The sequence below is a fragment of the Flavobacterium calami genome (assembly GCF_038290035.1).
GTDB classification, from domain to species: domain Bacteria; phylum Bacteroidota; class Bacteroidia; order Flavobacteriales; family Flavobacteriaceae; genus Flavobacterium; species Flavobacterium calami.
The window spans coordinates 115,343-230,685 of record NZ_JBBYHS010000006.1 but is presented as its reverse complement, the minus strand read 5'-3'; the positions used below and the strand labels follow the sequence as shown (position 1 = coordinate 230,685).

Below are 115,343 nucleotides of genomic sequence, written 5' to 3'. Positions count from 1 at the left end.
GCAAAATTGAAATTGAAACACCGATAGATTCATTAAAAAAAATATTTTATACAGCGATGTATCATGTACAAATTGCCCCTGTAGCCTATAGTGATAAAAATGGGCAGTTTAGAAGAGAGGACGATCAAATTGTTACGGCAAAAGATCATACTGCCTATTCAACTTTATCACTATGGGATACTTTTAGAGCAGAAAATCCTTTACTGACTTTATTAGCGCCAGATAAAGCTTCGGACATTGTCAACTCAATGTTAGCGTATTACGAAACCAAGAAAATATTACCGGTTTGGACATTATATGCCAATGAAACAAATACAATGACAGGTTACCATTCCATTCCGGTAATTGTTGATGCATACTTAAAAGGTATAAAAGGTTTTGATGCCGAAAAAGCATTCGTGGCAATGAAAACCACCATGATGCAGGATGAAAGAGGACTGAATTTCTACAAAAAATACGGTTACATTCCTTATAATTTATTAGACGAGTCAGTTACGATTACTTTAGAATATGCTTACGACGATTGGTGTGTAGCACAAATGGCAAAAGCATTAGGGAAGAATGAAGATTATGAGTTTTTCTTAAACAGGTCAAAAGCATATCAGTATTTATTCGATCCGAAAACCGGATTCATGAGAGGAAAATCTGAAGATGGAAAATCATGGAATGAACCTTTCGATCCAAAACATTCAAACCACAGAGAACATACCGATTATACTGAAGGAAATGCCTGGCAGCACAGTTGGTTCGTGCCTCATAATGTTGAGGGTTTTATTTCGCTTCACGGAAGTAATGAAATTTTTGCTAAGCGCTTAGAACAATTATTTACAGAAAGTTCAGAGATTACAGGAAACAATGTTTCGGCAGATATTTCAGGATTAATTGGTCAATATGCACACGGAAATGAGCCAAGTCACCACATTGCCTATATGTTCAATCATGCAGGTCAGCCTTGGAGAACACAATATTGGGTACGCCATATTTTAGATACGCAATACAACACAACGCCAAACGGATTAAGCGGAAATGAAGACTGCGGACAAATGTCGGCATGGTATGTTTTCAGTTCAATGGGGCTATATCCAATGAATCCGGCTTCAGCAGAATACGAAATCGGAAGTCCAATTTTCGAGAAAGCAACCATTAATCTTGAAGGTGGAAAAACTTTTGTAATCGAAGCCCAAAATGTTTCAGACAAAAACTTTTACATCCAGTCGGCAACTTTAAATGGTGTCGAATTCAATCAAACAACGATCACACATCAACAAATTTTGAAAGGCGGAAAACTTCATTTTATAATGGGGTCTCAACCTAATAAAAACTGGGGAATCAAAAAATAAAAAAGCATAACTAATCAATAAATACATAAAAAGTAAATGGATATTATAGACGTGTCGATCATCGTAGCTTATATCTTGCTCTCGGTAGGAATAGGGATTTGGATTTCAAGAAAAGCATCAAAGGGATTAGATGATTATTTTCTTGGCGGAAAAACAATTAAATGGTATTTTCTGGGGCTAAGCAACGGATCAGGAATGTTTGATGTTTCAGGAACTTCCTGGATGATTGGCGTACTGTTTTTATATGGCGTAAAAAGTTTTATGTTTATGTGGCTGTGGCCAATATGGAATCAGATTTTTGTCATGATGTTCCTTGCAGTCTGGATCAGAAGGTCAAAAGTAATGACTGGTTCTGAATGGATTTTGACACGTTTTGGAAGCGACAGAGCCGGAAAAGCATCACATATTATTGTGGCAATTTTTGCTATTATTTCTACAATTGGTTTCATCGCTTACTTTTTTGAAGGAATCGGGAAATTTGTAACTATTATTCTACCTTGGGATTTAACGCTTCATTATGGCGATTTAATTCTTTTGACTTCAGAAAGATCTTATGCGTTAATAATCATTTTGTTAACTACAATTTACACCGTAAAAGGCGGAATGTTTTCTGTGGTGGCTACAGAAGTTGTTCAATATTTAATTATGATTGTTGCCGGAGTTTTAATTGCCGGTTATGCCTTTATCAATTATTCAGATTTACAAATCAATTCTATAATCACTGAAGAATGGAAAAATGTTTTCTTCGGATGGCAGTTTGAAACCCAATGGAGTGATAAATTTCAAACCTTTAATAATTTAATTGATTCTGAAGGTTACAAAATGTTTGGCGCTTTTATCGGAATGACATTGTTCAAAGGATTTTTTGCCAGTGTTGCAGGACCAACACCAAGTTATGATTTACAAAGAATTCTTTCGACAAAATCAGTAAAAGAAGCCGCTTACATGAGTGGTTTTACCAATCTTATTTTGTTCATTCCAAGATATTTATTAATAACTGGAGTCGTAGTAATTGCATTGGTAAATCTGGCACCAGAATTAAACGCCAACACAGGTTTAACAGGAGCTGATTTAGAATTACTAATGCCAAAAGTAGTCAACTTATATATTCCTGTGGGTATAAAAGGAATTCTGCTTGCGGGATTATTAGCTGCGTTTATGTCCGGATTTTCTGCTTTTGTAAATGCAGGACCGGCTTATATCGTAAATGATATCTATAAAAAATATTTCAAACCCGATGCAACAAATGCGCACTACATAAAAGTGAGCCAGATTTCTTCTTTCCTTGTTGTTGGCTTAGGAGTTTTTATGGGATTCTTCGCAGACTCAATTAATTCGCTAACTTTATGGATTACAAGTGCTTTGTATGGCGGGTATGTAGCAGCGAATTTCCTGAAATGGATTTGGTGGAGATTTAATGGCTGGGGTTATTTCTGGGGAATGTTCGCCGGATTAATTGTAGCTTCTTTGCAATTTGCTTTAGGTCAGGCCAAAGGGAGTTTATACGAAGGTTCATTCTTGTACGAGTTATCTCAAATACAGGCAATTTACCTGTTTCCAATAATTTTTGGCTTTTCTATTTTAGGTTGTCTTTTAGGAACTTTCCTGAGCAAGCCAACAGATATGGAAGTTTTAAGATCTTTTTACAAAAATGTAAGACCTTGGGGATTCTGGAATCCGGTTTATAAAACATTAAAAGCAGAAGATAAGACATTCGAAAAAAATAATGATTTCTGGCTGGATATGATGAACTGTGCAATTGGAATTATCTGGCAGTCAAGTATGATTCTTCTTCCGATATTCTTCATTATTAGAGATTATCCAAAAGCAATTACGGCCTTGATTGTGTTTCTAGTAACGACTACGATCCTGAAATTTACCTGGTTGGATAAAGTTAGAAAAATCGCTGATTAAGATAAAAGATACAGTTTGTCATTTCGACTGAAAGGAGAAATCACACACGAAACTCGACAAAGATTGATTATTTAGATTGCAGAAATTCTAGTGTGATTTCTCGTTCCTCGAAATGACAAACAAACAAAAACAAAAACCTAATAAACAAAAAACAAAAAAATGAGCAGTATTCCATGGCAAGACAGACCCGAAAACAGTAAAGATGTAATGTGGAGATATTCTGAAAATCCAATTATTGACAGATACGCAATACCATCCTCAAACAGTATTTTTAATAGTGCCGTTGTTCCTTTTGGAGACGGATTTGCAGGTGTTTTCAGATGTGATAACAAAGCAGTTCAAATGAATATTTTTGCCGGTTTTAGCAAAAACGGAATCGACTGGGACATTAACCACGAACCAATCGTAATGCAGTCCGGTAATACAGAAATGATCGAATCTGCTTATAAATACGATCCACGTGTGGTTTTTATTGAAGATCGTTACTGGATTACCTGGTGTAACGGTTACAACGGTCCAACAATTGGTATTGGATATACGTTTGACTTCAAAGAATTTTTCCAGTGTGAAAATGCCTTTTTACCTTTCAACAGAAATGGAGTTTTGTTTCCACAAAAAATTAACGGAAAATACGCCATGTTAAGCCGCCCGAGTGATAACGGACATACACCTTTTGGAGATATCTGGATCAGCTACAGCCCGGACATGAAATATTGGGGGGAGCACAGATTAGTAATGAAGCCAACTCCATTTGAAGACAGCGCATGGCAATGCACAAAAGTGGGAGCAGGACCAATTCCTATTTTAACAAACGAAGGCTGGCTGATGATCTACCACGGCGTTATCAATACCTGCAACGGTTTCCGTTATGCCATGGGTTCAGCGCTTTTAGATGTTGATTCGCCAGACAAAGTAAAATACAGAACGCAGCCGTATTTATTAGGCCCTGCAGAACTTTATGAAATGGTTGGAGATGTACCTAATGTAGTTTTTCCATGTGCTGCTTTGCATAGTATAGAAGAAGATAAATTAACGGTATATTACGGTGCCGCAGATACTGCTGTAGCGATAGCATTTGGTAAGTTAAGTGAAGTCATTCAGTTTACAAAAGATAATAGTTTATAGAACATGTGTTTAAAAATCCAATGGTTAACAGTTCTTGTTGGTTTTCTTTCGGTTGTGGGTTTTGCACAATCGAAGAAAAACACTGTTATACCTAAAACTTATGTAGCGTCAAAAACTAAAAATCCGATTGTGATTGACGGTGATGAATCTGATATTTCCTGGTCAAAAGCAGATTGGACAGCTCTTTTCGAGGATATAGAAAACAATGTAAAACCCAAGTATGCAACAAAAGTTAAAATGCTCTGGGATGAAACCAATTTTTATATTTTAGCAAAAATTGATGAACCGCATGTTTGGGCAAATTTAAAACAGCGCGATACCATTATTTTTTACAACAACGATTTTGAAGTTTTTATTGATCCCGACGGCGACACTTTTAACTATTATGAATTAGAAATAAATGCTTTAAATACAGCCTGGGACCTGTTTTTATCAAAACCTTACAGAGAAAATGATAATGTTGTTTTAAATGACTGGAATATTCCGGGTCTGAAATCAGCGGTAAAAATCAACGGAACGCTTAATAACCCAAACGATACTGATGAAGGATGGGTTTTAGAAATGGCAATTCCCTGGGCATCTTATAAAAAATCTTACAACGAAAATAATGTGCCGGCAGATAAATTCTGGAGAGTTAATTTCTCAAGAGTAAACTGGCAACATTCACTTGTTGATGGTAAATACGAACGTAAAAAAGATACTGACGGAAAATTTCTTCCAGAGTATAATTGGGTTTGGTCTCCACAAGGAGTAATTAATATGCACGAACCTGAAAAATGGGGCTACGTTTATTTTTCTTCAAAAGAAGGAAAAGACAGTTTTACAATTCCACAGGATGAAAAGGTAAAATGGGAGCTTTATAATTTGTACAGAGCTCAAAAAGAATACTATCAAAAGAACAAAGCTTGGGCCAAATCGATAGCGAGCCTTACAAAAAAAACGATTAGTGTTGACCATAAAATTTTAAAGCCTATTTTAGAAAATCATTCTGCCGGATACAATATCTCAGTAAAAAGCCCTTTTTCTAATAAAACCCTCATCATAAAAGAAGATGGCCGGTTTTTAGAGTAAAAAATAATTAGAAAAATAATACCACATTATCAATGATTCATTTTAAACAGTACAATATCACAATAAAATCAGTCTGCTTAATCTTAATAATCAGCATGTTTTTGGCTTGTTCATCATTGAACAAAAAGCAAATTGCATCTAATGAGGATTTTAAAATTATTGGATATGTAGCCGGTTACGAGAATTTTGATCCGGCAAAAATTGATGCAGGCAAGTTAACTCACCTTAATTATGCCTTTGCCAATATTGTTGATGGTAATGTTCAGTTTGAATTGAGTACCGATAAAATTAAAATAGAAAGTACAATTGGGCTGAAAAAACAAAATCCGCATTTAAAAGTATTGTATTCTATTGGCGGCTGGGTTTGGTCAGATCAATTTTCAAATATAGCTGCTTATGCCGAATCAAGAGAAAAATTTGCTAAAAGTGCTGTTAAGTTGATGAAAACTTATGGCTTTGACGGTATTGATATCGATTGGGAATTTCCCGGACAACGTGCAGAAGACAATATTTTCAGACCTTCGGATAAAGAAAATTTCACACTTTTATTGGGCGAATTACGTAAGCAATTAGAAATTGAAACTAAAATAGATAACAAACATTATTTGTTAACAATCGCAGCAGCATCAGATCAGGAATATATCAATCACACTAATTTAGGAAAAGCACATCAATATCTTGATTATATTAATGTGATGTGTTATGATTTTTATAACGGATGGTTTTATCAAACAGGGCATCATGCTAATTTATATCCTTCAAAAGGAGAAAAATTTGGAGGAAACAGCATTAGCGAATCGGTTGATAAATTACTAAAAGAAGGTGTTCCTGCTAATAAACTAATTATCGGAATTCCTTTTTACGGAAGAAAATGGGAAAAAGTATCGTCAGAAAATAATGGCTTATACCAATCGGCTCAAACAGGAAGCGCTATTGTGGCAGCTTGGGAAATTGCAAAAGAGGTAAATACCGGAAAATTTCAGGAACTTTACGATGATTCGGCAAAAGCATCTTATTTGTGGAATGCACAGGACAAAATTTTTATTTCAAACGAGACTCCAAAAGATGTAGCTCTAAAAGTAGCCTTTATTCAACAAAAAAAATTAGGAGGTGCTATGTTTTGGGAATATAGTTTAGATAATAATCAGGAGTTACTAAATGCATTGTATGAAAGTATGAGTAAGGCTAACAAAACAAAATAAACCACTATGAAACTACCTAAATTATTACTTTTTTTATTGGCACTTAGTATTTTTTCATGTGCAAAAAAAGAAGTACAAACCACTTTTAAATTTGGAGTCTGGACAACGGCAGATTCAAAAAAATCAGATGCAGATTATACGAAAGAATTCAAAAAATATAAAGATGGTGGCATCGACGAAGTATTAATCAATACGACAACCGATGCAAATCTTTTAAGGAGATTAGTACCGCTTGCGACTAAAGAAGGCCTAAAAGTTCATGCCTGGATTATGGCGATGAACAGACCCGGAGATTCAGTTGCATTGCAGCATCCGGAATGGTATCAGGTGAGCAAAGAAGGAAAATCTTGCTTCGACAATCGTCCATATGTTGATTATTACCAATGGCTTTGTCCTACAAGAAAAGAATCTAGAAATCACGTTTTACATTTAGTCGAAGAACTGGCAAAAGTAGACGGAATAGAAAGTGTACACTTAGATTACATCCGCTTTCCTGACATTTTTTTACCAATTAGCTTGTTGCCAAAATACAACCTGGTTCAGGACGTAGAATTACCGCAATTCGATTTCTGTTATTGTGATGAATGTGTAAAAGCATTCGAAAAAATCCATCATAAAAACCCAAAAGAAAGTCATAATACTTCTATCGATATGGAGTGGAAAAACTTTCGTTTAAATGCCATAAAAGCTGTTGTTGACGATGCTTATAAAATTGCGCACAAACACAATAAAAAATTAACAGCAGCAGTATTTCCTTATCCAGAAATGGCAGATCATATGGTGCGCCAGCGTTGGGACAAATGGAATATCGATGAGGTTTATCCAATGATTTACCACAGTTTTTATGATGAAGAAATTGACTGGGTTGGATATGCTACAAAACAGGGCGTTGCTGATTTAGAAGATAAAAAAACGAAAATCAATACAGGAATTTATATTCCGGGATTGAAAAGTGATGCAGAACTAAAAGAAGCTATTTTAGAAGCAAAAGAAAACGGAGCAGTGGGTGTTTCATTTTTTGACGGAAATGCATTGTCTGAAAGTAATTTAAAGACAATCAAAGAAACAAAAGCAAGTTTAAAGTAATATCTTTTAAACACATAGAAACATAGGTTTTAAGTCTGAATAAAAAGAATACAAAAAGAAACTAGTTTCTAACACATAGCTATGTTTGTTAATCAAGTGAAACGCCTTTTATACGGTTTCAAAAACTATGTTCTTATGTGTTTAAATATAACTAAAAGTAAAAAGCATGTCAAATAGAAGAGATTTTATCAAAAAAGCAGCTTTAAGTGCAGCAGCTGTAACTTCTGTTGTTGGCCTTAGCGGATTTGCAGAGAAAGAAGATGAAAAAGAAGGTGCGTTAGAATTTCCTTCAAAAAAACAAAAAAAGCCAATCGTAATTTCTACATGGAATCATGGTTTACCGGCAAACAAAGAAACCTGGAAACAATTAAAAGACGGAAAGCCAGCCTTAGATGCAATTGAGGCCGGAATGAAAATACCAGAAGCAGATCCGACTGTACGCAGTGTTGGTTATGGAGGATATCCGGATCGGGAAGGAAAAGTGACGCTTGATGCTTGTATCATGGATCATAACAGCAATTGCGGTTCTGTGTGTTTTTTACAAGGAATCATGCATCCCATTTCTGTAGCAAAAAGAGTATTGCAAAATACACCTCACGTTATGTTAGCAGGGCAGGGAGCTTTGCAATTTGCTTTATCAGAAGGTTTTAAAGAAGAAAATTTACTGACTCCAGAATCTGAAAAAGACTGGAAAAAATGGCTGGAAGATTCCAAATACAAACCGGTCATTAATATAGAAAATCACGATACCATAAGCATGCTAATGTTAGATCAGGAAGGTAATCTTTCTGGTGGTTGTACCACGAGTGGTGCCGCCTGGAAAATGCACGGCCGCGTCGGTGATTCCCCAATAATCGGCGCGGGTCTTTTCCTGGATAACGAAGTCGGAGCAGCCGCCGCAACTGGATTGGGCGAAGCAGTGATTAGAACTGCTGGGAGCGCCATGGTTGTCGAATTAATGCGTCAGGGAAAATCGCCTTATGATGCTTGTAAAGAAATTACAGAACGTATTTACAACAAACATAAAAACCACAAAGACATGGAATACCTGCAGGTTGGTTTTATTGCTTTGAATAAAAATGGTGAATACGCAGGTTACAGTTTAAGATCAGGATTTAATTTCGCCGTTTCTGATGATGAAAAAGGTCACAGAATGGAGGATGCAAAATTTAAAATGTCGTGGGATAAATAATTATAATTGCGTTGGATGAATTAAAATCCATCCCTACAATATATTTCGAGCCAATGGCTCTTTCATGAAAAGTTCCGAAGGAACGGATTATTTTGTAGCAACGGATTTTAATCCGTTGAAGAGATTAAACGCAGCGTTTGTCATTTCGAGGAACGAGAAATCACACTCGGGATTCGACAAAGATTTGCGACATTCTGTGAGGAGTCTCTAGTGTGATTTCTCTTTTCAGTCGAAATGACAAACTAAACCTAAAAACTACATCTTTAAATGTTTGAACAAACAATTAAAGAACCCAAAAAAACAAAGAATGAAAAAAGTATTATTCCTATTAACCCTAATCACTTCAGTTTTCTCGGCTAATGCGCAGAAAGTTTACACGGAAAATGATATTCGTATCATTCCAAAACCGAGTCAGACTCTTATTAAAACTGGTGTTTTTGAATTTACAAAAGATACAAAGTTTGTAGTAAATGGTGATTTCCAAAAAGATGCTGCAAATGCTTTGGCTTCTAAATTTGAAGTTGCTGCAGGATGGAAACCAGAAACGACAACAAAAGCTCCAATAAGCAATTTTGTTCAGTTTAAAGTAGATCCGAATTTAAAAAATGAAGCTTACATTTTGGATGTAAATCCGACGAGCATTGTTATTTCTGCTAAAGGAAATGTTGGTTTTATGTATGGTTTAGAAAGCGTTAGACAACTACTTCCAGAAGCGATTGAGAGTAAATTTACAATCACCACCGCAAAATGGGAGATTCCAAGTGTAACGATTACAGACGAACCTCGTTTTAAATGGAGAGGTTTGATGCTGGATTTATCACGTCATTTCTTTGATAAAAATTATATTCTGGCGACAATTGATCGTTTAGCAATGCATAAAATGAACGTTTTGCATTTGCATTTAGTTGATGATCAAGGCTGGAGAATTGAGATTAAAAAATATCCAAAGTTAACAGAAGTTGGTGCTTGGAGAGTTGATCAGGAAAATACAAGCTGGAATGCTAGATTAACAACAAATCCTGACGAAAAAGGAACTTACGGTGGATTTTTTACGCAAGATGAATTAAGAGAAATCGTAAAATATGCATCTTCAAAAGGAATCGAAATTATTCCTGAAATTGAAATGCCAGCTCACGTAAGCAGTGCTATTGCTGCTTATCCAGAATTGGCTTGTTTCAACCAGAGAATTGGCGTTCCGTCAGGCGGAGTTTGGCCTTTGACGGATATTTATTGTGCTGGAAAAGAAACGACATTTGAGTTTTTGCAAAATGTAATTGATGAAGTAATTACCATTTTCCCTTCAAAATACATTCATATTGGTGGTGACGAAGCGACTAAAACCAATTGGGCAAAATGTCCGCATTGCCAGAAAAGAATCAAAGACGAACATTTAAAAAGTGTTGACGAATTACAAAGCTATTTTGTAAAACGTATGGAAAAATATATCAATTCAAAAGGTAAAAGAGTTATTGGTTGGGATGAAATTTTAGAAGGCGGTTTAGCTCCAGATGCAACAGTAATGAGTTGGAGAGGAATGAAAGGCGGCATTGAAGCAGCAGATCAAGGTCATGACGTAATTATGACACCAGAAACGCCTTGTTATTTCAACTTTTACCAAGGTCCTCAAAACGAAGAACCTTTAGCTTTTGATGCTTATAATCCGTTAAGCGAAGTGTACAAATTTGATCCTGTAGTTGCAACAATGACACCGCAGGAAGCAGCACATGTTTTAGGAGGACAGGCAAATTTATGGGCAGAACATTTAGCATTGCCAAAAGATTCTGAATACATGATTTTTCCAAGATTGGCGGCTTTATCTGAAACCTTATGGAGTCCGAAAGAGAAACGTAATTGGAATGATTTTACATCAAGATTATTCTCAATGTTCAAACGTTACGATTATTTAGGAATCAATTATGCGAAAAGTGCTTATTTGGTTACCGCTTCTTCTACAGCTGATTTGGGAAATAAACAAATCAAAGTAGAGTTGAAAAATGAGTTTCCAAATCCAGACATTAGATATGTTTTAGGAAATCAAAGCATCGAACATCATGCTGTAAAATATGTGGCTCCAATTGAAATCAAAGAAACTACTGTTTTAAAAGCTTCTTTATTTCAAGATGACAAACCGGTAGGAAAAACGTATACTGATACTATTGTTTTCCATAAAGGATTTGCAAAAAAAGTGAAATACTTGACGCCTTTCAACCAGAGTTACAAAGGAGATGCTAATACAATGGTCAACACAATCAGAGGAAGTAAAAATTTCCATGACGGACAATGGCAAGCTTGGTTGGTTAACGATATGGAATTGGTAATAGACTTAGAAAAAGTAGAAAGTATCGAACAAGTATCAGTTGGAGCTTTAGAAAGTCAAGGAGCGGGAGTTAATTTCCCAATTCAGGTTAAAGTTTTGATTTCTAATGATGGAATTAAATATACGCAAGTTGGAAAAATTACACGTCCTTATGCGGTAAATGCAGTTCCAGAATTGAAAGATTTCAAAATCAATTTCCAAAAACAAAATGCACGTTTTGTAAAAGTAATTGGAGGCAACTTAAAGAAAAGTCCAAAAGGAGAAAGCTCTTGGTTGTTTGTGGATGAAATTTTGGTGAATTAAAAATTTTTAAACACATAGAAACATAGTTTTTTTTTGAAACTTGGTAAAAGAGTTTAGAAAGAAATTAGTTTCTAACACATAGCTTAACGTGTAATGCTTGTTAAGTTTATAAATGTATAATCTGAAAAAAAATGAATAAGATATTATTTAAGCTCGGAGTATTATTGATTTGTTTGATGCCGTTTTTTACTACGGCACAAACCAAAGGATTTTCTATATCTAATGGAGAATTTCAAAAAGATGGGAAAATTATAAAAATACATTCAGGAGAAATGCACTATGAGCGTATTCCTAAAGAATATTGGAGACATAGATTGCAAATGCTTAAAGCAATGGGATTGAATACCGTCGCAACTTATGTGTTTTGGAATTATCATGAAATTGAGCCCGGTGTATGGGATTTTAAAACAGGAAATAAAGATTTAGCAGAATTTTTGCGTATTGCTAAAAGCGAAGGATTGTATGTGATTCTTAGACCGGGTCCGTATGCTTGTGGTGAATGGGAATTTGGAGGGTATCCTTGGTGGCTGCAAAATAATCCAGATTTGGTAATTCGTACCAATAACAAAGCATTTTTAGATGCTTGCAAAACGTATTTAGAACATTTGTATGCAGTGGTAAAAGGAAATTTTGCTAACCAGGGAGGGCCAATTATTATGGTTCAGGCTGAAAATGAATTTGGTTCTTATGTTTCTCAAAGAACCGATATCAGTGCTGAGGATCATAAAGCTTACAAAACTGCCATTTACAATATGCTTAAAGAAACTGGGTTTCCTGAGCCTTTTTTTACTTCTGACGGTACTTGGTTGTTTGAAGGGGGTGCTGTTGAAGGAGTTTTACCAACTGCAAATGGGGAATCAAATATAGAAAATTTAAAAAAACAGGTTGATAAATACCATAAAGGACAAGGGCCTTATATGGTGGCAGAGTTTTATTCTGGTTGGTTGGATCATTGGGCAGAGCCATTTATTAAAGTTGGATCTGAGGAGATTGCAAGTCAAACTAAAAAGTACCTTGATGCAGGTGTTTCTTTTAATTATTATATGGTGCACGGTGGTACTAATTTTGGATTTACTTCTGGAGCAAATTATAATGAAGAAATGGATATTCAGCCTGATATTACAAGCTATGATTATGACGCGCCTATTAGCGAAGCAGGTTGGGCAACGCCAAAATATATGGCTATACGTGAAGTAATGCAAAAGTATTCTAAAACAAAACTAGCTCCGATTCCAGAGAAAATACCAGTTACAAAATATCCTAATCAGCTTATCAAATCCAATATGGATGTTTTAAGTTGGGTAAAAAGAGAAAAACCTGTTGTAAATGATCAGCCTTTGACATTTGAAAAGTTAGGTCAGGGAAATGGATATGTTTTGTATAGAAAAAGATTTACTCAACCAATTTCTGGCAAATTGAAAATTGAGGGATTAAGAGACTTTGCTACCGTGTATGTAAACGGAGTTAAGGTGGGTGAATTGAATAGAGTTTTCAAAAATTACGAGTTGACCCTTTCTATTCCTTTTAACGGTATTTTAGAAATTCTGGTTGAAAATATGGGACGTATTAATTACGGAGCCGAAATTGTACATAATACTAAAGGAATTATTTCGCCAGTATTCATTAATGAATATGAAATTAGCGGCGGATGGGAAATGTATAAAATGCCGATGAATGAAGTGCCAGTTATTAAAAATGAAACGATAAAACCAGGGCGCCCAGTTTTATATGAATCTACAGTAAACATCGATAAACCAGCCGATACTTTTCTTGATATGACAAATTGGGGAAAAGGAATTGTATTTGTTAACGGACACAATCTAGGACGCTACTGGAAAGTGGGGCCGCAACAAACGCTTTATGTACCAGGATGTTGGTTGAAAGTGGGCGAGAATAAATTTGTTGTATTGGAGCAGCTTAATGAAAACACCCAAAAAGAACTAACTTTTACAGATCAACCGATACTTGATAAACTAAATTAAGATTACCTATTAAACTAAAAAACAAAGAATAATAAATTATAAATTAGATTAAAGATGAAAAAAGGAATATTCATAATCGCCCTTTTATTTTCAGCTCAGATATTCGCTCAGGCGATTTATGAAGATGAAAGATACGTACCAGAAACAGATCCGTTGGTTTTGAAAAACTTAGACGAGTGGCAAGGCAAAAAATTTGGTTTGCTAATGCACTGGGGAACTTACAGCCAATGGGGAATTGTAGAATCTTGGTCTATCTGCCCTGAAGATTATGGATGGTGTGAACGTAAAAAAGGAAGTAATCCATCTAATTATAATGATTATATTAAAGATTACGAAGGATTAAGAAAAACATTTAATCCTGTGAAATTCGATCCTGCAAAGTGGGCTAAAGCAGCTAAATATGCTGGAATGAAATACATGGTTTTCACTACAAAACACCATGACGGATTCAATATGTATGATACTAAGTACTCTGATTACAAGATTACTAGTAAAGATGTTCCTTTTCATACAAACCCGAAAGCTGACGTTTTAAAAGAAATTTTCAACTCTTTTAGAGGAGAAGGTATTTCAACTGGAGCTTATTTCTCTAAACCTGACTGGCATAATGAAAACTACTGGGATCCTTATTTCCCTCCATTCGACAGAAACGTAAACTACGATCCGTCTTTATACCCTGAAAAATGGCAAAAATATGTTGATTTCACGCACAACCAAATCTTAGAAATCTTAACGAACTATGGTAAAGTTGATATTTTATGGTTAGATGGAGGATGGGTTAGAAAAAGAGACCAAGTGAACATCAAAGAAAACTACGATGAGAAATTTACTGAAAACGAATCTAAAAACGGTTTCATCAAACACAGAGTGGTGGATCAAGATCCAAAAATGGATGAATTGGTTGTAAAAGCACGTCAAAAACAACCAGGTTTAATTGTAGTAGATAGAGCGGTTCACGGTAAAAACCAAAACTACTTAACTCCAGAAGGACGTGTTCCTGCTAAAACGCTTCCTTATCCTTGGGAATCTTGTATTCCAGCTGGAGGCGGATGGTCTTATTCTCCAGGTGCTGAATACATGACTGGAAGACAAGGTATTCACATGTTAGTTGATATTGTGGCAAAAGGCGGAAACTTATTATTAAACGTTGCTCCAAGTCCGGAAGGAGAATGGGACAAAGGGGCTTACGATTTACTACAGGCATATGGCGACTGGATGAAAGTAAACAGCACAGCAATTTACAACACAAAACCAATCGAACCTTATAAAGAGGAAAACATTTGTTTTACACAAAATAAAGCAGGAAATGTGTTCGCATTTTATTTAGCTAAAGAAGGAGAAGATAAAATTCCTGCTGCAGTTACTGTAAAATCTATCAGTCCTAAAAAAGGAACTAAGATTACAATGTTAGGTTCTAAGACTTCTTTAAAATGGACAAAAGAAGGAAACGGATTTAAAGTAATTATTCCGGAAAGTTTAAGAAACAATCTTCCTGCAAAAGAAGCTTGGACTTTAAAAATCGAAGCGATCAACAGATAAGAACGAAGCCTATGGTTTTAAATATTAAAAATAAATTTGAAACAGCATGTATTTTATATATGCTGTTTTTTAGCATTACTATTTTTGCGCAGGAGCCTGCCGATTTTGTTAATCCGTTTATTGGAACTTCCAATTATGGTGCTGCTTATCCTGGACCAATTGCACCGCGCGGAATGGCAAGTATTAGCCCGTTTAATGTGGCTGGAGTTAAAAATACACCGATGGAAAAAGACAGTCAGTGGCTTTCAAATCCGTATGTGAATGAAAATACTTTTTTGACTGGATTTAGTCAAGTGAATTTAAGCGGTGTCGGCTGTCCAGATTTGGGTGTTATTTTATTGATGCCAACGACTGGAAATGTAGAAATCGATCACTTAAAATACGGTTCCACTTATTCTAATGAAGTTGCAAAAGCAGCTTATTACAGTGTAAACATCGACAAATACAAAGTAAAAGGCGAATTTACCGCTTCAAAACGAGTGGGAGTAAGCAGATTCACTTTCCCGAAAGGGCAATCTAATATTTTATTAAATCTTGGTTTAGGATTAACAAACGAAGAAGGTGCGATGGTAAAAGTGGTTTCTTCTACAGAAATAGAAGGAATGCGATCTGTTGGTTCGTTTTGTTACAATAGTCCAGAAGATGCTTATCCGGTTTATTTTGTGGCCCAATTTTCTAAACCTGCCCATAAATTTGGAGTTTGGAAAAAAACTGCAAAATACAGTGGCGTTGAAGCGCAATGGATGGGTTACAACGGAAAAGTGAGAATAATGGAAAATACCATTAAAACCGTAGTAGGCGATAGTATTGGAAGTTATTTTACGTATAAATTCGACAAACAAGAAACGGTTGAAGTGAAGATTGGAATTTCGTACGTGAGTATCGAAAATGCCCGAGAAAACTTAGCAAAAGAAGTGGGTAACAGATCTTTTGATGCAATTTACAAAGAAACCTATAACGAATGGAACGAAGAATTGTCTAAAATTTTGGTTGAAGGTGGTACAAAAGATGAAAACACGATTTTCTACACAGCTTTGTATCACACTTTAATTCATCCAAATACTTTAAATGATATTAACGGACAATATCCCGTAATCAGAAGAAGTAAAATTGCTAAAACCGATGATACCCGTTATACCGTATTTTCTTTATGGGACACATACCGAAATGTACATCCATTGATGTCTTTGGTTTATCCAAAACAGCAATCGGATATGGTAAAAAGTATGTTGGATATGTTCGATGAAAACGGCTGGTTACCAAAATGGGAATTGAATTCGACTGAAACTTTTACCATGGTTGGAGACCCTGCAAGTATTGTAATTACAGATACTTATATGAGAGGAATTCGTGATTATGATGTTAATAAAGCCTATTATGCGATGTTGAAAGGCGCAGATAATATTGAGAATAATCCGCTTCGTCCGGGATTGAAAGATTATATCAAAAAAGGATATTTAACAACTGACAATAAAGGCCCAGTTTCTACAACTCAGGAATACAATATTTCAGATTATGCTATTTCGCTTATGGCCAACGAATTCGGTGACAAAGACAATGTAAAACGATTTAAAGAACGTTCATTATCCTATAGAAAATTATTCGATAAAAACTTAAATCTGCTTCGTCCAAGAACGGCTGACGGAAAATGGCACGAGCCATTTGATCCCGCGTCTGGAGCTAATTTTGAAGAAAATATTGGTTTTATCGAAGGAAATGCGTGGCAGTATAATTTCATGGTTCCTCACGACATTATCGGATTAAAGAAATTAATGGGCGGAGATCAAGCTTTTTCGGCGCAATTGCAGAAAATATTTGATACGAAACAATTTGATATGGCAAATGAACCAGACATTGCCAATCCGTATTTGTTTAATTATGTGAAAGGTGAAGAATATAAAGCTCAGGAAATGGTAAAGAAATTGGTTCACGAATATTTCAAAAATGAGCCAAAAGGATTGCCTGGAAATGACGATACTGGAACAATGTCAGCTTGGTTGGTTTATTCGATGATGGGAATTTATCCAATTTCTCCAGGAGATCCAATTTACACCATTACAGCCCCAATGTTTCATCGAGTGACAATTAAATTAGATCCAAGATATTATAAAAAAGAAAGCATTGTAATTGAAAGACAAATCAATAACGGTGGAAAAATCAATTCGATTGAGCTAAACGGAAAATCAATCAATAGCTTTTTTATTTCGCACAATGATTTTGTGAATGGAACAAAGCTTAAAGTGATTCAAAACTAAACACACACAACTATGTTACAATTAAGAATGAGGAAAACGGCCATTATTTTTGTAATGGCTGTTGGTTTTTTAAACCAGACCCACGCCCAGAAAAAGTATCTTTATCAAGATGCGAAAGCACCTGTTGAAGACAGAGTAAAAGACTTGTTAAGCCGAATGACGCTTGAAGAAAAAGTGCGTCAGATGGATATGTATAGAGGAGATTTTTTTAAAGATAAAGAAGATTTTGCTAAAGCTAAATCGGCAGAAAAAATCGGTAAATTAGGAATTGGAGCTATTCATGATCTTTATCCGCGTTCAGCGAAAATGATCAATGATTTGCAAACAAGCGTAATCAAAGGAAACCGTTGGGGAATTCCGGCGCTGATTATGTGTGAAATGCTTCACGGATATTTAGACGAAGGAAGTACCGCTTTCCCTATGAACATTGGACTTGGAGCAACTTGGGATACTAGCGTATTAGACAAAGTTGGAAAAGTAATTGGTATGGAAGCCAGAGCGCATGGTGTTCACTTTGGTTTTGGTCCAAATTTAGATTTAGGACGCGAACCAAGATGGGGACGTGTTGCTGAAACTTTTGGTGAAGATGCTTTCTTGAACAGCGAAATTGGTTTGGCTTTTATTAAAGGATTACAAGGAGACGATTTAAAATCCGATCGTTCGATTATTGCTGAACCAAAACATTTTGCGGTTCACGGTATTCCACAGGCGGGAGGAAATTCTTCTCCGATTTTAGTAGGAGAACGTTCGGCTCGCGAAGATCACTTACCTTCTTTTAGAAAAGCATTTACAAAAGGCGGTGCATTAGGAACCATGTGTGCGTATTCTGAGTTAGACGGAATTCCTTGTGCTGCGAACCATTGGTTATTGACGGATGTTTTGAGAAAAGAATGGGGCTTTAAAGGACTTGTAGTTTCTGATTTAGGAGCGATTAAATACATTCAGACGACACACAAAGTTTCTGATTCTCCAAAAGAAAGTATTAGAGAAGCAGTTTCTGCAGGAGTTGATATGCAGTTTTATGATTTTACAAATGAATTCTGGCAAAACACCATTATTGAATTAGTAAATGAGAAAAAATTAACTCAAGAAAATATTGATCGTGCAGCAGGAGCAGTTTTACGTTTGAAATTCTTGCTGGGATTATTTGAAAATCCGTACACAGATAAAAATCTGATTAAAGAGCGTTTTCATACTAAAGAAAACCAAGCTGTTGCTTTGGAAGCAGCTCAAAAATCGATGGTTTTACTGAAAAATGAGAACAATATTTTGCCTTTAAACAAATCGTTAAAGAATATTGCGGTTATAGGTCCAAATGCAAATGCTTCAAGAATGGGCGGTTATGCTCCTAAAAATAGTGTTGGAACAACCGTTTTTGAAGGTATACAACAAGTGGTTGGAAAAACGGCGAATGTGGTTTACGAAGAAGGTGTACCGCTGATTGTTAAAGGACAGGCTATTCCATCAAAATATTTATTTACTTCGGACGGATCTCAAAACGGATTAAAAGGAGAATATTTCAATAATAGAAATCTTGAAGGAACTCCAGCTTTAACTCGTATTGACAGCCAATTAGAATTTGACTGGCCTTGGGCTCCTGGTGATGGTGTTAATGTGGATGATTTCTCTATTCGCTGGACAGGTTACATTCAATCAGACAAATCATTTGATGGCTGGTTAGGTTTAAGTTCTGATGACGGAATCAGAATGTGGGTTGACGATCAATTGGTTATTGACAATTGGACAAAAGGTGCTACAAGTATCGTAACAACTCCAAAAAATATTGAAGCAGGAAAGAAATACAAAGTCCGCATTGAAATGTGGGAAGGAGGCTGGGGGGCCAGAGCGCACTTGCGTTGGAACTTAGAAAAAGTAAACATGCAGCCAGCAATCGATGCCGCAAAAAAAGCAGATGTTGCGATTGTAGTTTTAGGAGAATCCAACGAATTAGTAGAAGAAAACAGAGACGTTGCTGATTTGAATTTACACGGAATACAACAAGAATTAATAGAAGCTATTCAAAAAACAGGAACTCCAGTAGTTTGTGTATTATTAAACGGTCGTCCGCTTTCTACCAACTGGATTGCTGAAAATATTCCAGCTGTACTTGAAGGATGGTTTCCAGGAGAATTTGGAGGAAGAGCTGTTGCGGATGTTTTGTTCGGAGATTACAATCCAGGCGGAAGACTGCCAATTACAGTTCCAAAATCGGTAGGACAGTTACCTATATATTATAACCAAAAACCATCTGCAATCCATAAATATGTAGCAGAAAGCGAACATCCTTTATATTCATTCGGTTTTGGATTAAGTTATACAAAGTTTGAATATTCTAATTTGAAGCTGAATACTACTGAAATTAAACCAAACGGCGAAATAAAAGTTTCTGTTGATGTTAAAAACGTTGGAGACAGAGACGGAGACGAAGTGGTACAATTGTATATTAATGATGTTTACAGTTCCGTAACAACTCCAGAAAAAACGTTAAAAGGATTCAAGAGATTGAATATCAAAAAAGGCGAAATCAAAAATCTTGAATTTACACTTACGCCAGATGAGCTATCTATCTGGAACAGAGAAATGAAGCGCATTGTAGAGCCGGGAGATTTCGAAGTAATGGTGGGCGGAAATTCTACTGATTTGCAAAAAACGACATTTAAGGTTTCTAACTAAAAAACATTAAACACAGAATAATTTTGAACGTTTTTTAGTTAAAAAAAAGAATATAATTAAAAAAGGCCAAAATCTATTAGATTAATAGATTTTGACCTTTAAAATAAGGCAGAGTTGGATTACAAATGAAAACGTTTTCTTTCAATAATTGACCAAAGATTTACGTACACCTGTGAAAAATGGTCATTTGTCGAAATTATATTTTGTTAACGAAACGGATTCCTAAATTTAACATGTTATTAACTCAAAAAAACAATTAAACTATGAATCAAAACGTACTAAAATTACTGTTCTTGTTTTTCCTGTTTGGGTTTCAGACCCTTCAGGCTCAAACGTCAGCAGTAACGGGAACAATCACAGACGCAGCCGGAATGCCAATTCCAGGAGCAAATGTAGTTGTTAAAGGAACAAAAAATAGTACATCATCAGACTTTGATGGGAAATACAGTATCACTGTTCCAAACCAATCAGCAATTTTGGTATTTACTTATGTAGGTAATACTACTAAAGAAATACCTGTTGCAGGATTAACTACTATTAATGTTACCTTAGGTGCTAACAACCAACAATTATCTGAAGTAGTAGTAACTGCTTTGGGGATAAAAAGAGAGAAAAAGTCTTTAAGTTATTCAGCTCAGACAGTTTCTACTCAGGAGCTTTCTCAGGCGAGATCACTGAATGTGGCAAACTCTCTTTCAGGTAAAGTTGCCGGTCTTAATTTCTCTACTACTGGTACCGGAGTAGGTGGTTCTTCCAGAATTACGCTTAGAGGTAACCGATCACTTACAGGAAATAACCAGCCATTATTTGTAATTGATGGTATCCCTATGGATAATACTGTTACTTCGCCTGCTACAGATATTGGAGGAACAACCAGCTTTGATGGTATTTCAAATATTAATCCGGAGGATATTGAATCTATGACCGTGTTGAAAGGCCCTTCTGCAGCAGCATTATACGGTTCACGTGCAAGTAACGGTGTTATTGTAATTACTACAAAAAAAGGATCTAAGAATGGGAAAGCCAATATTTCTGTATCCTCAAACTTTATGGCTTCTTCTGCCTATAATTTATTAAATCAGCAAGATGTATATGGCCAGGGGAATGGAGGAATTTATAATGCAGCTTCTATAACCAGCTGGGGACCTAAAATGGAAGGACAGCAAGTTGCAGCATGGCAGCTTGTGGATAATCCTAATTATGCAGGACCTGCTACTTATGCGTTTACTCCACAGCCAAATAATGCAACAGATTTTTTTAGGACAGGTTACAGTTTATCAAATAACCTAACTGCTTCAATGGGTAATGATAAGACTCAGGGGTATTTCTCTTATACAAGTACAGATGCTAAGGGGATTGTAATGGGGAATGATTTGAAAAGACATAATTTTAATTTGCGTTTAACAAGTAATCTGACTGATAAGTTTAAATTAGATACTAAAGTAAATTATATCACTCAAAAAATTGAAAATGCTGTAGGAGCAGGAGAAGGATCCATTGGTGAAGCTCTTTATACTATGCCAAGAAATTTACCTTATGATCAATATAAAGATTTTGAATATATTGATGATGCAGGACAAATAAGATATAATTATATTAATGGTGATAATAATTTAAGTACTCTTGGGGCTAACCCTTTTTGGCTTGCTAAAAGAAACTTAAGAGTAGACGAAAGAAACAGGATTATTGCTTTTACGTCATTAACTTATGACCTTACAAAAGACTTAAGTTTAATGGTAAGAACAGGTATCGATCAGGCTACAAACAAAGCGAAAGTTTCCCGATATGCATCAGTTGCAATACTTAATCAGGATTACGGTAGCTATTCGGAATCAATTTCAGACAACACCGAATTAAACTCTGATTTCCTTTTATCTTATAAAAAACAATTTGGAGATTTTAAATTAAATGTTAATGCAGGAGGAAATGCTTTAGTTCAAAAACGTGAGGGATTAAGCAGTGGAGGTACTTTAAGCAAAAGAAACTTTTTTGCGCTGACTAACCTTCAGTCAACTACAGTTACTCCGGATTATAGTAAAAAGAAAATTAATTCATTGTACGGATCGTCTCAGCTTTCTTATAAAGACTATTTATATTTAGATCTTACAGCCCGTAATGACTGGTCATCTGCTTTGCCTGCCGACAACAGATCCTTCTTTTATCCTTCTGTTGGTTTAACAGGTATAATTACTGATATGGCTGATATTAAATCTGATGTATTGTCATTTTTAAAAGTAAGAGGATCTTATGCACAGGTAGGAAATGATACAAACCCTTATCTTTTAGCAAATCAGCTTAGCTATTATGGTTTTAACGGAGGAGTAGTACAATCTTCTACATTACTTAACAATCCTAATCTTAAACCGGAAATTTCTTCTTCAATGGAGTTTGGTTTAAATTCACGCTTTTTCAATAATAAAATAGGTGTTGATTTCACTTGGTTCCAAACCAATACAAAAGATCAGATTTTTACAATTAATGTGCCTGAATCATCTGGTTATGCTAAACAGGTAATAAATGGTGGAGAAATTCAAAACAAAGGTTTTGAGGTAGTTTTAAATGCTAATATTGTAGAAGGTAATAAATTTTCATGGGATGCAACAGCTAACTTTGCAACTTACAGAACAAAAGTTTTGAGTATTGTAGAAGGACGCGATGAAATAAATATTGCTACAGGTTACGAAAGATTGGCACAAACTATTGTAAAAAAGGGTGGTGATTATGGGGATTTATATATTCGTGGTTTCCAGCGCAATACTGACGGACAAATTATTGTTGATGCAACGACGGGTTTACCTTTGTTTACTTCAGGATTTGATGTTCTAGCCGGGAATTTTAACCCTGACTGGACTGCCGGTTTGCAAAATAAATTCAAATACAAAGATTTTACGCTTAGTTTCCTGGTTGATTTTCGTATTGGCGGTAATGTAATCTCTTATTCTCAGGCAAGAATGGCCGGAGCCGGTGTTAGCGATATGACCCTGAACGGGAGAGATGGTTTTGTGGTTGACGGGGTTGTTGATAACGGAAATGGGACTTATTCTCCAAATACAACATCAATTACATCTGAAAATTATTGGTCACAAGTCGCAAGCAGAGACCCTAGATCAGCAGAGGACTTTGTTTACGATGCAACAAATATCAGGTTGAGAGAAGTAGTTTTAGGGTATTCATTACCAAGTAAATTATTAAGAAATTCTCCATTTACCGGTATTGATTTATCTATCGTTGGAAGAAACCTGTTTTTCTTTGTTAATAAAGCGAAATACTTTGATCCGGAACAAGGTGTAAGTGTTGGAAACCTTCAGGGAATCGAATCTTATAACATTCCAACTACCAGAGATTTTGGATTTAATGCGAAATTCAACTTTTAAAAAAATAAGACATGAAAAATAATATAATCAAATTTTTTGCAATCGTTTTTCTGTTTCAGATAACAGGATGTACTTCGGATTTTGATGAAACTAATACAAATCCAAATACGCTTACATCTGATCAGTTAGATGCAACATTGGCAGGACCTGCTTTTGCAAATGCCTTATATAAAGGAATAGGAAATGCATCATGGAGTCTTCCTGATGATGATTATGGAACATACGGGCTGGCAACGGCATTACATTCAATGGTGTTTACGCACTATATGGGTTATACAGGCGGAGCTGCTACTGATGCTAACGGAATCAATGATGGATGGAGAAGCAGAGGCTGGTTGAGATTTTATACTCTGGCTGTTCCCTCATTGCTGAACAGTTATAAAGCAGCTAAGGGCAATGCCGAAGCTACTGCAATTTTAGATATCTGGAAAGTGTATATGTTTCATAGATTTACAGATGAATGGGGACCGGTTCCTTATTCTCAGGCAGGTCTTGGAGGTTCATCTGTAGCTTATGATTCTCAGGAAGCCATGTATACTGATTTTTTCAAGCTTTTAGAAGCTGCTAACACGACTTTGAGTACTACATCTCAGACTACAGTTGGTGTATTTAAGGATTATGATGCTATATACAGTGGAAATGTTGTGAAATGGAGAAAATTTGCTAATTCATTAAGATTGCGTTTAGCCTTAAGAATTTCGGATAAAGATGCTTCCAGAGCAAAAATCCAGGCAGAAGCAGCTGTAGCTGCAGGCGTAATGTTGTCAAATGATGATAGTGCTTATTATAAAGTAACTAAAGACACTTACAATAATTTTGTTGATATTATGAAATATTGGGGTTTTTGTATGACAGCTGATATGGAAAGTATGCTTAAAGGATATAATGATCCAAGAATGCAGATCTGGTTTGCTCCAGTTACTGATGATACATCTGCTTATAAAGGTCAGTATGTTGGCTTGCCAAACGGAATTGGAACTTCGATATCCTGGAGTAAAGATTTAAGTACGACAAATCAAACGACTACATTTTCTGATAACGTTACAAAAAATATAGAAGTAATGATGGCTTCAGAATCTAATTTCAGTCGTGCTGAAGGGGTTTTATTGGGGTGGAATATGTCCGGAACTGCAAAAACTCTTTATGAAGATGGTATTCGTTTGTCAATGCAACAGTGGGGTGTTACAGATAATACTGCTATCAATGCTTATATAGCAGGAACTACAACAGGTGCTGTACCAACATTTGGCAGTATGTACTCAGATCCTACACCTCCGGTTAATGTACCTGTAGCCTGGGCAGCGAGTACAAATGACCAAAAGAAACAAATTGCGGTTCAAAAATATTTGGGGCTTTTCCCGGAATCATGGGAGGCGTGGTCTGATTTGCGCAGAACAGATGCAGCTATATTGTATCCATTGATTACGACTTTAGATCCTACAATTGGTAAAGGGGTAATGAAACGTTTAACATACCTGCCTAATGAATATAGTACCAATGCAGCTGCTGTTGCTAATGCAATAACACTTCTTGGAGGCGCTGACAAAGGCAGTACATTAGTTTGGTGGGACACAAAATAATTAATTTGGTGAGTAATGATCGACACAATCCTTACTTAAAACGCAAAAGGAGAGGAAACTCTCCTTTTGTTTTATAGCTATGTCAGTAATCTGACAGGCAGAATTCTATTAAATGAGGATGATTTACTCCAATTTAATAAATCATCAAACGACAAAAACATAAATAAAAATGGTTAACGCAAATACCACTAACTCCTCACAAACCAAACCAAACCTAGTACCAATATTAATTATAGCAAGCTTGTTCTTTATTTTTGGTTTTGTTACCTGGATCAATGGTGCATTGATTCCGTTTATGAAAACCATAAATGAATTAACTTCTGCACAATCCTTATTGGTTGCCTCAGCATCTTATATTTCGTTTGTTGTTATGGCACTTCCTGCGTCTTATATTTTGGCTAAAATGGGCTATAAAAAAGGGATGTCTTTAGGATTATTCATTATGGGATTTGGTGCTTTAATATTTATTCCTGCAGCCGAAGCGAGAACCTATTGGATGTTTCTAACTGGAATTTTTATTCAGGGAGCAGGAATGACTTTATTGCAAACAGCTTCTAATCCTTATATCACTATTTTAGGACCAATTGAAAGTGCGGCAAAACGAATTTCTATTATGGGAATCTGTAATAAAATTGCCGGTGCTTTGGGTTCACTTATTTTTGGATCTATCTTATTATCCGGAATTGATGAAATTCAGAAAAAATTGAGTATAGTTTCTTCAGCAGAAAAAGCAACATTATTAAATACAATGGCTGATAGTGTTGTAGTGCCTTATATTACCATGGCAATTGTTTTATTTGTCTTGGGACTATTAATTCTTAAAGCACCACTGCCAGATGTTGAAGCTGAGCCAATTGAAGAAGCAAAAGAAGGAGAAACAACCAAAACAAGTATTTTTCAGTTTCCGCATTTATGGCTGGGCGTTTTAACACTTTTTATGTACGTTGGTGTCGAAGTAATTGCAGGTGACACCATTATTGCATACGGAATCGCATTAGGTTTTCCTGCTGCCGATGCTAAATTCTTTACTACTTTTACTCTGCTGGCAATGGTTGCAACTTACGCATTAGGAGCATTTTTAATCCCAAAATATATTACACAGGCTTTAGCTTTAAGGGTGAGTGCTGTTTTAGGGATTATATTGTCTTTCTGCATCGTATTCTCAACCGGATTTACCTCTGTCTTATTGGTTGCAGGATTGGGAATTGCAAACGCTTTGGTTTGGCCGGCAATCTGGCCTTTGGCATTAAAGGGTTTGGGCAAATTTACTAAGACAGCGGCTGCTTTGCTGATTATGGCTATTTCTGGTGGAGCGGTAATTCCGCCATTGTACGGAAAATATGTTGACATTACAAAAGCAGATCTTATCGCACAGGGAGTTAACGAAGTAAATGCGACTGCATCAGCATCGACAAAAGGGTACTGGATTTTACTTCCTTGTTATATCGTGATCCTCTATTATGCTATTGCAGGACATAAAGTAGGATTGAAAAAGAATTAGATTTAAGATTTTTTAGAAGCAAGAAGCAAGAGATTTGAAGAAACAAGATTTAAGAAATAAGATTTTAGTTTAATTTCTAAATAGTCAAAATGTCTTTTTGATTATAATTTAAGTATTTCACCTTTATTGTTTCTTCTTTCATCTTTATTCTTTTTTCTTCAAAACAGTCTTTCATCTTGCCTCTTTCATCTTAAAAGAATAAAAAAAGAATAAAATGATATCAAAAACAAAATGTACTGTAACAGCTTTATTAGCCATTTTTCTTTTTGCTAACGGATTAAGAGCGCAGTCGAAAGCCGTAAATATCGAAAGCCGTTATATTGCAGATCCGCCTGTAACCACAAACAGTCATGCCTCGACATTAGTAGAATATAAACCAAATGAAATTATGGCTGCCTGGTTTGGCGGCAAATATGAAGGTGCAAAAGATGTGAGTATTTATATTTCTTCCTATAAAGAAAAAAAATGGTCAGCGCCAAAAAAAATTATTGAGCCACTAATTAAAGATGGTGATACCCTGCCTTGCTGGAATCCGGTTTTATTTAAAAGTAAAACTCAAAATTTATATTTGTTTTATAAAGTCGGCAAGAATCCGAGGGAATGGTTTGGTGCAATGATAGTTTCTAAAGATTACGGAAACACCTGGAGTGAGGCAAAATACCTTCCGAAAGGAATATTAGGGCCAATTCGGAACAAACCAATAGAAATAACTCCCGGAATTATTTTATGCGGAAGCAGTACCGAAAGTATCAACGATAATAAATGGAGAGTATTTATAGAAACGTACACAGAATCAACAGACAGCTGGACTATCCAAGATATTAATGACAAGAAAAATTTTGATATCATCCAGCCGACGTTTTTGGTTCATTCAGATAGTGAAATTCAGATTTTATCAAGAAGCAGGCACAATAAACTGATTTCAAGCTGGTCTGAAGATTATGGTAAAACCTGGCAGAAAACAGACAGTATAAATGTGGTCAATTCGAATTCGGGAATTGATGCAGTGTCTTTATCTAATAAATCATTTTTATTGGTTAATAATCCTTTAAAAATGGGAAAAGACTGGTTTAATGGAAGAAATATTCTCGATGTAGAATATTCTAAAGATGGTTTCTCGTGGAATAAATTATTTGATTTAGAAAACCAAAAGGAAGGTGAGTTTAGTTATCCGGCCATTATTCAGACATCAGATAAAAAAATACATATTTTATATACTTATAATCGTAAGTTTATTAAACATACCACATTTGATTTAAAATAAAAAAGATGCAAAAATATTGTCTTGCCTTAGATTTAAATAACGATCCGGTTTTAATTGCTGAATATATTGAATTTCATAAAAATGTCTGGCCTGAAATACAGAAAAGTATAACAGATTCTGGAATTATCAATCTTGAAATTTATAATATTGGAGATCGTTTGTTCATGATTATAGAGGCCAATTCTAACTTTTCATTCAAAGAGAAAGAAAAACTGGATGCAGAAAATCCAAAAGTTCAGGAATGGGAAACTATAATGTGGAGATACCAAAAAGCACTGCCTCAGGCTAAAGAAGGAGAAAAATGGATTTTAATGGATAAAATTTTCGAATTGAAATAACATTTCAATTTCAATAGACAAATAATTATGAATTTTTTTCACATCATACCTATTCACATCATTTTTAACAGCTTATTATTTTTAGGTATTAATACGTATGCCCAAAACAATAATATGACCCAAACATTTTATGAACATGATAAATACCTTTCTTCGGATAAATTAGAAGGACGTTTTCCGGGAACCAAAGGCAATAATGAAGCTGCGGCTTATATCAAAAAGTATTTTAAAAAATACGGATTAAAAAAATTTGATAACAATTATTATCAGCCTTTTACACTTTTTGTGAAAGAAGGAATAAACAAGATGAAATCAGATAGTGTTTCGACTCAAAATGTTTTAGGATATCTTGAAGGTTTTGATGAAAAACTTAAGAACGAATATATAGTAATAGGAGCTCATTATGATCATTGGGGATGGGGAGGACAAAACTCAGGCAGTAAAAAGAAAGAAGCTTTCGCCATTCATAACGGAGCAGATGATAATGCCTCCGGAGTTTCGGCATTACTCTGTATACTTGAGGAATTATCAAAAGCTAAAGTCAAACCTAAAAGAAGTATCATTTTTATCTCTTTTAGCGGAGAAGAGGAAGGGCTGTTAGGCTCTAAACATTTTGTGTCTCATTTGCCGGTTCAAAAAGACGCTGTAAAAGTAATGTTGAATATGGATATGGTAGGAAGGCTAAATGAAGAGAGGCAAATTTACATGGGGGGCGCCGGGACTTTTCCAAACGGATTAGAATTGATGAAGAAATTAGGAGAATGCAGTACTCTTAATCCGGTTATACATGCCGGTGAAGTGGGAGGTTCTGATCATGTCTCATTTTATAAAGCTGGTATTTCTGCTGTAGGATTTCATACCGGAGGCCATCCGCAATATCATACACCCGAAGATGACATTGAGTTAATAAATTGTGAAGGAGGCGCTTTGGTAGCTCAATATATTTATAATGCTTTAGTAGCAATTGCAAATGATCCGCAACAACTGTATTTTATTAATCAGGATTAATTAATAATGATACTTCTGGGCTTTTTTAAGTCCTTTGTAAAATTCTAAGATTATAATAGACCCACTCAATTCGAGTGGTTTTTTTGTTTTCGATATCTCGTCCTAAAAAAAAGTAATCAATATTTAAAAAGTTGAGGATTAAGCAAAAAGAAGATTCTGGATACCTGTTTTTGGCTGATACCTGTTTTAAAATTATTTAAGAAAAATATTACTATTTAATTTGCGATAAATGTTCATTTTTGTTTAAAAAAATGAACATATAATATTTTAAACATAATTTATTAAAAAATTACAGGTGATTTGTTCGTTATTGGAAATATAGTTCAAAAAACGGATAATATAGTATTATGATGTGGTAATATAAGCATTTTGGCCGACTCTCATTTAACATAACTTTACAAATGTTAAACGTACACAAACCAAACTGTTTTAATTATGAAACCAACCACACAAGTTATTAAACGCACTGTAACATCCTCTTATAGAGATAAGATGTTCTGTGCAATTTTATTTTTGTTTGTTGTTTTTAGCGCCTTTTCTCAACAGAAATACAGCGGAAAAATTACAGACGTAAATAACCTGCCTCTGCCAGGAGTGTCAGTTTTAGAGAAAAACACAACCAATGCAGTTACAACTGATTTTGATGGGAATTTTGAAATTACTACTAAAGGGAACGATGTCATATTAGTTTTTTCTTATGTAGGATTAAAAACTAAAGAACTAAAACCAGACGGCAAGACTCTTAATGTAATTTTAGAATCTGACTTAAATGAATTGACAGAAGTTGTTGTTGTAGGATACGGAACTCAAAAGAAAGAAAGAGTAACCAGTGCTATTGCAAGTATAAAAGAAAAAGATTTTACAAGAGGAGATATTAGAGATGCCTCTGATCTTATTAGAGGTAAAGTAGCAGGTTTGACCATTACTAATGGCTCCGGAGATCCTTCGGCGTCCTCAAATATTTCTTTGAGAGGAGTTTCTACTTTAAAAGGAGGGACAGGACCTTTGATATTGATTAATGGTGTGCCGGGAGGTATTGATACCGTTTCTCCAAACGATATTGCTTCTATAGATGTTTTAAAAGATGCTTCAGCTGCTGCTATTTATGGAACAAGAGGGGCAAATGGAGTAATTCTTATTACTACAAAAACTGTAAATAAAGATATACCATCAACCATTACATATTCAACATTTGCTTCTATATCTAATTTTGCGAATAAGGCTAAATTTCTGGATGCCGGTCAGCAAAGAAATTTGCGTTCTCAGGGATTCAGTATACCTTTTAAGGATGGCGGCGCCAGTACAGACTGGTTGGATGAAATATCAGGAAGCGGATTTACTCAAAATCACAATTTAGCTTTCAAAGGAGGGAATGCAAAGACCAATTATATAGTAAATCTTAATTATGTAGATCAGTCAGGAGTTTTTACGAATACATTTAATAAAGAATATAGATTTTCATTTGATGTTAATCATAGCATGTTCAATGACAAGCTGAAAGTTAATTTAAGCTTACTCAATGGGACACGAGACATGGGACTTGAAGAAGGAATCGTTGGCTATGCTTACAGACAGGCCATGATAAGAAACCCTACTGCTCCAGTATATAACGCGGACGGTACTTATGATGAGGGTAATACGGATTCTGGTAAGTTTCAATATTACAACCCCGTAGGTATTATAAATGAAACTACACAAGACAGAAATGAAACATGGCAAAGATTTACAGCCAATCTGACTCTTGATTTATTACCTGGATGGGATGCGGGAGCCATGTTTGCAATAAATAAAAATACAGGTTTGAACGGATATTCTGAAAGTAAACAACATTATTCAAATACGATTAATAAACTAAATGGGGTAGCGAGAAGGGACACTGGGACAACAGATAATGATTATATGGAATTAACAACCAAATACCATAAAAAGTTGGATAAGCATGAGTTTACAGTTTTAGGGGGTTATAGTTATCAGTATAGTGTAAATGAGGGATTTTCAGCTTCTAATTATGACTTTCCAACAGATTCTTTTTCCTATAATAATTTGGGAGCAGGTAATGCTTTGAGTGATGGAAAAGCAGGCATGGGCAGCTATAAGAACGACAATAAGTTAATCGGATTCTTTGGAAGGATTAATTATGATTTTAATGATAAATACGATTTGTTATTCAGTATCAGAAGAGAAGGTTCTTCTAAGTTTGGAGATAATTACAAATGGGGTAATTTTCCGGCGGTTTCTGCAGGATGGAGTATTAACAAAGAGTCTTTCCTAAAAGAGGTTGCCGCTGTAAATAATTTGAAATTAAGAGCAGGTTATGGAGTAACGGGAGTAATTCCAAGAGACTCATACATGTCTAAAACGTTGTATAATTATTCAGGTTATTTCTTTGATGATGGAAAATGGGTAAAAGGTTTAGTACCTGTAAGTAATCCTAATCCTGATTTACGTTGGGAAAAAACGACAGAGATAAATATAGGTCTTGATTTTGCTTTTTTAAACAATAGAATTAGTGGAAGTTTTGATGTGTATAACAAAAAAACAAGCGATATGCTGTGGGATTATGCTGTTCCGACTCCTCCATATTTATATTCCAGTATAACTGCTAATGTAGGGAAAATGGAAAACAAAGGATTTGAGTTGCTTCTTAATATTGTCCCTGTTAAAACAGAGAATTTTGTATGGAACTCTTCAATGACTTTTTCACACAATAAAAATAAGTTAACCAGTCTTTCAAATGATTTATTCCAAATTGAAGGAGATTATCTAAATTGGGGAAACACAGGAGACCCTATTTCATTTTCAACGCATAGATTAGAAGTTGGACAATCAATTGGTAATTTTTGGGGACTAAAATCGGTAGATATTACAAGTGATGGAAAATGGATAGTTGAATTGCCTGATGGTACAAGACAAACGCTTACTACTAGCATGTATAATGATAATAACAAGCAGTATTTAGGAAATGGTATACCGCAATATTATGGAGGGTGGACCAATACTTTTTCGTATAAAAAATTCGATTTGAGTATGGTATTAACAGGAGCTTTCGATTTTGAAATCCTAAATACACAGCGTATGTTTTATGAAAACCCTACAATTGCCTATAATATGTTAGATACAGCATACGATAAAGTGTATGGCAAATCTGTATTGAATTATAATCAAACCTACGTAAGTTATTATATAGAAAAAGGTGATTATGTAAAGGTGGATAATATAACCTTGTCTTATAATTTTGATGTTAAGCCTTTTAAAGTGATTAATGCAATGAGATTGTATGTGTCGGGCAATAATTTAGCCACGTTTACAAAATACAAAGGTTTAGATCCGGAGATAAAGAGAGAAGATCCTTTGTCACAAGGAATGGATAACAGAGATAAATACCCGTCTACGAGATCTTTTACTTTAGGTTTAAATGTAACTTTTTAAATTGAATCAAAATGAAAAATAAAAATATAATGTATAAAATCCTTGTTTCCGGCTTGATTCTTTTAGGAACAGGATGTACCAATTTAGATGAGACTGTTTATGATAAAGTGGTTGCAGAGGATACTAAATTTACTAAAGACGATTTAAATAGTATTGTTGCTCCGGCTTACAATTCGTTTAGACAAATTTATGCAGATTGGGATGCTGCTTTTAACCTGTATGAAGATTCGTCAGATTTGATGGTAACACCGCAAAGGAATGGTATCGGCTGGGGCGATTATTACATTACCATGCACCAGCATACTTATGAGGCTCCGCTTCCTCATGCAGAGGGGAACTGGTTTTATTTATTTAATGGTGTAAATAATGTCAATAAAGCTATTTTTCAGATAGAACAAATACCGGATCTTGAGAATAAAGAAGCTATTTTTCAGGAATTGAGAGCTTTAAGAGCGATTTATTATTACTTGTTATTAGATAATTTTAGAAATGTGCCTATTGTAACTAAATATGATTTCCCAAAAGGATATTTACCTACTCAAAATACAGGAAAAGAAGTATATGATTTTGTAGAAAGTGAACTTAAAACAGCCTTACCTTATTTAAGTGAAAAGACTGACGGATCTACTTATGGAAAAATTACAAAGTGGGCTGTTAAAATGACTTTAGCAAAATTATATTTGAATGCAGAGGTGTATATAGGTACGCCTAAATGGGACGAAGCTTTGGCTCAGGCTGATGATGTCATAAAAAATGGCGGTTTTTCATTATGTACAAACTACCTGGATAATTTTAAAATAAAAAATGAAACCTCGCCAGAAGAGATATTATCTATTCCTTTTGATCAGATTAAAGCTCCAGGAACAAGCTGGCCGTTCAGAACACTGGCAGCCCCAAGTCAGGCAACTTACGAATTGGCCGGAGGGCCTTGGAATGGGACTGGTGGGATACCTCAGTTTATAGATACCTATGACCCGGATGATCAAAGGCTAAAAGACTGTTGGTTAGGCGGAAAACAGTTTACGAGTAAAGGTGAACCAATAATGGTAAATGGGACACAATTTGAGTATATTAATTATATGACAGATGTTAATGGTTGTGAACCGAATGAAGGTTTCAGAATGGTCAAATATGAAATCGGTACAGGTGAAGTTGCTCAATCAAGTAATGATGTTCCATTTTACAGATTGACTGATGCCATGATGATAAAGGCTGAATGTTTATTAAGAACGGGTGATGCTGCCGGAGCAGCTGCAATTGTTACCCAGATTAGACAGAGAAATTTTAAAAATACGAATCCGGCCAAAGCTACTGTTACAGGAGCGAAACTTTTAGGAGGAAGTGTTTATAAATACGGTACTTATAAGGCAGGAGTAATTACAAATTACGAAGGAGGAGACGATATTAAATATGGCGGTTTTCTTGATGAATTAGCTTGGGAATTTGTTGGTGAAGCTCATAGAAAACAAGATTTAATTCGATTTGGTGTATTTTCAACAAAATCATGGTTTTCAAACAAAGCGAATCCTGATGGCGCTTTCAGAGCTATTCTTCCAATACCACAGGTTCAATTGGAAAGAAATAGTAATTTAAAACAAAATCCGGGATACCTGCCATAAATATAAAAGCATTATAGTTGGTTGCTTGTAATTAGTAAGTGTGTGAAAAGCTATTCCTTTTAGGGATGGCTTTTCATTTTAAAGTAATATCATTATGAAATATAAAATAGAGATCATAAAAATTTGTTTTTGCCTGATTGTTTTTCAAATCGCAATTTCATGTAAAACAGGAAGTAAAACAGTCAATGCAGAGATAAAACAAAATTATTCAGTTTCTTTTAAAGACCCTGAATCTCATTATCTCGAAGTAGTTTTAGATTTTGATCAGCTAAAAACGAAACAAACCAATTTAGTGCTTCCGGTCTGGACACCGGGATATTATCTGATATTGGATACACCTCGTTATATTGTAGATTTTGATGTCACAGATGTTAATGGAAGCAAAATCAAATGGAGCAAAAAGTCTAAAAACTGCTGGGTTGTCGAGAACGGGGAAAATGCTAAAATAACCGTCAAATACCGCGTTTTTGCCAACAAAAAATCGGTTGCAGAATCTTATGTCGATTCAGAAAAAGCGTTTTTAATGCCCAATACGATTTTTATGCACGTAGAAAATTTGCTTGAGAATCCGGTAAAACTGACTGTGAATCCATACAAAAACTGGAAGAAAGTTTCAACCGGATTAAAACCAATTAATGAAAGCGGTTTCACTTTTACAGCAAAAAATGTGGATATTTTTTACGACAGTCCAATTTACCTGGGCAATCAAAAAGTAATCAATTTTGAACATGAAGGGAAATCATATTCTTTAGGAATTACAACTCCACAAGGATTGAACGAAGAAAAATTTACATCAGATCTGAAAAAAATAATGACAGCAACAACGGCTATCATGAAAAAAGTGCCTTACGATTATTACAGCTACATCATGATGGAAGCGGGTGGAGGCGGTCTTGAACATTGGAATTCACAGGCTATATTCACCAATGGAACTTTCGATTTTAAATCGGATGAAGAATATACCGATTTTCTAAATTTTGTAACGCACGAATACTTTCATCTTTATAATGTAAAAGCAATTCGTCCGATTGAATTAGGTCCTTTCGATTATAACAAAGAAAACTATACTTCAATGTTATGGGTTTCTGAAGGTTTTACGGTGTATTACGAATACATTATTATGATGAAAGCAGGTTTACTTAATGGCAATGAAGCTTTAAAGTATATTACAGAATCCATAAAACGATACGAAAATATTGAAGGAAATAAACACATGTCTTTAGCCCGATCCAGTTTTGATATCTGGTTGAATTTTTTTAATCGTGAAAGTAATGCACAGCAAACAACTATATCGTATTACAACAAAGGTCCAATCATTGGCTTTTTGTTAGATCTGGAAATCAGGAACAATACGCAAAACCAAAAATCCTTAGATGATGTGATGCGTTTTTTATACAATGAATATTATGAAAAGAAAGGAAGAGGATTTACAGAAGCCGAATTTTGGCAGGTTGCAGAACAGATTGCAGGAAAATCTTTAGTAGAAATAAAAGATTATGTAAATACAACAACTGAAATAGATTATCCAAAATATTTAAACTACGCAGGGCTTCAAATCGATTTGAGTCCGATAAATACTTCTGCTAATAAAGAAAATGTAATCGAAAGAAGTTTTGAGATAAAGGAATTACCTGAAGCCTCGGGTTTACAATTACAAATTAGAAAATCGATTTTTAAAATCGATTGAAAAAAATAGTTTGATTATAAAAGCATAAAATCTGGAGTAAAACAGTATTTATAACTTAAGGAAATTGGTGTCATCCTGAGCGGAATCGAAGGCTTTTGTACACGAAGGGGCTTCGACTCCGCTTAGCCTGACACTATTTTTAATTTCACCCAACGGGTTATTTTTTAAATTTAAAGACACAGATTAAGGAATTAAAATAAAATCTGCCGAATCTGCGAGCTTAAAAAAACTTAAAACTGTGCACGATAATGTGAAGGCGAAATCCCTTTCAGTTCCTTAAACTTTCTGTTGAAATTGGCAATATCCTGAAATCCGCACTGCTCGGATATAGAAGCTATTGAAAGGTCTTTTTTATGATGCAGCAATTTACAGGCATTTTCAATCCTGATTTCAATCAGAAACTCAAAAAAGGTTTTATTGGTGCGCTTTTTAAAATAACGGCAAAAGGCATTTTTACTCATATTGGCCTTATTTGCTACTTCTTCCAGCGTAATGTTCTGATGAAAATATTCAATAGCATATTCAAAAACGGCACTCATTCTTCGACCTTCATCATCCGTATATTTTTTCTTGTAGACAAAAGATGAAAGAGGCGTTTTTTCAGAAGAAATAATAATGTTTATGATTTTTAAGAAAGAAGCAATACGCTGTATTTTATTCTGCTTTTTCAGTTTAAGAAAATGATGCACTATTTTCTTATGGTTCGAAAGGATTTTCATTCCGTATTCAGATTCCTTAAAAAAGTCATCCACACTGCTCATATCATTAAGGGCAAAAAAATCTTTTCCGAAAGAAGTTTTTGTAAAGAACAGTGTCAGCATTACAGATTCGGGACTTGCTTCGATATTGCTTCTGAAAACATGCGGCAGGTTTTCGCCCAGGACTAAAATATCCCCTTCGTTATAATCATTTATAGAATCTCCCACGATGAGTGTTCCGGCACCTTTTAAAATATAACTGATCTGAATTTCTTCATGCTGATGCAGCTGGTCATAAAAAACACGCTCAATATCCTCCTGATAAATCAGGGCTTCTTTCTCTGTTTTTGGTATTTTAAATGGTAAGATTTTCAAAGGATTGTTTTTTTGTTATGTAAATATTATCAAAAAAATCAGATTATACAATAGATGGGGTAATATAGTCCTGATATAAGCTAATAATGACAAAGATGCCTCTTTGAATAAGTTTTATTTTTGATAAAAATTAAGAATATGAAAATAAAATGGGAAGGCGTAATGCCAGCTGTAACGACTAAGTTTACAGATAAAGGTCAACTGGACCTCGTAATGTTCGAAAAAAACATTAAAGCACAAATTGATGCCGGAGTTAATGGAATTATCTTAGGCGGAACTCTAGGAGAAGCCAGTACATTAACCAAAGACGAAAAAGAGGTTTTAATTACTACAACTTTAAATTTAGTCGAAGGAAAAATTCCCGTTATAGTAAATATTGCGGAGCAAAGTACCAGTGAGGCCGTTACTTTGGCAAAACGTGCACAGGAATTAGGCGTAAACGGTTTAATGCTGCTGCCTCCTATGCGTTACAAAGCAACAGATTATGAAACGGTTGTTTATTTTAAGGAAATTGCAGAAAGTGTTTCATTACCTATTATGATTTACAACAATCCTGTAGATTATAAAATTGAAGTAACACTGGATATGTTTGAAGAGCTTTTGAAACTCGATAATATTGAGGCTGTAAAAGAATCTACAAGGGATATCAGCAATGTAATCCGAATCAGAAACCGTTTTGGAAACCGATTAAAAGTGCTTTGTGGTGTTGATACTTTAGCACTGGAAAGTTTAGTAACCGGAGCTGACGGATGGGTTGCAGGTTTAGTGGCAGCATATCCTGAAGAAACGGTAGCGATTTATAAACTGGTAAAAGCAGGAAGAGTTGAAGAAGCAGTAGCCATTTACAGATGGTTTATGCCATTGTTGGAACTGGATATTTCACCGCAATTGGTTCAAAACATAAAACTGGCAGAAGTAGCAACAGGACTTGGTACAGAAAACGTAAGAGCACCCAGACTTCCTTTGCAGGGAGCAGACAGAGAGCGAGTTTTGGCAATCATTGAAGATGCAATGAAAAACAGACCGGCTTTACCAGATTACAAAAATATTTAATTAAATTTTAAACGAAAGCGATGACAACAGGTAAAAATTATATTGGAGACTTGCTTTCCGCAAAAGGAAAAACAACGTTTAAAACCATAAATCCGGAACTGAATTCGGAAAATGAAACGGTTTTTTACGAAGCTTCTGAGGATGAAATTTGTCAGGCAGCAGTTTTAGCCGAAGAAGCTTTTAAAACATATTCGACCATTGCAGACACCAAAAAAGCTGAATTTCTGGAAGCTATTGCAGATGAAATTGAAGCTTTAGGCGATGTTTTATTAACGACTTATATTCAGGAATCCGGTCTTCCCGCCGGAAGGGCCAATGGAGAACGCGCCAGAACAACCGGACAGTTAAGAGCTTTTGCTACGATGCTGAAAGAAGGTTCCTGGGTAGAGGCCATCATCAATAAAACAGAAGGCAAACCTGATATTCGAAGAATTCAGATTCCAATTGGCCCTGTAGTGGTTTTTGGAGCCAGTAATTTTCCGCTTGCGTTTTCTACTGCCGGCGGAGATACAGCTAGTGCTTTGGCAGCCGGTTGTCCTGTAATTGTAAAATCACATCCGCTTCATGCGGGAACTGGAGAATTAGTAGCTTCGGCTATTATAAAAGCTGTCCAGAAAACCGGAATGCCAAATGGTGTTTTTTCTAATCTGAACAGCAGTGGAATTGAAGTTGGAAAAGCGTTGGCAGAACATCCGTCAGTAAAAGCGGTTGGTTTTACAGGAAGCATAAAAGGAGGTACGGCACTTTGTAAAATCGCCGCCAACAGACCTGTTCCGATTCCGGTTTACGCCGAAATGGGAAGTATAAATCCGGTATTGATTTTACCTTCGGCTTTAAAATCAGAAGGTGAAAAATGGGCGGTAAATTACGCTGCATCGATCACAGCCGGCACTGGTCAGTTTTGTACGAATCCGGGACTTATTTTAGGTATAAAAAGTAAGGAATTGGATGATTTTATTACTATTTTAGCTTTAGAGACAGACAAATTAGACCCGACCTGCATGTTACATCCGAACATAAAAAGTCAGTACGAAAGTCTTAAATCAGAAGTTCTTGAACAAGAAGGATATACCAAAAAAACTATTGCAGAAAAAGAGACAAAACCCAATTATGCCCTGCAAAGTATCATAACGGTTGACGGGACTACTTTTTTGAAAAACAGAACATTTCATAAAGAAGTTTTTGGCCCTTTTTCTGTTGTAGTCAAATGCGATGATATTCAACAGTTAAATGAAATTATTCTCGATCTCGAAGGGCAGCTTACAGGAACCGTTTTAAATTCGGATATAAAAGAATACGAAGATTTCAAAGAAGTAATCGAAAATCTTAAAAACAAAGTAGGCCGATTAATTTTTAATAATGTACCGACGGGAGTTGAGGTTTGTTCCGGAATGACACATGGCGGGCCGTTTCCTGCAAGTTCCGACAGTAAATTTACATCGGTAGGATTAACAGCTGTAAAAAGATGGGTACGTCCTGTAACGTATCAGGACTGGCCGGATCAGTTATTGCCGAAAGCGTTACAGGATAAAAATCCGTTGAGCATTAACAGAATAGTAAACGACATAGTAACCCAGAATCCTATTTAATATATGCCTAGAAAAACATTTTTTTGCGTTGATGCACATACTTGCGGAAATCCGGTAAGAGTGGTTGCCGGCGGAGGCCCTAACCTTGTTGGAAACAACATGAGCGAAAAGCGCCAGCATTTTTTAAAAGAATACGACTGGATTCGCAAAGGACTTATGTTTGAACCGAGGGGGCATGACATGATGAGCGGTAGTATTTTGTATCCGCCAAGCAATCCTGAAAATGATTTCGGAATTTTATTCATCGAGACTTCCGGCTGTCTGCCCATGTGCGGCCACGGAACTATCGGAACCATAACCATCGCCATCGAAGAAGGATTGGTTGTGCCTAAAATTCCCGGTAAAATAAAAATGGAAGCGCCTGCAGGTTTGGTTCAGATTGAATACCAGCAAACCGGAAAAAAGGTAGACTGGGTTCGTTTGACGAATGTAAAATCATATTTAGCCGCTGAAGGCCTTACCATTGATTGTCCGGAATTGGGCGAAATTGTTTTTGATGTGGCGTATGGAGGAAATTACTACGCTATTGTCGATCCGCAAAAGAATTTTTCTGGCGTTCAGGATTTTACAGCTGGTAAAATTGTGCAGTACAGCCAGGAAGTCCGTAAACGTATCAACGAAAAATATCCAAATCTTTTCATCCATCCCGAGAATGATACGATTCGGGATGTGAGTCATATGCTGTGGACAGGCGACCCGATTGACCCAACATCCTCTGGAAGAAATGCTGTTTTTTATGGGGATAAAGCCATTGACCGTTCTCCTTGTGGTACCGGAACTTCAGCCAGAATCGCACAGCTTCATGCCAAAGGAAAACTGAAAAAAGGAGAAGATTATATTCACGAAAGTTTTATAGGAAGCAAATTTATTGGAAGAGTCGAAGAAGAAACATCCATAGGCGATATAAAAGCCATCGTACCAAGTATTCAGGGTTGGGCAAAAGTGTATGGTTACAACAATATAATCATTGATGAAGATGATGATCCTTATGCCTTTGGATTTCAGGTAATTTAAAAAGAAACTATAATTCAGCGGTTAACAAAAATCTTGTCGCCAAATTTTAAATTTAGAATCATAATGAAAAAAGTAAGTATAATTGGCGGGGGAATAATAGGCTTATGTTCGGCTTATTATTTAGCTAAAGAAGGTTATGAAGTAGTGGTTTTTGATAAATCTGATATGAATGACGGCTGCTCTTACGGAAATGCCGGAATGATTGTGCCTTCACATATTATTCCGCTAGCCCAGCCGGGAATGATTGCTCAGGGAATAAAATGGATGTTTGATAGCCACAGTCCGTTCTATGTAAAGCCCCGATTAAATGCAGATTTAATGAAATGGGGACTACAGTTTTATAAACATGCAAACCTGAAACATGTCGAAAAAGCAATGCCCGCACTATGTGATTTATCACTTTTGAGTAAAGAACTGTATCAGGATTTTGCTAAAGAAAGCAATTCTTTTTTTTATGAAGAAAAAGGCCTTCTGATGCTTTATAAAACAGATAAAACCGCCGAAGAAATTCATCATGAGGGAAAACTGGCCGAAGCATTAGGATTAGAAGTTGATTTTCTTTCCAAAGAAGAAGTTTCAAAATTAGAAAAAGGCACGGCAACGAATGTAATTGGTGGTGTTCATTATAAAAGTGACGCCCATATTTATCCACAAAAATTCATGCAGTTTATCAAAGATGAACTGAACAGACTGAAAGTGAAAATTCATTCGCAGACCACTGTAAATAATTTTGTTGTAAAGAATAATGCTGTTGCAGAAATTGTAACTGATACAGGTACTTTTACAACAGACGAAATAGTTTTGGCAACCGGTTCATGGAGTCCTGAAATTGCTAAAAAACTAAATGTAAATATTTCAATCCTGCCTGGAAAAGGATACAGTTTCACCTTAAAAGATCAAAATCATAAGCCCTCAGTTCCATCTATTTTATGCGAAGGGAAAGTGGCTGTAACACCAATGAATACTGATATTCGTTTTGGAGGCACAATGGAGATTACGCATACAAAAGATACTAAAATCAATCAGAACAGGTTACAGGGAATTGTAAATTCAATAAACGATTTCTACCCGGATTTAAAAATCGAAATGCCAAAAGAAGAAGACACCTGGTTCGGATTCAGGCCTTGTACGCCTTCGGGAATGCCTATAATCGCCAGAGACAAAAAACTTAAAAATTTAACGGTGGTTACGGGACATGCCATGATGGGACTAAGTCTGGCGCCTGCAACCGGAAAAATAGTATCGGAGATTATTTCTGAAAAACCAACTTCTGTCGATACACAAATGTTTCAACTCTAAAAAAAATCAGCTTCATCTTATGTTAAAATGAAGCTGATTTTTTTTTAATAATGCTAAGTAACAAACATAGTATAATGTCATATTTTAAAATTAAATCAAAAGAGATAAAATGTTGATATTCAAATATTATCAACAATGTTGCTTCTTTTGACTTTATGACTTTTAAACTTTCGACTTACTTATTTTGATTTTAAATTATGGATCGAAAGAAGTTCTGAATCCTAACCAGGTTTAGAATTTGTGATATTTTAAAATCACCAAACAAACAAAAAACAAACAAACAAACCAAAAAATGAAAGACAATAACCAGGAAGAATTTAAAAAAGAACTCGGTCTTCTCGACGGAACCATGCTCGTGGTAGGTTCCATGATAGGCTCCGGAATATTTATTGTTAGTGCCGATATCGCCAGACAGGTAGGCTCAACGGGATGGCTCATACTGATATGGCTGATTTCGGGATTAATTACCATGATTGCAGCGATTAGTTACGGCGAGTTAAGTGCGATGTTTCCTAATGCCGGCGGTCAGTATGTGTATTTAAAAGAAGCATACAATAAATTAACAGCCTTCCTCTATGGCTGGAGTTTTTTTGCAGTCATTCAAACTGGAACGATTGCGGCAGTTGGTGTCGCATTTTCAAAATTTACAGCTTATTTAATTCCGGTAGTGGGTGATGAAAATATCTTGTACGAAATCGGTAGTTTTAAACTTAATACAGCACAAATTGTTTCGATAGTAATTGTTATTTTTCTGACGTATCTGAATACCAAAGGTGTCAAAAACAGTAAAATTCTGCAGACGATTTTAACCATTATAAAAATTCTGTCTATTTCAGGACTTATTATCTTCGGATTTACATTAGCAGCAAAATCTTCCGTTTGGAACGCCAACTGGGCAGATGCCTGGACGCCGCGCTCTTTTAATACCGAAAACGGTTCGTGGTTTCCAATTGGAACAACAGCTTTGATTTCGGGAATTTCGGCAGCGATGGTTGGAACTTTATTCTCAAGTGATTCCTGGACTGGCGTAACTTTTATTGCAGGGGAAATTAAAAATCCGAAACGAAATGTGGGTCTGAGCATGTTTTTAGGAACATTGATTGTAACCATTATTTATGTACTGACAAACCTGATGTATGTAGCTGTTATTCCGCTTAACGAAATTGCCGGCGCAAAATCCGACAGGGTAGCAGTAGTCGCTTCGCAATATATTTTTGGAGACATCGGAACATTCATCATAGCACTCATGATTATGATTTCGACATTCGCCTGCAACAACGGATTAATCATGGCAGGAGCGAGAGTGTATTATACAATGGCAAACGACGGTTTGTTTTTCAAAAAAGCAGCAAAACTTAACAACGCCAGCGTTCCCGAATGGGCACTTTGGGCACAATGCATTTGGGCGTGTGTATTATGCCTTACGGGAAAATATGGTGATTTATTAGATTTCGTCATTATCATCGTACTTATTTTTTATATCCTGACGATTTACGGAATAATTATTCTTCGAAAGAAAAAACCGGATGCTGTCCGTCCCTACAAAGCTGTCGGATATCCTTATTTACCATGGTTGTATATCATAATTGCTTCTGCAGTTGCTGTTTCATTATTGTTTACAAAAGTATCAACCTGTGGCTGGGGCGTTTTAATTATGCTGATTGGTATTCCGGTCTATTATTTAATTAAAGAAAAAGAAACTCTTTAGGTCTCCGAATAATGAGCTTCTAATTGGCTTTTAGTTATTAGTGTTTAATAACTGCTTTTTTCTCAAATCTTACTTTGGGTGGGTAATATTGTATTACTATGTGTTAATATTAACTCAGTCGGCTCAATAATTATTAATTATTTTTATTGATATGAAAATTATGAAGACAACGAATAAAAAAATAAGTGTCCTTTTAACGCTTTCATGGTGTTTGGTCAGCTATGCCCAGGGCACACTGAAAGAGTACAAGAAAGCAATTGCTGTAGATTCTTTATTTAAAAATAAGGTCATCAACAGTCCAAAAGAATTTCACTGGATTGGAAATGATTATGTATGGTACAGTAATAATATTAAAAAAGGCAAAGAATTTCTTTTGGTGGATACCAAACAGCAGAAACAATCCGCAGCATTTGATCATACTCTTTTTGTGGAGTCTTTATCAAAATTTTTAAAAAAGGAAGTAAAAGCAAAAGACTTGCCTATAGAAAATCTGGAGTTTGATAAAACCTTGTCAACTCTTGTTTTTACCACAGATACAGTAAAAATTTCCTGTAATTTAAAAACGTACGAACTCACTAAAATTGGCGCTTATAAAAAGCCTTTAAGAAATAATGACTATTGGGGCGGAAGTTTTGATGAACTGGGAAATAAACCAGTAGGTTCTCCGGATTCTTTGTATGTGGCTTTCATCAAAAATTACAATTTGTATATAAAAGATAAAAAGACCAAAACAGAAACCCAATTGAGTTATGATGGCTCCAAAGGATTTTACTATTCATCTTATCTGCAATGGTCGCCGGACAGCAGGAAAATTATGGCCTATAAAGTCAGACCGGGCGAAGAACATAAAATCTATTTTGTAGAATCGAGCCCAAAAGATCAGTTTCAGCCAAAATTACAAACGAGAGAATATTTAAAACCCGGAGATCAGCTGCCATTCAAAAGTCCGCAGTTGTTTGATGTGGCTTCGAAAAAACAAATTGCAGTTGCAACCGATTTATTTCAGCAGCAATACGATCTTTCAGAAATAGAATGGAAAGATGACAGCAGCGTTTTTACTTTTGAATACAATCAGCGTGGGCATCAGGTGTATCGTGTTCTGGAAGTAAATGCGACAACTGGAAAAGTAAGGGTAATTATCGAAGAAACCAGTCCGACTTTTGTAGAATACAGCGGAAAAAGATTTCGTCATAATAGTAAAAAAAGCAATGAAATCATCTGGGCTTCGGAGCGTGACGGCTGGAATCATTTGTATTTGTATGATGCGGTTACAGGAAAAGTAAAAAATCAGATTACAAAAGGCAATTGGCCGGTTCGTGGAGTGATTAAAGTAGACGAAGAAAACAGACAGATCTATTTTACAGCAAGTGGTTTAGACAACGATCAGGATCCATATCTGCTTCATTTTTGCCGAATTGACTTTAACGGAAAAAACTTTAAACGATTAACCACCGAAAACGGAAATCATAAAGTAACCTTTTCAGAGGATTATAAATATTATGTCGATCAGTATTCAAGGGTAGATTTGCCTCCGGTTACGGTTTTAAAAAGTACAGATACTCAAAAAGCAGTTTTAGCAATGCAGCAGGCAGATATTTCAGAACTGCAGCAAACAGGCTGGACAGCACCGGAAGTTTTTTCAGCCAAAGGAAGAGACGGCAAAACAGATATTTGGGGCGTTATCGTGCGTCCGACTACTTTTGATCCGAATCGTAAATATCCGGTTATCGAATACATATACGCTGGACCGCAGGATTCATTTGTCCCAAAGAATTTTCAACCGTATTACTGGGCGATGTCATCTCTGGCAGAATTAGGATTTATTGTGGTTCAGATTGACGGAATGGGAACGTCAAATCGCTCTAAAGCTTTTCATGATGTGTGCTGGAAAAATTTAAAAGACGGAGGTTTCCCCGACAGAAAACTTTGGATGAAAGCAGCAGCAGCAAAATATCCTTATATGAATATTGATAAAGTAGGTATTCACGGAACATCAGCCGGCGGGCAAAATGCGGGAGCAGCCTTAGTTTTTAATTCTGATTTTTATGATGTTGCCGTTTCATCATGCGGATGTCACGATAATCGGATGGATAAAATGTGGTGGAACGAACAATGGATGGGTTATCCAATTGGACCAGAATATGAAGCTTGTTCGAATACAGCAAATGCCGCACAATTAAAAGGAAACTTAATGCTGATTCTCGGTGAACTTGATGATAATGTAGATCCGGCATCAACCATGCAGTTTGCAAATGCTTTGATAAAAGCTAATAAAAATTTTGAATTAGTAACTGTTCCCGGAATGGGGCATTCTGCAGGAGGAGATTACGGCGAACGCAAACGCAGAGACTATTTTGTTCAGCATTTGTTGGGCGTTACACCGCCGACCTGGGAAGAAATTTATAATTAGAAAATCTCTGGAAAGAAGAAAAATAAAGGATTTTTAAATCGGAAGAAAAAGAATTAGGCATGAAAAAATATCAATTATTTATTTGTGGAATGTTAAGTTTTTGGGCATCATGTACCATAAGTTTACAGGCGCAAAACGGCGATCAGATTTTGGACGGAATCGGCGAAACAGGATTAATTGCCCGCTATGTTTTTGATGGTGATGCAAAAGACTGGTCCCGAAATAATCTGCACGGTAAAATTGAAGATTCCAAAGCAAAGTTCGTAAACGATGACCTGTTTGGAAAAGTACTTTCGTTGCCGGCAGACAGCAAAGCTTTTGTTTCGATTCCGGTTGATGGATTGATAGGAGAGGAATCCCTCAGTATTACAGGATGGATTTATTTGAGATCGTCACAAAAGGAACAGCGTTTTTTTGATTTTGGAAAAAACTCAAATTCACATTTGTTTTTTGCACCGTCAGGAACAGAAAATGAAACAGGAACCCTGACTCAGGTTATCACTGAAAAAGGAGCAAAGTATAAATCGCAGTCACCGGCACTTGAAACTGGAAAATGGAATCATGTTGCTGTTGTAATCAATATTCCATCCAAATCCATCAGCACTTTTGTGAATGGAATTTTGGTAAGCGAAACTAAAAATGCAGCACTTGATTTAGCAAAATTATTCGACTATAATACAGCATCAAAAAATCTGCTTTACATTGGAAAATCTCTGACAGACGAAAATATTTATCTGAATGCCAAATTACACGATTTCAGAATTTACAGAGTTCCTTTGACTGATAAACAAATTACCAGAATTTATAATAATGCTTTGAAAGAAGGTCAGGAAGAAGAAGCTCCGGAAGAACAAGTAACAGATTTGCCAAAATTTTCAGGAACAACACCACAGCTTTACAATCAATTCCTGACAAGTGTTTCAGATGTTAAAGTAGAAACTGTTTCGGGAACGCTTCCAAGATTACCGAATTATATAAAAGGTGTTTACAAAAACGGAATTCAGGGACCGGAAGTTCGGGTAATCTGGCCTTCGCCGAAGGATAATAGTCAGGTATTAAAAAGCGGACAATATACAGTAACCGGAAGTGTTTCGGGGACAGATTTAAAACCCAAAGCTATAGTAACGGTAAAAGAGGCGAAAGAAGCTGCTACGCCACAGCGTAAATTAGAGGCTTTCAAACTAGAGCAAATTTCATTAAATACAGATGCAGAAGGACAGGAAACTAAATTTATTGAAAACCGCAATAAGTTTATCTCAACACTTGCAACGACAGATCCGGATTCTTTTCTTTATATGTTTCGAAATGCATTTGGGCAGGAACAGCCAAAAGAAGCTGAACCGCTTGGGGTTTGGGATACGCAGGAAACCAAATTACGCGGACACGCCACCGGACATTATTTGACTGCCATTGCTCAGGCTTATGCGGGGACAGGTTATGACAAAACGCTTCAGGCGAATTTTGCTCAAAAAATGGAGTATATGGTCAATACTTTGTACCAATTATCTCAGCTTTCGGGCAAACCAAAAACAGCAGGAGGAAAATTTGTGTCAGATCCAACTGCTGTTCCATTTGGTCCTGGTAAAACATCCTATGATTCAGATTTGAGTCCGGAAGGTATTCGCACAGATTATGAGAATTGGGGCATAGGCTTTATCAGCGCTTATCCGCCGGATCAGTTTATTATGTTAGAAAATGGAGCTACTTATGGCGGACAGAAAACACAGATTTGGGCACCTTATTACACATTACATAAAATTTTGGCCGGTTTAATGGATGTGTACGAAGTAAGCGGTAACGAAAAAGCACTTGCAACCGCCAAAGGTATGGGAGACTGGGTGTATGCCCGAATGAAAAAACTGCCGACAGAAACGCTGATCAGTATGTGGAACCGTTACATTGCCGGAGAGTTTGGCGGAATGAATGAGGCAATGGCAAGATTGTACAGAATCACAAAAGATGCTCATTATTTAGAGGTTGCAAAACTATTTGACAACATCAAAGTGTTTTACGGCGACGCAAACCATTCGCACGGACTGGCTAAAAATGTGGATACTTTTAGAGGATTACATGCCAATCAGCACATTCCGCAGATTATGGGTGCGCTTGAAATGTACCGTGATTCTGATACACCTGAATATTATCACGTAGCCGATAATTTTTGGAACAAAACAGTAAACGATTACATGTACAGCATAGGGGGAGTTGCAGGAGCCCGAAATCCGGCCAATGCAGAATGTTTTATTAGTCAGCCGGCGACGATTTACGAAAATGGTTTTTCATCAGGCGGTCAGAACGAAACCTGTGCCACTTATAATATGCTAAAATTAACCGGAGATTTGTTTCTGTATGAGCAGCGTGGAGAATTAATGGATTATTACGAGCGTGGTCTTTACAATCATATTTTGGCTTCTGTGGCCGAAAATAGTCCGGCAAATACGTATCATGTGCCGTTGAGACCGGGATCGGTAAAACAATTTGGAAATCCGCACATGACTGGTTTTACCTGCTGCAACGGAACGGCAATTGAAAGCAACACGAAATTTCAGAACTCAATTTATTTTAAAAGTGCCGATAATAATACGCTTTATGTAAATCTTTATGTGCCGTCAACATTAAAATGGACAGAGAAAAACATAACCATAGAACAGACAACGGACTTTCCTAAAGAAGATTTTACACGATTAACTATCAAAGGAACGGGTAAATTCGATATTAAAGTGCGTGTACCGCATTGGGCCACAAAAGGATTTTTTGTCAAAATAAATGGCAAAGATGAAAAAGTAAAAGCCCAGCCGGGAAGCTATCTTACCTTAAACCGCAAATGGAAAGACGGCGACACAATCGAATTGCGTATGCCATTTGAATTTCATTTAGAACCTGTAATGGATCAGCAAAATATTGCAAGCTTGTTTTACGGACCGGTTTTGCTGGCAGCTCAGGAGCCTGAGCCGATAAAAGACTGGCGCAAAGTGACTTTAGACGTAAAAGATATTAGTAAATCAATTCAGGGAGATCCAAAGAAATTAGAATTTACGATCGATGGAGTTTCTTATAAACCTTTTTACGAAACCTACGGACGTCATTCGGTTTATCTGGATGTTACATTGAAATAACATCGTAAAACATTAAAAATCATCAAATCAAAAGCATGAAAAAATCAATTTTAAGTCTTATTTTATTTTTATTTATGATAACACCTTCATTTTCCAGTGAACTTATAGATGTAGTGAATACCTACCAGGCAGATAAAACGGCACTGCAAAATTTTTATTCCAATAATGAGTCGGAGGAATATTATGTGCGGTTTTCTAAATTTTATGAAGACTGGGCAAAAAAGGTAAAAAGTATCGATTTTAAAAATTTATCTAAAGATGGAAAAGTTGATTATTTACTGCTTAAAAATTTAATCAGCAAAGAGGATTATTTTTTGCAGATAGAGTACAAGGCATACAAAGAAGTGGCTTCGGTTTTGGATTTTACAGATGAAATTAATCTTTTTATAAAGGAAAGAAGAAGAGGAAAACGCCCTGTTGCCAGTCAATTGGCAAAAGCATTTGATGTGGCCGGAATTTCTATTGATAAAAAAACAGAACAGCTAAAAAACAAACCTTTTAAAGACTGGTTTGCAGCAGATAAAGCCGCAAAATCGGTAGTTTCTTTTGAGAAATCATTAAAAGAAGCTTATGAATTCTATTACAGCTATGACCCCGATTTTACCTGGTGGATGGAAAAACCGTATAAAAAACTATCGGAAAAACTCAAAGCCTACGAGGATTTTCTAAGAACCAATTATTCTAAGACAAGTTTAAAAGATGACGGAAGCGGAATTATTGGAAAACCAATAGGAAGGGAAGCCATCATTAAAAGTCTGGCGTACGAATACATTCCGTACACTCCGGAAGAATTGATTTCGACAGCTCAAAATCAGTTCGAATGGTGTAAAAAAGAAATGATCAAAGCTTCAACAGAATTGGGTTATGGAAACGACTGGAAAAAGGCATTAGAACACGTAAAAGATACTTATGTTCCTGCAGGAGAACAGCCTCAGGCGATAACAGATTTGTACAATAAGTCAGTAAAATTTATTGAAGACAGGGATTTGATAACCTTTCCGGAACTGACCAAAGAAACCTGGCAAATGATTATGATGACGCCGGAGCGCCAAAAAATAAATCCGTTTTTTACGGGAGGCTGGGAAATCAGTATTTCGTATCCGACTGAAGATATGGATCAGAAAGATAAACTGATGAGCATGCGTGGCAATAACCCCAATTTCTCTTTTGCAACAGTTCAGCACGAATTGCTGCCGGGACATAATCTGCAGTTTTTCATGAACAGCCGTTACAAATCGTATCGTCAGCCCTTTGATACTCCTTTCTGGATGGAAGGCTGGGCTTTGTATTGGGAAATCAATCTTTGGAACAAACAATTTCCGCAGACACCGGAACAAAAATTAGGAATGCTGTTCTGGAGAATCCACCGCTGTGCCCGAATCATATTTTCATTAAAATACCATCTGGGTGAAATGACACCACAGCAATGTATTGATTTATTGGTTAATGAAGTTGGTCATGAGTACGCAAACGCAGAAGCAGAAGTAAGACGTTCTTTTGCCAGTGGAGATGCACCATTATATCAGGTAGCTTACATGACAGGAGGATTGCAGTTTTACGCTTTAAGAAACGAACTTTTAGTCAAAGGATGGACAGAAAAACAGTTTCATGACAGGGTTTTAAGAGAAAATATAATGCCGGTAGAAATGCTCCGGATCTTGTTAGAGGATTTGCCTGTTGCTGAAGATTATAAAACAAACTGGAAGTTTTCGACTGATTTTAAATAGTAAAAAATATTTCTGAATAGCTTTTTATTCAGGTCTTAAAAAATAACGAATTATGAAAAAAGTAAAAGTATTGGCTTTAATGATTTGCTGCTTCATTGCTTCAAATAGTTTACAGGCGCAGGAATATTGGAATAAGATTAAAGCGAAAAAATCAACGCTCGAAATAGATAAGGGATTTACGACTTTAAACACAAAGTCTTTTGAAATCAAATTGTTGAAATCTTCTCAAACTGTTGCCGCTTTGTCGCCGGTTTCAGATAAAACTTTCGATTTTACACCAGGTGACCGACTATCGATTCGTGACAAAGATGGTTTATATCAATTGGGCGATATCAATCTTCGAATTAAAGCGACAGACGGAAGCTGGAAAAGCTATTCGACAGCTTCAAAAAGAGCAGCTGTAACGGCTTTAAATGTTTCAGGAACTATTTTGGCAGGAGCCGATCTTTCGAATACATTGCCTGCTGATATTCCGGTAACAATAAAACGTTTTTACGAAGAAAAAGACGGAAACTTAATTCTGCGTTTTGAAATTACCAACAAGTCAAATACCACTCAGGAAATAGGAGCTTTAGGTATTCCGATGATTTTTAACAATATTCTCGAAGGTAAATCTTTAGATGAAACACACCTTCACAATGTATTCTTTGATCCTTATATTGGTAAAGATGCGGGTTATCTTGAAGTAAAAAGATTAAGCGGACACGGACCGGCGCTGTTATTATTGCCGGAAACCAATATGCCTTTTGAAGCGTATCGCCCATTATTGGATGATGATACGCCAAGAAGTATTGTTTTTGAAGGTTTCCACGAATGGATGCCTTTTAGTAAAGCGTACGCCGATCAGGAATGGAAAAACGCTGAACAATGGAATACACCAACTTCATTGACTTTAAAAGCAGGAGAAGTTAAAAATTTTGCATTGAAATTTGTATTGGCAGATCAAATTGAAAATATCCAGTCTTCTTTAATTCAAAACGAGCGTCCTGTTGCAGTAGGCGTTCCGGGTTATGTTTTGCCTCAGGATGTTGATGGTCAGCTTTTTTTGAAATACAATAAAGCGGTGAAAGCTATTAAAATTGAACCGCAAGGCGCTTTAGTTGTAGAAGAAAAATCAAAAAACAAGAATGGTTATTTTCAATATGCGGTACACGGAAAAAAATGGGGAAGAGCCCGATTAACAGTTACCTACGAAGACGGATTAGAACAGACCATCAATTATAAAGTAATAAAATCAGAAGCAAACACAGTAGCTGATTTTGGACATTTCTCGACAACAGCACAATGGTTTGATGAAAAAAACGATCCGTTTCATCGAAACCCTTCTGTAATTTCATACGATTATGAAACCAAAAAGCAGGTAAGTCAGGACAGCCGTGTCTGGATTGCGGGTCTAAGTGATGAAGGCGGAGCAGGCGGCTGGTTAGGAGCAATTATGAAACAATTGATTGATCCAGACAAAGAAGAAATACAAAAACTGGAACAGTTTGTAGATAAAACATTGTGGGGCGGAATTCAGTACAATACTGCCGATACGCTGAAATTCGGCGTTAAAAAAAGTGTGTTTTATTACGAGCCCAAATTAATGCCGGAAGGAACATACAGCAAAGACGTGAACTATAAAACCTGGGCAGCATGGGATAAAAAAGGTTCTGATGATCCGGGAAGATCCTACAACTATCCGCACGTTGCCGCTGCACACTGGACGATGTACCGTCTGGCACGATATCATGAAGGTCTGGTTACGAATCACAGTTGGGACTGGTATTTAAAAAATGCTTACGAAACGAGCGTTGCGATGACAAGAATTGCACCTTATTATGCGCAGTTTGGACAAATGGAAGGAACGGTATTTTTATTGATTTTGAAAGATTTAAAAACCGAAGGATATACAGAAATGGCTAATGATCTGGAAGCTAAAATGAAATTGAGAGCCGATCATTGGAGAACATTAAATTATCCTTTTGGAAGTGAAATGCCCTGGGATTCTACAGGTCAGGAAGAAGTATACATGTGGTCAGATTATTTCGGCTATAATGATAAAGCAAAAATTACACTAGACGCTATTTTGGCTTATATGCCTACCATGCCACACTGGGCTTATAACGGAAATGCCCGCAGATACTGGGACTTTCTTTACGGAGGAAAATTATCAAGAGTAGAGCGTCAGATTCATCATTATGGTTCGGCACTGAATGCGATTCCGGTTTTGGAACAGTATAAAAAAACACCGGATGATTTTCATTTACTAAAAGTCGGTTATGGCGGATTATTAGGCGGAATTTCAAATATCACTCAGGATGGTTTCGGGCCTGCTGCTTTTCATTCTTATCCCGAAACATTACAAATTGATTATTTATCAGGAGATTATGGTTCCGGGTTCTTTGGTTATGCCGTAAATACCGCCACTTTTATTACCAATGAAAAAGAATACGGCTGGCTGGCTTTTGGAGGTAATGTAAAAGAAAAAGGAGATGAGGTTGAAGTAGCTATTACAACAGCGGCAAAATCTAAAGTGTTTATTGCTCCTAAAAAAGTATGGTTGACATTAGATGCAGGAACTTTTAATAAAGTAACTTACAATACTAAAACAGGTGCCATCACTATTACTTTAGATGCAAAAACAGCTTATACTCCAAATGCTTATTTAAGAGTAGATCAGGAGGTAAAACTGCCTTACGAAAAAGTGAGAGGTGCTTACAAAATTGCATTGAAAAACAAACCTGTTCAAATTAAATTATAATATGGAATGAATCAAAAATCAAAAACACCTTTCTTGAAAAAAGTACTATTTGTGTTATTGGGATTACTGGTTAGTTTAAATTCAGTTGCTCAAAAGTTTGACAAATATTTTCCCAAAAAAGACCTGACAACTGTTGGTGTCTACTATTATCCTGAACATTGGGATGAAAGTCAATGGGATCGTGACCTGAAAAATATTGCCGAAATGGGTTTTGAATTCACCCATTTTGGAGAATTTGCCTGGGCACAACTTGAACCTCAAGAAGGTGTTTATGATTTTAAATGGCTGGATAAAGCCGTAGAAATTGCGGTAAAGTATAAATTGAAAATTGTGATGTGTACTTCGACAGCGACACCTCCTGTCTGGCTGACGCGTAAGCATCCGGATATTCTGGCTACTTATGAAGATGGTACAAAAACAGATCACGGTTCCAGACAGCACGCTTCATTTTCAAGTAATTACTATCGAAGCTATTCTTTAAAGATGATCGAACAGCTGGCAAAAAGATATGGCAATAATACAAATATCATAGGCTGGCAGGTAGACAATGAACCTGCTCGTTTTCTCGATTACGGAGCTGATGCACAACAGCGTTACCGGAACTGGTTAAAGGAAAAATATAAAAACATTGAAGCGCTGAATGATGCCTGGGGAAATAAATTCTGGAGCGGCATTTACAGCGGTTTCGATGAGATTAATATTCCACTTCACAAAGAGTGGGGAATGAACTTGCATTCACAATTAGATCATTACCGATTTGCTGATGAAGAAACAGCCACTTTTCTGGATTCACAGGCAGTGACCATTCGTAAATATGTGAGCAAAGACCAATGGATCACTTCAAATTACAGATCCAATTACAATGAAAGTTTTGTGGGAATGAGCAAGGAACTGGATTTTGACTGTTACACTCGTTATCTGGTTTATGGGTCAAGTCTGGGAGTCGGAAAAAATGGGTATCGTTTAGGTGATTATACCGCTATCGGAATGTCTAATGATTTTTTTAGACCACTAAAAGGCATGTACGGCTGTATGGAACTGCAGCCTGGACAAGTAAACTGGGGGAGCATTAATCCGCAGCCTTTACCGGGAAGTGTACGTTTGTGGTTATGGCATGTTTTTGCCGGAGGCAGTAAGTTTGCGTGTACCTATCGTTATCGTGCGCCTTTGTATGGGTATGAGCAGTATCACTACGGTATTGTGGGTACAGATGGCGTAACACCAACTCCTGGCGGTACAGAATTCAGTCAGTTTATAAAAGAAATTAATACACTTCGAAAAAAATACGATGCCAAATCAAAATTGCCGGAGTACTATTTAAAACGTAAAACCGGAATTTTGTTCAATGCTGATAATGTAATGGGTATTGAGTTAAACAAGCAGACAAAAGAGTGGAATACGATTGGCCATTTCTTAAAATATTATAAAGCCGCAAAATCTATTGGTGCACCGGTAGATTTTGTCCGTGATACTGCTAATTTCTCCAATTATCCTTTTTTAATAGTGCCTGCTTATCAGATGATCGACCAAAAAATGATTGAGAAACTGACTTTGTATGCAAAAAACGGAGGAAATTTAATTTTGAGTTGCCGATCCGGAATTCAGAATCGTCAGGGGCATCTTTGGGAAGCTAAATTTTATGAACCCATGTGGAATTTAATTGGTTCTCAAATAGAGTCGTATGATTTACTAATGCCGCAATCTCCTGGCATTATAAAGTTTAATAATCAGGAATTTAGCTGGACAAGCTGGGGAGATTTATTGAAACCCAATAAAGAAACAGACGTTTGGGCAACTTACGAAGGTGATTTTTACGCTGGAACGCCTGCTATTATTTCACGTAATTTAGGCAAAGGAACAGTAACCTATGTTGGCGTAGATTCAAAAAATGGTGATCTGGAGAAACAAGTAGTAAGGAAGTTATATCAAAAACAAAATGCTGCGATAGAAGATTATCCCGAAGGAGTTATGGTAGAGTACCGTGACGGATTTGGTATAGCTGTCAATTATTCGGATAAAATTTACAACATTAATTTACCGGAAAACGCTCAAGTTATTTTTGGAACCAAAGCCATAAAAACTGCAGACGTACTGGTTTGGAAATATTAATATAACCCGTTGGTATAATTCACAACAAATGTCAGGCTGAGCGGAGTCGAAGCCCTTTCTATATAAAAAACCTTCGGTGAAGTTTATCCTGAGCAAAGCCGAATGGGCTCAGGAAGGACATTGATTTATGAAGAAGCATTAAAAAATACTTTACTCAAATTAATTTACAATATACAATGCTGAAAAACAAACTACTTTACAGCCTTATCATACTTGTTTTTACAGGAAGTGCTTTCGCTCAAAAAGATATTGACGTAAACAGTCCCGGAGCAGGAAATCCGATTTTACCGGGCTGGTTTGCTGATCCTACGATTAAAAAGTTTGGCGATATTTATTACATCTATGCCACGACAGATAATGAAATGCTGGCATCAGGCGCGCCTACGGTCTGGTACAGCAAAGATTTTAAAAACTGGTACAATTACATCATGCAAATCCCGTCTTTTTCGGCAAAATCGATCACCAATTTTTGGGCTCCCGATATTGTGGAAGGAGGCGATGGAAAATATTATTTGTATTTTGGTAACTGCGAAATAGGTTGTAATATTTATGGTTATGTTTCTGATTCACCCGTTGGACCCTGGAAAAAATTAAGCGAAAATGATACTCCGGTAATTTCAAATGGATATCCAAGAGAAAATTTTCCATCGCTCGATGCGCAGTTTTTTAGAGATACCGATGGTAAAATATACGGTTATTGGGGAACCTGGGTACATTACAATGGAGGTTATGCCGTTGGGGAATTAAACCAGAAGAATATGAGCGAAATGGTTCATTCTAAAAATATTCCTTTATCCCAGACTCCCGCTCCGTTTGAAGCCGCTTATATGATGAAAAAAGGTTCTAAATATATTCTGATGTATTCCGGAGCGTCCTGTCATGATGAAACGTATAATGTTCGTTATTCGTATTCAGATTCTCCTTACGGGCCTTTTACACCCGGAAAAAACAATCCTATTTTAAGTACCAATGAAAATCAAACCGTTCATGGTCCGGGACATCATTCTGTTTTACAGGAAAATAACGATTATTACATTGTCTATCACAAACACGATTACCCGATGACCAGAGGCGGACTGGCAAGACAGGTCTGCATTGATAAAATGATTTTTGAGAATGATTCGACGATTCAAAAAGTAGTGCCTTCGAGTAAAGGAATAGAAGATTTATTAAAATCAGATGTTCCGGAAAACATTGCTTTTCAGGCCAAAACATCAGCTTCTTCCTTTTATCATTTAAAATCTACTCAGTATGATTATGAGTACAAGCCTTCCTTTGCAACTGATGATAACAATGCGACCCTATGGAAAGCGGCCGACAATACTTCACCTCAATATTTAATTATCGATTTAGGTGCTGAGAAGAAAGTAAAAAGAGTAATGACCCAGTTTGAATTTGCGAGTTATTATTATCAATATAAACTGGAATATTCTGCTGATGGGAAAAAGTGGAATTTATATGCTGATAAATCTAAAAACCGCACAGCCGGAAGCCCGATGATTGATGATAATGATGTCACGGCACGTTATTTAAAACTGACCGTCTTAGCCACAGAAAAAACAGGACTTTATGCCGCAGTCTGGAATATTAAAGTATATAGTTCCTTATTTAATCTTCCGTTGCAATTGCGCAATTCAGCATCGAAAACAAGTCCGGCGGTAAAAAGTTCTAAGAAACTATTAGTAGATTTTGATGCCAATAAAAGTCAAACGAATTCAGCCATAAATTCTGTTTCTAATAAAGGATCGATTGGAGGAATTTTCACCAAAAGCGGTGATGTTTTTTTAGAAAAAGTAGACGGAATTAAGGCTTTTCATTTTAAAAACGGTGCTTTTACTTTAGATAAAGCAGTACCCAAAAGCTTAGCATGGAATGGTTCTTACACCATTGCAACCTGGGTTAAAAACCCTGAAGTAGCAAAAGAAGGAGAAATTTTGGCTTCCTGGTGTGACAGAACCGAATTTGGTCTGGCAAATTCATACAATGCTTTGGCTTATTATAGTGGGAATTATGGTGCAGGAGCTCATTTAGACGGTCATTTTGATATGAAGTATGCCAAAGTTCCCGAAGCCGATAAATGGCATCATATCGTTTTGACTTTTGACGGCGTTTTGGAGAAGGTTTATGTAGATGGTGTTTTAGATAATTCGCAAAGTATGCTTTTGTCTTCGGCGATTGATAAAGCCAAAATTATAATTGGTGCATCAGATATCGGAGAAAATTTCTCGGGTTTTATGGCTTCATTGCGTATGTATGATTATGCGCTTAATGAGCAGGATTTAATTAAACTGATGAATGAGACAAAACCTAAATAAACAAGACATATATGTTGAATGTAATTAATTTTTTTAAACGCATAGAAACATAGATTTATATAAACCCGTTGGGTGAAATAGAATAAAATAGCTTTATTTAAGGATTAAATCTAAGAGGATCTGCTAAAATCCTTTAAAATCTGCGTGAAATACTTTTGCGTATTAATTTTTCTCGCAGATTTACACAGATTAAAGCAGATTTATATATGAGTTAATACGATAGAATTGAAAAAAAATAATTTCACCCAACGGGTTATATAAATGAAAAAGAAGATAAAAAGAAACTGGTTTCTAACACATAGCCAGAAGTTTCAACTTCGCAGACCAAGGAGACAATTTAGAAACCAGCTATGTTTTTTAATGTAAGTGAAACTCTTTTTAGGCGTCATGAATCTATGTTTCTATGTGTTTAAAAATGATTGCTCAACGATTTAAAATTAAATAAAAATGACAAAAGGTATAGGCGGATCAAGCGCTGCAATCGAATTAGAAAAAATAGAAAACAGAACTCTCGATGTTCAGCCTATTCAATTGGAAGAATATCAGCAGCGTATCAAAAAGGCGGTAAGCTTAATGAAAGAGCTTTCTGTTAAAGCATTGTATCTTAACGCCGGAACGAATTTGTATTATTTTACCGGAACGCTTTGGAGTGCTTCAGAAAGAATGGTGGGAGCAATACTTTTTGATGACGGTTCTTTAGAATATATTGTTCCAAAATTTGAAGAAGGTACATTCAAAAAATACATGAAAGTTCAGTCAGCTATTAATTGTTGGGAGGAACATGAATCTCCTTATATTTTGTTTGGACAGTTATTGGAAGCTAAAAATGCTTCGGGGCAAATTGCCATTGATGAATCTGCTCCTTATTTTTTAGTAGATGGAATTTCAAAAGCAAATACTTCTTATGATTTTATAACAGCACAAAATATTACATCAGCCTGCCGGATGCAAAAATCTAAAAATGAAATTGCCATTATTCAAAAAGCAAAAGACATTACAATTGAAGTACAAAAAGCGGCAGCAAAAATATTAAGACCCGGAATTACGGTTAGTGAAGTAACAGATTTTATCAATAAAGCCCATATCAAAGCAGGAATTTCATCGGGTTCTTATTTCTGTATTGTTTTGTTTGGCGATGATACGCAATATCCTCATGGGGTTTCAGTTCCTCAGCCTTTAAAAGAAAATGAAGCAGTGATTATTGATACAGGCTGCAGATTAGAAGGCTATCTTTCTGATATTACAAGATCCTACGTTTACGGAGAACCTTCAGAAGAATACAGAACCATCTGGAATTTAGAAAAGAAAACACAGCTTGCTGCTTTTGAAGCCGCACAAATTGGTTCTTCCTGTGGATCGGTTGATGATGCAGCCCGAAAAACTTTGGCGGAATCAGGATTAGGCCCGGATTATAATTTACCGGGATTACCACACAGAGTTGGTCACGGAACAGGATTGGATATTCACGAATATCCGTATTTAGTCCGCGGAAGCGAAATAAAATTACTTGAAGGAATGGTAGTAAGCAATGAACCGATGATTTGTATTCCGGGAAAGTTCGGGATCAGACATGAGGATCATTTTTATATGACAGAAAACGGTCCAAAATGGTTTACTACGCCAATGTACAGTTTAGAGAATCCTTTTGGTTATTAAAAAATATTAAAAATAAAGACAGATGAAGCGATTATTACTTTTATTACCGCTAATTTTTTATTCAGCTGCGGAGGCACAAGAAAGTGCATTGATTTCTATTGATACTAAAAATTCGGCTTTGGTTTTAAAAGTGGGAAAAAACAAAAAGCTGTATCAAACTTATTTTGGTACAAAGTTGAATAACAGTTTAGAATATGAATTCATTTCGAAAGAAAACACAAAAAAGTTTGTGGTCAATGACGGCAATCCTTTAATTGATTTGCGTCATTCAGCTTACCCAACTTTTGGTACAGATAATTTATTTGAGCCTGCCATCAGAATGACTCATAATGACGGGAATCCTTCATTAGAATTGGAATATCAAAGCCATACAACAGAGAAAATCGATGAGAATACGGCAGAAACCATTATTAAATTAAAAGATCCGCAGTATCCTGTTTTTGTTGTACTTCATTATAAAACTTTTAGTAAAGAAGATGTAATTGAATCATGGTCGGAGATTCAGCATCAGGAGAAAAAATCAGTAATGCTTTATAATTACGCTTCTTCGGCACTACATCTGGATGCAGATAAATATTGGCTGACCCAATTTTACAGTGATGTGGTAGAAGAGATGCGTATGGAAGAAAGCCAGCTTACAAGAGGCGGTAAAGTAATCGATTCTAAATTAGGAGTTCGAACGAACATGTTTGCTGCGCCTAATTTTTTCCTTTCTTTAAATTCGAAATCGGGAGAAAATACAGGAGAAGTGATTGCCGGTTCGATTGCATGGTCAGGAAACTTTAAGTTTGCATTTGATATTGATAATAATAACGAACTCAGAATTATTTCAGGAATCAATGAGTTTGCTTCAGAATACAACTTAGAACCCGGAATAGTATTTAAAACCCCCTCTTTTATTTACACTTTTTCGAATCATGGAAAGGGACAAGCGAGCAGAAACCTGCATGACTGGGCAAGAAAGTACGGACTTAAAGATGGCGAAAAATCACGTTTGACTTTATTAAACAATTGGGAAACCACTTTTTTTGATTTTGACGAAAATAAACTGATCAATATGTTTACAGATGCCAAAACATTATGTGTCGACATGTTTTTGCTGGATGACGGCTGGTTTGGCAATAAATATCCAAGAAGCGGTTCTACATCAGGCTTAGGCGATTGGGAAGCCACAAAGTCAAAATTGCCAAATGGCATTGGTTTTTTGATGGAAGAAGCTAAAAAAACAAACGTCAAATTTGGTATTTGGATTGAACCCGAAATGGTCAATGAAAAAAGCGAATTATACGAAAAACATCCGGATTGGGTGCTAAGTCTTCCGAACAGAGAAAAGAATATTTATCGTACTCAATTGGTTCTGGATTTATGCAACCCGAAAGTGCAGGATTTTGTTTTTAAGGTCGTAGATGATATTATGCAGACGAAATCTGGTGTGGCATTCTTCAAATGGGACTGCAATAGAATGATGACCAGTGCTTATTCTGCTTATTTAAAAAATCAGCAATCTCATTTGTTTATAGAATACACAAAAGGATTGTACAAAGTTCTGGATAGAATAAAGAGCAAATATCCCAATCTTCCCATGATGCTATGCGCTGGAGGCGGCGGTAGGGTTGATTACGGCATGTTACACTATTTTACCGAATTTTGGGCCAGCGATAATACCAATCCTTTTGACCGTGTATTTATTCAATGGGGTTATTCTAATTTTTATCCTGCATTAGCGACCTGCAATCACGTAACTTCGATGGGAAATCAATCAATTAAATTTAAAACCGATGTTGCTATGATGGGTAAATTAGGTTTTGATATTCATGTTGGAGGATTAAAGGATAACGAATTAAAATTTTGTCAGCAAGCAGTTTCTAATTACAAGCGATTAAGTCCTGTGATTTGGCAGGGAGATTTGTACCGATTGGTCTCTCCATACGAAGACAGCAGGGCGGCATTAATGTATGTGAATAAAGATAAAACGAAGTCTGTAGTTTTCTCCTATACCTTACATCCGCTAACAGATCCTAATTACAGCCTGATTCGATTAGAAGGACTTGATGCTTTAAAAATGTATAAAGTATCCGAAATCAATATCATGCCAGGAACCAGAAATACTTTTGAAGAATCCGGAATGACTTTTTCAGGCGATTTCCTGATGAAAGTGGGTTTAAAAGTTTCTTCTTCTAAACAGGAAAGCAGCGTTATATTAGAGCTTACAGATGTTGATTTAAAAAATTAGACTTTGCATATTAGTTTTATTACCGAACATGAGTATTTGTTAACTGCTTGTAATACAGAATAGTATGTTTTTAAAATTAGGTAAAATAGTATTAAATATAGATAATATTGTCTTATAAAGACTATAATTTTGTATTTATATTTACAACTGCATGCTATACTTAACCTAAATAATTAATAAACTATGAAAAAACTGTTACTACTTGTTGTCGTTTTTCTATCCAGTTATCTTGCAATTGCACAGAAAACGCTTTTTACTCCCACAGAATGGAGCGACCCCAATAATGAATTCTATAATAAAGTTTCCAATACCAGGAAATACGAATCGACAAACTTTGTACTCTACTGGGGAGATAAGGTGGGGACAAATCCCGCCGTCTATGCTGACGCCACTTTACGATTTACTCCTAAGTCTGTGGCTGATACACTCGAAACCAGCTTTAAACGTTATATAACCGATTTGCATTTTGTAAGTAATGCTCCCACAACCAATTTTGGAAAATACAAGATTATTATCATGATGATGAACACCTGGAATTCTACAGATCCCAGATTACAAGCTTTTGCACAAGCGAGTTCTTTTAGTAATACAATTGGTGCCATGTTTGTACATCCCGAGGCAACCAGAGATGGTGGGGCATTATCTCACGAATTTGCCCATACGTTGCAGATGATGATGCGTATTCAGGAAAATCCCGGCAACGGAACTGCTTTTGCGGGATACGACTGGGGTGGTCCCTTTTTTGAAGGACATGCCAATTTTATGAGGGCTCAGGCATACCCTAAATGGGCAGATGTTGACGGCACTTTGACCAGATGGATACAGACTAAACATTTTATGTGGTCCTCAAACCGACACCATTACACAAATTTTCATTTAATGTATTATGTACAGGAAAAAGAAGGTTTTGATTTTACCAGAAGAATGTGGGCAGAATCCATAAACGAAGAGCATCCGCTTGAAACAATTAAGAGACTAAAAGGTTTTACACAAGAGCAGCTCGACGATTATCTATGGGGATATGCCCAAAGACAGCCAGCATTCGACTATCCGATTCAATGGAATTCTCAAATAAATACGACCAGTAATTTTGGTAAGACAATCAGAAACGTTTACAATAGTATAAAAACCAATATGCCGCGTTATACCAGCAGACAATACACACTGTTAACCAAAGTAGCAGGTACGTCAGATCAATACTATACCAATAATGACTGGGCTCCTCAGGATTACGGAATGAATGTAATTCCACTATACCCAACCTGTACAGGTACACAAAAGAAAGTTACCATTAAATTCAAAGGGCACACAGAGGTAAATCCTACCCAGGCGGGATGGCGGTATGGATTTGTAACAACAAAAGCAGATGGTACTGTATCCCGTTATAGTCCGATGTATAAAACGGATGGAGAAGCTTCATTTACTTTAAATACAGCTACAGAAGCTAATATTTTTCTGGTCGTTTTCTCTGCACCTAAAGTTCATGTCAATTACAATATGGATGTAGGTTATCCTAAGCAAAGAAGATATCCTTATGAGCTAAAAATCGCTAATGCTAATCCTGAAGGATTTCAGCCTGCAGCCAATTTTAGAAGTTTTCTTAAAACAAATGGACATTTGCATACCAATGGCGGAGGTTGGGTATCAAATAATGCAAATGTTGCGTCAACAGTGTATGTTGGTCCTTATGCAGTTGTCAGAGCCGGTACTATTTCAGGAAATGTCCGTATAGAAGATTTTGCAATGGTAGATGGAGGTACTATAAATGGTAATGCAATTGTAAGGGGTAATGCATGTATTTATAATGCAAATTTATCTAATAGTGCCATTGTGGAGGGAAATGCCTGGATGGAAGGAGGCTCAGTTTCAAATACAGCTAACATTAAAGGAAATGCCATGCTATTTGCAGGAAATTTTGGAGGTTCAGTTGTTGTTGGCGGTGATGCAGAAATAGGAAGCTGCTCTACTGCCGGGGTCTATCTTCAGTTTCCATACTGGAGAAATGGAAGAAACGAGTGTGATGGTAAAGGAGCAACTGATGCATCAAATATTGATATTAATAGTAATTTCACCAATTTTTCAGCTGCTCAAATGGCTTTTAGTACAACGCCAAACTGTACAGTAACTACACTTGCTGCCAGCAAATCGATTCCTGATTCTGAAGTAGATATAAGTATTTACCCAAATCCGGCAAATGAAAATCTAACAATTTCATTTATGCAAACCGAAAAAGTTAAAGTAACTGTTTCACTGTTTGATATGAATGGACGCAAACTGGATGTAATTGCAGACAAAACTTACGAAGAAGGCAGAATTGATATTCCTTACAGCTGTAATAAGTTAATTCAGGGATTGTATCTGCTGCAAATTCAGCAAGGCAGTAAAATCTACAGCAAATCATTTGTTAAAGAATAAACAGTATTGTTGTTATAACAAGGAAGATATATGAAAAATAAAAAACCTGTAAATATTAATTTTACAGGTTTTTTTTTAAGAATAATAGCTATCAATTTTCGATATCATATTTACTGCAAGAATTGATTCTGACCACCTGAATTCTTTATAATTTAAATACTAAATGTATTTTTTAATGTTTTTATTCATTTAAAGAGGGATGTGAAAGAATATTTCAAAATACAGTCTAAGCTTTTAAAATGAGTATCCTAATGTTAACAGCCAGTTAGAAGGTGCACCCGGAAAAAGACGAATATAATCGTAACCGCCAACCCAATACGTTTTGTCTAATATATTATTGGCATTTACCTGGATTTTAAATTTATTAATACTGTAATATAATGCAGCATTAAACAGCGTGTAACCCGGCAGTGTTTGTTTGTCGGTTTGACTTAATGTTCGTGTGGTGGCAAAATTGCTTCCCAAAGCAAGACCAAAATCCTTCATTACTCCCTCGGTAAAGTTATAACGTGTCCATAGATTACCCTGCTGACGAGGAGTATTTGGTTTTTGTCTTCCAATTTCAGATGCAATCGGGCTTTCAGAAATTGCAGCTTCATTATACGAATAAGCCGCAGAAACACTCCAGTTTCGTGTAATGTTTCCATTCACATCGATTTCAATACCTTTCGATTCTTCTTCACCTACAGCACGCATTAAATCAGGATTCGTAGTGTCATTTGCCGGATATAAAGTATTTTTTTGCTGAATTTTAAAAAGCGCAACTGTTACAAAAAGTTTTTCTTTGAACCAGGAAGATTTTCCTCCAAACTCAATCATATTACTTTCCAACGGATCAAACGGACCTCCTGCATTTGGATTTGATAAAGAAGAAGCTGTCTGAGGATTGTATCCTTTTACGTAAGTTCCGTACAAATTAATGTTTGGATTAACCGTATAAGTCAGTCCAAAACGTGGTAAAAAGGAATGTTGTTTTACTTTCTTTTCAGTAGTTTTTTTATAGTTTTCCTTGTCACTGTATTCGTCATAACGCACTCCGATTAAAGCCTGAAAAGCTCCAAACTTAATATGATCCTGAAGGTATACTCCGTATAAGGAATAAAAAGTAGGGTCAAAAGGACGCGCCGCATAAAAATATTTACTCATGTCTTTCAACTGTTGTGATCCGGATGGATTAGTTAGGTCAAAATGTGCTACGTTTGGCACCGGATTTCCTTTAGCATCCAGTAAATAATTTGCTTTATTAGCAGGGTTATACGTTGCAATTGATCCAGTATTGGCTGCATTTCTATATCCTGTAGCCTGCAATTGCGAACCTCCTGCGGGCACCTGTTCCTGTGCATAGTCATAACCCAGGATCAGGTTGTGGTCTAAAGCGCCCGTTTTGGCTTCATATTTAAAAAAGGTCGAAAGATTATCAATATAACGCTTGCGTTTACGCATAAAAACCTGCATTTCTATAGAAGTAGGAATAGTGGTTCCGTCACCTGCAGAAGCATATTTATTAGCACCACGATGTTCCAGAAGATCTTCTGTATAACCAGTACGTATGTAAGATGCAGAAAAAGACAAACGATCTGTAAATTGATGATTTAAAGAAGTCGTTACAATATAGGTCTCTTCATTTAAATAATCGTTGGTAGAGTTTAATGAATTGGAGATTTTGGTAGAGTATAAATCATCTTCATAGGTTGATTGTCCACGATCCAGGATACTTTTGGAGCTGGTGTAAATCAAATCAAAGTTCACACTCGTTTTTTCATTTGGCAGGAAAGACAGAGAAGGAGCAAGTACAATATTTTTATCGAATTGTAAATCCCGGAATGAATTGGCATTTTCATAGCCTAAATTCAATCGGTACAAAAGCGATTTATCTTCGGTTAATGGTCCTGTAAAATCTGCTAAAGCTCTTAAAGTATTAAAACTTCCGGTAGAAAAACTGACGCTGTTGGCAGCCTGATCCAGAGGTTTTTTAGTTACCCTGTTGAGTACACCACCCGGGGAGGCGTTTCCAAACAAAGCAGATGAAGGTCCTTTTAAAACTTCGACACGTTCCAGATAATTGGCAAGCGGCTGTTTCCAGAATCCTGTAGAAGTTCGCATTCCGTTTAGCAATTGCGTGTTGCTTCCTCCATTGATTCTGAAACCTCTGATGGAAATGTCATCATAGAAAGTAAACTGGCTCACTCCACTAAAGTTTTTTACAACCTCTCCTACGCGAATAGCTCCCTGATCTGCAATTAATTCTTTGGTAGCGTACGAAACGGCCTGAGGTAAATCTTTAAGGGCAATTTCTGTTTTGGCACCAATAAAAGATTTTGTATTTCGGTATGATTTCTCTTTGCGCCCTGTGATTTCTACCGTCTGCAAAGTATTGATGTTTTCCTGTAAAATTACCGAAATTTCCAGTGCTTCATTTTCATGCAGTTCCACCATTTTTTCCTGAACAGAAAAGCCCATCGCTGAAAAATAAATGGTGTAATTGCCAGGTAAAAGGTTACTGATTTCAAAATTTCCTTTGTCATCAGAAATAGTATTCTTTTTTAGGCTTTTTATGGAGACAGAAGCATAAGAAATGGCTTCGTTGTTTTGGGAAACAATTTTTCCGGTAATTGTGGCATTTTGTGCCAGACCTATATTAAATAGTACCAGCAGCATTAAGGAGAATGTAATCTTCATAGTGGTTATTTATTTTAAACCGCAAAATTATACTTATTTAGATTAGATACAAATAATATTTCATTAATCTATATCTATAAGTTGGTAATCTGAATTACTGAGGAGAGGGAAATGGTTGAAGAATTTTGTTAAGCAGATTTAATACTTTTTTTTCAACTTAAGTTGAATGTTTGCTTATTAATTGTCTAAAGTTCGATTTAAAAGAAATCTACCTTCCTGACTCCTCTGAATTGTGATATAAAAGCAAGTTTTTCAGAATAATATAATTTCGTTCAATTCTGTTACAATGTGAATGTGTAAGATTTTTTTTGTAGTTTAGTGTGAGTTAAAACTTAAGAGATTACAGATGAAATCATTTAAAATTTTTTTAGTTGAAGATGATCCTTTTTTTGGAGAAACTTTAAGATATCACCTTAAATTAAATCCTGATTTTGAAGTACTTCTGTTTAAAACCGGAAGAGAATGTCTGGACAATCTGTATCAGAACCCGGGCATCATTTGTCTGGATTTTGGTTTACCTGATATAACCGGTGATGTACTGCTAAAAAAAATACAACAGATTAACAATAAAATACCCATTATCATTATAAGTGGGCAGGAAGAAATTGAAGTGGCTGTTGACTTTTTAAAATCTGGAGCAAAAGATTATATCGTAAAAAATACCCATACCAAAGAACTGCTTTGGAATTCGATTATTAAGATCAGGGAGAACTTAAGTCTAATTGAGGAAGTAGAAGAATTAAAAGAAAAGCTGGAACAAAAATTTAGTTTTGAAAACACTATATTAGGACAAAGCGATGTTATAAAGGTCGTTTTTAATAAAATAAACAAATCCTTAAGCACTAATATAAACGTTTCTATCACCGGAGAAACAGGAACCGGTAAAGAGATTGTAGCCAAAGCAATTCATTATAACTCAGATAGAAAAAATAAACCATTTGTGGCCTTAAATATGGCCGCAATTCCAAAAGAATTGGTTGAGAGTGAATTTTTTGGGCATGAAAAAGGGGCTTTCACAGGAGCAGATCAAAGAATAATTGGAAAATTTGAACAAGCTGATGGAGGAACAATTTTTCTGGATGAAATTGCAGAACTCGATTTACATCTTCAAAGTAAATTACTACGTGTACTTCAGGAACGTGAAGTGACAAGACTGGGAGGCAAAGAAGTCATTAAGTTTAATGCAAGACTAATAATAGCGACTCATAAAGATCTAAAAGAAGAGGTAAGAAAAGGAACGTTTAGAGAAGATCTCTATTACAGAATTACAGGTCTTCCTATAGAGCTTCCGCCTTTAAGAGAAAGGGGATATGATGTATTACTTCTTGCAAAACATTTTTGTGATCTTTTTACAAAAGAAAACAAATTAAAAAGTATTACGATCTCAAAAGAAGCGAAAGAAAAATTACTTAAATACAAATTTCCCGGAAATATAAGAGAGCTTAAATCTATAATGGATCTGGCTTGTGTTATGTCTGAAAATAATGAAATTTCTGTGGATGACTTAACTTTTGAGAGTATAAACGCTACTGATTTTTTCTTGTCTGAAGAGAAAACCTTAAAAGAGTTTACAACTGAAATTATATTGTATTATTTAAAAAAAAATAATGAAGATGTACTTAAAACAGCCAAACAATTAGATATCGGAAAATCTACAATTTATAACCTAATTCAGTCTAGTCAAACAAAAAAAATAATGTAAATGAAAACAGCGACAGTTTTATTTGAAAATAATTCTTTTGTACGGGAATTTAACGATGATAATTTAGATTTTGGTGATTTAGACTTGGTTTTAGGTTTTGGTTCAAGAGATTTGTTATCAGATGAAAAAGTGTTTAATCAGTTAAAAAATAAATTCCCAGACACACAATTAATTCTTTGTTCTTCTGCAGGAGAAATATATGAAAATGAAGTTCTGGATAATACCATATCTCTCACTGCAATTAAATTTTCCTCAACGGTAATTAAAACTTTCGAGGTTGATATTGCGGCTTATGAAAATAGTTTTCAGGCCGGTTCATCTTTGGTCGAAAAATTTGATCAGGATAATTTAAAAATGATTTTGATACTCTCGGACGGCGGAAAAGTAAACGGAAGTGAATTGGTCAACGGAATGAATGCAGTAAAAAAAGAAGAAGTATTAATCGTTGGAGGGCTGGCAGGCGATGCCGCAAAGTTTGAAAAAACGCTGGTGGGATTAAATGAAATTCCGCAGCAAGGCAAAATTGCAGCTATAGGTTTTTACGGGCAAAAATTAGTCATGTCTCATGGCTCTTTAGGAGGATGGGAGAGTTTTGGACTGGAGCGGATTGTCACAAAATCAGAAAGTAATGTTTTATATGAAATTGATGGAAAAAATGTACTGGATCTCTATAAAATATATTTAGGAAAATATGCAGATGAATTGCCAGGCTCCGCATTACTTTTTCCGTTGTCAATCAAAATTGATGGAGTTGATGAACCTATTGTAAGAACTATTTTATCTATAGACGAAACCAATCAGACCATGACCTTTGCAGGTGATATACCCAAAGGAAGCAAAGTGCGTTTCATGAAAGCAAATTTTGACAGACTAATAGATGCGGCAAGTGACGCAGCTTCTTCATGTTTAGAGCTAAAAAGTTTTAATCCAAAATTGGCTCTTTTGATTAGCTGTGTCGGGCGAAAGCTAATTCTGGGTTCCAGAATTGACGAAGAGGTTGAAGCGGTTTCAGAGATTTTTGGCAGTAATACGATTATTTCCGGTTTTTATTCTTATGGAGAGATTTCGCCTTTGAAACCATTTGGAGAATGTATACTTCACAACCAGACTATGACAATTACCTGTATTAATGAAATAGAATAGTTATGAATCTTCATAAGCTTTTACAGAGACAAATTAATAAAAATGTACCTGCTGATCTTCAGGATAATCCATCCTTTCAATCCTTTATAAAAACGGTGAATGATTCTTATTTATCTTTTGAAAGGGATAAGGATTTAATGGATCATTCGTTTCAGGAAAGCGAAAAGGAATATAACGAAGTGAATCAGAATTTAAAGGAGGAATATGAATTAAAGCAACAATCTATTTTAAATCTTTACGAAAGTCTTACCCACTTAGATCAGGGATACGGATTAATAAATGAAGAAGAAAAAAATGACCTTCTCTTTATTTCAAAATATGTTAGTGAGCAAATTACCAAAAGAAAAGAAACCGAGAAAAAATTATTTGAAACCGTTCAGTTTTTAAAAACACTATTAGAAAATATTCAGTCAGGAATCTTAGTTGTGGATAATAATGATACTATTTTATTTGTAAATCAGCATTTATGTGATATGCGTAATATTAGTGCTTCTCCTGATGAAATGATTGGAAAAAAACCTAATGAATACATAAGTGATGCTCAGGTTCTCTTTAAAGATACTGCAGCATATAGAAAAAGAATCGAGGAAATTTTATTAAGAAAAGAAATCGTTACAGGCGAAATACTTGAAACAATAGACAATCGGTTCTTTGAGAGGGATTATATTCCTATTTTTATTGATAATATATGTATTGGGCACCTTTGGAAATCTACAGATGTAACGCAAAGAACTAAAAGCAAGAATTTGCTTAAGCAAAGTGAAGAGCGCAATAGGATCATTATGAATTCTTCTTTAAATGCTATTGTTACCATAGATATTAAAGGAAAAATAACTTTTTGGAACAATCAGGCTGAAATCATTTTTGGATGGAAAAAAGAAGAGGTATTAGGCAAAACACTAAACGAGACTATTATTCCTGACCGGCATAAAGATGGACATGTAAATGGCCTTAAATATTATGAAAAAACAGGTAAAGGTCCTGTTTTAAACAAACAAATAGAGCTGCCGGCAATTAATAACGTTGGGCATGAGTTTCCTGTGGAGATCTCTATCGTACCTTTAGAACAAAATGGCGAAGTATTCTTTTGTTCCTTTATGCAGGACATATCAGAGCGAAAAAAAACAGAGACTAAGTTAAAAGTTCAGGAGGAGAAATACCGAAATATTATTGCGAATATGAATTTAGGGCTTATCGAAGTCGACAATAATGAAATAATTCAATTTGCTAATCAAAGTTTTGCCAACATATCCGGATTTGAAATTGAGGAATTAATCGGTTTAAATCCTGCCAAAACATTCGTTTTTGGAGAGAACCTCGAAAAATTAAATGCTAAAAATAAATTACGCGAAAAAGGAGTATCTGATGTTTATCAAATTCCGGTAAAGAATAAAAGGGGAGAACTAAGATGGTGGGCGATTGGTGGTGCACCCAATTATGATGATAAAGGTAAATTAGTAGGATCTATAGGAATTCATCTGGATATTACCGAACAAAAGCAAATGGAAATTGAACTGGAGAATGAAAAACTAAAGGCAGAACAGGCTTCTAAAGCAAAAGAGGCTTTTTTAGCCAATATGAGCCATGAAATTCGTACACCTCTTAATGGTATAATTGGTTTTTTGAGGGAATTAGAGCGGCAAAACTTAACCGATCTTCAAAAAAAATATGTAGAAAACAGTACTGTAGCATCAAAACATTTGTTATCAATCATCAATAACATATTAGATATTTCTAAAATTGAGGCGGGAGAAATGTCACTTGAAGTTGAGGATTTTGTTTTTGAGAATGTAATAGGTAATGTCATGAACGTCCTTGAGCCATTAGCAAAGAAAAAAGGACTGAAATTATTAAAACAGATTTCCAATGATGTTCACAATGTGTTAAAAGGTGACATTTTAAGATTAGAGCAAGTATTATTTAATCTCGTTGGCAACTCTTTAAAATTTACCAGTAAAGGCAAAATATTCCTGAAGTGTGAAGTATTAAAAGATGCAAGAACTTTTCAGAGACTGCAAATTTCTGTTCAGGATACTGGAATAGGAATGGAACAAAGCTTTGCAGAAAATATTTTTAATAAATTTTCTCAGGAGGATAAAGCAATTACCAGAAAATTTGGTGGTACAGGCTTAGGTATGGCTATTACTAAAGAACTAATCCAGTTAATGAAAGGGAAAATTAATGTTCAAAGCCAAAAAGGTCTGGGAACTACAATTAGTTTTATTATTGATTTGGAAAAAGGAAATATTGATAATATTAAAAAAGTGCAGGAAGAAATTAATGTTGATATTTCAGGAGTTAATGTTTTACTGGTGGAGGATAATATTATTAATAGAATGGTCGCCATCAATTCACTGAATTACTTTAATTGTTTGGTTACTGAAGCTGCAAATGGTATTGAAGCAATAGAGATTTTAAAAAATAAAAGTTTTGATATTATATTAATGGATGTTCAGATGCCTGAAATGGATGGAATAGATGCAACAATGCAAATCAGGGAGGAATTGAAATTAAAAACGCCTATAATTGCACTCACAGCCAACGCATTTAAAAGCGAAGTTGATAAATGCAAAAATGCAGGTATGGATGATTATATTACAAAACCTTTTGAGGAATTTGATCTTGTTGAAACCATTTCAAAATATACTAATAAACACCATGCTGTAGATGATGCTGTCGAAGAAAAAAATGAAAAACTTTATGACTTAAAGTCTTTACACAGTATTAGTAGAGGAAATCCCGAATTTATTACAAAGATGATTATTATTTTTATTGATCAGATAAATGAGGTTATTCCAAATGCAGAATCCGCTCTGTCTTCTAATGATTTTTTAGTGTTGAGTCAGCTTATTCATAAAATTAAGCCTAGTATTGAAGCCATGGGAATCTCCAGTATTACTGAGGATATCAAAATGTTAGAAAAAATTAGTAAAGAAGGCTCTGACACAGAAAAAATTACCAATACTTTTTTTCAAATAAAAAATACATTACTTACTGCTATAGAACAACTTAAGGAAGAAATTTAGAGTAATTATCTGTTTTTTTTTGGAAGCAATTCCAAAAAATGGAATACGGAACAATAATATTTTTAAATAAACCACTGATTATCAGTGGTTTATTTTTTTGGCTCAACTATAGCTTACATGTTATCTATAAAAACTGATATCATGGAAACTAAAACTCAATTTAAATTTTTTATCGTAGACGACGATGTATTTTGTGCCAATGTGTACAAGCAATATCTCGATAATATGAACTATAACGACATTACACATTATTCTAACGGTAATGACTGCATTAAAAATTTACATCTAAAACCAGACATCATTTTTCTGGATCACAATATGGAAGATATTAATGGATTTGAAGTCCTTAAAAAGATTAAAAGATACAATCCTAACATATATGTGGTCATGATTTCCGGACAGGAAAATATTGAGACAGCGGTAGATGCTTTAAAGTATGGCGCTTTTGATTATGTAATAAAAGGAAATGATGTGTATGAAAAAATGGAATTTATTATAACTAAAATTATAGCTGTAAAAGAGCAGTTAAAGAATGCCTACCCGGGCTTTATTAAACGTTTATTGTCGATTTTTTAATTCAATATTATGTTATGAAAAAATTAGCCGCCATAGTTGTTATAGCCTTATTTTTTTGTTCCTGTAAGACACAGAATTTACTGGTCAATCAAACAGAAATTAAAGCTGATGAATCTTTTCAATACAACAAAGAATATCAATATACGATACGCAAAGATGATAAAATATCAATATCGGTATGGGGAGAGGATAATTTGAGTGTAGGTTCTGTTTATGGTATTTATAATTCAAATGAAGTGTATGGCAAATGGCTGATGGTAGATACAAACGGTACTATCGAAATGCCTAAAATAGGAACAATAAATGTTGAGGGTAAAACCATTCCGGAGTTAAAAGAAATGTTGAAAACAGCTCTTAAAAAATGGCTTATTAATCCAATTGTAGATGTAAAAGTGCTCAACAAAGAGATTATTGTTTTAGGAGAAGTTCGAAATCCAAACACAGTTGCGATAGATAAAGATTATATAACTCTTTTGGAAATAATTAGCAAAACAGGAGGATTTGAGTTTTATGCCAATCTAAAGTCGGTTAAAATCCTAAGACAGGAAGGAGAAAATGTAAAGGTTACCAATTTAGACCTTACTGTGGGAAATAATATATTAAATACCAATATACAGCTGCATCCTGGTGACATCGTTATTGTTCCGTCTAAAAAGAACAAAGAATTTGATAAACGAATAGCCACAATCATACCATTGACCACAACAATAAGTGCAGCGGCAATAATTATGGGAGTATTATAAAAAAGACAGATATGAATGAGAATTTACGAATATTAAAACCATTTTTCAGAGGACTGCCTATTATAATTTTGGCAGTTGTAATTTCGATTCTGGCGGCCAAAAAATACCTTAATTATGTAACTCCGATGTATGAAAGTACAGCAAAGCTAAAATTGGCTGATGTTCAGGAAGGGGTTCCCAGCGCTAATCTTTTTAAGGATTTTGATGTTTTCGCTTCAGCAAATAAAATAGCGACAGAAATCGAAGTTTTAAAATCATCCTTATTAATAGAAAAGGCTATTGATGAACTGCCATTTGATAAAGAAATATACAGAAAAGGCAGCATGCGGTCTGTAGAATTGTTCAGGAATTCTCCCATTTTGATAGAAGGCACTTTTAGCTCTGAGGAGGCACTTGATAAAAAATATGGTTTGGATGTGATTTCTAATAAAGAGTTTATATTCTTTTACCCGAATTCAAAAAAAGGTATAAAAGGTTCATTTGGAAAGCTTTTTACAATTAAAGGAGGCACTGTTTTAATTCATTTGAATGAACCTTTTATAAAATCTAAAAAAGACCTTAAAATTATTGATTTTTATGAGTTTGAGTTTTTAAGTAAACAAAAATTAATGGATAAAATCAATAAAAATCTCGATATCGTATCGGTTGATAAAGATGTTCCTGTAATACGTATAAATCTAAAAAGCAATGTACCTGAGAAAGCGGCTTTGTTTGTAAATAAACTGGCAGAAGTATATGTAAAAGATTATATAGAAAGCAAATTCAGAGCTGCAGATACTACAGTTGATTTTCTAAAAGAAGAGATTAACAGTTCTAATAAGAAACTTGCAGCTTCAGAAAATAATATTCGAAATTTTAAAGACAAAGAGCATATCATCAACATACCTCAGGAAACTGAAACAGATTTAAGAAAAATTGCACAGCTAAAAATAGAGAAAGCCAATTTGAAAATGAGCCTTGACGCCATTAAGGATTTAAATAAATATATCGCCAACCGTAAAGGAAATTTCCTTGATTTAGCTCCAAATTTTGAAGCTTTTACGGATCTTCTCTCTACAGAGATGGTCAAGAATATGAAGAACTTACAGGCAGAAAAAAAAGATCTTTTGCTTACATATACTCCTGAAAATGAAAAAGTAAAAGTGATTGATGCCAAGCTAAAAGATTTGACAGACTATCAAATTGAGAGCATAAAAAATACAGAGAATAATCTGCAGATAAAATATACTGAACTTTCACGAGAAATTAAAGAATCTGAAAAAGCTTTTATAGGTCTTCCGGAAAAAGAGAAAAAATTGGCCATTTTAAACAGGGATTTTAATTTATATGAAAAGAATTATAATTTTCTCAATGAAAAAAGAATTGATGCCGAAATAGCAAAATCAGCTAAAATTGCTTTTCATAAAGTAATAAGCCCGGCTGAAATTTCTACCTCTCCAGTTTCTCCAATTCGGGCTATAATTATCATTGTTGCAGCTATTATGGGAATGTTTGGTTCTATAGTATTAATCTATATAGTTCATTTTGCAAAAGCAAAAGTAAACGATACCTATACGATAGAAAAAAACAGTACAATTCCTGTCGCAATTGCAACTCCATTTATTAAAAAAAGAGAACAAACTGATGATCATTTTTTGAAAGAAGCATTGCAAATGGAACTAAAAGGGCTGATACAGCAAAAAGGTATCATAACCATTAGTTCTTATGACAAAACAAGAGAGCATTTGTTTCATTCTAAAAATCTTATCAGGGCTTTCTGTACTCAGGGAAGAAAGGTACTAGTAGTTGATACGACGGGAGAACTTCAGAATCAGGTAAATGACAACAATTATATCAATCTATCGGGCTCAAAATATCTTAGAGCGACACAGTCTGTATTTAAAAATGAAATTGGAGAAAAAATGAAAGATTACGATCTCTGTATCATTCATAACCAAAGTATAAAAAAAGGAAGACTGGCTCTGTTGTTTATGAGTTTAGCGTCTCAAAACTTTATAATACTTGATAGCCGAAGAACAGCGGAGAAGAGTATAGTAAACATTGAACTATTACAGGAAGAGTATCATTTGCCAAACCTGTCGTTTATACTCAATAAAGCAGGTTATAATCCAAGTATATTTTTGTCTGTGAAAAAAATATACAACAAATATTTTAACCATTAATTTTTACAAAATGGACTTACTAAAAGCTTTCATAGCCAAAGATTCTTTTTTAGCTTTTGTTGACCAGGTTATTAGCAGCGGAACCAATTTTTGCCTGACAATCCTGTTAGCTCAGAAGCTGGATATTAAAAGTTTTGGTCTGTACTCTTCAATAGTATTACTTCTTTATTTAGCAGTAAGTATTATGAATGCCCTGATTATACAGCCATTTCAGGTTATGGTTGCAAAAATAGAAAAGAGAAAACAATACATCACAGCTTTATTTCTTGGGACGGTCTTACTATTATGTATCCCCCCAGTATTTATAGTAATACTGTCCCTTTTTTTTATAAAAACCAGCTTGTTTCAGGTGAGCGCTGGTGTATTGATTTGTTTTGTTACAGGATTTTTGATTAATGATTTTTTCAGAAAATTACTTTTGGGCTTGTCCAGAATTAAAGAGGTATTAATTATGGATATTTTGTTCCTGATTTTTATTCCTTTTGTTTTTGTATTGGATGGAATAAAACTGTCGCAAGTACTACTTATTATAGGACTCAGTAATTTGATTGTAACCTTGCCGGGATTTTTATTTATGATAAAAAACTATGAAAAACCTGCTGCATGGCGATTATATGCTCCAGCTCATATTAAAGAAGGAAAGTGGTTGTTAAGTGTGGCAGTTGTACAATGGAGTTCAAGCAATTTTTTTATTTTGGTTGCAGGTATTTATCTGGGTATTGAGGCTTTAGGAGCTTTAAGACTCGTACAATCTTTTTTCGGCATAATTAATATTGGATTACAAACAATTGAAAATTATTTCCTGCCTAAAATAGCTTTATTATACCATGAAAATGTTATAGCAGCAAAAGAATATCTGCTTAGGCTAACTTTTGCGGGAGCGACTGTTTTTGGTTTATTAACACTGGTGTTTTTTATTTTTTCGAATCAAATAATAGTGATGGTAGGAGGTCAGAAATATCAGTATTATGGTTATGTCATCAAAATGGTAGCGTTGCTTTATTTTTTCATTTTCTTAGGATATCCAATACGAATTGCAGTGAGGATATTAATGTTGAATAAGATTTTTTTCACAGGGTACTTATTCTCTTTTATTACTTCACTGGTTACGTTTCATTTTTTATTAAAATATTCGGGACTTTACGGAGCTGTGACAGGGCTAATACTCAATCAAATCATTATGATTTTATATTGGAAATATCAATTACACAAAAAACAATTTCAGTTATGGAAATAATTCACCTAATTCTCGGAAAAGCAAATCCCCAAAGAATGAATGGGGTAAACAAAGTAGTGCATCAATTGGCAGAAAAACAAGCTGCTTTTGGAGAAAAAGTAGTTGTATGGGGCATTACCGAAAATCTGGAAATAAATTTTGAAGCCCGTAATTTTGAGACAAGACTGTTTCAAAAAAGAAAGTTTCCTTTTTTCTTTTCAAAAGAACTTAAAGAAGCAATAATCAATACAAAAGGCAACGCCATTTTTCATCTTCATGGAGGCTGGATTCCGGTATATTATACTTTGGCAAAATTGTTTTTTAAGCATGATATAAAATTTGTCTTTACACCACACGGTGCTTATAATACCATTGCCATGAAAAAAAACAGTCTGTTGAAGAAAGTTTACTTTTATTTTTTTGAAAAAAAGATACTTCAAAGAGCTTATAATATTCATTGTATTGGTAAGAGCGAAGTACATGGTCTAAAAAGAATTTTTAACACAAAAAAAATAATTCTGCTCCCTTATGGTTTCGAAAATAATCCTGTAATAGAGTTAAAGAAAGTGGCAGAGGATAATATTATTTTTGGATTTATAGGCAGGCTGGATATTTATACCAAAGGATTAGACACTTTGATAAAAGCATTCAAAAAATTTCATGTCAAAGAACCCTCTTCCGTGCTTTGGATTCTTGGAGACAGCAAAGAAAAGCAGGAGTTACAGCATATTATTTCCAAAAATTCATTAGATAATAGTGTGATACTTTACGGAAGTAAATTTGGTCAGGACAAAGATGAATTATTACAGAGAATGGATGTTTTTGTTCATCCGTCTAGAAATGAAGGGCTGCCGCTTTCGGTTATTGAAGCGGCCAGTTACGGAAAACCCTGTATCGTAACAGATGCTACAAACATTGGTTCAGAAGTTGTAAAATACAACTCCGGCAGAACAATTTATTGTCAGAGCAGCGAAAAGCTGGAAAAAGCAATGAGCGAGATGTTTATGATTTACAGCAAAAAAGAAGAGTTTATAGCCATGCAGCGTAACGCAATCAATATGGTAAGAGAAAATTACAACTGGAATAAGCTTCTCTTGAAATTTAATACGGACTTATATCAAATATAATGGAAAAGACCATCATAGACCACAGCTCTTTTTTGAAAACAATCAATAATTATATGTTTATTGTTTTACTGCTCATGGTAGCTTGTTTTTTTACATGGAGCGAAAATGTAACTATTACCCGGGGCATAAAGGTGGTCGGCCGAATGGGGCTGATGTTTTCTTCAATTCTCATATATAGTAAGATAATAAGATACGGGGCAGTAAACACATTAAGTTATAAAAACATATTTTCTCCCTTATTTTACTTTGGGTATTTAGGACTGGGTTTTTTGTCTTTTATGTGGAGTACTAATCCTGGATTTAGTGCCTTGCAATGGTTTATGACTTTTCAAAGTATGGTTTTTACTTATTTTTTTATCAAAAGCATAAAAATATTAGATGCTTTTTTTGAAGGGCATTCCATACGATTGTATCATCTTTTAGGAAATTCAGTATTTGTTTTACAAACCATTTTTGTTGCCGGAATGTGGATTGATCCCGATACTTTTTTCAGGCTCACCAATGGAGGTGAGGAGGCCAGGCTGGGCGGTGTAATGATGAACCCCAACGAACTGGGAATGCTTGCCGGGGTTGGTGTCGCCTGCCTTATTTTTGATTTGTACCGAAAAAAAAATAAAGTATGGACTATTATAAAAATTCTGGTGATTTTTTATGCTTTATTTATGACAGGTTCAAGATCTTCATTAATAGGTGTTTTATTAATTATTTTTTTTCATATCAATCAGACTAAAAAGAAAGGGTTAAAACTGGCTATTATAGCAGGAGTACTTATGGTTGTTCCATTTGCTGTAAACCAAATTATTTTAAAAGGCGGCGATCAAAAGCGTCTGGAAGAAATAATGACTTTAACCGGACGATTACCTTTTTGGCAGGCACTGATAACCGAAGGTTTACCCAGAGAACCTTTATTGGGCTTTGGTTATATGAGAATTGATTACAAAGAGTTTTTTCAAAGTGTGCATACTTATCCCGGAAAAATGACACATAATACCTTTATGCAGGTACTCATGAATCTGGGCTTTATTGGGCTATGCACGGCCATTTTTCAGTTACTCTTTACCCTCAGGGCTTTTTTTTATGAGGATAAAGAAAATCGTTTAATGCTTATCGGAATTCTTATTCCGATTCTAATAAATTCATTTACAGAGTTTGGAATTTTTGGTGAAAGTAATTATGGGATCTTGTTTTATCAAATGATCATTTTTTCTGTTTGTTTTAAAAGTAACAAACATTTGACTTCAGAGCAGAAAATTTATTTAAGAAAAAGAAGACCAGATCTTATAAGTAAAGATTTCCAAATAATATAATTTTTCCATAATCTGGAAAATAATGAACAATGACAATTGTTTAAGTTGTTGTTTTTCAGTGGTTTGCTGTTTGGGCATGGTTTTTTAAAATGTATTTATAATAAAATTTTTTATTATGGAAAATATATTTAGCAAAATCGGATACACTATTTCTAATCAAAAAAATAGCGAGCAGGATGTAGTTCAGGATGTTCTTTTTATTAAAAATCCTAACGGCTCCATCAGATGGATTTGGAACGCAAATAATTTAGAGCCTCTTTTTCTGAAATTTTACAATGTGGGAGGCATCCGGGCCAAAATCTTTACATGGGCAGTCAAAATTATCTTTAAATTAAAAGTACAGAAAGTTGTTTTTAATAAAATGACCTATTATTTTAAAAAACAGGAAAACTCCTTTTTTGATTGTACAGATAATTGGGCATTATTTACAGGAACCGTTGGCACTAATAATAAGGCTATTTTATATGCTGATGCTTCTTTTTTTAAAATAGCAACAACTTCTAATGCAAAAAGACTAATAAACTCAGAACATAAAATTTTATCTAAGATAGCTTTTGATTTTTTTCAAACGCCAAAGTCAAAACAAATTTCAGAGAATGTCATTCAGCTCTCGGATATAAGCTGTGATGGGAAACGTACCAAAAGAATTGAAATTGCACATCTTAAGGCATTAACTGAAATGAATTTTAGAGGACATCATTTAATTCAAATCAAAGATTGGAAATTATTCAATGAATTAAAATTTGATTTCAGTCAAATCAACGACGACAGGATACCCAAAAACATGATCAGAAAGATAGAGAGGCTCCTTGATGGCATTTCTCAGGAGGATTATATCAATGTATCGCTTTCGCATGGTGATTTTACCTCATGGAACATGTTTGAGAGTAAAGAAAAAATTTCATTGTACGATTGGGAGTTATTTGCTTATGACAGACCAACAGGATTTGATTATTTTCATTTCATCATACAACAGGGAATTTTAGTAGATAGAAAATTATGGAAAGAAATTTATAACGATATAGAAGAGCAATGCAGCGGTGAATCGGCCAGTTTTCTTTTTAATTACGATTTGGAAATTCAGGCTAAATATTTAAAGTTTTATTTACTTATAAATTGTATGAGTTACTTAAAAACTTATGCTCTCCAACCTAAATGGCACCTTCAGGTAGATTGGTTATTACAAATATGGAATGAGGCTTTGAACGAATTCGTTATTAAAGAAAAAACAGCCAGGGAGCTTATAATCATGGATGTTTTTGATGCCTTACAAAACAAGGAGTATGCATCTATTAAATTTCCAAATGATTATCCGGACAAACTCAGTATTAATTCTGATATCGATATTCTGATTAATAAAAGTCTTTCTTCATCCATTTTTAATTTAATCACAAACCATTCATTAGTGGTAAAAGTATCGCAGAACAAAAAATCTTTTATGGATACTTTGCAAGCTGTAATGATAGATGGTTCCTTTTTATCAATTGATTTAATTTGGGAATTTAAAAGGAGGAATATTGTTTTTATGGATGCAAAAAAAGCCTTAGAAAATGCTTGTATGAATAGCTTTGGAGTAAAAACTTTATCGTTTTTAGATACTCAAAGTTATCTCAATAGATTTTATATTTTGAATGATGCAGCAGTTCCCCAAAAATATAAAATGTACAAAGAACATACAGCAAATCAAATTATAAAAAATGATTTTAATCAGGACATTCAGGACGTTTGTCTGAATAAAAGAGATTTGCTTAAAGAACTCAGTAGGGATAAACAAAACAAGGGGATTTATTATTTAAGGAATTTAGTTTATTATCTGTATGACAAACTTTTTTGCAGTTTTTCTAAAGGGTATGTAATAACTTTTAGTGGTGTAGACGGAGCCGGAAAATCTACCATAATTGAAAATGTAAAAAACATGGTCGAAAAGCAGCTAAGAAAGCCTGTAGTTATTTTGCGTCATCGTCCTTCTGTACTGCCTATTATCAGCGTTCTTTTTAGAGGAAAAAAAGCTCAGGAAAGTTTTGAAAACACACTGCCCCATTCAGGAACTAATAAAAGTGTGTTCTCTTCTTTAGTACGTTTTGCCTATTATTATGCAGATTATTTTTTTGGTCAGTTTATTATTTTAATAAAGTATACTATTAGAGGATATGTGGTGATTTATGATCGTTATTATTTTGATTTTATTGAAGATAGTAAAAGAAGCAATCTTATTTTATCCAAAAAAATATCATTCTTAGGATATAAATTACTGCTCAAACCTAAATTCAATTTTTTTCTTTTTGCAGATGCAGAAACTATTCTTAACAGAAAAAAAGAATTAGACGAGAAAGTTATAAATGAACTCACAATTAACTATTGCAATCTCTTCAGTAAATTGGAAAAAATAAGCAGTTCTACAGTTTATAAAACAATTGAAAATAAAGAAATTGATCAGACCCTAAGCATTGTTTTACAAACTATAATTAATAAATAATATGAAAGCTCTTTTACAAAAACTTATACAGCTGCGAAATCCTACTTTTAAGTTTGATGAGAATTTAGATTCATTGGCATTATTACAATTTTTTTGGATACAAGGTATTGCTATTATCAGAGGAGTATTTGTTGTTTTTTACTTCAAAAAGACAAAAGGACTTATGCTTGGGAAAGCGGTTACTTTTTTTAATCCTTCAAAAATACATTGGGGAAGGTTTTTAAAATTAGGTAATTATGTTGCTATTTCAGCTCTGGGTAAAAACGGAATTTGGTTTGGAGATAACGTTAGTATAGGAGCTTTTAGCCGGGTAATAATTTCAACTTCCCTAAATAATTTAGGAGACAGGATTATAATAGGGAATAATGTAGGGATTGGTGAATTTGCTTATCTGGGCGGAGCAGGCGGTCTGGAAATTGGAGATGATTGTATCGTAGGACAGTATTTAAGCTGTCATCCGGAGAACCATAATTACGAGCATCAGGACGTTTTAATAAGACATCAGGGAGTTACCCGAAAAGGAATAAAGATTGGTAAGAATTGCTGGATTGGAAGTAAGGTTACCATTTTAGACGGGGTAGAAATTGGAGATGGCTGTGTGATAGCTGCAGGGAGCGTAGTTACTAAATCATTTCCTAAAGATAGTATTATTGGAGGAGTGCCTTCTAAACTTTTAAAATCGAGATTATGAGTACTAAAATTATTTTGGCCAGCTGCTATGCCATAAATCCTTTTAAAGGATCAGAAGATGCAATGGGATGGAACTTTGTAAAACAAATAGCCCGGTTTAATAAGGTAATTGCTGTTACCAGAGAAAATAACAAGGCAGCAATAGAATTTTATATGCAACAAAATCCGGATGAAATTTACAACAACATTACTTTTTTATATTTTGATCTTCCGTATTGGATGAGATTTTGGAAAAAAGGAAGCCGAGGCGCTATGCTGTATTATTATATGTGGCAAAAAGGAATCGTGAAGCATATCAAAAGCAAAAAACTCAATTTTGATATTGTGCATAATGTAAATTTTCACAATGACTGGACGCCAAGTTTTTTATGGAAACTAAAAAAGCCTATGGTTTGGGGACCTGTAGGGCATCATCCGCTTATTCCGGGTGTTTATTTAAGGTCTTATTCATTAAAATATTTTATTAAAGATCGTCTTACCTGGCTTGTAAAGAATATGTTCTGGAATTACTCAACAGCTCTTAAAAAAACAGTAAGCAATGCAAGCCATATATGGTGTATGAATACGGGAGTAGTAGAAAAACTTAATCTCAAAGGAAGTTCTTATTCTGTATTTCCTTCTGTAGCTTCAGAGGATTTTAGTAAAGGTGTTAATGACAAAAAAAAGAACTTTCATGTGATAAGTGCCGGACGCTTTGTACCACTCAAAGGATTTGATCTTACCATTCGTTCTTTTATTACTTTTTTATATTCTATTCCTTTATCAGACCGAGCCAATTGTAAACTAACACTTGTTGGATCAGGGCCAGAGAGAATGTTTTATGAGAAAATAATTGCTGAGAGTAAGTTTCAGGATAATATAGAAATAATCGAATGGATTGAACGTAAAGAGTTGATGAAATTGTATGAAAAAGCAAGCGTATTTATGTTTCCATCACATGAAGGGGCTGGAATGGTAGTAGCAGAGGCTTTATCGTTTGGTTTGCCTGTAATATGTCTTGATAATATTGGTCCGGGGCAATACATCACACCCGACTGTGGTTTTGTAATTCCTCATTCCGATTATTCTTCAACAATTTTTAATCTGAAGGAAGCTTTAAATAAATTGTATCTAAGTAATAAATTGCTTTTAGACATGAGCATTAACGCAAGAAAACGCTATTTAGAGAGATTTACATGGGAGAGTAGAGGAGAGCATTTAAATACAATTTATAATACTTTATAAAATGAGAATTATTGCCATTCATTTATTAAACGATTACAGCGGTAGCCCTAAAGTATTGAAACAATTGCTTAGCGGATGGGCTAAAAGAGGTTTTGAACTACAGTTGTACACCTGTAGTGGACGTGAAGGTTTTCTGTCTGGATTACCAGATGTAAAATATCAATTTTACTGGTATAAATTTATGAGAAATCCTTTATTGAGACTTCTTTTTCTTATGACCAGCCAATTTTTACTTGCGGCTAAGTTGCTGTTTAATTTGAAAAAGAACGATGTGGTGTATATCAATACCGTGCTTCCTTTTGGGGCTGCGATTGCTGGAAAACTAAGAGGTAATAAAGTGATTTATCATGTGCACGAAACGAGTATGAAACCCATATTATTCAAGAAATTTCTTTTTGGAGTACTGAATTTATTTGCAGATGAGGTAGTTTATGTTTCGGATTATTTAGCAAATAGTGAATCTGTAAATGTTCGAAAAACGGTGATTTATAATGTTTTAGAAGAGGATTTTGTAAAACAGGCTTTAGTAAATAAAAGTTTAGACAAAGAAAAACAGATTGTTTTAATGATATGCTCATTAAAGGCATACAAAGGAGTAGATGAGTTTTTAAAATTAGCGCAGACTAACTCAGGATATTTATTTAAACTGGTGGTAAATGCATCAATTTTAGAGATAGAGCAATATTTTAATGATGTAAAAATTCCTAAAAATTTAGTTGTTTATCCCACACAAACAAATACACATTCATTTTATAAAGAAGCAAGTGTTGTATTGAATTTATCAGATCCTAAACTTTGGGTAGAAACATTTGGTTTAACCATTCTTGAGGCTATGGCGTATGGTCTGCCTACAATTGTTCCTCAGGTTGGAGGCGTCACAGAACTAGTCAAAGAGGGCAAAAACGGTTACTTAATAGAAAGTAAAAAAATTGATCAGATTTCAGATAAGCTAAACAAACTTTTTGAAAACAAGGAATTATATAGAGCAATGAGTTCTAATGCTTTTGAAATGAGTAAACAATATCGTTTAGAATTATTTGAAAAAAAATCTTTTGAACTAATATTCCAATAAATGAAATAGAATCCAAAATATGGAAAATTTCAATTCAATTGTATTTTTAAAGCATTGTAAATCAGTGGTTTTTGTTTTTTAGTACGATTTTGGCATAGTATATTTTAAATTTAATAAGCTATGAAAAATAAAAGAATCGCCATTATTGGCACAGTAGGTTTACCGGCAAAATATGGAGGATTTGAAACCCTTGCAGATCATTTGGTAAGCAACTTATCTGATAAATATGATTTTACGGTTTATTGTTCTAAAAAGAAATATAGAAAGGAAGAGCGGTTATTATCATACAAAGGAGCAAAGCTGCATTATATTCCGCTTGAAGCAAATGGAATCCAAAGTATCCCTTATGATTCTCTTTCCATTCTCCATGCTTTGTGGCGTAATGATGTTTTATTGATATTGGGTGTAGCAGGTGCCTGGTTATTGCCCTTTGTAAGATTGTTTACAAACAAGAAAATTATAATCTCTATTGATGGTATAGAATGGAAAAGGGATAAATGGTCTTTGCTGGCAAAACTATATTTGTGGTGGTCAGAGAAGATTGCTGTTAAATATTCGCATATCGATATTTCAGATAATGAATCAATACAGGATTACACAGCAATTCGATACAAAACATTAAGCCGGGTTATTGAGTATGGAGCCGATCATACGATGAAGGTATCGCCCAAAAGTGATGATTTTGAAAAGTATCCATTTTTGAAAACAAAATATGCTGTAAAAGTATGTAGGATTGAACCGGAGAATAATGTTCATTTAGTATTGGAAGCTTTTAAAATAAAAAGCGAGATGACTTTAGTTCTTGTTGGCAATTGGAATAATAGTGATTATGGTCAAAAATTAAAGCAAAAATATAAAGATGCGGTTAATATTAATTTATTAGATCCCATATACGAACAGCGTGAAATAGATTTAATCAGAGGAAACGCATCGTTATACATTCACGGACATTCTGCCGGGGGAACAAATCCTTCTCTTGTTGAGGCAATGTATTTAAAGCTGCCTGTTCTTGCTTTTAAAGTTTCTTATAATATCACAACTACCGAAGGTAAAGCAGTTTATTTCTCGTCTGTAGAGGATTTAGTTGGAGAATTAAACATTCTTTCTGAAAGAGAATTGCTAAATATAGCGCATCAAATGTCAATAATTGCAGAAAGACGTTACACCTGGAAAACTATATCCAGATTATATGAACTGTTAATTAAAGAAGCAGTTTCAAGCAAAGAAAAAACTTGCGTTTCTTCGGAACTGCAAAGTTTGGAGACCTCTTTTTTGCAGGATTATCAATTACTTCATTTACAGAATAGTAATTTTTTTTACGAAAACTAAAAAACCATGAAAGCACTATTTGAATTTTTATCCTATGGATTCTTATCCTTAATTTTGGCTCTGGTATTTATTCCGGTAATTAGAAATATTGCCATTAAAGTGAATCTTGTAGACAAACCTAATTACAGGAAGGTTCATTTGACAGCTATACCATTAGTGGGTGGTATTTCAATTGCCCTGGCAGTTTTAACTACGATTTTTGTGTCAAATTACAGACTTTCGTTTCTAAGAGAATATCTTCCAATATTAGCATCGGCAATGGTTTTATTAATTGTTGGTGTTATCGATGACAAAAAAGACATTTGTGCTAAGTATAAATTGATTATTCAGTTTCTGTTAGCTCTTATAATTGCATTTTCCGGTACAAGAATAACATCTTTGTTTGGTGTGTTTGGAGTTTATGAAATTGTAATCTGGCAACAGTACTTGTTAACAATTTTAATCATTACAGGAGTTGTCAATGCGTTTAATCTCATGGATGGAGTTGATGGTTTAATAGGAATACTGTCATTATTAGGTTTTTTTATCCTTCTTATAATTGCGATTTATTTTAAGGATTATAATCTGATATTTTCCAGTATTTTATTTATTGGAGCCATTTTAGGATTTTTAAGATTCAATTTAGGGAAGGAAAAGATTTTTATGGGAGATTCGGGTTCTTTATTCATCGGATTTATTTTAATCACAGAGGCGATTAAATTTTTGCAAAAACACGAAATAGGCAAAGAAAACTCTTTTAGTTACACTGTACTATTACTTATTTTATTTTTTTCAATTCCGGTTTTCGATTCTTTAAGGGTTTATATGGGAAGAATTAAAAGAGGTAATTCTCCTTTTAGTGCCGATAAATCACATTTGCATCATTTATTTCTTGGAGCAGGATTTGGTCATAAAAAAACAACACTTATGATTAGTGCAATTTTTGCTTTTTTACTTTTAATAGAAACAACATTGCAATCTTTTTTGTCTATAACCTTAATTATTGCAGCCAGTATTATTATATTTTCTATCATAGTCAGAATCCTGTTAATGATTAACAATCTTCATCGATGGAAATTTAGATTAAAAGATTTAGAAAATAAGCGGAATATATAATAATTTGAAAATGAAACTGAATTTTTAAGTAATAAAAAAAACAACTTACTCTAACAGGATCTCGATATATTTGCAGATCTAATCATGAAATAACTGGACATTAATAGTTCTGTTTAATTAAAAAAAATGGGAAAAAAAATACTGATTTTATTTAGCCTATGGACCATCAGCACTTTTGGACAAGATAAAAGTGCTGACAGTATAACTACAAGAGTTACAGACAGGAATATCAAATTCAAATATGAGGCGTTGATTATACCTACAACTCTAATTGCATATGGTGTTATAGGACTAGAAAGTCATACACTGAAGGATATTAATTCTGACACTAAAGACGAAATAAATGAACATATTGACAACAAATTTACAATTGATGATTTTTCTCAATATAGTACCTTTCTATCCGTATACGCACTAAATGCAGCAGGGATTAAAGGGAAAAATAATTTCAAAGACCGCACTATTATTTTAGGGACTGCCTATTTAATTATGGGGACAACAGTCAATATAATAAAACACACGAGTAACGAGATGCGGCCTGACGGAACCTCGAACAACTCTTTTCCTTCCGGACACACTGCAACAGCTTTCATGGGAGCTGAGTTTTTATACCAGGAATATAAAGATGTATCTGTCTGGTATGGGGTTGCAGGTTATGTAGTTGCTGCTGGAACTGGATTTTTTAGGATGTATAATGACAGACATTGGTTTAGTGATGTTGCTGCCGGAGCCGGTATAGGAATTTTGAGTACTAAAATAGCCTATTGGGTTCATCCTTTGATTAAGAAAACAATATTCAAAAAAAAGGAAAATCTCAACGGAGTAATTATGCCTATTTATAATGGTAAGCAATATGGTTTAGGAATGTCGATGTCATTTTAGTAACCATATGAATATAAATAAGAACAAGCTGAAAAAATGTTATTACTTCTCCTGGCACATAAAATTATTTAACAACTTACATTTTTATTGATATTGATACTAATAGGATCAGGTTCAAATGTTAGGGATTATGGATTAAGGAATGTTAATGTTTGATTTTCTAAAAGTCTTGTTTTGTATCACGGATGCGTGAGGGATAGAAGCAAGCTACCGAAGTAGCGCGGATATCCCGACAGAATCGCGATAAAAAGGGGTGTAAGCGCAAAGGAAATACCCTTTTTATCGGGATGGTGGCACGCCCAAATCTGTTTGTGAGATTTGAGCTGTTTTTTTTTCGTCCTGAGTATTTTTGAATCGTTTGAAGAAATACAGTACCAAAAGAAATTGTGTGTATCCATAAACAGCATCTTCGATTGGTATGGTCAGCATTCGGATGCCCAGAAAAGCATTCGGGTTATAATTGACTATTGGTGATTCTAATCCTGTACCGGTTAATAGTCCGTTTACAGGGAAAAAGCCCAGCATTAATATTGTAAATACAAGTGAAGCTTTAGCAATCCAGTCTGTCCTGGCGATAAAATGCAGGAAGATTATGGTTGTAATTGTAGCAAGGGCCGTTACTAGTGTGTAGATTTTGTCATTATGCAGCAAGGCAATTACCGAGCAGACAATAAGGGTAATGAATGCAATAAGGTTATTGAAACCTTTGGTCCAGTCTAGTTTGAAAAATTTATCAATGCAGAAATAAGTGAATACGCAGGAAAAAGTAATGCAGATAAAAAACAGCCATTCTTCAATTGGTAATCCGGCTATGATTATTCCGAGGGTATAATCGGTATTGAACCACCAGACTCCTTGGGAGGTAAACCAGACATCCCACGCTATAAAAGGAATTGCGACAATGACAGCAGATTTTATAAATGCTCCAAAATATCGGCTGAAAAGAATTCGCTTGTCAAAAGAGGCTATAAAACAGATGATGACTGTAAAAAATAATATCAAAGAATAGGTATAGGGCTTCATTTCTTGGTGGAATTAAAATACATTTTGAAATATTTGACAGGCACATATAAAAAGCCAAAGCATTCGCCTTCTTCTTTTCTAATGTGTTTGTGATGCTGTTTATGTGCCCTTCGAAGTGCCAGAAAATAAGGGTTTTTAGTCTGGGTTAAGTATTTAATTCGTTGATGTATAAAAATATCATGCACAAAAAAATAAGCCATTCCGTAAAGCATAATGCCTAAGCCGATGAAGAATAAATAATTGAAATTTTCTAACGACCCGAAATACATCAGAGCTATTGTTGGTGTTGCAAATATGACAAAAAAATAGTCGTTTTTCTCTAAGTCACCTTCGTTGCTATGATCATGATGGTCTTTGTGCAGATACCACAAAAAACCGTGCATGACGTATTTATGAATAATCCAGGTTGCGCCTTCCATGAGTATGAATGTTCCCAATGCTATTAGAAAATGCATATTTATTTTTTTAATTTGTTGTTAAATAGTATACTAAAAATTAAATGTCAATGCAACTGTAATGTTAATGTTTTTGATCTTTAATTTTTTAAAAGGGCTTCTATGTTTTTTTGCAAAATCTGTGATTTAATTTGATTTTGATTGCTTTTTAGAAACTCTGTGTCTTCTTTTATATTTGATTTATATCCTAAAATTGAAGGAACATTTTTTTGAATAGAGAGTCTTATGAATCTGTATTCTGCATTGTCCGGTTCTTTTTTGATTGCCCTTTCTATGTTCTTTTTCCCTTTGTTAAAAGTACTGAGTTTGCTTACAGGACTAAAAACATGATTTGCCCAAATAGCCTGAAAACCGCCTAAATAAGCCAGATAATCGGTTGATTCGTTCTGTGTTTTGGATAATTCAGTAATCATTTTTTCGCATAATGCTTTGTCTGATACCGCCTTATTGTAATTCGTTCTTATTTCATCCAATCCTGTTGAGTCTGGACTTATAAAAAGCAAAATAACGAATAGCAGCGCAGATTTCATTATAAATAAGCAGCTTTATATCTTACATAACTTTTAAAAGCCACAACAGCCTTCTCTGAATTTGCAACCCTAATTCTGCTGTTCAGAATTTCTTTGTATGATTTGCGTTTTATTTTTTTGAATAAAGACAAATAGTATTTGTAAGCAAGATACACTCCAAACATAGCAGAATTAGGCAGTTTTTTAATTCCGATCAGTGCCATTTTGAATTCTTCTTCTATTTCCTTTTCAATTTGAGCTTTTACAACATTGTCAAATACAACCATATCAATATTAGGAAAATACGTTCGTCCCAAAATCTGATAATCATCTTTCAGGTCTCTTAAAAAATTAATTTTCTGAAAAGCAGACCCCAGTTTCATTGCATAAGGTTTCAGCTCATCATATTTTTCCTTGTTGCCTTCTGTAAAAACCTGAAGGCACATAAGACCAACTACTTCTGCTGAGCCAAAAATATATTCTTTATACAATTCTGAATTGTAATCTATTTTTTGCAGATCCATTTCCATACTATGCAGGAACTGGTCTATCAGTTTTTTTTCAATTTGATACTCATTAACCGTTTGCTGGAACGATTGTAAAATTGGGTTGAGTGAAATACCTTCTTGTAAAGCGTTTTCTGTTTCTGTTTTTAATCGATTCAGAAGTTTTTCTTTGTCATAGTCGTGAAAACTGTCTACAATTTCATCGGCTAATCTTACGTAACCATATATAGCATAAATGGCAGAACGAATAGAAGGTTTTAAGGCTAAAATACCTAAAGAAAAACTGGTACTGTATTTTTGGGTTGTCAATTTGCTTACCGAGTAAGAAAGTTCGTCAAATAACTGTTTCATGATACTTAGTTTTTAAGTTTGTTTATTTCGTCCGCCACAATTTTTCCTGATATGATAGAGGGAGGAACCCCTGGGCCAGGAACGGTTAACTGACCCGTGTAAAATAAATTTTTAAGTTTTTTGTTTTGTATTTTGGGCTTTAACACCGCAGTCTGGGTAAGTGTATTTGCCAGTCCGTAAGCGTTGCCTCCATAGGCATTATAATCTGAAATAAAATCACTGACGCAATAACTTTTTTTGTATTCAATTTTTGATAGCAAGCCGGTTACGCCTGTATGTTTTTCAATTCTTGAAAGCATTTCTTTTAGATATTTCTCACGGACGGATTCGCCATCGTTAATTCCGATAGCCAAAGGCATCAGAAGAAACAGGTTTTCTTTGTCTTTTGGAGCGATCTTCGGATCTGTTTTTGATGGACAACAGGAATAAAATAATGGTTTTTCAGGCCATTTTTTATCTCCGTATATACTATCGATATGTTCGTCTAAATCATTTTCAAAAAAGAGGGTGTGATGTTTTAGGTTTGGAAGAGGTTCATTAATTCCCAGGTAATAAATTAGGCTCGATGGCGCAAATGTTCTCTTTTGCCAGTATTTTTCTGTGTAATTTCTATAGTTTTCCTCTAAAAGTGTTTCGGTGTGATGATAATCTGAGGAGGCAATTACAGTATCAAAGGTATGTACTTCTCCGTTTATAGTCAAAGAGTTTACTTTATCATTCTGTGTGTTTATTTTTTCGACGGTTTGATTAAAATGAAAAACCGCTCCTTGTTTTTCAGCTACTTTTTTCATTGCAAGAACTAATTGATAAAAACCACCCATAGGATAATGCGTGCCCAGTGCATAACCGCCGTAATTCATTAAACTGTATAATGCCGGTATATTTTTTGGAGAAGCGCCCAGAAATATTACCGGAAATTCCATCAGCGTTCTTAATTTTTGGTTTTTAAAATACTTGGCTGTATAATCTCTGAAGTTCGTTAATAAATCTAATTTTAATGCACTTTTGGCTATTTTAGGCGAAACAAATTCGGACCAGCTGTAACAGGGTTTGCGGACAAATTCTTTCATTCCTGTTTCGTATTTGAATTTTGCCGAATGCATAAATTTTTCTAATTGTAATCCAGCGCCTGTTTCAATTTGTTCGAACAACACTTTTAGCTCCTCTAAGTTTTCAGGAACTTTGATTTTCTCATCTGAAAAAATCATTTCAAATTGTGGATTTAATGAAATCAACTCGAAGAAATCTGAAACTTTATAACCGAAATCAGCAAAAAAATCATCCATAATATCGGGCATCCAGTACCAGCTCGGTCCCATATCAAAAACGTAGCCTTGTTCTGTTGTAAACTGTCTGGCTCTTCCGCCCGGCTGGCTGTGTTTTTCAAACAGGTGAACTTCATGGCCTTCTTTTGCCAGATAAGCAGCTGCAGACATGCCCGAAAACCCTGTGCCTATAATGGCTATTTTCTTTTTCATTATTTTTTCTCGTTTAAAACTTCACTTAATAAATCCTGAGTTTCAATGTTTTTGTTATAAATGGGCTGATGAAAATCATTTAGTTTATTGAGTAATCTGATTAACTCCATTTTTTCATTATACGTTAAATCTCCGGAAACAATTTGAGTTGCTTTTCTGATTTTACTCATCTGATTATCTAATATTTCAAGACCTTTATTATTAATTTTTAAAACCTTGCTTCTTTTATCTGTTTCCGAATCGGTTTGATTGACCCAGCCCTGAGCGACCAATCGGTTGATGATCTGCATTCCGGTAGGTTTTTCGTGGATGTTTTTTTTAATTAAATCCATTTTTGTCATTTGTCCGAATGTTTTAAGATTTATTAGATAACTAAAATCCTCCTGTGTCGAAAAATCCGAACCAAAAATGGCCGATTTTGAATAGCTTCTTCCATACCTGTTCATGTGAACAATTAAAGTAGCAATAGCACTTTCTGCACTTCGTCCATTTTCTTTTCCCTCCCAATACGGTTCGTTTTGGAAGCTGTCTTCACTTTTATAGTTGACAGCAGTCCACTTTTTAAATCCTTCAGCATCATTGGAGTATCTTTTCGTTTTCAAATTTTCTGCCTCAAATTCTTCAAGCAGATTGATAATATCTTTAAGAGTATTGTATTTCATGCTTTTAATTTTAGGATATAAAAATACTATTTTTTGTTTTAAAAAGTATTTTTTTATGCTTTTTTATTAAAAACTTTATAGAACAATTACAGATAAAAAAAGTAAATAAGGATTTAATTTAGGAATCAAATTACAACATTTAAATTACAATAAAGTTATATTTTATCACTTAAATTGTGTTAAATTATTTGATTTTTAATCAATTGCGCTATGTGTGGAGGTGCATAGAGAACAGATTTACTTTTTAGTATTTAGTATGGAAGATAAAATAATCTTCCCTGAAGGGTAAGGAAGAAAAGAAAGGTAGTTTGTAATCTAATGGTGATTGGAGACGTATGAAGTGGAGAAGGGTAGCGATGGTAAAATTCAATTGTAGCGCTGTCTTGTGGGGTCTAAATTTTGTGTGTTGAAGTTTTGTAAAAACTATTAAATTAATTTTAGAAGGCTAAATCATTTTAGCTTTTTTGAAAAGATGCCACAATCAAATATTTTTTCTAAATAGTTTTGTTTTTTGAGTTTCGAAATTTACTTCAGAAATTATAGTGGCTGCAAAAATTAAGGTTCCTCCTAAAAGTAATTTCCAGGAAAGATTTTCGTCTAAAATAAAAAAAGCGCCAATAGCTCCGAATATAGGTTCAAATAAATAGATTACAGCAACACGTTCGGCTGATAAGTAACGCTGCGAAATGTTTGAAACCGTGTACATAAAAGCGGTAGAAAACAAAGCGCAATAAACCGCACCAAGCCAGAAAGTATCGTTTTTAGGAAACCATTCTGCATGAGGATCGGTAATTGCCAGACAAAAAGTAAATAAGGCACAGAAGGAAAACATCGGAACAATAGAATACAAAAGGTTTTTTGTAGCCGATTGTTTTTCAACAGAAATGAGATATATTGCAAATGCGAATGCACCTGCGATAGTAAATAAATCGCCCATATTTATGGTAAACTTATCTGTTATAGCAATAATAAACAAGCCGGTTAAAGCCGTCAAAGCGGCAATCCAGATTTTTAACGGAGTATTGGTTTTATAAATAGCTAATTTCAGCATCGGAATAATAATTACAGTAAGCCCCGCAATAAAAGAACATTGTGACGCATCTGCATATTTAAGTGCAGTAGTCTGTAATTGAATGCCTGAAAACATAGGAACAGCCAGTAAAAAGCCTGTTTTGATTGCTTCATGATTGATTTTTTTGACATATTTCCAAAAAATAACACTTAATACCACTACAGCCAGCAGGAAGCGATAAAATAGAAATATGTTTAGCGAATAATGGCCAATAGCCATTTTGGTAACCGAATAAGAAACTCCCCAAAACGCAGTACCGATAATCAGCAGGATTAATAAAAGCTGTTTTCTTTCCATTTTTAAGTCAATATTTTTTTCATCATAAAATCGGTCTGTTCGTCGTTGCCTAATTTAAAAATGTGCGTGTCAAATTGCACGAAACCATTTTTGGTATAAAAATGTACTGCCCTGAAATTCTTTTCCCAAACCCCAAGCCACATATAGCTGGCTTTTATTTCTTCGGCAATTTCTTCTGCTTTAGCATATAATGCCTGCGCCACTTTTTTGCCGTGAAATTCCTTTGCTACATAAATTCGTTCTATTTCTAAGGCGTCTGAATTTTCTTTTTCGGTTTGTGCTTCAGCGGTATTCAGTTTCAGATAACCGACTACTTTTTCATCTAAAACAGCTAAATAGAAATAGGATGAAGGATTGCTCAGTTCGGCTGCCAGTTTTTCTGTTGCAAAGCTTTCTTCCAGATATTTTTTCATGTTTTCTTCGCTGTTTACATTGGCGAAGGTTTCAGAAAAGGTTTGTCTGCCAATTGATTGAAGCTTTAAGACGTCATCGGTTGTGGCTTTAGTTATTCTTAGTGTATTCATTTTTTATTTCTTTTAATGCGTTAAAACCTGCTTTAGGTTATTCATAAATGCGTAAATTGCATCAATGGATTTACAGCAGATTAAATATTTTTTGGCTTTGGCCCGTGAACTTCATTTCTGGAACACTGCCGGAAAAATGAATATTACACAATCAGCACTGAGCCGTCAGATTCAGTCTCTTGAGAATAAGCTTGGCGTACAGCTGTTTGAACGTAACAAACGCAATGTCAAACTCACTGCCGCTGGCCAGTTCCTAAAAGAAAAATGGGAGGTAGAATTGAGTAAACTGGAGTTTATTCATCAATCTGCCCGCCAGATTCAGTTGGGGGAGAGCGGTACCATTACCATTTCTCATCCTGATTCTATTTCGGCTTCTGCAATGCCCGAATTTTTGTCCCGTATTTCTGATGCTTTTCCGAAACTAAAAATCAAACTGGTTCAGGTTTTATACGAGAATCAGCAGGATTTTCTTCGCAATTATAAAATTGATCTGGCTTTTACCAGAGATATCAATACAGATAAAGATATTCAGTCTAAAAAAATCCAAACCGATTATTTAGCGATTGTAGTTCCGGAAGATCATCCCTATCAGACACCTGAAGATCTGACTAAAGAAACGCTTGCTTCTCAAAAGTTTATTTTGCCAACTAATGACGAAGGAAGCAGTTACAGTGACCTTATCCGACGGTTATTCAATTCTTTCGAGAATGCTCCCGAAGTATATCTTTATTCTGAATTTGGTTCAGCGATTATCGCTTTGGTTCGAAAAGGACTCGGAATTGCAATTTTACCTGATTCGTATGTTTTTCATGAAATTCCGGGAATACGATTCATAAAATTACCGCTGGAAACCGATTTATATGTCAATTGGAGAACCGAAGATCATAATCCTGTGCTGGCCAATGTTATAAAATTAATTATTCCGTAAACTTTTAAGGTCTGAGCATTCCGATATGCGGAATTCCATCTTCATCATATACTTCACCTTGTTCTGTAAATCCTAAGGATTGATAAAACTTTGATAAATGATATTGCGCACTGATGCGGATTGAAACTTTTCCAAACTTTTCTTCACAAGCCTCTATTGAGACTTCCATTAGTTTTCTTCCCAGACCTAATCCGCGATGAGATCTTGCTATAACCACTCTTCCGATAGAAATTTCATTGTATGATAATCCGGCCGGAAGTAAACGCGTTACGCCTGCTAACTCACTATCCACATAATATAATAGGTGAAAACTCTTTTGGTCTTTATTGTCTAAATCCAGATAAGGACAATTTTGTTCGACTACAAATACATCGCTTCTCAAACGAAGCATGTCGTATAATTCGTGATTAGTTAATTCGTCAAAAGATTTAATGGAATGGCTGAATGTCATTTTAATTTTAAGCTTTAATTTTTGACAAAGATACACTGAAGAATAATGTGTAAAAATGCTATTTTTTTATCATGTGATGCTGGAATTGCATTAGTTTATTTAAATTCCAAATTTTAAATTCCAAATTCCAAACTGAAAAAACAAAACTAAAGTGGAAAGTTTGTCAAAGTTCAGGCAACAGTTTGTGTCAACAGTTTGTCATTCCGAGGAACGAGGAATCTCACGCGGGATTCGACAAAGATAGGAGACATTCTGTGCGGAGTTTCTAGTGTGATTCCTCGTTCCTCGGAATGACAAGATTGCGGTGACAGTGTGTTTAAAAACAAAAAAACTTTGTCAAAGTTCGAAACTTTGACAAAGTTGAGGATATCGTAAAATATATTTTTAGTGAGAAACGGCCTTTAACCCAACGATAGAACCCACCAATGTTGCCAAGAAAAACAATCTCCAGAAAGCTGCAGGTTCTTTAAAAACAAAGATACCAACCAATACAGTTCCAACCGCTCCAATTCCTGTCCACACCGCATAAGCAGTTCCCAGCGGAAGTGTTTCTGTGGCTTTCATTAATAAAAGCATACTTACCGTTAATGATATAAAGAAACCAATATACCAATAGTACATTTCGGTTCCAGTTGTGGCTTTTGCTTTTCCAAGACATGATGCGAAGGCTACTTCAAATAGACCAGCGATGATTAAAATAATCCAGTTCATATAATTAAATTTTGAGATGCAAAGTTCTATTATGAAATGCAGAAAAAATTTAACAAATGATAAAAAATCAATTTATTTTAATTCGTTAGTTGAAGCGAGATTAAATAGTTTTTTTCAACAGTTAAAATATAATTTGATCTGCTAAAATCTTTTAAAATCTGCGTGAAATACTTTTTGCTTATGATTTTTTCACGCAGATTTACACAGATTAAAGCAGATTTGTTCAGATTTAAATGGAGAGTTTTAAAAAAATATCTCTTAACAGGTTATTTTATTTCCGCACGAATTCTGCTTAAACTGACTTGGGTTATTCCTAAATATGAGGCAATATGACCTAGTTGAACTCTTTGCAGGAGTTCTGGATGGTCTTTCATTAATTCCAAATAGCGTTCAGAAGCATTTTTGAATTGTTTAGAAATCAAACGTTCTTCGGTTTTGATCAGTTCTTTTTCAGCAAATTTTCGTCCCCAATTGGCAATGTGAACATCATCATTGAAGAGTTTTCTCAGGTTTTCTGTTTTGAGTTCGTACAATTCGCAGTCTTCCAAAAGTTCGATCGTTTCATATCCCGGCTGGTCTTCCACATAACTTTTCATCGAAATGACGGTTTCGCCTTCTTTTCCAAACCAAAAAGTAACTTCATTGTCTTTTTCCACATAAGCACGAACTAATCCTTTTTTTATAAAGTAAATATTAGATTCTATTTTGTTGGCTTTTAGTAAAATATGTCCTTTTGCGAAAGCAATTTCGGAGACATTATTTTGCAAAGCCAATTTTGACAGCTCAGGAAGTTGGTGTATGTGATCCAGAATTTTAGAAATATCCATCAACGGAATTTTAGTATTTTAGAATAAAGGTAAAAAGTAAAACGGCAAAATGAAGTTACTTTAATAAAAAAATCCCATTCCAAAAGAAATGGGATATAAAACTGCCTCTGTGATGAGCTATTGTAAACAGAAGCCATTTTTGACCAACATATAATACTAATTCATTCCTCCGCCTAAAGCTTTGTACAGCAATACTTGGGAGTTTGCATTTCGAAGCTGAATATCAACAAAATCCAATTCGGCCTGCAATTTGTTTTTTTGCGCATTGATGATTTCGAGGTAATTAGCGTAACCGCTCAAATACAAATCATTTGAGACATTTACGGCAATTTCAAGATGATCGATTTCTTTCAATTTGTATTTGAGAACATCTTCAAAAGCTTCGTTTCGGTGCAGTAAAGCGCTTAATTCATTGAACGCTGTTGTAACCGAATTTTGTTTTTAGCATGTACATCGGCAACAAATTTGCTCGCAACGATCGTGTCTTTTAAGGTGATTTTGTAAACAGGAACTGTTTTTATGTTTTTCGAATTCTTTTTTGATTTATCTCCACACGAGACTAAAACAAATAACGCCAGTAAGCATAAAAGGAATGAATTTTTATTTATGTTTTCATTAGGTTTAATTTTTGAATAAATAGATATTCTCCCTTGCTAAATTGAATACAGGGAGTATGAATTTGGATTTTTAGAAATAGAAATGTTTCCGGAATCTTTGTGTAAGAAGTTCCGTTTTGGGAATATTTTTACATAATAATTCTCTCAGATACCGGGTGAATGTAAATGAGGAATCGTTCAGAAAAATTTTGAACTGGAACTATATAAAAATGACGAAATTGTAAAGCCTAGAAAAGCTGATACAAATGAAGGTAAGTATGCCTTTGAAAATGGTATACTGAAGCGATACCGTATATTAAGCTCTTTTTATAAAGCTTGAAGTTGACTAAATTGCTAAAATAAGGAGCTTTTATCGTACTTTGTTCTAAAGTAGTTGCTCTCGATTTTATTTTCTTCTTTATAATATAATGAACTTTCAGATTTTTAGCAGAAGAAAAATCAGAAGAAGAAATGGTGTCGTCTGTAGCAACGCTGTCTAATGCAATGCAATTAGAAAAAGGAATGGACTGGTGATGCGTTTCGGTGCCTCTGAAAAAAGAGAGCAGCGATATTAGAACGATATATATGAATCTGGTATAATTCATTAAGCGCAGCAGAAAATTATAGTTTTTTTTTAAGACTAATGATTGTTGATAGTGCGCCAAATATAGCAATTTGAAAAGGAAATGAATCTTAAAATTTTCAAAAAAAGAGTTAGCATAAATTCCAAATTTATTTTATAGGCGAAAAAAAAAAGAGTGTACAATCTTAAAAATACTAAAATATTCTTTACGATGTAACCTTTTGTTAATGCGTGTTTTAACTTTTTTTTATTAAATTTGATATTACAATTTCAGCAAAATCAAATAATATGGAAAAATTAAAACGCCCGGTTTATGTAAAAGCTGGTACTGATGATTTTTTTAAAAAGTTGCGCGCAGAAGTAAACGAAACTGTTTTGCAAAATTCATCTTTGTATCGCTTTAACATTGTGAAGTCCATTGGACTTGTAATGCTCTTTTTTTTATTTTACGCCTGTATTTTACTATTTGGAAACAGTACGCCTTTATTATTTGTTTTTTATATTTTGTGTGGCATTAACATGATTGTACTTTTTATAAATGCTTTTCATGATGCAGCACATGGAGCCCTGTTCAAAAAACCAGTCCATAATCATCGGTTTATGTATATACTGGAACTTTTTGGGAGTAATCACTGGCTTTGGACTCGCAGACACATTAATCTTCATCATGCTTATCCAAATGTTCCGGATTGGGATGTAGATATCAAACAAAGCGATATTATCAGGATTTTTCCAAACAGTCCGTTGTTTAGCTACCATAAATATCAGCATATTTATATGTGGATGCTATATCCTCTCTATAGCCTGAACTGGCTTTATATTAGGGATTTTAAAGATTTTTTTGGTACAAAAGATAATTACGTAAAAAAAGTGGTTGATAAAATACCGACAAAGGAAATCTATAAATTATTTGCAGCCAAAATTTTTAATCTTACTTATATGCTTTTTATTCCGATGCTGCTTTTAAGCCAGCCTTGGTATATGGTCTTAGCCGCATGGTTTGCCATGCATATTTGCGGAAGTTCATTAGGAGTAGTCGCCCTTGTATCTACCCATGTAGACGAAGATGCCCATTTTCCGGGGACAGATGACGACGGAAACCTTTCAGCTACCTGGGCGATGCATCAAATGATAGTGACCAAGGATTTTAGTACCGAAAGCAAACTGGCCAATTTTTTATATGGAGGTTTTACACATCATGTAGCACACCATTTGTTTCCGGCTGTTGGGCATACTTATTATCCTTATATTACGCCGATAATTAAGAAGTATGCTGAAGAAAATGGAATACCATATACTTCTTATCCTTTTTATCACGCAATACGCTCCCATTTTCGAATGTTGAAAGATAAAGGTGTTCAGGAGAATATTTTGTCAACAGGAGAGATTTAATTCTAAATATAGTTTGCAATCATAGCCGGAAGTTAATCTTTCGGCTTTTTGTTTTTAAATCATTGAAATTTGGCCTTTTTTTATTCTTATATTTACTTTTTTAAGAAAGTCCAGTCAATTTAAAGTCTATTTCATGTCGCAATTAAACAAATCCTTATTTTTTCTAATTTCTTTTTTTGGAATAATTTCTTCTAATGCTCAAAATGAGGTTTATAAAACTGAAGCTGTTATTGCCGATACCACTTTTGTAAATTTAAAAGACTATAGTTCTGATTTTATTTACGATATGAAATATGCTACCGAGGATAATTTTTTAAAAGCAAAAGTATACGATTGTGCCGAATGTTTGCTGCGTTTAAAAACCGTAAAGGCTTTAATAGCAGCAAATAATGATTTTATGAAAAAAGGTTTCAGGATAAAAATATATGATTGTTACAGACCTTTGTCTATTCAGAAAAAAATGTGGGAAATTGTGTCAAACCCGGAGTATGTGGCAGACCCAAAAAAAGGCTCCATCCACAACAGAGGAGGAGCCGTTGATATTTCTATAGTCGATTCTAACGGAAAAGAAGCCAATATGGGAACTCCTTTTGATTTCTTCGGAATTAAGGCTAGCCATAATTATGTCCAGCTTCCTAAATCGGTATTGTCAAACAGAAAGTTTCTAAAAAAAATAATGATTAAAAACGGCTTTAACTCTTTTGATTCAGAATGGTGGCATTATAATCTGAAAACAGGTTTAAAAGACAAAGTTTCCAACCAAAAATGGAATTGCGATTAATTTATTCCACACATCTGATATTTTCTATAAAATACGTAGCAGGATGGTACGTTTTTCCGTTCATTTCAGATACAATTTCTCCTCTTACGATATAATCTACAACATCAGTCAGATATTTAATTCGCATGATGGTAACAGGAGATTTTTTTAGTTCTTCAAAATTATCTTTCATAAACATAAAAACTCCTGTATTGATTCGATTGTTGATGTCCTTATCACGAAGAAGTGTCCCGCAATTTTCCTGATTGATATGAATTAAAGTTACCACTTTTCCGTTTTGCAGTTGTAAAAAAACTTTTGAGTTTTTATCAAAACAATTCGCTTTTATAAAATCCTTGCTTTTTTGAATGGATTGTAGATTTAAAGTAGGCAGACCGTCAGTTTGTGCCAAAGAAAAAAAGATATAATTAGAGGTATTTCCAAAGTTTTTCTCGCTAATCAGATATTCATTGGTAACTTTGTAAGTACCGATTGAGTCTTTTATATTAGTACTATATTGACAATCTTTTTGGGCAAAGGAGGTAAAGGTTAATAGAAAAAAAGTGAATGGGATTAAATATTTCATTTTTAAGTTATTTTTCTGCAAATTAAAACTATTTTGTTGTCATTTTTGTCGGTTGTAAAAAAACAGTACAGATTTCCACCATTTTTTATTTTCCACTTTTTACGAATGTTTTCTACAGCCTCCGGAAAATTTCGGGTTGTAATGTTAGCCTGTTGATTTATAAGAGCTTTCATCTCATTTTTATTGTATGAAATCACTTTTTCAATTTTAAATGATCTTCCCGGGAAATCAATCAGTTCTTCCGAAGTGTATAAATGTGAATGTTTATGGAGTTTATTTATTTGGAAAGTTTTACTAACTTCATCAAATCCGCCCGATTTCATAATAGCCGAATTAGGTTCGTAAAGAAATTTTTGCGGTAAATCATAAGAGGCATATTCGTTTTGATCTCCTAAAATAAATTGAAAGGTTTCTGTTTTATCTTTCGATATATTGGCTGTCTTTATGGTAATACTGCCTTTGTAATTATGGTGAATTTCAAAAAGCAATTCTTTTACTTCGTTTTCCAAAGCGACAATATGAATGTTTTTAACGAATTTCAGTTCAGATAAACCAGCAGAAATATCCAGTAAAGGCGCAGTTTTAATTAAAATAGAATCTGATTTTTCGAAATAAAAATCTAATAATTCAGGTACATTAGGAAGACAGTCTTTTAGCATGAAAACTTTGCCTTTGGCATCATTTCTACGGGAAGGATCAATGTAAATCCAGTCCCATTTTTGGTTTAAATTATGTAAAACATCGGTTGAGTCAGCGGTATAAAAAGTGCAGTTTTCTACTTGTAACTGCTCAAAATTATGCTTTACAATGGCAGATAACTCTTCATTGATTTCGCAGTGTGCAACAACTTCAAACTTTTTCGAAAAATAATAATCATCCACACCAAAACCTCCGGTAAGATCAATTATTGATTTCCCTTCAATTAACGAAGCTTTGTATGCTGCTGTTTTCTCAGAAGATGTCTGTTCTACTGAAACCTTGCTAGGATAAATGATATTTTGTGATAAAAACCACGTAGGTAATTTTTCCTTAGCTTTCGTTCGGGCTTCAATTTGATTTAGAATCAAAATCCAGTCAACTTCTGGAAAAGGATTTTTCTGAAGCGCTAATTTTGTAATCGAAGCACCTGTATTTTGAGATATAAAATCTTGTATGTTTTTGTTTAAAATTGAAGTGTTCAATGCTAAATTTTTTCTGTTATGACGGAAACAATTTTATTGTCTGGAAAAAATTCTTTCAGGATTACTTTTAGCATCGTATAAACCGGAATCGCTATAATCATGCCGACAATCCCGAAAGTAATTCCGCTAATTAAAGTAATAAGGAATATTTCCAGCGGGTGCGAATTTACACTTTTTGATGAAATTATAGGCTGGCTAATATTATTGTCGATAGCCTGAACGAGCAGAAAACCAATGACAACGTATATTGTTGTTGGTAAAATTTCGGACTGAAAATCACTTCCAATCAGACTAATCATAGTTAATATTGCTGCCAGAACGGTTCCGATAATCGGACCGATGTATGGAATGATATTCAAAATAGCACATAAAAAGGCAATTACAAAAGCATTTTTATTTCCGAAAATAATCAAAACAATCAAATATAGAATAAAGACTACAGTTAATTGCAGTAATAAACCAATAAAATAACGGGTTAACAAATGATTGATTTTAGTAATCGAATTTATAATTTTGTCTTCATTGGTGTCCGGAAGGATTCTTCTGGCACCTGTTTTAAATATTTCCTGGTCTTTGATGAAGAAAAATGTAATAAAGAATACAGAAACCAGCCCCATTCCCATACTACCCATAAAATTCATAATAGAGTTTATGAAACTTGTGAAATAGTTGAAATCAATTGCAGAGGTAAGTTTTGAGTCATTCAGCACTTTTTTTAAATCTACATGCTGAATATTAAAATAATTTTCAATACTTCTTTCGGTTTCTATAAATTGTGACTGAAGATGATCTGTGTCTAAAAGAGCTAAATTGTTAGCCTGTGAAATAATCAAAGGAACAAACAATAATATAAAGCCAACAATTGAGAAAATGAAAATCACAATTGTAGTGGCTGCTGCCAGTGAATTACTGAATTTTAATTTGTTTTTTAAAAAGAGCACTAAAGGATTGGCAATCAGGCATAATATCAGGGAAATACACAAATATACAATCACAGTTTGTATTTCATATAAAAAATATATAATTGCCCCAATAACCAGAATTGTTGCAAGAGCTCTTAAAATTCCATTTGAAATAATTTTTGATGTCACCATAGATTTGATTTTTGACTATAAATATAGGAAAAGCTTTTTATAATTTATCGACAAACAAAAAAAGCGGGATATCGTTTATCCCGCTTCTCTGTTGTGTTTTTGATTTTTTTTTATTGTGCAAACGATGCTCTTGCACCATTGGCTGTAAATATTGCCGATATTCTGTTTTTTTGACCTAATGTAAACATATACATAGCATTGTCATCAACATAATCCATATAGTTCATTGTCATTTCAACAGGGTTTCCGGAACAGGTACTGTAATGAGGATATGCAGGAACACCGTAATTTTCTTCATTGTGAGTAGGTGTATCTGCAACTAAATCGCTTCCGCATGTTGCATCACCCCAGATATGGCGTAAATTCATCCAGTGTCCCACTTCATGAGTTGCTGTTCTTCCTAAATTAAACGGGGCGTTTGCGGCACCTGATAGCCCAAAGTATCTTGGATCAATAACCACTCCGTCTGTTGTAGAAGAACCTCCCGGAAATTGTGCATATCCTAAAATTCCGTTTCCAATATTACAAGTCCAAATATTTAATTTAGTTGTTGGAGAAGTGGGAGCCAGACCTCCCTGAGCCGTTTTTTTCATGGCATCATTTGTACCCCATGAAGTTTTGGTAGTAGATTTTCTGATTACCTGATCCAGAACGAACGTAATTCCAATATTAGCTTTAACACCCGAAAAGAGTGCGGGAACACTGTTGTAATCTGAATTTAAGGCATTAAAATCTTTGTTTAGAATATCAATTTGCGATTGAATCTGAGCGTTAGAAATGTTTTGTGCAGCTGTCCTGTACAAAACATTTACTACAACCGGGATTTGGATTTTACCGTTAACTAAACGACCTGTAAAATTGCTAAGAGAATGTTTTGCTGTGAAAGCTTCAATTTCGTTCATTTTTAGAGCTAAAGCCGGATTAGCTTTTAGTTGTGCCTCAAAAACTTCCTGTGTTGCACATGCACGTCTCGCAGATATATTCAAATTTGAATCTGATGATTCTGTTTGTTCATTTTGACAAGAAAACAGCATTAGCGCTGCAACTGTAGATAAAAGAATTTTTTTCATGATAAAAGGGGTTTTTGTTATAAAATTGGTTAATAATTAAATGATAACACAATTTTATAACAAAAAATAAATTCAAACAAATTTTTGCAATAATTTATTTATCAGAATTTTACAAACCCTTGTGTAGTCTACTTCCTATAAAAATGTTAAATTTAAAATTAAGAAGTTAATTCGTACAAAGCTATACTTGTGGCCTGTACAACGTTCATACTGCTGTTGTTTCCAAACATATTAATGTGAACAATTTGATTTGAAATTTTTAAGAGTTCCTTTGAAATTCCATCAATTTCACTACCAGTCAGTAGTGCAATTTTTTTATTTTCAGGAATAATAACTTCTTTTAGAGGTTTGCTGTTGCTTGTAATTTCTAAAGCAATAATTTCAAAATCATTTTGAGTTAAATAATCAATTAGTTCTGTTGTTTCTTCAATAACAGAATAAGGAACACGAAGATGGGTACTTCTTGAAGTTTTGTTTATTTTTCGGGGAGTTAGCGGAATATCTTTTCCTAAAAAAATAATTTTTTCTACACCAAAAGCTTCACCCGCTCTGAAAAGCGAACCAATATTTTGCTGAAAGTAGATATGATCACAGACAAGGGTTATTGGAAATGTTTTTCTTTCAAATTGATTTTCTTCGTGGGTAAGCTGCACTTTTTAGAATTAATTGGTGAAAATATAATTAATGATGTTAGCACCCATTTTTAGTGCTTTTTGACGTACTTCAAGCGGGTCGTTATTAACTTCGGCATCTTCCCAGCCATCGCCTAAATCACATTCGTAAGTATAAAGCAAAACCAGTTTATTTTCTACAAAAACTCCAAAAGCCTGAGGTCTTTTGGCATCATGTTCATGAATTTTAGGCAATCCGTTTGGAAAAGGAAATGGTTTCTGAAAAATAGGATGATTGGCCGGAATTTCGACTAAATTATTATTTGGAAATATTTTTTTGATTTCTTTTCGAATGTATTGATCCATTCCGTAATTGTCATCAATATGAAGAAAACCGCCTCCGTTAAGATAATTTCTAAGATTTGTTATATCAGAATCGCTAAAAACTACGTTTCCATGCCCGGTCATGTGTACAAAAGGGTAGGAGAGCAAATCAGAATTTCCTGGTTCTACGGTAGAAGGTTTGGCTTTTATCTGTGTATGAATGTTTGAATTACAAAACCGGATTAAGTTAGGCAGCGAAGTAGGATTTGCGTACCAGTCACCACCACCATTGTATTTAAGTAAAGCGATTTCTTGCGAAAACGAAGAAATGGAAATTAGAAATAATAAGTAAAATATTTTTTTCATAGACAAAGTATTTTGCCAATCTGTGTCGATAAACGAGTGTAATTTCTCCTTCGTCGAAATGAGACAACATTGTATTTAATTTGAAATTTCATTAAAGAAAACTACACTATGACAAGCTACAACGGCAGCTGTTTCTGTTCTTAAACGTGTATTTCCTAAAGTTACAGGTTTGTAATTATTCTCTAACGCCAGAGCAATTTCTTTTTCAGAAAAATCGCCTTCAGGGCCAATCAAAATTGTTACACTTTCATTTGGTTTTAAAACCTGTTTTAGTGATTTTTTATCGGTTTCTTCGCAATGTGCAATCAATTGTAAGCCATTATGCTGCTGTTTGATTAATTCCTTAAACGAAACCGCTTCGTTTAATTTTGGCAGAAAAGTCTCGTTGCATTGTTTCATTGCCGATAAAATGATTTTTTCGAACCGGTCTTTATTGATTACTTTTCGTTCTGAACGATCACAGAAAAGAGGTGTAATTTCCTGAATACCAATTTCTGTGGCTTTCTCCAGAAACCATTCAAAACGATCATTCATTTTAGTTGGCGCAACGGCCAGATGTAAATGAAATTTAGGTTTTTCTGCATTTTTTATAGAAAGTACTTCAACCGTACATTTATTATCTGAAGCCAGAGTAATCTGTGTTTCAAATAATAATCCGAAGCCATTGGTTACATGCAGAATATCTGAATCTTTTTTTCGTAAAACTTTAATGATATGCCGGCTTTCTTCCTTGTCAAAAGAAAAGCTTTCGGTTGTTTCGTCTATATTCGGATTGAAAAATAACTGCATGGCTTAAAATTGAATTCGTGCTTTTGATACTACTGAAGCATCTTCGAAACGTTTTGATAAATATTTTTGATACCCAACAATCCCGATCATTGCAGCATTGTCTGTTGTATATTCAAATTTCGGAATAAAAGTTTTCCAGCCGTATTTGCTTTCGGTTTCTTTCAATGTATTTCGAATTCCGGAATTTGCTGAAACTCCTCCGCCAATGGCAATTTGTTTGATTCCGGTTTCTTTTACCGCCAGTTTAATCTTGTCCATCAAAATTTCGATAATAGTATGCTGAATAGAAGCACAGATGTCATTCAGGTTTTCTTCGATAAAATTTGGATTTTCCTGTTTGTTTTTTTGAATAAAATATAAAATAGCTGTTTTTAGTCCTGAGAAACTAAAATCTAATCCCGGAACTTTTGGTTTTGTAAACGGAAAAGCTTTCGGGTTTCCTTCTTTAGCATATTTGTCAATCAATGGTCCGCCAGGATACGGAAGCCCAAGAATTTTAGCACTTTTGTCAAATGCTTCTCCTACGGCATCGTCGGTGGTTTCACCTATGATTTCCATATCAAAAAAGCCGTTGACTTTTACAATTTGTGTATGTCCGCCGCTTATTGTTAGTGCCAAAAAAGGAAATTCAGGTTTGTCAAATCCTTCTTCGTCAATAAAATGCGCCAAAATATGAGCGTGCATGTGGTTTACAGCAATTAGCGGAATATTTAAAGCTAATGATAAAGATTTTCCAAAAGAACTCCCAACCAGCAGTGAGCCCATGAGACCTGGTCCCTGGGTAAAAGCAATGGCGCTTAGCTGTTCTTTTTGTACATTTGCTTTTCGAAGTGCAGCATCAATTACTGGTACAATATTCTGCTGATGAGCCCTTGAAGCAAGTTCCGGAACGACACCTCCGTATTGATTGTGAATTAACTGATTTGCTACAACATTTGATAATACTTTGTCGTTATGTAAAACTGCAGCAGCAGTATCATCACAAGAACTTTCAATGGCAAGAATAAAAACCTCTGAATTTTGCATATAAAGGCACAAATTTTGAATTATATTTGACAAATCAAATTTTAAACTTTCTTTGATTGTAAAGAAGGTGTCAAAATTAAAGAAATTTTATCAAAACAGTCGTTCTTTGTCTGTTCAAAATAAATTTAAAAGAAACTAAAATTAAAACAGCAATCAAAAAAGTACAGAGAGTAGTATCCAAAACCCTAATTGGGTTACTTTTACTATTGTTTTTACTTGTGATAGTTTTGTCATTGCCAGTTGTACAGACCAAAATTGCAAAATATATTACCGAAACACTAAATACCGATTTTAAAACGAATATCAGTATAGACAAGGTCGCTATAAATATTTTTGGGGGTGTTAAACTCAAAAAAGTACTGATTTTAGACCATCACAAAAAAACTTTAATTTATTCGGATATTATTACCACCGATGTTTTAAGTGTGACCAGATTGATAGACGGTGACTTGATTTTTGGAGATGTCCGGCTGACGGGGCTGATTTTTAACCTGAAAACTTATAAAAATGAAGACGAAAATAATATTAACGTTTTTATACGCCTATTTGAATCGGGAAAGCCCACAAAATCAAGTAAACATTTTCTTTTAACAGCTAAAAATGCTTACATCTCTCAGGGTTCATTTTCTGCAATTGACGAAAATAAAAGGACTCCGAAGATTATAGATTTTAAAAAGCTGAACACTTATATCAGTGATTTTAAAATATATGGTTCTGAAATAAATACTAATATTCATAGATTCTCTTTCTTAGATCACAGAGGTTTGTACGTGTCGAATCTGAGTTCAAAGTTTAGTTACACCAAAAAACAGATAAAACTCGAAAATTTAGCGATTACAACCAAAAGATCTACCATTTATGGAAAAGCTATTTTAAATTATAAGGTCAAAGATTTTTTAGAATTTACCGATAAAGTTAGGTTTGATGTGGCCTTGGATTCTGCTTCATTAGCTTCAAACGATATTCGTTATTTTTATGATGGTTTAGGAAAAAATCAGCATTTTAAAGTTAAAACCAAAATTGAGGGACCTTTGAATAATCTTAATCTGAAACGCTTAAGACTGAGCGATACAAACGGAACAAGGATTGTTGGGAACATCAATTTTAAAAATCTTTTAGGAAGCAAAACTCAAAAGTTTTCTATGGATGGAAAATTTGATAAACTGGTTGCGAGCTATGATAATTTAGTGGTTTTACTGCCAGGTGTTTTAGGGAAAAGCCTTCCGAAGGAACTTAAAAGAGTAGGTAAATTCAATATTGTTGGTGCTATAAAAGTGTCAACAACAGATTTGGAATCGAAGTTTAAAATGGCAACCGACTTAGGAAATGGGGAAGTTGACCTGCATATGAATAATATTGATTTTATAGACAAAGCATCCTATTCAGGGAATATTGTTCTCAATAATTTTGATATCGGAACATTTTTACAGCGAAAAGATATTGGCAAAACGACCTTGAATTTAGATGTTGACGGGGTCGGTTTTTCTAAGAAATATTTAAACACAGTCATAAAAGGAGATATAGCCAAACTGGATTACAATAAATACACTTATAATAATATTGTTGTAAACGGTAATTTTAAACTGCCTTACTATAAAGGAAAAGTGGCTATTAATGATCCGAATCTGAATTTGAATTTTGACGGATTGGTTGATTTAAGCAATCGTGAAAATAAATATGATTTTCATATTAATATAGAAAATTCAGATTTGCGAAAATTAAAACTTGTAAATGATTCAATCTCAAATTTTACAGGGGAAGCAGTTGTTGAATTGAGTGGTAATTCTCTTCAAAATCTTCATGGCAATATCTATATCAAAGATGCTGTCTACCAAAATCCAAAATCAACTTACGTTTTTGATGAAGTAACGGTAAATTCGAGTTTTGATTCGGACAGATTGCGAACTATAACGGTAAATTCGACAGATGTTGTAAACGGAAAAATTGTGGGTAAATTTCAGTTTGACCAACTCGGTAAACTTGTTATGAATTCAGTAGGAAGCCTTTATACAAATTATAAACCTTACAAGGTAAAAAAAGGACAATTCTTGCGTTTCAATTTCCATGTTTATAATAAGGTGGTCGAAATGTTATATCCCAATATTGAAATTGATTCTAGTACTGTTCTCCGTGGAAGAATTGATGCTGACAAACATGAATTCAAGTTTAGATTTAATTCTAAAAAAATAACAGCTGCAAAAAATACATTTGATAACATCAGGATTAATATTGATAATAAAAATCCGTTGTATAATGCATTTATAGAACTTGATAGTATAAAAACACCATATTATAAAATCCGCGATTTCAACCTGATAAATGTAACATCAAAGGATACATTATTTGTTCGTTCTGAGTTTAAAGGCGGGAACAAGGGAGAGGATTATTTCAATCTGAACTTATATCATACTATTGATAAAACCAAAAATAATATTGTAGGAATTCATAAATCTGAAATAAAATTTAAGGACTACCTGTGGTATCTAAATGAAGACGAAGAAGATGATAATAAGGTGGTTTTTGATCAGAAATTTAAAAATTTCAATATTGACAACATTGTACTGTCGCATGAAAATCAAAAAATAGATTTAAATGGAGTTATAAAAGGAACAGATTATAAAGATTTGGTAATGAATTTTGAGGATGTTGATATTAATAAAATAACTCCTTTAAATAAAAAGTTTGTTGTCAATGGTAATCTGAACGGGAATGTAAATTTTAAACAAAATAAAAACGTTTATCAGCCTACCGCTACAATTGAAATTGATGATCTGAATCTGAACAAAATAGATTTAGGCACTTTAAAGTTTGATATTTCAGGCGATGAAACATTTAAAAAGTTTACTATTAATTCATCAATTGAAAATAATTTTGCTGAATCTTTTAAAGCAGAAGGAAGTTTTGCAATTCAGAATAAAGAGACTTTTCTTGATTTAAGTCTAAAGCTTGAAAATTTCAATTTGGCAGCATTAAGTACAATTGGAGGTGATGTTTTGTCGAATATAAGAGGAAGTGTGTCTGGTAATGCCGCAATTGTCGGAAATCTTAAAAAGCCTGAAATCAATGGAAGACTTTATGTTGAAAAGGCAGGAATGACAGTTACTTATCTGAATACAGATTATGAGTTAAATAACCGAACTGTTATTGATTTGACAGATGAAAAGTTTTTGTTTAGGAATAATCAGTTAACAGACACTGAATATAAGACCAAAGGCTTGTTAAATGGTACGATTGAACATAAGAATTTCGGAGACTGGAAATTAGATTTAACGATAACTTCAAAACGATTACTTGCTTTAGATACAAAAGACAGCGAAGATGCAGCTTATTTCGGGACAGCATTTATCAATGGAACTGCAAGTATAAAAGGTCCGACTGAAGCTTTGTTTATCAAAGTAGATGCAAAATCAGAAAAAGGGACGGAGATAAAAATACCAATTAGTAATGTTCAAAGTGACGGAGATAAAAATTTCATCCATTTTGTTACTCCTAAAGAAAAATTTAATTTGTCTAAAGGAATTGTAGAACGAACAAGAGATTATAATGGATTAGAATTAGAATTTGATTTTGATATTACACCAGACGCACAAATAGAAGTGATTTTGGATAGGGATTCTGGGCACGGTATGAAAGGCAGAGGACACGGCTCATTGTTGTTTAAAATAAATACCCTTGGTAAGTTTAATATGTGGGGAGATTTTCAGGCTTATGAAGGAACTTATAACTTTAAATACGGTGGCTTGGTAGATAAAAAGTTTGCTGTTAGAAAAGGCGGATCGATTATATGGGAAGGAAACCCAATGAAAGCACAATTAAATTTAGAAGCTGTATACAGGACAATTGCAAATCCGGCTGTTTTATTAGAAAATTCCTCTTTCAATAAAAAAGTGCCGGTAGAGGTTGTGATTGGTTTAAGAGGGGATTTAACAAGTCCTGAACCTAATTTTGATATTCAGTTTCCTTCAGTAAGCAGTGTTTTGAAATCTGAGATACAATACAAACTGGATGATAAAGATATTCGTCAGACTCAGGCCTTATATTTATTATCAACGGGTTCTTTTATGAGTACAGATGGCTTTAGTCAGGGGGATTTTTCGGGAACTCTATCTGAAACTGCTATGAGTTTATTAGGAGGAATAATTCAATCTGATAATGATAAAATTAATGTTGGTTTTAATTATGTTTCTGCAGACAGGCGTATAGGCCAGGAGGCAGATGGTCAGGTTGTTGCAACTGTTTCTTCTCAGGTTAATGAACGTATTACAATTAATGGAAAAGTAGGAGTGCCTGTAGGAGGAATAAACGAATCGGCAATTGTAGGTGATATTGAAGTGCAATATCGTATTAATGAAGATGGTACCGCTAATTTGCGTTTGTTTAATAAAGAAAATGACATTAATTATATAGGTCAGGGTATTGGATATACACAGGGAGTTGGTATTTCGTATGAAGTCGATTTTGATACCTTCAGCGAACTGGTTAATAAGATATTTAAAAAGCATAAATTAGGAAAAGTAACCAAGAGTTCTAATGATATACCAGATTCTAATCTGAATCCTGATTATTTAAATTTTACGAATAAGAAAAAAGAGGCTGAGAAAAATAAATCTGAGGAAAAGAAAAATGAAGAAGAAAAAAAGCCACAACAGAAAAGCAATAATGAAGGCGTGATTCCTGATGATAATGATTTTTAATAAGGATGATTTTTAAATCATTTCCCGGATAGGTGTTGATTCTTTTTTGTAGTTTTATCTAAATCTAAAAAATTAAAGATTTATAACACTTCATTTATAGAATGTTAATTTTACATTATTAATTAAAAAATGTGTCTTTTATTATTTTAAATGAATTTTTTAGGTTTGAAAAACTTATTAACCGAAAACGTTTGAATTAGGTTTTTTTACTAATTTGTTACAATCATTAACTGGAAACTGCTTAATGTTTGCTAAATTTACACTTTAATACTTAAATAATGCCAAAAACGATAAAAAAAGTAGGTGTTCTTACTTCAGGAGGAGACTCACCGGGAATGAATGCAGCAATACGTTCAGTTGTTCGAACGTGTGCTTATCATAATATAGAATGTTTGGGAATTTATAGAGGGTATCAGGGAATGATTGAAGGTGACTTCAAGGAAATGGGACCCCGAAGTGTAAATAACATTGTAAATAAGGGAGGGACGATTTTAAAGTCTGCCCGTTCACTTGAATTCAAAACACCGGAAGGTAGAAAAAAAGCTTATGATAATCTGGTAAAAGCTGGAGTAGATGCTCTTGTTGTTATTGGAGGTGACGGAAGTTTTACCGGAGGATTGATTTTTAATTCAGAATACGGCTTTCCGGTAATGGGAATCCCAGGTACAATAGATAATGATATTTTTGGAACAAGTCATACTTTAGGTTATGATACAGCCTTAAATACTGTTGTAGATTGTATTGATAAAATCAGGGACACTGCCAGTTCACATAACCGTTTGTTTTTTGTAGAGGTTATGGGTAGAGATGCCGGACACATTGCTCTTAATGCAGGTATCGGTGCAGGAGCCGAAGAAATTCTTATTCCTGAAGAAGATTTAGGTCTCGAGAGACTTTTAGATTCTCTTCAAAAAAGTAAAGCTTCAGGAAAATCATCAAGTATAGTAGTTATTGCTGAAGGGGATAAAATTGGTAAAAACGTATTCGAACTAAAAGATTATGTAGAAGCCAACCTGCCTGAGTATGACGTAAGGGTCTCTGTTCTGGGACACATGCAGCGTGGAGGTTCTCCATCATGTTTTGACCGTGTTTTAGCAAGTCGCTTAGGAGTAAAAGCCGTAGAATCATTAATTGACGGGAAGTCCAATTATATGGTCGGATTAAAAGAAGACAAAGTAACTTTGACTCCTTTGGAACAGGCAATTAAAGGTAAATCTGAAATTGATATGGAGTTACTAAGAGTATCTGATATCATGTCAACATAAAAGAAACGAAGTTTATAGTGAGAAAATTAAACTTTAAATCAGTTAAATAAAAACAAAAACAAAATCGAGTAAAATGTCAAAAGTAAAATTAGGAATAAACGGATTTGGACGTATTGGAAGAATCGTTTTTAGAGAGTCTTTCAATAGAGATAATGTAGAAGTTGTTGCAATCAATGACTTGTTAGATGTAGATCACTTAGCTTATTTATTAAAATATGATTCAGTACACGGACGTTTCGACGGAACTGTAGAAGTTAAAGAAGGAAAATTGTATGTAAACGGAAGAAATATCCGTATCACTGCAGAAAGAAATCCTGCTGATTTAAAATGGAATGAAGTTGATGTTGACGTTGTTGCAGAATGTACAGGTATCTTCACAACTATCGAAACTGCAAGTGAGCACTTAAAAGGTGGTGCTAAAAAAGTAATCATTTCTGCTCCTTCTGCTGACGCTCCAATGTTTGTAATGGGAGTTAATCACGAAACTGCAAAAGCTTCTGATTT

The 115,343-nt window shown here is 34.6% G+C and carries 80 protein-coding genes (2 of these 80 running past the window's edge); 57 read left to right on the top strand and 23 right to left on the bottom strand.

All coding sequences use genetic code 11. From position 1 onward, the window contains the following. From AAEO57_RS07340 to AAEO57_RS07240, 21 genes are all read left to right on the top strand, one after another. Positions 1-1,340 carry the 3' portion of a GH92 family glycosyl hydrolase gene (locus AAEO57_RS07340; RefSeq protein ID WP_341691100.1) on the top strand. Its footprint begins 904 nt before the window's first position, so only the last 1,340 of its 2,244 coding nucleotides appear in the window; its start codon lies off the left edge, out of view; the stop codon is at positions 1,338-1,340. Positions 1,341-1,376: 36 nt separating this feature from the next. Continuing rightward, positions 1,377-3,254 (top strand): sodium:solute symporter family protein, encoded by a 1,878-nt coding sequence (locus AAEO57_RS07335; RefSeq protein ID WP_341691098.1) that lies wholly within the window; start codon positions 1,377-1,379, stop codon positions 3,252-3,254. A gap of 159 nt (positions 3,255-3,413) precedes the next feature. Further along, a complete protein-coding gene (locus AAEO57_RS07330; protein WP_341691096.1) occupies positions 3,414-4,379 on the top strand; it encodes a glycoside hydrolase family 130 protein in 966 nt (321 codons plus the stop codon). Positions 4,380-4,382: 3 nt separating this feature from the next. Next, on the top strand, positions 4,383-5,450 hold the full coding sequence (locus tag AAEO57_RS07325) for a carbohydrate-binding family 9-like protein (RefSeq protein WP_341691094.1): 1,068 nt from the start codon (positions 4,383-4,385) through the stop codon (positions 5,448-5,450). 32 nt (positions 5,451-5,482) lie between these two features. Beyond that, positions 5,483-6,652, top strand: coding sequence for a glycoside hydrolase family 18 protein (locus AAEO57_RS07320; protein ID WP_341691092.1), 1,170 nt, complete (start codon positions 5,483-5,485; stop codon positions 6,650-6,652). 6 nt (positions 6,653-6,658) lie between these two features. After that, entirely contained in the window at positions 6,659-7,738 is a 1,080-nt protein-coding gene (locus AAEO57_RS07315; RefSeq protein ID WP_341691090.1) for a putative glycoside hydrolase, read from the top strand. 166 nt (positions 7,739-7,904) lie between these two features. Continuing rightward, entirely contained in the window at positions 7,905-8,930 is a 1,026-nt protein-coding gene (locus tag AAEO57_RS07310) for an isoaspartyl peptidase/L-asparaginase family protein (RefSeq protein WP_341691088.1), read from the top strand. A gap of 307 nt (positions 8,931-9,237) precedes the next feature. Next, the gene (locus AAEO57_RS07305; protein ID WP_341691086.1) at positions 9,238-11,550 is read left to right on the top strand and encodes a beta-N-acetylhexosaminidase; all 2,313 of its coding nucleotides are present in this window, start codon (positions 9,238-9,240) and stop codon (positions 11,548-11,550) included. A 131-nt stretch (positions 11,551-11,681) separates the two neighbouring features. After that, the gene (locus tag AAEO57_RS07300) at positions 11,682-13,532 is read left to right on the top strand and encodes a glycoside hydrolase family 35 protein (RefSeq protein WP_341691083.1); all 1,851 of its coding nucleotides are present in this window, start codon (positions 11,682-11,684) and stop codon (positions 13,530-13,532) included. A 54-nt stretch (positions 13,533-13,586) separates the two neighbouring features. Beyond that, positions 13,587-15,071 carry an alpha-L-fucosidase gene (locus AAEO57_RS07295; protein WP_341691081.1) on the top strand — a complete coding sequence of 495 codons (1,485 nt, stop codon included), beginning with the start codon at positions 13,587-13,589 and terminating at the stop codon, positions 15,069-15,071. A gap of 11 nt (positions 15,072-15,082) precedes the next feature. Continuing rightward, positions 15,083-17,326, top strand: coding sequence for a GH92 family glycosyl hydrolase (locus tag AAEO57_RS07290; protein WP_341691079.1), 2,244 nt, complete (start codon positions 15,083-15,085; stop codon positions 17,324-17,326). A 12-nt stretch (positions 17,327-17,338) separates the two neighbouring features. Then, positions 17,339-19,999 carry a glycoside hydrolase family 3 N-terminal domain-containing protein gene (locus tag AAEO57_RS07285; RefSeq protein ID WP_341691077.1) on the top strand — a complete coding sequence of 887 codons (2,661 nt, stop codon included), beginning with the start codon at positions 17,339-17,341 and terminating at the stop codon, positions 19,997-19,999. A 263-nt stretch (positions 20,000-20,262) separates the two neighbouring features. Beyond that, positions 20,263-23,373, top strand: coding sequence for a SusC/RagA family TonB-linked outer membrane protein (locus tag AAEO57_RS07280; protein WP_341691075.1), 3,111 nt, complete (start codon positions 20,263-20,265; stop codon positions 23,371-23,373). Between the two features lie 11 nt (positions 23,374-23,384). Further along, positions 23,385-24,953 (top strand): SusD/RagB family nutrient-binding outer membrane lipoprotein, encoded by a 1,569-nt coding sequence (locus AAEO57_RS07275; RefSeq protein ID WP_341691073.1) that lies wholly within the window; start codon positions 23,385-23,387, stop codon positions 24,951-24,953. A gap of 169 nt (positions 24,954-25,122) precedes the next feature. Further along, on the top strand, positions 25,123-26,454 hold the full coding sequence (locus tag AAEO57_RS07270; protein ID WP_341691071.1) for a sugar MFS transporter: 1,332 nt from the start codon (positions 25,123-25,125) through the stop codon (positions 26,452-26,454). A 214-nt stretch (positions 26,455-26,668) separates the two neighbouring features. After that, complete coding sequence (locus tag AAEO57_RS07265; protein ID WP_341691069.1) at positions 26,669-27,718, top strand: sialidase family protein; 1,050 nt, start codon at positions 26,669-26,671, stop codon at positions 27,716-27,718. 5 nt (positions 27,719-27,723) lie between these two features. Further along, complete coding sequence (locus tag AAEO57_RS07260; protein ID WP_341691067.1) at positions 27,724-28,056, top strand: L-rhamnose mutarotase; 333 nt, start codon at positions 27,724-27,726, stop codon at positions 28,054-28,056. Positions 28,057-28,083: 27 nt separating this feature from the next. Continuing rightward, a complete protein-coding gene (locus AAEO57_RS07255) occupies positions 28,084-29,064 on the top strand; it encodes a M20/M25/M40 family metallo-hydrolase (protein WP_341691065.1) in 981 nt (326 codons plus the stop codon). Between the two features lie 435 nt (positions 29,065-29,499). Then, positions 29,500-32,493 (top strand): SusC/RagA family TonB-linked outer membrane protein, encoded by a 2,994-nt coding sequence (locus tag AAEO57_RS07250; protein ID WP_341691063.1) that lies wholly within the window; start codon positions 29,500-29,502, stop codon positions 32,491-32,493. An 11-nt stretch (positions 32,494-32,504) separates the two neighbouring features. After that, complete coding sequence (locus tag AAEO57_RS07245) at positions 32,505-34,112, top strand: RagB/SusD family nutrient uptake outer membrane protein (protein WP_341691061.1); 1,608 nt, start codon at positions 32,505-32,507, stop codon at positions 34,110-34,112. A gap of 94 nt (positions 34,113-34,206) precedes the next feature. Beyond that, complete coding sequence (locus AAEO57_RS07240) at positions 34,207-35,799, top strand: M61 family metallopeptidase (RefSeq protein WP_341691059.1); 1,593 nt, start codon at positions 34,207-34,209, stop codon at positions 35,797-35,799. 230 nt (positions 35,800-36,029) lie between these two features. On the opposite strand, the gene AAEO57_RS07235 is transcribed toward AAEO57_RS07240, so the two are convergent. Beyond that, complete coding sequence (locus AAEO57_RS07235; RefSeq protein ID WP_163409869.1) at positions 36,030-36,872, bottom strand: AraC family transcriptional regulator; 843 nt, start codon at positions 36,870-36,872, stop codon at positions 36,030-36,032. A 138-nt stretch (positions 36,873-37,010) separates the two neighbouring features. Between AAEO57_RS07235 and AAEO57_RS07230 the strand changes: the two genes are divergently transcribed. The 14 genes from AAEO57_RS07230 (at position 37,011) to AAEO57_RS07165 (ending at position 64,259) form a co-directional block, all read left to right on the top strand. Continuing rightward, a complete protein-coding gene (locus AAEO57_RS07230) occupies positions 37,011-37,925 on the top strand; it encodes a dihydrodipicolinate synthase family protein (RefSeq protein WP_341691055.1) in 915 nt (304 codons plus the stop codon). Positions 37,926-37,945: 20 nt separating this feature from the next. After that, positions 37,946-39,514 carry an aldehyde dehydrogenase (NADP(+)) gene (locus AAEO57_RS07225; protein ID WP_341691053.1) on the top strand — a complete coding sequence of 523 codons (1,569 nt, stop codon included), beginning with the start codon at positions 37,946-37,948 and terminating at the stop codon, positions 39,512-39,514. 3 nt (positions 39,515-39,517) lie between these two features. Next, entirely contained in the window at positions 39,518-40,528 is a 1,011-nt protein-coding gene (locus tag AAEO57_RS07220; RefSeq protein ID WP_341691051.1) for a 4-hydroxyproline epimerase, read from the top strand. Between the two features lie 63 nt (positions 40,529-40,591). Further along, positions 40,592-41,827 (top strand): NAD(P)/FAD-dependent oxidoreductase, encoded by a 1,236-nt coding sequence (locus AAEO57_RS07215; RefSeq protein ID WP_341691049.1) that lies wholly within the window; start codon positions 40,592-40,594, stop codon positions 41,825-41,827. A 292-nt stretch (positions 41,828-42,119) separates the two neighbouring features. Continuing rightward, complete coding sequence (locus tag AAEO57_RS07210; RefSeq protein WP_341691046.1) at positions 42,120-43,535, top strand: APC family permease; 1,416 nt, start codon at positions 42,120-42,122, stop codon at positions 43,533-43,535. Positions 43,536-43,695: 160 nt separating this feature from the next. After that, a complete protein-coding gene (locus tag AAEO57_RS07205; protein ID WP_341691044.1) occupies positions 43,696-45,945 on the top strand; it encodes a S9 family peptidase in 2,250 nt (749 codons plus the stop codon). A 59-nt stretch (positions 45,946-46,004) separates the two neighbouring features. Further along, positions 46,005-49,061, top strand: coding sequence for a beta-L-arabinofuranosidase domain-containing protein (locus AAEO57_RS07200; RefSeq protein ID WP_341691042.1), 3,057 nt, complete (start codon positions 46,005-46,007; stop codon positions 49,059-49,061). A 35-nt stretch (positions 49,062-49,096) separates the two neighbouring features. Further along, the gene (locus AAEO57_RS07195; RefSeq protein ID WP_341691040.1) at positions 49,097-50,788 is read left to right on the top strand and encodes a DUF885 family protein; all 1,692 of its coding nucleotides are present in this window, start codon (positions 49,097-49,099) and stop codon (positions 50,786-50,788) included. Positions 50,789-50,840: 52 nt separating this feature from the next. After that, positions 50,841-53,531, top strand: coding sequence for a DUF5695 domain-containing protein (locus tag AAEO57_RS07190; RefSeq protein ID WP_341691038.1), 2,691 nt, complete (start codon positions 50,841-50,843; stop codon positions 53,529-53,531). Between the two features lie 33 nt (positions 53,532-53,564). After that, positions 53,565-55,640 carry a beta-galactosidase gene (locus AAEO57_RS07185; RefSeq protein ID WP_341691036.1) on the top strand — a complete coding sequence of 692 codons (2,076 nt, stop codon included), beginning with the start codon at positions 53,565-53,567 and terminating at the stop codon, positions 55,638-55,640. Between the two features lie 176 nt (positions 55,641-55,816). Next, positions 55,817-57,955 carry a family 43 glycosylhydrolase gene (locus AAEO57_RS07180; protein WP_341691034.1) on the top strand — a complete coding sequence of 713 codons (2,139 nt, stop codon included), beginning with the start codon at positions 55,817-55,819 and terminating at the stop codon, positions 57,953-57,955. 447 nt (positions 57,956-58,402) lie between these two features. Then, positions 58,403-59,611, top strand: a complete 1,209-nt coding sequence (locus AAEO57_RS07175; protein WP_341691031.1) for a M24 family metallopeptidase — start codon at positions 58,403-58,405, stop codon at positions 59,609-59,611. 22 nt (positions 59,612-59,633) lie between these two features. Continuing rightward, complete coding sequence (locus tag AAEO57_RS07170) at positions 59,634-61,844, top strand: alpha-galactosidase (RefSeq protein ID WP_341691029.1); 2,211 nt, start codon at positions 59,634-59,636, stop codon at positions 61,842-61,844. Positions 61,845-62,027: 183 nt separating this feature from the next. Next, positions 62,028-64,259, top strand: a complete 2,232-nt coding sequence (locus AAEO57_RS07165; RefSeq protein WP_341691027.1) for a DUF6055 domain-containing protein — start codon at positions 62,028-62,030, stop codon at positions 64,257-64,259. 234 nt (positions 64,260-64,493) lie between these two features. Here the strand turns inward: AAEO57_RS07165 and AAEO57_RS07160 are convergent, their stop codons facing one another. Next, positions 64,494-66,938, bottom strand: coding sequence for a TonB-dependent siderophore receptor (locus AAEO57_RS07160; protein ID WP_341691025.1), 2,445 nt, complete (start codon positions 66,936-66,938; stop codon positions 64,494-64,496). Between the two features lie 346 nt (positions 66,939-67,284). On the opposite strand from AAEO57_RS07160, the gene AAEO57_RS07155 reads away from it, so the two are divergent. The 16 genes from AAEO57_RS07155 to AAEO57_RS07080 all read left to right on the top strand — a co-directional run bounded on the left by AAEO57_RS07155 (position 67,285) and on the right by AAEO57_RS07080 (position 88,708). Further along, entirely contained in the window at positions 67,285-68,640 is a 1,356-nt protein-coding gene (locus tag AAEO57_RS07155; RefSeq protein ID WP_341691023.1) for a sigma-54-dependent transcriptional regulator, read from the top strand. Continuing rightward, positions 68,641-69,783 (top strand): FIST signal transduction protein, encoded by a 1,143-nt coding sequence (locus tag AAEO57_RS07150; protein ID WP_341691021.1) that lies wholly within the window; start codon positions 68,641-68,643, stop codon positions 69,781-69,783. 2 nt (positions 69,784-69,785) lie between these two features. Continuing rightward, positions 69,786-72,809 carry a PAS domain S-box protein gene (locus AAEO57_RS07145; RefSeq protein ID WP_341691019.1) on the top strand — a complete coding sequence of 1,008 codons (3,024 nt, stop codon included), beginning with the start codon at positions 69,786-69,788 and terminating at the stop codon, positions 72,807-72,809. A 141-nt stretch (positions 72,810-72,950) separates the two neighbouring features. Next, a complete protein-coding gene (locus AAEO57_RS07140; protein WP_341691018.1) occupies positions 72,951-73,385 on the top strand; it encodes a response regulator in 435 nt (144 codons plus the stop codon). Between the two features lie 14 nt (positions 73,386-73,399). Beyond that, the gene (locus tag AAEO57_RS07135; RefSeq protein ID WP_341691016.1) at positions 73,400-74,128 is read left to right on the top strand and encodes a polysaccharide biosynthesis/export family protein; all 729 of its coding nucleotides are present in this window, start codon (positions 73,400-73,402) and stop codon (positions 74,126-74,128) included. An 11-nt stretch (positions 74,129-74,139) separates the two neighbouring features. Beyond that, positions 74,140-76,290, top strand: a complete 2,151-nt coding sequence (locus AAEO57_RS07130) for a GumC family protein (protein WP_341691014.1) — start codon at positions 74,140-74,142, stop codon at positions 76,288-76,290. Positions 76,291-76,300: 10 nt separating this feature from the next. Beyond that, positions 76,301-77,527: an MATE family efflux transporter gene (locus tag AAEO57_RS07125; RefSeq protein WP_341691012.1), complete on the top strand. Its 1,227-nt coding sequence runs from the start codon at positions 76,301-76,303 to the stop codon at positions 77,525-77,527. Further along, positions 77,518-78,633, top strand: a complete 1,116-nt coding sequence (locus AAEO57_RS07120; protein WP_341691010.1) for a glycosyltransferase family 4 protein — start codon at positions 77,518-77,520, stop codon at positions 78,631-78,633. The genes AAEO57_RS07125 and AAEO57_RS07120 overlap by 10 nt, the downstream gene beginning before the upstream one ends. Beyond that, positions 78,633-79,940 carry an O-antigen ligase family protein gene (locus tag AAEO57_RS07115; protein ID WP_341691008.1) on the top strand — a complete coding sequence of 436 codons (1,308 nt, stop codon included), beginning with the start codon at positions 78,633-78,635 and terminating at the stop codon, positions 79,938-79,940. Before AAEO57_RS07120 ends, AAEO57_RS07115 begins: the two co-directional genes overlap by 1 nt. Before the next feature lie 115 nt (positions 79,941-80,055). Beyond that, a complete protein-coding gene (locus AAEO57_RS07110) occupies positions 80,056-82,416 on the top strand; it encodes a nucleoside/nucleotide kinase family protein (RefSeq protein WP_341691006.1) in 2,361 nt (786 codons plus the stop codon). A gap of 1 nt (position 82,417) precedes the next feature. Then, on the top strand, positions 82,418-83,107 hold the full coding sequence (locus tag AAEO57_RS07105) for an acyltransferase (RefSeq protein ID WP_341691004.1): 690 nt from the start codon (positions 82,418-82,420) through the stop codon (positions 83,105-83,107). Continuing rightward, complete coding sequence (locus AAEO57_RS07100) at positions 83,104-84,330, top strand: glycosyltransferase family 4 protein (protein ID WP_341691002.1); 1,227 nt, start codon at positions 83,104-83,106, stop codon at positions 84,328-84,330. The genes AAEO57_RS07105 and AAEO57_RS07100 overlap by 4 nt, the downstream gene beginning before the upstream one ends. A gap of 1 nt (position 84,331) precedes the next feature. Further along, the gene (locus tag AAEO57_RS07095) at positions 84,332-85,402 is read left to right on the top strand and encodes a glycosyltransferase family 4 protein (protein ID WP_341691000.1); all 1,071 of its coding nucleotides are present in this window, start codon (positions 84,332-84,334) and stop codon (positions 85,400-85,402) included. Positions 85,403-85,522: 120 nt separating this feature from the next. Continuing rightward, entirely contained in the window at positions 85,523-86,731 is a 1,209-nt protein-coding gene (locus tag AAEO57_RS07090; RefSeq protein ID WP_341690998.1) for a DUF1972 domain-containing protein, read from the top strand. Between the two features lie 6 nt (positions 86,732-86,737). After that, positions 86,738-87,826, top strand: coding sequence for a glycosyltransferase family 4 protein (locus AAEO57_RS07085; protein ID WP_341690996.1), 1,089 nt, complete (start codon positions 86,738-86,740; stop codon positions 87,824-87,826). A gap of 126 nt (positions 87,827-87,952) precedes the next feature. Further along, on the top strand, positions 87,953-88,708 hold the full coding sequence (locus AAEO57_RS07080) for a phosphatase PAP2 family protein (protein ID WP_341690994.1): 756 nt from the start codon (positions 87,953-87,955) through the stop codon (positions 88,706-88,708). A gap of 279 nt (positions 88,709-88,987) precedes the next feature. On the opposite strand, the gene AAEO57_RS07075 is transcribed toward AAEO57_RS07080, so the two are convergent. From AAEO57_RS07075 to AAEO57_RS07040, 8 genes are all read right to left on the bottom strand, one after another. Further along, positions 88,988-89,731, bottom strand: a complete 744-nt coding sequence (locus AAEO57_RS07075; protein WP_341690992.1) for a lycopene cyclase domain-containing protein — start codon at positions 89,729-89,731, stop codon at positions 88,988-88,990. Continuing rightward, positions 89,728-90,186, bottom strand: coding sequence for a sterol desaturase family protein (locus AAEO57_RS07070; RefSeq protein ID WP_341690990.1), 459 nt, complete (start codon positions 90,184-90,186; stop codon positions 89,728-89,730). Before AAEO57_RS07070 ends, AAEO57_RS07075 begins: the two co-directional genes overlap by 4 nt. An 80-nt stretch (positions 90,187-90,266) precedes the next feature. Then, the gene (locus AAEO57_RS07065; RefSeq protein WP_341690988.1) at positions 90,267-90,716 is read right to left on the bottom strand and encodes a hypothetical protein; all 450 of its coding nucleotides are present in this window, start codon (positions 90,714-90,716) and stop codon (positions 90,267-90,269) included. Further along, positions 90,716-91,552, bottom strand: a complete 837-nt coding sequence (locus tag AAEO57_RS07060) for a phytoene/squalene synthase family protein (protein WP_341690986.1) — start codon at positions 91,550-91,552, stop codon at positions 90,716-90,718. Before AAEO57_RS07060 ends, AAEO57_RS07065 begins: the two co-directional genes overlap by 1 nt. A 5-nt stretch (positions 91,553-91,557) precedes the next feature. Continuing rightward, positions 91,558-93,030, bottom strand: coding sequence for a phytoene desaturase family protein (locus tag AAEO57_RS07055; protein ID WP_341690983.1), 1,473 nt, complete (start codon positions 93,028-93,030; stop codon positions 91,558-91,560). Then, entirely contained in the window at positions 93,030-93,692 is a 663-nt protein-coding gene (locus tag AAEO57_RS07050) for a MarR family winged helix-turn-helix transcriptional regulator (protein WP_341690981.1), read from the bottom strand. The genes AAEO57_RS07055 and AAEO57_RS07050 overlap by 1 nt, the downstream gene beginning before the upstream one ends. A 481-nt stretch (positions 93,693-94,173) precedes the next feature. Continuing rightward, positions 94,174-95,061 carry a DMT family transporter gene (locus AAEO57_RS07045; RefSeq protein WP_341690979.1) on the bottom strand — a complete coding sequence of 296 codons (888 nt, stop codon included), beginning with the start codon at positions 95,059-95,061 and terminating at the stop codon, positions 94,174-94,176. A gap of 2 nt (positions 95,062-95,063) precedes the next feature. Next, on the bottom strand, positions 95,064-95,585 hold the full coding sequence (locus AAEO57_RS07040) for a GNAT family N-acetyltransferase (protein ID WP_341690976.1): 522 nt from the start codon (positions 95,583-95,585) through the stop codon (positions 95,064-95,066). Between the two features lie 64 nt (positions 95,586-95,649). On the opposite strand from AAEO57_RS07040, the gene AAEO57_RS07035 reads away from it, so the two are divergent. Then, positions 95,650-96,513, top strand: a complete 864-nt coding sequence (locus tag AAEO57_RS07035; protein ID WP_341690974.1) for a LysR family transcriptional regulator — start codon at positions 95,650-95,652, stop codon at positions 96,511-96,513. 4 nt (positions 96,514-96,517) lie between these two features. Here AAEO57_RS07035 and AAEO57_RS07030 read toward each other — a convergent pair whose 3' ends face one another. The 5 genes from AAEO57_RS07030 to AAEO57_RS07010 all read right to left on the bottom strand — a co-directional run bounded on the left by AAEO57_RS07030 (position 96,518) and on the right by AAEO57_RS07010 (position 99,703). Then, positions 96,518-96,964: a GNAT family N-acetyltransferase gene (locus AAEO57_RS07030; protein ID WP_341690972.1), complete on the bottom strand. Its 447-nt coding sequence runs from the start codon at positions 96,962-96,964 to the stop codon at positions 96,518-96,520. A gap of 384 nt (positions 96,965-97,348) precedes the next feature. Continuing rightward, on the bottom strand, positions 97,349-97,675 hold the full coding sequence (locus tag AAEO57_RS07025; protein WP_026728926.1) for a DMT family transporter: 327 nt from the start codon (positions 97,673-97,675) through the stop codon (positions 97,349-97,351). A 266-nt stretch (positions 97,676-97,941) separates the two neighbouring features. Then, on the bottom strand, positions 97,942-98,502 hold the full coding sequence (locus AAEO57_RS07020) for a Crp/Fnr family transcriptional regulator (RefSeq protein ID WP_341690965.1): 561 nt from the start codon (positions 98,500-98,502) through the stop codon (positions 97,942-97,944). A 156-nt stretch (positions 98,503-98,658) separates the two neighbouring features. After that, on the bottom strand, positions 98,659-98,856 hold the full coding sequence (locus tag AAEO57_RS07015; protein ID WP_341690963.1) for a hypothetical protein: 198 nt from the start codon (positions 98,854-98,856) through the stop codon (positions 98,659-98,661). A gap of 490 nt (positions 98,857-99,346) precedes the next feature. Next, on the bottom strand, positions 99,347-99,703 hold the full coding sequence (locus AAEO57_RS07010) for a hypothetical protein (RefSeq protein WP_341690961.1): 357 nt from the start codon (positions 99,701-99,703) through the stop codon (positions 99,347-99,349). Positions 99,704-99,969: 266 nt separating this feature from the next. Between AAEO57_RS07010 and AAEO57_RS07005 the strand changes: the two genes are divergently transcribed. Further along, positions 99,970-101,073 (top strand): fatty acid desaturase family protein, encoded by a 1,104-nt coding sequence (locus AAEO57_RS07005; protein WP_341690959.1) that lies wholly within the window; start codon positions 99,970-99,972, stop codon positions 101,071-101,073. Between the two features lie 133 nt (positions 101,074-101,206). Next, positions 101,207-101,854, top strand: a complete 648-nt coding sequence (locus AAEO57_RS07000) for a M15 family metallopeptidase (protein ID WP_341690957.1) — start codon at positions 101,207-101,209, stop codon at positions 101,852-101,854. Between the two features lies 1 nt (position 101,855). Here AAEO57_RS07000 and AAEO57_RS06995 read toward each other — a convergent pair whose 3' ends face one another. The 8 genes from AAEO57_RS06995 to tsaD form a co-directional block, all read right to left on the bottom strand. Then, the gene (locus tag AAEO57_RS06995) at positions 101,856-102,419 is read right to left on the bottom strand and encodes a hypothetical protein (RefSeq protein ID WP_341690955.1); all 564 of its coding nucleotides are present in this window, start codon (positions 102,417-102,419) and stop codon (positions 101,856-101,858) included. Positions 102,420-102,421: 2 nt separating this feature from the next. Beyond that, on the bottom strand, positions 102,422-103,600 hold the full coding sequence (locus AAEO57_RS06990) for a class I SAM-dependent methyltransferase (protein ID WP_341690953.1): 1,179 nt from the start codon (positions 103,598-103,600) through the stop codon (positions 102,422-102,424). 2 nt (positions 103,601-103,602) lie between these two features. Beyond that, a complete protein-coding gene (locus AAEO57_RS06985) occupies positions 103,603-104,694 on the bottom strand; it encodes an AI-2E family transporter (protein WP_341690950.1) in 1,092 nt (363 codons plus the stop codon). A 110-nt stretch (positions 104,695-104,804) separates the two neighbouring features. Next, a complete protein-coding gene (locus tag AAEO57_RS06980) occupies positions 104,805-105,764 on the bottom strand; it encodes a zinc metalloprotease (protein ID WP_341690948.1) in 960 nt (319 codons plus the stop codon). Between the two features lie 158 nt (positions 105,765-105,922). Further along, the gene (locus AAEO57_RS06975; protein WP_341690945.1) at positions 105,923-106,417 is read right to left on the bottom strand and encodes a TrmH family RNA methyltransferase; all 495 of its coding nucleotides are present in this window, start codon (positions 106,415-106,417) and stop codon (positions 105,923-105,925) included. Between the two features lie 9 nt (positions 106,418-106,426). Next, positions 106,427-107,065 (bottom strand): DUF4159 domain-containing protein, encoded by a 639-nt coding sequence (locus AAEO57_RS06970; RefSeq protein WP_341690943.1) that lies wholly within the window; start codon positions 107,063-107,065, stop codon positions 106,427-106,429. Between the two features lie 75 nt (positions 107,066-107,140). Further along, positions 107,141-107,854: a 16S rRNA (uracil(1498)-N(3))-methyltransferase gene (locus tag AAEO57_RS06965; RefSeq protein ID WP_341690941.1), complete on the bottom strand. Its 714-nt coding sequence runs from the start codon at positions 107,852-107,854 to the stop codon at positions 107,141-107,143. Positions 107,855-107,857: 3 nt separating this feature from the next. Then, positions 107,858-108,880: a tRNA (adenosine(37)-N6)-threonylcarbamoyltransferase complex transferase subunit TsaD gene (tsaD, locus tag AAEO57_RS06960; RefSeq protein WP_341690939.1), complete on the bottom strand. Its 1,023-nt coding sequence runs from the start codon at positions 108,878-108,880 to the stop codon at positions 107,858-107,860. Positions 108,881-109,107: 227 nt separating this feature from the next. On the opposite strand from tsaD, the gene AAEO57_RS06955 reads away from it, so the two are divergent. From AAEO57_RS06955 to gap, 3 genes are all read left to right on the top strand, one after another. Continuing rightward, the gene (locus tag AAEO57_RS06955; RefSeq protein WP_341690937.1) at positions 109,108-113,574 is read left to right on the top strand and encodes a translocation/assembly module TamB domain-containing protein; all 4,467 of its coding nucleotides are present in this window, start codon (positions 109,108-109,110) and stop codon (positions 113,572-113,574) included. Positions 113,575-113,852: 278 nt separating this feature from the next. After that, positions 113,853-114,839: a 6-phosphofructokinase gene (gene pfkA, locus AAEO57_RS06950; protein WP_341690933.1), complete on the top strand. Its 987-nt coding sequence runs from the start codon at positions 113,853-113,855 to the stop codon at positions 114,837-114,839. A gap of 73 nt (positions 114,840-114,912) precedes the next feature. After that, positions 114,913-115,343, top strand: the 5' end (the start) of a protein-coding gene (gene gap / locus AAEO57_RS06945; protein WP_163396584.1) for a type I glyceraldehyde-3-phosphate dehydrogenase. 574 nt of this gene lie beyond the right edge of the window; only the first 431 of its 1,005 coding nucleotides appear in the window; its start codon is at positions 114,913-114,915; its stop codon lies off the right edge, out of view.

What these genes read in the sequence shown, in the direction of transcription:
- AAEO57_RS07335 (WP_341691098.1), top strand. Translation starts at nt 1,377, where the DNA reads ATGGATATTATAGACGTGTCGATCATCGTAGCTTATATCTTGCTCTCG.
- AAEO57_RS07330 (WP_341691096.1), top strand. Translation starts at nt 3,414, where the DNA reads ATGAGCAGTATTCCATGGCAAGACAGACCCGAAAACAGTAAAGATGTA.
- AAEO57_RS07325 (WP_341691094.1), top strand. Translation starts at nt 4,383, where the DNA reads ATGTGTTTAAAAATCCAATGGTTAACAGTTCTTGTTGGTTTTCTTTCG.
- AAEO57_RS07320 (WP_341691092.1), top strand. Translation starts at nt 5,483, where the DNA reads ATGATTCATTTTAAACAGTACAATATCACAATAAAATCAGTCTGCTTA.
- AAEO57_RS07315 (WP_341691090.1), top strand. Translation starts at nt 6,659, where the DNA reads ATGAAACTACCTAAATTATTACTTTTTTTATTGGCACTTAGTATTTTT.
- AAEO57_RS07310 (WP_341691088.1), top strand. Translation starts at nt 7,905, where the DNA reads ATGTCAAATAGAAGAGATTTTATCAAAAAAGCAGCTTTAAGTGCAGCA.
- AAEO57_RS07305 (WP_341691086.1), top strand. Translation starts at nt 9,238, where the DNA reads ATGAAAAAAGTATTATTCCTATTAACCCTAATCACTTCAGTTTTCTCG.
- AAEO57_RS07300 (WP_341691083.1), top strand. Translation starts at nt 11,682, where the DNA reads ATGAATAAGATATTATTTAAGCTCGGAGTATTATTGATTTGTTTGATG.
- AAEO57_RS07295 (WP_341691081.1), top strand. Translation starts at nt 13,587, where the DNA reads ATGAAAAAAGGAATATTCATAATCGCCCTTTTATTTTCAGCTCAGATA.
- AAEO57_RS07290 (WP_341691079.1), top strand. Translation starts at nt 15,083, where the DNA reads ATGGTTTTAAATATTAAAAATAAATTTGAAACAGCATGTATTTTATAT.
- AAEO57_RS07285 (WP_341691077.1), top strand. Translation starts at nt 17,339, where the DNA reads ATGTTACAATTAAGAATGAGGAAAACGGCCATTATTTTTGTAATGGCT.
- AAEO57_RS07280 (WP_341691075.1), top strand. Translation starts at nt 20,263, where the DNA reads ATGAATCAAAACGTACTAAAATTACTGTTCTTGTTTTTCCTGTTTGGG.
- AAEO57_RS07275 (WP_341691073.1), top strand. Translation starts at nt 23,385, where the DNA reads ATGAAAAATAATATAATCAAATTTTTTGCAATCGTTTTTCTGTTTCAG.
- AAEO57_RS07270 (WP_341691071.1), top strand. Translation starts at nt 25,123, where the DNA reads ATGGTTAACGCAAATACCACTAACTCCTCACAAACCAAACCAAACCTA.
- AAEO57_RS07265 (WP_341691069.1), top strand. Translation starts at nt 26,669, where the DNA reads ATGATATCAAAAACAAAATGTACTGTAACAGCTTTATTAGCCATTTTT.
- AAEO57_RS07260 (WP_341691067.1), top strand. Translation starts at nt 27,724, where the DNA reads ATGCAAAAATATTGTCTTGCCTTAGATTTAAATAACGATCCGGTTTTA.
- AAEO57_RS07255 (WP_341691065.1), top strand. Translation starts at nt 28,084, where the DNA reads ATGAATTTTTTTCACATCATACCTATTCACATCATTTTTAACAGCTTA.
- AAEO57_RS07250 (WP_341691063.1), top strand. Translation starts at nt 29,500, where the DNA reads ATGAAACCAACCACACAAGTTATTAAACGCACTGTAACATCCTCTTAT.
- AAEO57_RS07245 (WP_341691061.1), top strand. Translation starts at nt 32,505, where the DNA reads ATGAAAAATAAAAATATAATGTATAAAATCCTTGTTTCCGGCTTGATT.
- AAEO57_RS07240 (WP_341691059.1), top strand. Translation starts at nt 34,207, where the DNA reads ATGAAATATAAAATAGAGATCATAAAAATTTGTTTTTGCCTGATTGTT.
- AAEO57_RS07230 (WP_341691055.1), top strand. Translation starts at nt 37,011, where the DNA reads ATGAAAATAAAATGGGAAGGCGTAATGCCAGCTGTAACGACTAAGTTT.
- AAEO57_RS07225 (WP_341691053.1), top strand. Translation starts at nt 37,946, where the DNA reads ATGACAACAGGTAAAAATTATATTGGAGACTTGCTTTCCGCAAAAGGA.
- AAEO57_RS07220 (WP_341691051.1), top strand. Translation starts at nt 39,518, where the DNA reads ATGCCTAGAAAAACATTTTTTTGCGTTGATGCACATACTTGCGGAAAT.
- AAEO57_RS07215 (WP_341691049.1), top strand. Translation starts at nt 40,592, where the DNA reads ATGAAAAAAGTAAGTATAATTGGCGGGGGAATAATAGGCTTATGTTCG.
- AAEO57_RS07210 (WP_341691046.1), top strand. Translation starts at nt 42,120, where the DNA reads ATGAAAGACAATAACCAGGAAGAATTTAAAAAAGAACTCGGTCTTCTC.
- AAEO57_RS07205 (WP_341691044.1), top strand. Translation starts at nt 43,696, where the DNA reads ATGAAGACAACGAATAAAAAAATAAGTGTCCTTTTAACGCTTTCATGG.
- AAEO57_RS07200 (WP_341691042.1), top strand. Translation starts at nt 46,005, where the DNA reads ATGAAAAAATATCAATTATTTATTTGTGGAATGTTAAGTTTTTGGGCA.
- AAEO57_RS07195 (WP_341691040.1), top strand. Translation starts at nt 49,097, where the DNA reads ATGAAAAAATCAATTTTAAGTCTTATTTTATTTTTATTTATGATAACA.
- AAEO57_RS07190 (WP_341691038.1), top strand. Translation starts at nt 50,841, where the DNA reads ATGAAAAAAGTAAAAGTATTGGCTTTAATGATTTGCTGCTTCATTGCT.
- AAEO57_RS07180 (WP_341691034.1), top strand. Translation starts at nt 55,817, where the DNA reads ATGCTGAAAAACAAACTACTTTACAGCCTTATCATACTTGTTTTTACA.
- AAEO57_RS07175 (WP_341691031.1), top strand. Translation starts at nt 58,403, where the DNA reads ATGACAAAAGGTATAGGCGGATCAAGCGCTGCAATCGAATTAGAAAAA.
- AAEO57_RS07170 (WP_341691029.1), top strand. Translation starts at nt 59,634, where the DNA reads ATGAAGCGATTATTACTTTTATTACCGCTAATTTTTTATTCAGCTGCG.
- AAEO57_RS07165 (WP_341691027.1), top strand. Translation starts at nt 62,028, where the DNA reads ATGAAAAAACTGTTACTACTTGTTGTCGTTTTTCTATCCAGTTATCTT.
- AAEO57_RS07160 (WP_341691025.1), bottom strand. Translation starts at nt 66,938, where the DNA reads ATGAAGATTACATTCTCCTTAATGCTGCTGGTACTATTTAATATAGGT.
- AAEO57_RS07155 (WP_341691023.1), top strand. Translation starts at nt 67,285, where the DNA reads ATGAAATCATTTAAAATTTTTTTAGTTGAAGATGATCCTTTTTTTGGA.
- AAEO57_RS07150 (WP_341691021.1), top strand. Translation starts at nt 68,641, where the DNA reads ATGAAAACAGCGACAGTTTTATTTGAAAATAATTCTTTTGTACGGGAA.
- AAEO57_RS07145 (WP_341691019.1), top strand. Translation starts at nt 69,786, where the DNA reads ATGAATCTTCATAAGCTTTTACAGAGACAAATTAATAAAAATGTACCT.
- AAEO57_RS07140 (WP_341691018.1), top strand. Translation starts at nt 72,951, where the DNA reads ATGGAAACTAAAACTCAATTTAAATTTTTTATCGTAGACGACGATGTA.
- AAEO57_RS07135 (WP_341691016.1), top strand. Translation starts at nt 73,400, where the DNA reads ATGAAAAAATTAGCCGCCATAGTTGTTATAGCCTTATTTTTTTGTTCC.
- AAEO57_RS07130 (WP_341691014.1), top strand. Translation starts at nt 74,140, where the DNA reads ATGAATGAGAATTTACGAATATTAAAACCATTTTTCAGAGGACTGCCT.
- AAEO57_RS07125 (WP_341691012.1), top strand. Translation starts at nt 76,301, where the DNA reads ATGGACTTACTAAAAGCTTTCATAGCCAAAGATTCTTTTTTAGCTTTT.
- AAEO57_RS07120 (WP_341691010.1), top strand. Translation starts at nt 77,518, where the DNA reads ATGGAAATAATTCACCTAATTCTCGGAAAAGCAAATCCCCAAAGAATG.
- AAEO57_RS07115 (WP_341691008.1), top strand. Translation starts at nt 78,633, where the DNA reads ATGGAAAAGACCATCATAGACCACAGCTCTTTTTTGAAAACAATCAAT.
- AAEO57_RS07110 (WP_341691006.1), top strand. Translation starts at nt 80,056, where the DNA reads ATGGAAAATATATTTAGCAAAATCGGATACACTATTTCTAATCAAAAA.
- AAEO57_RS07105 (WP_341691004.1), top strand. Translation starts at nt 82,418, where the DNA reads ATGAAAGCTCTTTTACAAAAACTTATACAGCTGCGAAATCCTACTTTT.
- AAEO57_RS07100 (WP_341691002.1), top strand. Translation starts at nt 83,104, where the DNA reads ATGAGTACTAAAATTATTTTGGCCAGCTGCTATGCCATAAATCCTTTT.
- AAEO57_RS07095 (WP_341691000.1), top strand. Translation starts at nt 84,332, where the DNA reads ATGAGAATTATTGCCATTCATTTATTAAACGATTACAGCGGTAGCCCT.
- AAEO57_RS07090 (WP_341690998.1), top strand. Translation starts at nt 85,523, where the DNA reads ATGAAAAATAAAAGAATCGCCATTATTGGCACAGTAGGTTTACCGGCA.
- AAEO57_RS07085 (WP_341690996.1), top strand. Translation starts at nt 86,738, where the DNA reads ATGAAAGCACTATTTGAATTTTTATCCTATGGATTCTTATCCTTAATT.
- AAEO57_RS07080 (WP_341690994.1), top strand. Translation starts at nt 87,953, where the DNA reads ATGGGAAAAAAAATACTGATTTTATTTAGCCTATGGACCATCAGCACT.
- AAEO57_RS07075 (WP_341690992.1), bottom strand. Translation starts at nt 89,731, where the DNA reads ATGAAGCCCTATACCTATTCTTTGATATTATTTTTTACAGTCATCATC.
- AAEO57_RS07070 (WP_341690990.1), bottom strand. Translation starts at nt 90,186, where the DNA reads ATGCATTTTCTAATAGCATTGGGAACATTCATACTCATGGAAGGCGCA.
- AAEO57_RS07065 (WP_341690988.1), bottom strand. Translation starts at nt 90,716, where the DNA reads ATGAAATCTGCGCTGCTATTCGTTATTTTGCTTTTTATAAGTCCAGAC.
- AAEO57_RS07060 (WP_341690986.1), bottom strand. Translation starts at nt 91,552, where the DNA reads ATGAAACAGTTATTTGACGAACTTTCTTACTCGGTAAGCAAATTGACA.
- AAEO57_RS07055 (WP_341690983.1), bottom strand. Translation starts at nt 93,030, where the DNA reads ATGAAAAAGAAAATAGCCATTATAGGCACAGGGTTTTCGGGCATGTCT.
- AAEO57_RS07050 (WP_341690981.1), bottom strand. Translation starts at nt 93,692, where the DNA reads ATGAAATACAATACTCTTAAAGATATTATCAATCTGCTTGAAGAATTT.
- AAEO57_RS07045 (WP_341690979.1), bottom strand. Translation starts at nt 95,061, where the DNA reads ATGGAAAGAAAACAGCTTTTATTAATCCTGCTGATTATCGGTACTGCG.
- AAEO57_RS07040 (WP_341690976.1), bottom strand. Translation starts at nt 95,585, where the DNA reads ATGAATACACTAAGAATAACTAAAGCCACAACCGATGACGTCTTAAAG.
- AAEO57_RS07035 (WP_341690974.1), top strand. Translation starts at nt 95,650, where the DNA reads ATGGATTTACAGCAGATTAAATATTTTTTGGCTTTGGCCCGTGAACTT.
- AAEO57_RS07030 (WP_341690972.1), bottom strand. Translation starts at nt 96,964, where the DNA reads ATGACATTCAGCCATTCCATTAAATCTTTTGACGAATTAACTAATCAC.
- AAEO57_RS07025 (WP_026728926.1), bottom strand. Translation starts at nt 97,675, where the DNA reads ATGAACTGGATTATTTTAATCATCGCTGGTCTATTTGAAGTAGCCTTC.
- AAEO57_RS07020 (WP_341690965.1), bottom strand. Translation starts at nt 98,502, where the DNA reads ATGGATATTTCTAAAATTCTGGATCACATACACCAACTTCCTGAGCTG.
- AAEO57_RS07010 (WP_341690961.1), bottom strand. Translation starts at nt 99,703, where the DNA reads ATGAATTATACCAGATTCATATATATCGTTCTAATATCGCTGCTCTCT.
- AAEO57_RS07005 (WP_341690959.1), top strand. Translation starts at nt 99,970, where the DNA reads ATGGAAAAATTAAAACGCCCGGTTTATGTAAAAGCTGGTACTGATGAT.
- AAEO57_RS07000 (WP_341690957.1), top strand. Translation starts at nt 101,207, where the DNA reads ATGTCGCAATTAAACAAATCCTTATTTTTTCTAATTTCTTTTTTTGGA.
- AAEO57_RS06995 (WP_341690955.1), bottom strand. Translation starts at nt 102,419, where the DNA reads ATGAAATATTTAATCCCATTCACTTTTTTTCTATTAACCTTTACCTCC.
- AAEO57_RS06985 (WP_341690950.1), bottom strand. Translation starts at nt 104,694, where the DNA reads ATGGTGACATCAAAAATTATTTCAAATGGAATTTTAAGAGCTCTTGCA.
- AAEO57_RS06980 (WP_341690948.1), bottom strand. Translation starts at nt 105,764, where the DNA reads ATGAAAAAAATTCTTTTATCTACAGTTGCAGCGCTAATGCTGTTTTCT.
- AAEO57_RS06970 (WP_341690943.1), bottom strand. Translation starts at nt 107,065, where the DNA reads ATGAAAAAAATATTTTACTTATTATTTCTAATTTCCATTTCTTCGTTT.
- AAEO57_RS06965 (WP_341690941.1), bottom strand. Translation starts at nt 107,854, where the DNA reads ATGCAGTTATTTTTCAATCCGAATATAGACGAAACAACCGAAAGCTTT.
- tsaD (WP_341690939.1), bottom strand. Translation starts at nt 108,880, where the DNA reads ATGCAAAATTCAGAGGTTTTTATTCTTGCCATTGAAAGTTCTTGTGAT.
- pfkA (WP_341690933.1), top strand. Translation starts at nt 113,853, where the DNA reads ATGCCAAAAACGATAAAAAAAGTAGGTGTTCTTACTTCAGGAGGAGAC.